Below are 114,613 nucleotides of genomic sequence, written 5' to 3' on the forward strand. Positions count from 1 at the left end.
TTCATTAAATGTAATAGCTCCCCAGCCGACTCCGCCGTTGTGATCGTTAATCGGAACGCTGTTTTTCGTTACTTTATAAGATCCCGACTGATAGCGGTCTTCGCCGTTATAAACGCCTGCATCAATCGCGGCTGCTAGCGTAAAGATTTTCATCGTTGAACCAAGCTCATAGCTGTTTTCAACAAACGGATTGCGATAAGAAGTGATATCACGAATATTTGGATCAAATGAAGGTCGGTTTGACATCGCCAAAATTTCACCGGTTTTCGGATTCACTACCGTTGCCATTAGCTCTTCTGGTTTATATTCTTTAGCAGCAGCTGTCATCGCATCCTCTAAAAACGTTTGAATTTTTTCATCAATCGTAAGCGTAACGCTGTCTCCGTTTTTAGGAGCTACAATTGACTCTTTTGGATCCGGAAGCTTAATTCCGTTTTTAGCAGCTTCGTATTTCACATATCCATCTTCTTCAGAAAGCTGCTTATCAAATACTTTTTCAATTCCCATTTTCCCTACGATTTTACCCGTATCATCTTTTTGTGCATATCCTAAAATACTTGAGGCAAATACACCGTTTGGATAGAAACGCTTCGAATCGCGTAAAAACGTGATGCCCGGGAGATTTAGCTTCTCAATTTTTTGCTTTAGCACGTTATCAATATCACGTCCGCCTGGGCCAAGTTCTACTTGGAAGGTACCACGTTTAATTCCTCTCGTTAACATGCTTTCAATTTTCGATTCGTCCATCTTCAACAATGGGGCTAATTTTTGAGCCGTCTTTTCTGGGTCTACCACATGTTGCGGGTGATCTTTATCTTTTGTTTGTTTTTTATCTAAAATCGCCACAACCGTATAAGCACCCGTGTCTTGGGCGATTGCTTCTCCATTTCGATCGTAAATCGTACCGCGCTGTCCTTCAATTTTAGACGTTCGCGTATGCTGTTTTTGTGCAATTTCGGCTAAAGCTTCTCCGTCTGCTTTGCCCGTCGCTTGGATGTAAAAGAACCTGATGGCTAATACAAAAAAGAGCAATGCAAATATTAAAATTAATATTGCTGCTCCTGTACTAATATTGCTATTTTTTCTTGGCGTAGTCATCGCAATTAATCGTTAACGACTTTTACGTTATTTTCATTCAATTTTAGTCCAAGTTCTTTTGCTTTTGTCCAAATACGATCGTATGCACTTAACTCTGTTACCTGTAATTTTAACTCATTGTTTTTTGCTTCTTGCTTGTCAATCTTTCCATCGAGTGATTGCACTTCTTCACTGATGCTATAAAGCGAAGATTGATTTGAAATGATTTGCACAGACCCAAACAGCATGAGTGCGACAAACCCAGAATACACAATTTTTTCACCAACCGTGATTTTTCTTTGTGTCTTTCGAACAACTTGACGTACCGTCTTTTGCTGCTTCTGCTGCTGATCTTGCTCTCTTACTTTGTATGCTGCATTGTTCATTCTCGTCCCCTCCTCTTTGATTAAACCCTTTTATTAGACTAATTTCTCAACAATTCGAAGCTTTGCCGAACGCGCGCGCTTATTTTCTTCTACCTCTTCTTCTGAAGGTAAAATAGGTTTTCTTGTAATGACTTTCATTTTAGGTTTAAATTCTTCTGGAATAACCGGCAGTCCATGAGGAAGCTGCGGAACCGTGCTTGCATTTTTAAACGCTACTTTACAAATTCGGTCTTCAAGTGAATGGAAGGTAATAACACTTACACGTCCACCTTTTTTGATTACATCCATGGCCTGTTCAATTGCATCTTCAAATACTTGAAGCTCATCATTTACAGCAATGCGAATAGCCTGGAAAATCCGTTTTGCCGGATGTCCACCCGTTCGTCTAGCTGGCGCTGGAATACCATCTTTAATAAGATCAACCAGCTCTAGCGTTGTTTCAATTGGTTTAGACTCTCGATATGCCTCAATTTTGCGGGCAATTTGTTTCGAAAACTTTTCTTCTCCATATTGGAAAAAGATTTTTACAAGTTTTTCATAAGGCCATTCATTTACTACGTTGTACGCAGAAAACTTTGAGTTTTGATCCATGCGCATATCAAGCGGGGCCTCATGATGAAAGCTGAACCCTCGCTCTGGTGTATCCAACTGAGGAGACGAGACGCCTAGGTCAAACAATACTCCATCTACTTCTTCAATTCCATGTTTCATTAGCTGCTCTTTTAAATAGCGAAAATTACTTTTGATTAGAATAACTCTGTCTAGATACGGGGCTAATTTTTCTTTTGCATTTTCAAGAGCAACATCGTCTTGATCAAACGCAATTAATTTCCCTTTTTCTGATAGCTGTTTTACGATATATTCACTATGACCTGCTCCGCCAAGCGTGCAGTCGACATATACTCCATCCGGCTTAATATTTAAGCCTTCCGCTGCTTCTTTAAGCAAAACAGTTGTGTGATTAAACATTATGACACCTACTTCTTTCTAAACTACTTAGTTATGTATACAAAAAGCAAAAAACGGTGTTTTTCTTTGATATATATACACGTTTATATTATATATCAAAGTTCAACATTATTTCAGCTATTTATATAAGAATTAAGTAGAATTTTGTCTTTTTGTCACAAATAGTGTCATTTTGTTAAAAGTAGGACATATTCGTAGAATAAAATGTAAGGAATATAAGGTTTTTTTGTGTAATTAGAAATAAATACCTTATAAGGATCCAATTGGCTGACATTCACCTTGTAAACTTGTTCTCTTTTCCAAAATAAAAATCCTGCTTTTCAGCAGGATTTTATTAGACATAGCAGACTTTTAACTGGTGATTTAATTCGACTTCAGCACTTAGTAAATCTGACACAAATTGCATACCATAGCCGTTTAAATAATACATAATATTCCACATGCGTTCTTGTGGAGCATTGTAGGGACGAAGAGCAAGTTCAATTTGAGCATATTTTGAATGCTTCACATCGTGCTTAATGAGCTGTTTGGATTCGACAATCTTTTGAATGGTTTCAAACTGCTTTTGAATAATCGCTCGATTTTTAAGCATGACTTCATCAAATGTTTTGTCTTCTTTTTGAATATTTTCACGAAGAGTTTTATGAATTTTTTCAAAATCTTCTTTCGCTTTTTCAAAATACATTTCGTACGGGTTGTGAACTTCTGTCTTAAGCCAGTGCTCCCTCTCTGCATCTACGCCTTTGTTAATGACATTCGAAAGGTCTAACTGAAGTTCATCCATATACTTCTCGATATGTCTTTCTACGATTGCATAGGATAACCTCGGAACCACGGGAGGCATTTTAAAGCTAAATAAAGAAAATGCTTTTTCAAGCTCTGCCCAATACGCTACTTCCCCTGGACCTGCAATAAACGCAAGGGTAGGAAGTAAGTACTCCTGCATAAGGGGTCTAGTCACAACGTTATTACTAAGAAGCTCTGGCGTTTGTTTAGCAATTTGAACCAGCTCTTCTTTAGACAGCGCGAGTTCATTTTGCTTTCCAACAAACTGCTCTTGCTCTGCGTCTCTTTCTAAAAGTACTCTGTTTTCGTTGTGTGAATAAAAGAGATGGGCCGTTTCTTCTCCCACTTCAATCATTCGTCCGTATTGTTTTTGAATCTCTGTTTGCTGTTCCACAACGGCTGACGATAATTTGTCATTTTGTTCAATTAACGTCACAAAGAAAGAAGATTCAATGCTGCGCACTTCTTTAGAAGCTGCATCCATTAAAATAAGACCTGACTCTGCAAACAATGTGGTAACCAAATGAGCAAAGAAATCGACATAGGTACGTGATTTATCTAACGCCTCTAAAACAAAGTGTAACACCTGATTTGTATGCGCCGTTTCGTTAAACGTTTGAAAAACATCACGAACCCAGCTTCTACAGGCTTCATGATCTAATTCGATTTGAGAAACCATTTGCTTTTTCTTTAAAGAATGCTTTAACGTTTTCTTTAAAAGCTGGTTTTTATGCTCTGTGTATACATGGTTGATCTCAGCAAAATCATGATCTTCTCCAGCAATCCAAAATACCGGAAGCACGGGCACGTTTAGAGCTGCCTCTTGTTGTTTAGCTAGCAGCACAATTGAAATCACTTTATGAATGGTGTACAAAGGACCCGTAAGCAGCCCCGCTTGCTGACCTCCAACGACCACTACGCTGTTAGGATCTTTTAGCTTTTCAATATTTTCAATCGTCTTAGAAGATGCTCCGTAGCGCTTATTAAAATCAAGCAGATACTCAGCAAGCTGTTCTCTTGGATAAGACTGCTTTTGAACGTCCGCTAAACGTTTTTCATATACGTCTTTTTCGTGTATATTATAATGAAAAAAGGAAAGTGCTTGCTTTTCACCTTTTATGTAATCGTTCGTTAGTTTGTTTCCCGCCTTTAAAGAGACGTCTGTAATCTCCATGAAAGAACTTCCTTTCTTTTCCTAATACTTATATTCTCTACATATAGCTTCATTATCCATAATGTAACTGCTCACGTCTAGTAACATGCTTTACAGAGAGGAAATACGAAAAGCGATTCCACCTATATTTAACACAATATGTGCAATAAGAAACAAAACGAAATTCATCCGAAAGAACCCTTTCGCAATAAGCTTCATTTCTAAGTCATGTTTGACTTTCCAATGTACAAACATCATAATCATTGCCACAACTAAAAGGACTAACGCAATCAACCACAAAAAAGAGTGCCCGAAAATTTCCACAGCTGCATAATGCACGGACAAAATAAGAAAAACCGTAGTAATGTACGTTGCTATGTGGACAGATTTCCTTTTATTTTTCGTCAGTTTGCGTAAAAGCATGTATAGAATAAAAAAACCGACGAGCGGCAGAGTGACAAACGTCGCAAAAACGCCAGCAATAAAACTTCCCATGTTACTCACCCTTTTCTTCTTCGATTCCTTTTATTGACCTATATAAAAAGTCAACAATAGGCGTCGACGTTCTTTTTTCAGCAGCTTGTGTTTGGATATAACCTAAGATAGCATCAATCTCGGTTTGCCGCCCCTCCTGTATATCTTTTAGCATAGAAGATTGATTTGTACTCGTGCGCGAACAAACCCCCAGCGCATTTTCCCAATAATTAAAAGCTGAATCTAGTTTTAATACATCCGCAATCTCTTCAAACAATAGGCGCATCGTTTTATAAAAATAGCTGTTGTGAATCAGCTGCCCATTTTTCACGCGATACAGCGCCGTAAGAGGATTAATGAGCGCATTTACAACTAATTTCTTCACCAGCATCGCATACCAATCTTTTTCAATTACCCAAGGAAAATTCACAATTGGTAAGATAGACTCCATTTCTCCTCTGTACGAAGCAATACGGGTTGTTCCTATTCCTGTATGATGGACGCTATCCATATTTGTACGCATTGCCCCATGTTCAACTGTACCCAAATAGAGAGTGCGCTGCGGGAGGTTTTTGAGAATTTCAATATGGCTCATACCGTTTTGGATAAACAAAAGGGGAGTATGTATAGTAAGGGTTTTAATAAAAGGAATAATCTCTTTTAAATGATACTGTTTTACAGTAATAATGATTAAATCTGCTTCTTTTATGTTTTTTTCCAGAGGGATAGCACTGACTTTTTTCGTGTGATGTTCCCCTTGTCTATGTAAGGTAATTCCATTTTCGTTAATACACTTTGCTTGAGTTGGTGTTTTCGTGTACAAGGTTACATCATAACAATCTGATAAATACGCGCTAAACAACAGACCTAATGATCCGCCTCCAATAATACCTATAGTTTTCATCGTATTTTTTGTTCCTCTTTCTATTATTGAGTTTCATTTTAGCAAAAAAATGCTTTGAATTAAATGCATTCTTTAAATTTTACCTATTCATATAGCCCGTGTGATTAAAAATCACCGGGCTTATTGTAAATTATTTAGAGTGATCCCGTTTTTTTCTATTATACGGGATACACCGGATGTTTACGACGGCTAAAGGTCACATTCTTTGTTTCATATAAGCGAAAGCGGTCAATTAACGTTCGACGCAGTTCGTTAGCAGGAACGATGTCGTCAATAATAAGTTCAGATGCCAGCGTATAGATATCGATGTGTTCTTTATACTCTTGCTGTTTCTGTTTAACAAACATGAACCGCTCTTTCGGATCTTCAATTTCATTAATTTTATTAGAATAGACGGCATTTACTGCAGCTTCAGGACCCATTACGGCAATTTGAGCAGTAGGCAATGCAATGCAGCAATCTGGTTCAAAAGCCGGACCAGCCATAGCGTAAAGCCCTGCGCCATAAGCTTTACGCATGACTACGGAAATTTTAGGAACTGTAGCTGAACTCATCGCTGCAATTAATTTGGCTCCATGTCTAATGATGCCAGCTCTTTCTACTTTGGTTCCAATCATAAATCCAGGCACGTCAGCTAAAAACAGCAAAGGAATATGGAATGCATCGCACAATTGAATAAATTTTGCGCCTTTATCTGCTGAATCTACAAACAGCACTCCCCCTTTAACTTTTGGCTGATTAGCAACAATCCCTACTACTTTTCCATCTATTCGTGCAAGCCCTGTTACCAATTCGGCGGCAAACAGTTTTTTTATTTCAAAAAAGCTCCCCTCGTCAATAAGGGTATCAATTGCTTCATAGATATCAAATGGAACATTTTGATTCTCCGGAATTAGTTCTATTAAATCTTTTGTCTGCTTAGGCTCTTTAGCTTTTTGTACTTTAGGCTTCTCTTGATAGTTTTGTGGAAAGTACGTTAAATAAGATTTGGCATACGAAATAGCTTCTTCTTCAGAATAAGCCAGCACATCCCCGCACCCGCTAACGCTGCAGTGCATATGTGCTCCTCCCATTTCTTCTAGCGTAACCTTTTCTCCAATAACGGCTTCGGCCATACGCGGCGACCCTAAGTACATAGAAGCGTTCCCATCTACCATCACAACAATATCACAAAATGCAGGGATATAAGCCCCTCCAGCTGCTGACGGACCGAAAAGCAAACAAATTTGAGGAATGACGCCGGAAAGTTTTACTTGATTGTGAAAGATCCTTCCAGCTCCTCGGCGGTTTGGAAACATATCTAATTGATCCGTAATACGCGCTCCAGCAGAATCCACTAGGTACAGTAAAGGCACATGCAGTTTTTCTGCAACTTCTTGAATCCGAATAATTTTTTCTACTGTTCTAGCTCCCCAAGACCCTGCTTTTACAGTAGAATCATTAGCCATTACACAAACCGTTTCACCGTTTACTTTTCCAATCGCAGTTACAACACCGTCTGCCGGCAACCCTTCGGCTTTATTATTTGCAAACATGCCGTCTTCTTCATATTTCCCGTCATCGAATAAAAGGGCTAAACGATCTCTTACAAAAAGCTTCTGTTGTTTTGCAAGTTTCTCTTTGTACTTTTCAGCGTTGCCCCGCTCTACTTTTTGACGGTTTTCATCATATTTTTTCTGAGATTCACCTGTATGTATCATGATATCTCCCCTTTATGAGTTATGAAATAGTCACCAAAACGTCGCCTTCGTTCACAAAATCCCCCACGGCTATATGGACAGTCTCTGCAATACCAGCTTGATCGCTTTCAATAGGAATTTCCATTTTCATAGATTCTAATACAACAACAACTTCTCCTTTAGTTACACTTGCTCCTTGCTGAACAAACACATTAAATACCATGCCTGCCATTGTCGCTTTGATTTCACTCATTGTGGTGCTCCTCCTTTATTTAATACTGTTGATAATAACGATGTGTTATAGGTGCCCTTTTCATATAACTCTTCATTTAACAACTGCTTAAATAGAGGAATATTTGTTTTGATTCCCTCTACAACAGCTTCTGTAAAATATGATTTAGCTAGTTCAATTGCATTTGAACGCGTACGACCAGTAATGATAACCTTTGCAATCATTGGATCATAAAAAGGTGTAACCGCATTCATATCACTGTAGCCGCTATCTACGCGCGCGTAGGTTCGCTCCGGCAAGTGATAACCCGTAATTTTCCCCGGAGCCGGTAAAAAAGTAAACGGATCTTCTGCATAAATTCGAAATTCAATGGCGTAGTTATTTGCTGCTATTTCCTCTTGCATACGAGGAAGCTTTTCACCGCGCGCAGCTAAGATCTGCCACTTAACTAAATCGACCCCTGCAATTTGCTCGGTGATCGGATGCTCAACTTGCAGCCGCGTGTTCATTTCAAGAAAATAAAAATTTTCGTCTTCATCCACGATAAACTCCACCGTACCCGCATTATAATAGCCGATTGCTTTAGCCGCTTGAACGGCTTGGTTTTGCATGGCTTGTCGCGTACTTTCTTTTAAAGAAAGCGCAGGGGCTTCTTCAATCACTTTTTGATTTCTTCTTTGTACAGAACAATCGCGTTCAAAAAGATGAACGACATTACCATGCTGATCTCCAAAGACCTGTACCTCGATATGTTTTGCGTTTGTTATAAGCTTTTCAATAAACATTCCTTCATGACCAAAATATGCTTTTGCTCTTGCTTTTGTTGAGGCATATACTTGTTTTACTGCTTCTTCGTTATCGCAGCGCACCATCCCAATTCCTCCGCCGCCTCCGCTTGCTTTTAACATAACGGGATATCCAATTACCCCCGCTACTTTACAAGCCTCTTCAACCGACGTCACATCACCTTCGCTGCCGGGGACAACAGGTACACCCGCTTCTTTCATCGCAGCGCGGGCAGCAATTTTGTCGCCCATCATCGAAATGATTTCGGGAGAAGGACCGATAAAACAAAAACCTTCATCAATCGCTCTTTTAGCAAATGCACTATTTTCCGATAAAAATCCATATCCAGGATGAATGGCGTCTACTTTTTCTTCATGACTAATTCTAAGCAGCTCTTCCACATTCAAATATGACTTTTGCACAGGAGGCTCTCCAATTCGACGTGCTTTTGTAGCCGCTTGAACATAAGGAAGTTCTGCATCTGCATCGGAATAGACAGCCACCGTTTCAATGCCCATTTGTTTGCATGTATGAATAATACGAAGAGCAATTTCTCCTCGATTTGCAATCAGTATTTTTTTCACCTTTCTCTCCCCTTTCCTCAAATTTCTACTTTCCCCCATATAATTCTACAATAATTTTAAAACTCCTCTACAATTTTTGAAAACGCTTTCTATTTGAATTCTGTTTCCCTTTTGCCTCCTTTCTAAAAAGTGATGTTTATAGTAATGTATTCTTCGTATTTAACCGAAAGAATTCATTTTTCTTTGTGCGCATTGAATATTCGTTCACCAATCACGAAAACAGAATATTTTGTATTTTTGTTATATAATATTAGATGAACGAACCAATCCAGTTCGTTCATCTAGCAAGGAGACATAACAAGGGGGATATGGGATGAATTACGAAGTGAAGCATTTAAAAATTAATTTTAAAACGCTAGAAGAGTTCAAGAAATTCAAAGAATATGGCATTCAAGAACTTTCAATGCTAGAAGAATTACATGCCAAGATTTCCGATAATGAAATAAATTCTCCGTTTTACGGCATTTATTTTGGAAATAGCTTAGTGGCTCGCATGAGTCTCTATAAACGAAACAAACAGTACGATCAATATTTCGAGCCGCCTCAAACGTATATTGAAGTGTGGAAACTTGAAGTGCTCAGCGATTTTCAGCGCAAAGGATTAGGTCAAACGCTCGTTGAATATGCCAAATCCTTTCAATTACCTATCAAAACAAGCCCGCGAGTAAAATCGAGTGATTTTTGGTCAAAAATGGGGTTCGTACCTGTAACGTATGATATCGATCGTGATTTGGGAGAAAACCCTCTTATTTGGCTACCAAACGGTGTAAGCGAACAAAAATAAACAGCTGATTTCCAGCTGTTTATTTTATATCTATGTGGTATATATGATTAACATGAAGTAGGGAGCATTCAAGCTATCGCTTCACTTTTGAACTTTTTCTAAATTTAAATTTTTATCCACTTGAAATTTCACTTTTCTACTTTTTTCATCCTCTTTTAATACAACCATTTTACGAGCCCTCTCCATAATTTCAATAAGAGCTTTATAGTCATCTTCCACAATTAACAAATTGTTTTGCAAAGCTTTTTTTTCTTTTTCCAAAATCGTTACTTTCTCTTGTAAACGTTCAATCTTTTGCTGCAGTTCTTCATTAGCTTCGAGAAGCTCCGACGAGTGTTTTTGCCCTTGATCTACATTTTCTAAATACTTAATTACCTCATTAAGCGAAATATGTTTCTCTGCTTCCATATATGATAAGCGTGCAGGCTGCTCGTCGTCTTTTGAAACAGTTCTTGCTTTTAATTCTTTTCTCTGTTTTTTCGCAAGGTCAATACCAGTCTTGTATTGTTTGCGCACAAAAGAATTCCAGCGGAAGCCACAAGCTGCTGATGTTCGTGTAAGTTTCTTCCCCACTTCTTCAAATGCAGCTAGCTGAGTGCCACCTTCACGTATATGACGCAGTACAATTTCTGCGAGTAATAAATCTTCATCATGAGTCCATGCATCTTGACGAGAAGAAGTCATTTTTCTATCCCTCCTTATCCGTACTTATTAAATGAATATGCACCTACTAGATAAGATAGACTATTGTTCCTCTTCTCAATCAAGAAAATCTTTCATATACTTTGAAGCAAAATGGGAAATCCGTGATTCTTTCATCTTTTGCTTATTAACTATATTGCTATGGAAATGCAGTTCATAACTATGTTTTTTTAACGATGACCTTTTGAACCGCTTCTTCATGTTCAGGCGATTCCCACAATATCGAACAGCGATGAATTTCTTGTTCCATTCGATTCCAAACCCGGCTTTGCTCCCATTTCTCAATAGCGATTTCTTTGTAAGCTTGCAATACTTGGGTCGATTTATGAGTAATAGGAGCTAACCACTCCTCACACCTCATAGTTAGCTCTTTAAACGACGTAACATAGGAAAGAAATCCAATTTGCTTTGCTCGTTCTACTCCATACAGCTGAGCACTGTAGATCATTTCCATCGCTTCTTGATACCGCAGCTTTTCAAGAAGAATGGTTCCTCCTCCCCAGCCTGTTGTAATTCCTAAATTCCCTTGAATAAAGCCCATTTCGCTATGTGTTGCACTTATACGGAAGTCACATGCAATCGCAAGCTCACACCCCCCCCCAACCGATGTTCCATTCAAAAGGGCAACTGTTGGTTTTGGGAGCGTTAAAATTTCATAAAGAATTCTCCCCATTTTCGTTAACATTTGAGACGCCTCTTTCGAAGTCTTTAGCTTATGAAATACGCTTAAATCTCCTCCACTGCAAAATGCGTCTGAACCAGCACCTGTAATTACAAAAGCTTTTACTAACTGATTATGTTTCACATAATCTACAGCTTGCTGCAGTTCATTCATCACATCATAATCAATGGCATTACGCTTTTCAGGGCGATTAATCACAAATGTAGCAATGCCTTGGCTTGTAGTAAACAGCTCGCTTTTTTTCATGCTTTTTCCTCCTCGTATATTATATTTAAGCCCTATTTAGGAGCTAAGATCTGTTTCCATATTAATTAATAAACTAAATAACATATTACTTGGACGTCTCAAGATATTTCTAGATAATGATCATAGGATCATTTGGGACAATTCTTCTTTCTCCTGTGGATTAACCACAATGTAAGACTGTTTCTCAGTGAACGCGCGGGACTCCCTACTCGCAGGCTGAGCAGCCTGTCATTCGAACCTAGAGGGTAGTAGCTCTATGGCGGCTTTCGAATGCAGGGGAAGCTCTGATACACGAGGTTGTTGGTCGGCGTACACACTAGAGATATCTCGAGACGTCCAAGGAAATGCCAAGTGATTCTAAATCGAAAGGAGGTCTCTCCCGTGAGATTATTTGTTGGTTTAGATGTAAGTTCGTTTGATATGAAAGTATGCATTTTAAATGGTGAAGGAGAAAAGCTGAATGCCTTTACCGTCACCAATGACTTACCAGGCGCGACGTTGCTTAAAGAGCGTTTATTGGACTGCATAGGCGATCAAGAAGTTGACGTCTTAAAGATTGGCTTAGAATCTACATCGGTCTATAGTTTTCACCCGTCGATGTTTCTCCATCATGATGAAGACTTAAAAGTCTTCGGTGCCAAGGTGTTTGTCATGAACCCTAAACAAATAGCTAATTTTAAGAAAAGCTATTCGGACATGAACAAAACAGATGAAATCGATGCCTTTATCATTGCGGATTACTTACGTTTTGGACGTAACCAGATGTCAGTGGTCAAAGAAAGCCAATACGTGGCCTTACAACAACTGACTCGGTCCCGTTACCAACTCATTCGTATGATGACAAAAGAAAAGCAGCATTTTCTTCAACACCTAAGCTATAAGTGTAATACTTTCTCTCAAGAAGTAGACTCCTCGGTCTTCGGTAACGCAATGATGGAGCTTTTCTTAGAGAAATACAGCTTGGAAGAACTAGCCCACCTACCACTGGAGGAACTAGCAGCATTCCTTCAAGAGAAAGGGAAAAACCGATTTGGTGACCCGAAATGTGTGGCAACCTCCATTCAGAAAGCCGTGCGATCTTCGTATCGCTTGGACAAGGTAGTGGAAGATTCCATGGATGTGATACTTGGGACCTCGATCGAGGTCATTCGCACCTTCCAAAAGCAGATAAAAGAAATTGACAAAGCGATCAAAAAACTGATGGCTGGATTGACACACACGCTTGAATCCATCCCTGGAATTGGTCCCGTATTCGCTGCGGGTATCATAGCTGAAATTGGCCAAATAGACCGGTTTGATGATGAAGCTAAAGTAGCAAAATACGCAGGTCTATACTGGCGAAAGCATCAGTCTGGGCGCTTTACTGCCGAAGACACGTCCCTATCACGTAACGGTAACCACTACTTGCGATATTACTTAGTTGAAGCCGCCAACTCCGTACGAAAGCAAGTTCCAGATTACCGGGATTACTACGTGAAAAAGTACAGTGAAGTACCAAAACATCAACACAAACGTGCACTCGTTCTAACCGCAAGAAAACTCGTGCGATTGGTGGATGCGCTACTACGCAGTCACCAACTCTTTACGCCAGAAAGGGGCGTGAAAATATGACATAAAACTTGTCATCGCTACCTTTCAAATATTTTCCAGTAAATAACATTCGTTACTGGTCTAGTTTCGTGATGCTTTTTTTAAGTAAATTGCCCTTTGATAACTTTACGTTCTTTCATTTTTCAGTTGACATACTACCGCAGGTCTTATGGACAAGGTATGAATCCTTTTACAACAGTAATTGTTTATTTAAAAAGAGTTCTTGTTCTATAAGAAAAATCCTTCTCTTCCAAAGGGCAGAGAAGGAAAAAAGGCAAAAAAAATAAAAGACCCTTTAAGAGGGTCTTTTATTTAAATAAGCAATTATTTGCTTACTACGTCATTTCCTTTGTAAGTACCACAAGCTTTACATACGCGGTGTGATAGTTTCATTTCACCACAATTTGGGCACTCTACCATACCAGGAACTTGTAATTTAAAGTGCGTACGACGCGTTCTTTTCTTCATTTTAGATGTTCTTCTAAAAGGTACAGCCATTATTCCCACCTCCTTAAAAGAATTTTAAAATCATATGAAGGCCCGAAAGCCGGATCTTCGCATTTTTATTTCTTTTTGTCTTTAAAGAAATTTTCGAGTACGGCTAAGCGGGGATCTACTTTTTCCTGCTGTTCTTCTTCGGTAACAACTTCCCAGTCTTTTCCTGACTGTGGAGCTGCTCCTGCCGCTTGCTGATTTTCACTAAATACCTGCAGAGGAATTTCAACAATAATTAACTCTTGAATCAAAGGTTGTAAATCAACCGTTTCTCCCTCTACAATGCGTACTTCAGCATCTTCTTCATAATCAGCATTCACATTCAATAAAAACGTTTCAGTTGCGTTAATTTCAAACGGATACGGAACGTCAACTAATGTACGAGCACAAGGCAACGTCATTTCTCCTGAAATTTTAAGGTGAAACGTTACTTTCGAAGAGCTAATGTCGGCTCTTCCTTTCACGTTTACATCTGACATTCTACGAATTTGAGGATCAGCATTCATAAACTCTTTGCCGTCAATCACTTCGTCAAATGTTAGACCTTTATTTTGCAACTGATACAATTGATGTATTGTCCATTTCATTGTTAATCACCTCAAGGCAACAAAGGTTATTATAGCTTTCACAAGATTATTTGTCAATATTTTTTCTTTACACTATAATGTACTTAAATATGCTTTTTTGTAAAAATTTCTTACTTTCATAAAAAAACGTTTTTAAAACAAAGAGCTAGACTAAAAATAATAAATTAAAAGGAGACATTATGCAAGCAGTTGGAATAATTGTCGAATATAATCCTTTTCATAACGGACACGCTTATCATTTGCAGCAAGCCAAACAACAAACCGGAGTAGATTGTGTGATTGCTGTTATGAGCGGGCACTTTTTGCAGCGCGGAGAGCCTGCTCTTGTATCGAAATGGTCCCGCACAAGAATGGCTTTAGCCGCTGGTGCAGACTTAGTCGTTGAATTACCCTATGCTTTTTCTACTCAAAAAGCTGAAACATTCGCAAGCGGCGCTATTTCTATTTTGGAATCCCTTCACGCTGACTTTGTATGCTTTGGCAGCGAAAATGGCAATATTGACTCATTTACCCGCACCGCTGATTTGCTCGAAGCTCATGAATCAGAACTATCTGCCTTAATTCAACAAGAGATGAAAAAAGGAAACAGTTATCCAAAATCAGCTTCCAATGCTTTCTTACAGCTTTTCACGGAGGCTCCTATTGATCTATCTCAGCCAAATAATGTGCTTGGAATGAGCTATGTAGCTGCCATAAAAAAACAGCATGCATCTATTAAACCATATACAATCACTCGAATTCAATCACATTATCACGATGATTCCCTGTCTTCCTCTTTTATTTCAAGCGCTACAAGCATACGTAAAGCTATTTTTGACAGCAGCAGCCATGGGGACCTGGGCAAGCATATGCCAGTTAGTACAGCAAACGAATTAGCAGCTTACAAACAAGCACACGGACAGTTTCATCATTGGGAGCACTATTTCCCATTTTTGAAATACAAATTATTAACTACTCCACTTTATGACTTACAGCGTATTTATGAAATAGAAGAAGGTATTGAACATCGACTGCTATCTTATATTTCTTCATCTACTTCATTTGAAGATTTTTTAACAAATGTTAAAACGAAGCGATATACGAGAACCCGTTTACAGCGCATGTGCGTTCACCTTTTAACCAATACAACAAAAAGTGAGATGCAACAAGCTGATCCTTATATTCGCTTATTGGGAATGTCAAAGACCGGACAAGCCTATTTAAAAACAATTAAGAAAAAGCTGTCCCTTCCTATTGTATCCACTGTATCGCAATGTAAACTAAAAGAAATTGATACCGATATTAAAGCGACACATGTTTATAGTACGCCGTTTCAGGAGCCTCTGCGCTCTCAGTTTATGAAACAAGAATATACGCAGCCTCCTATCATTTGGCCATAAAAAAATCGTCTGCAAGAGACGATTTTTTTATGGTTTCAGCTTTTCTAAATAGGTTACGGCATCCGAAAATGAATCTACGGGTACAATTTTCATATCACTGTTTATTTTTTTGGCTGTCTTCACTGCTTCTCGGTAGTTAGAGCCAGCAGCCCCTTTTTCATTTGGTGCAAAGAAAATCTCTGCTCCTTCTTTATCTGCGGCTACAATCTTTTGTGAAATACCTCCGATTGGTCCTACCTCTCCTTTATCATTGATAGTCCCTGTACCTGCAACGCGGTGGCCTTTTGTCATGTCCTCTTTAACAAGCTGATTATAGATTTCAAGTGAGAACATCAGTCCCGCTGAAGGCCCTCCTATTTTTTCAGTATCAATATGTATATCGGGCTTGACTTTTAATTCTTGGTTCGTTTCTAAGGCAATTCCTAGGCCTACTCGTTTCGGCTCGTCAGGAAATGCTTTAACTTTTAGAGTATGTTTGCTTTCTTTGCCATCTCTTTTTACATAAATTGATACTGAATCTCCTGCTTTTTTAGTCGATACGTAGTTGATTAAGTCCTCAGCAGTTTGAATTTTTTTCTCATCTACTTTTGTCACGACATCTCCAACATGAAGTTTTCCATGTGCAGGCATATTTTCTACAACATATGTAACATATACGCCTTTATTGTGGTAGGAAACGCTCTTTCCAGCTGCTTCATATGCTACTGAAATAGCGGCATTTTTTGACGTATCCATCATATGTAATTGCCTTGTCGAGTAATCTTCATCGCTTTCACCCTGCTGCAAAATTTGCTTTGTAGGGAAAATTTCATGAAAGTCCTGTATTTTCGCAAGACCATATGAAAGAGGAGTTGCTCTGCCCATTCTTACAGTTGTAAGCATAAACGTCCCTTTTTCATGGTATCCATCTTCTACCTTAATAATAGGCGCAAGTTCTTCTGCCATTCCAGGCTTTGTAATGTAGTACGGTAATGGATAAAAACAAAGCATTGCCACCACTGCAATAACAGCCAAATATACCAAAATTCTAATTCTAGATTTCACTTTTTTTGTTCTCCTTCCAATGATCAATTGCTTGTAGAATAGAAGGCAACTGCTCATGTGCTGCTTGTTCACCAATTGACATCATTTCTTGAATGTTTGTAAATGCTCTGGAACTAAAAGTATCGAGATTAGGACGAATCATAACGTCTGAAGCAATAGTTCGGTGAGCTACTAGCTCATCTTGCAAAATATCTAAACTTTGCATAATGACATCAAAAATGGAGCTGATTTCTGCATTCACTTTCGCTTTTGATACATCGACTCCAATGACAATATCAGATCCCATCTCTTTTACAACCGATACAGGAATACGGTCCACTACCCCGCCGTCTACAAGCAATCGCCCATCAATTACTTCGGGAGCAAAGATTCCTGGAATTGAAATACTTGCTCTCACCGCTTCAGCGATAGGTCCTTTTTTAAACACCACTTTCTCTCCTGTTTTCAAATCTGTCGCTACAATGGCAAACGGTATAGATAACTGTTCAATGTTTCTATTTTGCGTAAAAGTGCGAACCAACGACTTTACTCTGTTGCCCGTAATAAATCCCATTTTTGGCACGGTAAAATCCAAATAATACTTTCGTTTGAACGTTAGCGCCATTTTATAAAGAGTTGCCAGTTCAATACCTGACGCATATAGTGCACCAACTAAAGCTCCCATGCTGCTGCCAGCTAGAAAATCAATAGGAATGTTATTTTCTGTTAGCGCTTTGATTACTCCTAAATGTGCAAAACCTCTAGCTCCACCTGAGCCTAACGCAACTCCTATTTTTGGGCTTTCCACTTTACCTGCCCCCTCGTTTTACCTTATAGACTTCTAAAAATGTAAAAACTTTTGATGAGCTTCTCTATCATTGTTGCCCTGTCTTCAATAGGACTATTCTTCATTTTCTATTTGTTCATTTTGTATGAAGCTAAAGATATGTTTTGCTCAATCAACGGTGGTTATTAAGCATTATACTATACTGAAGGTTGTTTTAAGAAATTCTTACTCTTCTCTTGCTGCGTATACGTTTTTTTACTCCTTGAATATTCTAGAAGTGCATTGATTTATGTATATGAATTGTATTTCCAAATGTGACAAGACGCCTTTTTATTCAGTATGAATTTATTTTCTCCTTACACATAGGCATAAAGTCGATGCATAGCTTCGTATATTGATATATAGAAGAACTTGTACATTTGCCTAAAACTCCTCATTTCATTCCTATCAAAATGACGTGAGCTTAGAAAAGGAGATGAATCGTTCGTTGAATAAATCGATGGTGAAAACACTTCTGCTCGGGACGAGCGTAACACTTCTCGCTATTGCGCTTATTGTATATCCAAAAGAAGCGCTAGAAGGTTCAGTAAGAGGTCTCAACACATGGTGGAAGGTCGTCTTTCCTTCTCTGCTGCCCTTTTTTATTGTTTCAGAAATGCTTATTGGTTTTGGCGTAGTGAAGTTCATTGGGATCTTATTAGAGCCGTTTATGAGGCCTTTATTCCGAGTACCTGGAGTAGGGGGTTTTGCTTTAGCAATGGGCATGGCTTCTGGATTTCCTTCAGGTGCAAAAATCACTTCCCGGCTGCGCCAAGAAAAACAGCTAACAGCTATTGAAGCTGAAAGACTCGTATCATTTACTAACTCATCTAACCCTATTTTTATTTTTGGAGCTGTGGCAGTTGGCTTTTTTCACAATCCAGCTGTCGGTATCATATTAGCTCTCTCTCATTACATAGGGAATATTTGTGTAGGACTGGTGATGCGGTTTTATGGATCAGCAAAACCTAAAGGACAAGTAATTCAAAAACCTTCTTTATCGTTAGCTTTTCACGAAATGCATAAAACGCGATTAAAAGATAAGCGTCCTATCGGGAAGCTTTTAGGAGATGCGGTTACTTCTGCAGTTCAATCTCTCTTAATGATTGGCGGTTTTATCATTTTATTTTCTGTATTAAACAAACTTTTATATGTGACTCATATCACGGCCGTTTTAAGCAGCGGTCTAGCTTATTTATTTTCCCTTTGTCATATAGGGACTGAGCTGAGCCTTCCCTTTATTTCGGGGCTTTTTGAAATTACGTTAGGAAGCCGCCTAGCAAGCGAAGCACCGGACACGCTGCTGTTTCATCAAATTATCATCGTTAGCTTTGTATTAGGCTTTAGCGGTTTCTCTGTTCAAGCACAAGTAGCTAGCATACTCGCCGAAACAGATATTCGATTTTTTCCGTTTTTTATTGCCCGAATTTTTCACGGCTGTTTTGCGGTAGTATTCACTATCTTTCTATGGGGTCCTCTTCGGGAATCCATTACTACTTTTCAAGCATCTGAAGGAGCACTGCCGGTTTTTTCTCACTTGGAGTCCGTTACGATTCTATCGCAGTGGCTAAACGTGTACGGCCCGCTCCTAACGATTTTTACGCTGTGCTGCTATATTTATCTATATTCAAAACGAGCGTTTCTTCATCGTTCCTAGTAAAAAAAGAACGTGACGTTTTCTTATCGGCAAAGAAAACGTCACGTTCTTTTTTATCTTATTTTTGAGACAGCTGTTCAAATTTTTCTGCAAGCGCTTCTCTAACAGGGGGAGGAACTAATTCAGAAATATTCCCGCCATATTTAGCTACCTCTTTTACAATACTAGAACTTAAAAACGAGTATTGATTATTTGTCATCATAAATAACGTTTCGATTTCTTTATCTAATACGCGATTTACAGATGTGATTTGCATTTCGTACTCAAAATCTGATACTGCACGCAAACCTCTTAAAATGGTCTTTGCCTGCTTTTCTTTTGCATACTCCATTAATAATCCGCTGTACGACTCTACTACCACATTAGGAAGTGATTTTGTTACTTCTTTCAGCAAAGCTACTCGCTCTTCCCCTGTAAATAGAGGACTTTTTGAGGAGTTATTTAAAACAACCACATAAATCGTATCAAATACATTTGCGCCTCGTTTAATAATATCAAAATGTCCATTCGTAACTGGATCAAAGCTTCCTGGACAAACAGCTATACTACCCATACGTATCCCCTTTCTACATCTAACAGCTCATTGATTTATTCAACTGATTCTTCTTTCTTGTATGTATAAATAGAAACACCAATGATACCGTACGTTTCGCTTTTTATTTTTTCAAATAAACCAATCTCATTATCTAAATGTACATCATGAGAATGCTCCGCTACAATAATTCCTGTTTTTTCCAGAAGGTTTTCTTCACTTACCGTTTCGATAAGCGCTTTCAACTTTTGTGCTTTATACGGTGGGTCAAGCAAAAGTAAATCGACAGTCAGCTCCCTTTTCTTTATCGCTTTCAGTGCACGCTCTGCATCATTTCGATACACTTCAGCGCGGTCTTCTAACCGACAGGATGCTAAGTTTGCTTTAATCGTCTGAATCGCTTTGCCATCCCGATCCACAAAAATGACTTTATCTATTCCTCGACTTAGAGCTTCAATTCCCAAGCCACCGCTTCCACCGAACAAATCAAGAGCTGTTCCACCTTCAAAAAACGGTCCAATCATATTAAAAATAGCTTCTTTCACCTTATCTGTTGTAGGGCGGGTTGAGTATCCTGGAACCGCCTTTAACGCATGGCCTTTATATAAACCTGCTACTACTCTCATCCTTATCACTACCTTACTTTTACTTCCTTATTCTTCATTATCCTAACATATTTTGAATTACAAAGACTAGCAAAAATCCTCAATTTATTCAATGCTGTATGCATTCTGTGCAATAACCCAGCACCTTGCTTTTATGCTGGACTTTTACGACCGTCTCCTTAGATACACCTATGCAGATCATTCGGCATTTCGTTCATAAAAGATTTCCTTTACTTTAATATGTCATCATAAACGTAAATTTACCCTTTTTCTCTGTCATGTTATCAGTCTTTTATATTTTAAAAAGTGAATTTCACGAGACAGGTATATGAACGTTTAAAACGGACATACTGACTAGTAACAACATCATCTAACCGATGTTGTTGCCAACCGCGGAGAAGACTTACGTTTCCCCATAAGTTCTTCCTCCGGTTTCTCCTCTCCCTTTGCCTTCATCAAGGTGCTTGTAATCGCAGAGGTGATTACACCCCTTTATTGAAGGGCCCTACAATGAGTAGTTGTAGGGATTTTTTTATTTACTCCTAAAATATTCAGTGATACATTAAACTACGTGAGTTTGCTTTTTTAATACATAGAGGGGGAAATACATATGATTCAGCGTTTTATTGAGCTCGGAGAAGGGTATTCAGATATTTATGAGCTGTTAGAGATTGTCAAAAGCAACAAACATCGTCTTGCCCATCTTATTATGCTGCGAACAGTAAAAGAAGATCGACAAGTAGCTTCTTTTGTCGCTGTCTTGCATCCAACAGCTGAAGGGAATTTCCAACCGCTTTACGTTTGCCGAGAAGGAATTGTTTTAAAACAAAACGACAGCAAGCGCGTTGAGTTATTTAAACGAGCAGCTGAGGAAGCGGGAAAAGAAATTGTGGTACTCGATGTCAAACCATCTACTACCTTTCCAGAAACAGCACTATACTATCAGCACCTTATTGGCATTTTGCGAATGAACCGCTTTATTCCGCCAATGCAATAACCTCATCCCTGCCTATTCGTTTGCTAAGGCCAAGTAAAATAAAAAAAGGAATGTACATTACATTCCTTTTTTGTTTAAATTCCTATCTTATAGTCATATTCCTTCGCTTTATCCGGCTTTGAATTTTCGAATTCTGTTTTTAAAAACGGCCGATAAGAAGGATCTACTTTCTTCACAAAAGGTAGAGACTGAAGTTTATGGATTGTTTTTTCAATGCCATCTTGGTTGCAATATAAGACAACATACTTTAATTCTTTAGATACGTAATGTACATTTCCGTACTTTCGCAATGCTTTTGCTTGCTTAACAGAATGCACATACGCCACAATTCCTTGACGTTCAACAAACATATTTAGTTCCCCTTTTGCATACGTTATATTGGTTTTCTTTATCATAAATTCTTTTATATGAAGTAGGTGCTTTATGTATGAATTTAGATGATATCTGGATGCTCTTTCTTACTCATTTTAACGAGCACAGAGCTATTGAACAAGTCATTTTCAAAAAAATCACAAATATACCCTTTTTGTATATAAACACATCAATTGAGCGTAGAAAAATAGATGAGCTTCTAGAAGCTTCATCTATTTTTGCTACATCCAATACAAATGCTACGTGGCGCTCAAGTTTTGTCAGAAGTCAGCATCTTACTTATGTCTATCAGCACAGGTTTTACGTTCCACAGCGTAAAATGGCCTGCTGCGGAAATTCCTGTGCTGATTGCGTTCGATTTATACAGTGAACGGCTTATGCGCTGCACCCGCAGCTTCCACCAGATCCGCAGCCACCGCCGCAGCTGCTTCCCGTATCAAAAAACGGATTTCCCGTCGGTACTTTAACATGCTCTGAAACAGCTTGACCAAGGATAACGCTAATTTCATCAAGCAGTTTTTGCAATTCATTTTCTGCTTTTTTGAACGCAGCGATTGTCGCATGTAAATCAACTTGACGCTTTACATCACGTACTTGTCTCGTAATGGTTTTATAGTCAGGATGATATTTTCCAAATCGCTGAACATCCTCATACTGTTCCTTTATTTTCACAAATTGAGCAATTAATGCCTGTGCATGTGAATCTTTATTTAATCTATATAAACATTGACGATAGTTCTCGGCTACGTCTGATTGTAACACCATGTTCGCTACGTGATCAGACTCGTCGAGTAATTCAACAGTTCTCATTGTTGTCAGCATGGCTGTGCACCTCCGTTTTTATCTTATCACGTTTTGGATCTAAAGAAAAAGAACTTGCTAAAACAGCTTACACTGATTTACTACAAGTTCTACTTTTTAACTATATAATTTCAACCGTAAAGGTATTCCTCACTTGATAACTTTCTTCTTTAGATTTCATCAGTTCAATCGTAACAGTATGAGATCCTTTTGGAAGATCACTTAAAACAAAGGCTGCTTGCTTCATTTCTTTAAATGGTTTTCCATCTACTGTGATTTGAAGGAATCCACTCTCTGTTGAAAATGAAAACCCGCTTAGAATACATTCGACGTATACGTTCTGTCCTTTCACATGCTGGTGTACCATCAGTGAAGGTTTTGTATTCATTGCACCAAACGTTTCAGCTGCCCGCGGTTGAGAGGAAGTTTTAGTCTCAGGTTTTGGTTTATCATGGTTGCATCCTAGCAGAGAAACTACACATAAGGCCGTCGTTAATAGTAAGCGCATAATACCATTCCTTTATCATTCGTTTCTCCATAGTGTTTACAAACTCTTTATTTTTACTCATGACGTGCAAAAATCTCTGCATCGCTATGTATGCAGAGATCATTGATTTTTCATGGATTGAAACATATGAAACATCATGTTTGCCATTTGAATCGAATTCGAAAACTTTTCAACTTTATGAGGAATGGTTTGTTTGTAGTAGTGTTTGGATTCTAATTCAAATTTCTCCAGTTCTTCAGGATTCCTAGATAAACGCCGGTACCACATTGGCTGTTCACGAACGAAGTCGTTGAGTTTAGGACGAGACTGCATATACTCGTATATATCTTTTCTCATTGCGTTTAATCTTTCCTAAAGCCAAATGGATTCCCTGGCCCGGAAGCTGCTCCTCCACCGGATGGCTTAGATGGCTGAAATTGCTGCAGTACTTGTTGAATATTCGAAATAGCGGAATTTACATTTGTGATATGATTTTGCATTTGATTCAAGTCCATGTTTTTCAGCGAGGATACGATTGTACCCATAATATCTTTTTTCTCCTCTGTGGTAGCAGCTGGTTCAGCCTTTTCACTTTCTTCTGAACGATATGCCTCCCACATTGGGTCTTCTGCACCGAATAAATACCAATCTTCATAAAGCTCTTTCCACGTTTTTTGCTGCTTTCGAACCTGTTCTACTAATTTGGGATGTGATTTTACAAATTGTTTAAATTCCACAACGGACGGATGAAGCTCTCGTTTGGTTTCCTTCACAGTCACTCACCTCATACTTAAATATAGCCTACTATATCTTAGAAAAAGAGAGCTCGTTTCGTGCGCCTATTTCAAAAATTTTTTATAGCTGTTTTTTTGAAGAAGCACGAACTGTGAACCAGTATGTAATGAAAATAGATAAAATGCTTAGCCAAAATGTAAAATAACCAATTTCAGACATATACGCATTGAGCATGCTGTATCTTGGCATCATAGAAAAAACGTAATCAATGATATCATTATGTACGGCCCATACAGCGGCAACCGCTACATGCCATAACTTAATCCGGTAAAACGGTACGTATAAAAGCCCTTGAAAAGCCATTGCTGCATGAGAAGCCATTAACATAAGCATCATCCAATCAATGTATCCTGTTAACACATAGACCAATACATTCATTATAACGGCCCAAATCCCGTATTTAAACAGCGTGACCATGGCTAAAGCTTCAAATAGTGAAAAATGTTTTCCGAGTAAAAGACCGATAAGTACGATAACAAAAAACAAGCTTGCCGTTGGACTATCAGGTACAAATAATAAAAACTTCTTAGGTGTTTCCGCTAATTGACTCCCATACCAAATATATCCGTAGATTGTTCCTAGTATATTTACAATCAGCAAAAGCGTTAAAAAACGCTTATCTTTTAAGGTATACCATAACCAAGCCATTCAGAAAGTCTCCTTTACATTTAATCTCTTCTTTATTATGTACAGTTTTTGGACAATAGCAAGCACCTATCTCATTGATATAAACCACAACATTAAATAAATTCAAAAAAAACCAGCCTTTTGGCTGGTTTTCATTATTCTTTTCCTAAGTTTCCGACAAACTCCGAGAGCGTTTTCAATTCTTTATCTGAACCTTTGAAAACACCTTTTGGCATATTGCCTTTACCATTTTTTGCGATATTGGCGATTTCTTCAGGAGATAAATCAATTCCTGTTAAAGCCGGAGCCGCAGGGCCTCCCTGTAAATTATCACCATGACAGGTCAAGCACGTTTGCTTTTGCATAATTTTGTAGCCTTCTGAATTTTTGTCAATCGCTACTTCTTCTCTAATTTTCCCTTGCTCTTCACGTGCTTTCCAATCTACCTGTGTCGCTGACTGCCACGTTAGGAAAAAGACTGCTGCTATAGCCAGAAGCATGAATCCTGTCGCAAATGGTCTCTTAGCCGGTCTTCTTTCTGGTCCGCGATCAATGAAAGGAGCAAGCATTAATGCGCCAAATGCAATCCCAGGAATAATAAATGCACCTATAATATTATATGGACCAGAAGCAAATGAATATTTAAGCAATTGATATAGGAACAAAAAATACCAGTCGGGAAGAGGCAAGTACCCCGTATCAGTCGGATCGGCAATACGTTCAAGCGGAGATGGATGAGCGATGGTTAAACATAAATAACCAATTAAAAAAACTGCTCCTACCATCCATTCTTTTAGTAAAAAGTTTGGCCAGAATGCTTCTGTTTTCCCTGGAAATTCAGAGTAATCTTTTGGAATATTGGGTTTTCGTTCTGCAGGAACACGTGAATCTCCAACAAACTTCATCCCTTTACCACGATGCATGTTCTCCCTCCTTTTTCTCACTGTTCTAGTGAAAGTACTAACAACGGAGTATGTGCTTGATGCATATGATGACTAGTGTGATTGACTAATTGAATAAAGCGTATAAACTTTTATAGTGGTCCTGAAATTCCTTGTTTACGAATCATTAAGAAGTGGGCACCCATTAAGCCAAGCAGGGCTCCGGGTAAAAAGAATACGTGAATGGCGAAAAAGCGAGTTAGTGTTTGAGCACCAACGATGTCTGGATGTCCTGAGAGTAATGTCTTCACTTGCTGGCCTATAATTGGTGTGGATTCAGCAATTTGCAAACCTACTTTCGTTGCAAATAGCGCTTTCATATCCCACGGCAACAAATAACCTGTAAAACCTAAACCTAACATAACAAAGAAAATTAACACACCCACAATCCAGTTTAACTCGCGGGGTTTTTTGTATGCTCCTTGGAAGAAAACACGAAGTGTATGTAAAAACATCATGACGATAACCAAACTTGCTCCCCAGTGATGCATACCTCGAACAATTTGTCCGAAAGCGACTTCATTTTGCAGATAATAAACGGATTCCCATGCATTTTTTATATCTGGTACATAATACATGGTCAAAAACATGCCTGATAAAATTTGAATAACGGTAACAAAAAACGTCAATCCACCAAAACAATACACAAATGCTGAAAAGTGATGTGCAGGATTTACGTGTTCTGGCACTTCATGATCGGCCACATCTCGCCATAAAGGAGTAATATCTAGCCGTTCATCCACCCAGTCATAGATTTTATTCAACATTTTCTATGCCCCTCCTTGTGGTTTGGCTTTTCCTAGATATAACGTACCGCCTTTTACCTTTTGAACGTATACATCTAACGGTCCCATCGGTGGTGTCCCCGGTACATTTTTACCGCTTTTTTCATACATTCCCCCATGACAAGGGCAGTAGAAACGATGTGGATAGTTTTTGTCACCAGCCCAGTTAACCGTACAGCCTAAATGCTTACAAATTGGTGACAGCGCGACGATTTCACCTTTATCAGTTTTGTACACCCAAGCCGATCTTGGTTCTTCTGATTTATGCCACGCATCCACTTGCTTGATTTTAAAATCGACACGTTTCGGCTCTTTTGTAATGTCTTTAACCTGCGCTACAGCTACTAAATCCTGACCCGCTTCTTTTTCCAAAATTGGATCTACTGCAAAGCGCACCATTGGCATTAACATTCCAGCAGCCATAAATCCCCCTACACCAGTGAGCGTATAGTTTAAAAACTGTCGTCTTGATACCCGATCACCCATGCTTTTCCCCCCTTTAAAAAAGTTCAGTCCAGAGAATTTTGGACACATGATGGACCATTCTATTAAACTAGGACATAATCATGATATATTAATATTTCTGGAAGGTCAATACAATAAAAACCTAAAACATGGAAATAATCTTTATTTTTCTAAATTTTTCGTCATTATTTTGTTTGCGCTTCCATTGCTTATTCTACAGCCTTTTTAAACACTCCATTTCTCTACAAAAATCGGCAGGAGCTGTTGGACTTGTTCATGTATGAGCGTATACTTATGCGAGTCGTCTATATGCTCAAGCGGTAAAGCAGGTATCCAAATGCAGTGAGCCCCTATTTCTTTCTCATACTGCAGCCAATCTCGGTCGCTAGTAAGCACAAAAAGATGTTTGACTTCATTGTCATTTATATGCTCATTCCAACGAAGTAATGTTTCATAAACAGCAGCTACTCCATCTTTTTTTAAGTATGTAAAACTAGGTGTTAAAATCACTCTTCCTTTAAATTGTCTCTCTAACTCTTCAGTAAGAGCAGTCGTATATTCACTCATAGATGCAGTAAGCTTTAAATCTTCTCCGAAATCAATAGGAATGAGTGGAACCAATACAGTATCAACATAACTTTTGGATTGTAAATACACATCCATTTCCTTCGCCTGCAGCTTCAACTTTCTTCTCCTCTCAGCAAGCTTGCTAAGGCTTGTCTTATTTATTTTTCAAACTGAATAAGGAGATAAAAAAAGAGATTGACCTTTTTCTAAGAAGCTAGCCAATCTCTCGTTTATCTACTGTACATAATGGTTATTTAAATATTCGCTTAAGCGCTGAAATTCCTCTTTATCATTTTCATCTAATGCTTTATCAATTAGTTCCATGATTTTTGATCGTTGAAATTTCTGAATAGATTCTTCCAATATTTGCTCAGCTAATACTCTATCTTTTTCATTTGTTTGATTAGCTTTTGGCATATACGGATTGTCTTCCAGTACAGCCACATATTGAGGCGATGAATACAACGATCGGAAGTTTAATTGAATATAAATGTCTTCTTCTCGATTCAAACGAATATCATGAAATGATTTTTCTGCATCGGTTGTCATGATATTTTCTTTATAAAAACGAAATGGAGGGTCTTCCACACAGTGCGTAGACATCACCATCCCGCGAGGACAAAACTGTGCTTGCTCAACGAAGTGAACTCGTTTCATCAATTGATCATGGCTCATCAAATAATTTAAAATCCATACACATTCTCTGCGCTTCAGCTGATAATTCGTTAAAAACCAGCGAACAAATTCTTTTTTCTCGTTGACAGTAACAGGGGTCGTCATATTCTCACTTCCCTCCTCTGTGTTTAAACTCTCAGTTAAAACACCTTTTACAGTTATTTATTCCACACGGCAGCAATAAAATCCTCTGAACTATTATTTATTCTTCTAATTGAAATAATATGTCTTGAATTTCATCTACTGTTGGATCCATGGCTAATAAAGCTTGGAAAATCCCCTTCGCTTTCGAGCGCTGTCCTTCTTCTAATAAGAAATAGCCATACTCTTCTAAAAACGCATACTCTTCTTTAAAAACAGTATATGCAGATTCGTAGTATTTTAGCGCTTCTTCATAATTTTCTAATTCCTGATAAGCTTTTGCTAAATCCCATTCAAAATGAGGATCATGCTCATTATATTCTTTGGCATGCTCGATATTCTCTACTACATCTTCATATCTCTCTTGACTCATATAAAGTTTAGAGAGAGTTAAAATAGCTTCAATGTACCCTGGATCTAGTGCAATCGCTTGTTGAAACGCCGATTCAGCCTCTTCTTCTAGACCGCGCTTTAATGCTATTTTACCTTTAAAAAAGTAAAGTTCTTTTTGAAATTCATCCTGCGCAATACCTTCGTTGACAGCCACCGCAGCCTCTTCTAGCATCTCTTCATGTTCATATGACTTTGCTAAATATAAATAAAGAGAATGGTACTCACGGTCTAACTCTTTTAGTTCTGTAAACTTTTCAATAGCGGTCTGATAATGACCTGCTTGATACGCTGAAATCGCATATTCAAATAGTGTGTTAATCTCAAGCTTATCTTTTAACGCTTGATCAAAGTAAGGAAGCGCTTCTTCGAACTGGCCGATACCTGCTAGACTTTCAGCTAATCGCTGACGAAGATCCGTACCGTTAAATTCTTTTTCTGTTTTTAGCAGCGTTTGATAAAAAGGAATTGCCTTTTGATAAATTCCTTGACTGCTGTAAAATTCACCGAGCCCAAAATCGATAACCGGCTCATTTGGAAGCATTTTTTTCGCTTCCATTAACTTTTGCTCACTTACTTCACTAAGGCCTTGCATTTGATATAAGTCAGCTACAAGAAGCAGAGCTGGCACGTAATTATCGTCTTCGCTGCTAATTTGATTTAAAATATGAATGGCTTCTTCTTCTTCTTCTAAATCAATGAGCATTTCAGCTTTTAATAAATACAGCTCGCCTTCTTCTGGGTATTTAGCGATGAGCTCGTCTATTAAAGGCAGCGCATCATTTACTAGTCCCCACTCCTGCAGCTGTTCAGCCATTAAAAACTTTTCTTCGTCTGTAGCTTTATCTTTCAATTCATGAATAAGGGCAAGACCTTTTTCAATTTCATTGGATTCTACGTAACCTATCGCGCGGTCTAGTTCTTTCACACACAATTCTCCTTTATTATTACATTCACTTTTTATATAAAAATAAAACGAATTAATTTTCTATTTTTCCAAACTCGAAGCAAGAACACATGCTTCTATACACAATGATAAAATAGTTTGAGCGTTTGTTCAACAAATCAATTTGAATACGCTTACATTTTTTAGGTAAAAACGAGATTGAGACATGAAACCTTCGTTCACCATCTCAATAAAAAATCCGAACGAGTTTGATTTTTCATCAACAATATCAATTCCTCGTTCGGATTTCCCTTCAACCAGAATACGTTTGTTCCAGCCTCTTCCTTATTGGCTTAGCTCATCAAGATCTTCAAAAAAAGTAGGGTAGGAGACGTGAATGGCATCACTTCTCTTTAGCGTTACCTCTCCCGTTGCAATGGCTGCTGCGACCGCAAGCATCATTCCAATTCGATGATCTCCGTAGCTGTCTACTTCCCCGCTTTGTAAAACCGTCTTGCCTTCGATAATAAGTCCATCAGGTGTTGGCGTAACAGAGGCACCCAGCTTGCTTAGCTCGGTTGCAACCGTATCGATGCGGTTCGTTTCTTTTACTTTTAGTTCTTCCGCATCTTTAATCACCGTTTTCCCAGTTGCCTGAGTCGCCAAAAGAGCGATTACCGGAATTTCATCAATTAAACGAGGAATTAAATCGCCCCCAATTTCAATCCCTTTCAACTGAGACGTTTCAATCGTCAAATCGCCAATAGGCTCTCCATTTTGAATACGTTCATTGGAAATTGTAAGGCGTGCACCCATTTGCTGAAGCACATCAATAATACCTGTTCTTGTAGGATTGAGTCCGACGTTTTTCAAAACGATTCGGCTGTTTGGAACAATGGCTCCTGCAACAAGAAAGAATGCAGCTGAAGAAATGTCTCCAGGGACGTACACATCCGTTCCGCGCAGGGATTGTCCCCCTTCAATACTTACAGTCGTTCCATCTACCTCTACGTCTACTCCAAATGCGCGAAGCATACGCTCGGTATGGTCGCGTGATGTAAAAGGCTCGGTTACTTTTGTTGTGCCTTCGGCATGAAGTCCCGCTAGTAAAATCGCCGATTTTACTTGTGCACTTGCTACAGGAGAATGGTAATGAATTGCTTTTAATGCTCCTCCTCTAGTAGATAAAGGCGTATATTGGCCATGCTCACGCCCATCAATCTTTGCACCCATAGAGCGCAGCGGCACCGTAACACGGCTCATTGGACGCTTGGCAATCGACTCATCTCCAATTAGAGACGTATGAAATGGCACACCGGCAAGAATCCCCAGCATTAAACGAGTAGTTGTTCCTGAATTTCCTACATCTAAGATGGAAGTAGGTTCACTTAATCCTTCGATACCTTTACCTTCCACTTCAACATACTCGCCTTCTCTTTTAATCGATACGCCCATCTTTTCAAAACAAGAGATGGTACTTAAGCAATCTTCACCTGCTAAAAAATGATTAATCGTAGTTTTCCCTTCTGCCATCGCTCCGAACATCACAGCTCTGTGAGAAATCGACTTATCCCCGGGAATAGAAATTTCTCCTTGAAGAGATGAAAGATTCGTTTTTAATGGTTTTCCACTCATTTCATTCACACCTTTCGTACATTAAGAAATAAACGTCTGATATTGATGCTGATGGAGACACGCTCTTGCCCGCTTTCTATCTTCCTCTGTTTGAAAGCTCAAACGTAATACTCCGTATATATCTTCTCGTGTTTCTAAAATTCGAATGTTTGTAATACTGATTTCATCTTCTGCTAAATAACCGGTTACTTCTGAGATAATACCCGGATAGTCAGGAACATCCACATAGAGATCATAAAAGGATGGAATCGCTCCTTTGGTTCGTACAGGAAGCTGATCTCTAAATTGTTTCGCTTGTGAAAAATATGTATAGATATCATTCGCATCTTTTCGTTCGATCATATTTCGCACGTCGTTCATTTCTTCAAGCCAGTGGTCAAACATTGAAAGAAGCGCATCCTGGTTATGAAGCAAAATATCTCTCCACATCGCTGGACTGCTTGAAGCAATACGTGTAATATCACGAAACCCTCCAGCCGCAAGCTGCGAAACTAGCTGATTGTCTTGTTGGTAATATTCTGCTTGATGAACAAGGCTTGCAGCAATAATATGTGGAAAATGGCTAATGACACCTGCTAATTTATCATGTTCTTTTGGTGACATTACAATAATTTTAGCTTTTGTACCACTTAGCAATTCCTTTAAGCTGTTTAAAGCCTCCGAAGAAGTAGAAGATGAAGGTGTTAATACATACATTGCATTTTCAAATAAATGAGCTTTAGAAGCAGCTACTCCGCTTTTATGAGACCCCGCCATTGGATGACCCCCGATAAACTCAATGCCTTTAGAAATAAGAGCCTCGGCTGTCTTCACTACTTCTTCTTTTGTACTTCCTACGTCTGTTACGATGACAGACTGTTTGAGCGTAAAATGTTCGAACTGTTTTAGCACTTCCGCTGCTTGGGTGACTGGAATGGCAATAACAATATAATCCGCTTGCTCAGCGCCTTGTTGCAAAGAAGAAGCCGCTTGGTCAATTACGCCTAGAGTTTTAGCGAGCTCCAGCTGCTCTTGATTAATGTCAAAACCTATTACATCAAGATGATGATGCGTCTTTTTTATATTAAGTGCAAGAGATCCTCCAATTAATCCTAGGCCTATAACAAAAACATTTTCTTTCACTTTCCTTCACCTCATTGTGCATATGAAGATGAGAGTGTGAAATCACACTCTCATCTTTTACTATATTAGGTATTAAGCTTTCGCCGTTTCTTGGTTAACAAACTGCTGAAGCAATTCAATGATTTGTTCATTTTGTTCTTTTGTTCCCACCGTAATACGAACGGAAGTTGGGAAGCCTAATGCATTCCCTGAACGAACGATAAATCCGCGCTCCAATAAAAATTGAAACACTTCATCGCCTTGACGGCCAAAATCAATTAGAACAAAATTAGTGAAAGAAGGATAATAGTTTAAGCCATTCTTATCACAGAAAGCATAGTACTGCTGCAAACCTGCTTCATTTTTCTTTTTGCACTCTTCAATGAACGCTTGGTCTTCAAGAGCAACGATTGCTGCTTTTTGAGCCATGCGGCTTGTATTAAAAGGTTCGCGAGCCGGCTCAATTTTTTGTAGCAATGATTCGTTTGCAATACCGTAACCAATACGCAAAGAAGCTAAGCCGTATGCTTTTGAAAATGTGCGAAGTACAATTAAGTTTTCGTATTCATTCAAAAGCTCTACCGTATTCGGATAGTCGGCTTGATCTGCTGCATACTCAAAATACGCTTCATCCATAACGATTAACGTATGCTTAGGAACTTGCTTCATAAAGGAAATTAACTCATCGCCCTTCACATACGTTCCCGTTGGATTATTAGGACTGCATACCCATACAATTGTCGTATTTTCATCAATTGCACGAAGCATAGCATTTAAATCATGATCTCCGCCGCGCAGCGGTACTTCACGAATTTCTGCACCTTCAATTACGGCATTGTGCTTATATTGAGGAAATGATGGCGTTGGCATGACAGTGTTTGTATCAGCCGATAGTAAAGCTCGGCAAATAATTTGAATGACTTCATCAGACCCATTTCCAAAAATCAGCTGATCTTGATCTACACCTACGTGTTTTGCTACTGCTGCACGCAGTTCAGCTGCATAACCGTCTGGATAAAGCGCCATATTTTCAATTTCTGCAGCAATCGCCTCTTTTACTAAAGCAGAGCTGCCGTAAGGATTTTCATTGGATGCTAATTTTACAACGCGATCTAAATTAAATTCACGCTTCACTTCTTCAATTGGCTTACCTGGTTTATATGGAGATAAAGTTAGTAATTGTTCTTTTACTTTCACCGTGTTACACCTCGCATTTTTGTATAGGCGAAACGATGGATGCAACATACTCCTCAATTTGATTTAATCCGTCTCGACGTGTATCCTTATTTAAAAGAACTTGTTCAAGCTGGCCAATTTTATTAACAATTGCACTTCCGATTACAATGCCGTCGCTGTGTTCTTTTAATACCTCTACTTGTTCGCTTGTTGAAATCCCAAAACCGACGGCAACCGGTATAGAAGCTACTGCTTTCACATCTTCTAAAAAGGTGCCAATATCAGCCGGCAGCGTAGAGCGAACCCCAGTAACGCCTAAAGACGACACGCAGTATAAGAAGCCCGTTGCATCTGCAGCAATTTTTTGAATACGCTCTTTAGATGTAGGAGCAACCATTGAAATGTACGCAACTTCATTTTCAGCGGCAAGCTCCCGGATACGGCCACTCTCTTCGTACGGTAAATCCGGAATTAGCACTCCATCTATTTCATTTTCTCGCATTAACGCGAAAAAGGATTCTAAACCTAATTGTAACACAGGATTAAAATAGGTAAAGAGAATTACCGGTATTTTCACACCTTTTTTTCTCATCACCGATACAAGCTTAATAGCTTTTGAAATAGACATGCCGCCAGATAAAGCTCTTTTGGACGCCTCTTGAATAATTGGACCATCTGCTAAAGGATCGGAATACGGTACGCCCAGCTCTAAAATAGAAGCACCTTGCTTTTGCAAAGACAAAGCAATCTCCACCGTTGCATCTTCATGAGGATCTCCTGCTGTAATAAATGGAATAAATAATGTTTCATGTTTAGGTAGTCTCGCTTCAAACGTATTCATGTTCTTCTTCCTTCCCTTCTAGCAAGTTTACTAATGTATGAACGTCCTTATCTCCTCGACCTGATAAGCAAATTAAAATGGTTTCTTCTTTCGTCATGCTTTTAGCCAGTTCAAATGCTTTTGCCAGCGCATGGGCGGATTCGATAGCCGGGATGATTCCCTCCGTTTTCGCCAGCAGCTGAAGAGCTTCGATTGATTCATCATCCGTTACACTTTCATATTCTACTCGTCCAATAGATGAAAGGTGAGAATGCTCTGGACCGATACCCGGATAATCCAAACCTGCTGAAATAGAATAAGGCTCTGTAATTTGACCATTTTCATCTTGAAGTAAATACGTGAGCGTTCCATGAATAACACCTTTTGTGCCTTTAGCCATTTTAGCAGCATGAAGAGCTGTATTTAGTCCTTTCCCCCCTGCTTCTACTCCAATCAAGCGTACATTTTCTTCTTTAATAAAATCATAAAACATACCGATTGCATTACTGCCGCCTCCGACGCATGCCACGACAGCATTCGGAAGTTTTCCTTCTACCGCTGTAAACTGTTCTTTTGCTTCTTCTCCAATAATTTTTTGGAAATCTCGAACCATTTTAGGATAAGGATGCGGTCCAATTGCCGAACCAATTAAGTAAAAATGATCTTCACAGTGTTGAACCCAGTAGCGGATCGCTTCATTTGTTGCATCTTTTAGCGTTTTTGTTCCAGAAGTTGCAGGAATGACTTCCGCTCCTAGAAGCTTCATGCGAAAGACGTTCAACGCCTGACGTTCAATATCTTCTTCTCCCATGAATACTTTACATTCCATTCCGAACTTTGCAGCTACTGTAGCTGTGGCTACCCCGTGCTGACCCGCTCCTGTTTCAGCAATAATTTTTGTTTTGCCCATTCGTTTAGCAAGTAAAATCTGTCCAATGGCATTGTTGATTTTGTGAGCACCCGTATGATTTAAGTCTTCACGTTTTAAATAAATTTTTGCCCCGCCGAGTGTTTCGGTAATATTATCAGCATATGTTAAAGCCGTTGGTCGCCCTGAGTAATTGACGAGTAAGGATAGATACTCATCTTTAAATGCCGGATCTTTCATTGCTTCATTCAAAGCTGCTTCTACTTCTTCAAGTGGTTTCATTAATGTTTCAGGTACGTATTTTCCGCCAAATTCACCAAAGCGGCCAAATTCATCAGGGTGATTGTATGTCATAGTATGATCTTCCTTTCAATCTCTATAATTTTTGTATAGTCCTTCGTTCCATTTGTTTCAATACCGCCAGAAATATCAATCGCCCCAGGCTTGTAGGGTAACAAGTTCTCAATGTTAAAAGCATTGATTCCTCCAGCAATAAAGCATTTTTTACCTAACTTTTGTGCAGCTGATTCATACTGAGGAACGAAGCTCCAATCAAAAGCGACGCCCGTTCCTCCGAATTGTTCTTTAACCTTGCTGTCAATTACATAACCGTCAGCTTCTTCATATACATGCATTTGCTGCAGCGTATCTTTATTGTGCGGGAGTGCTTTCCATACTTCATATCCACGCTGCTTTAACTCACGTACTTCAGCAGCTGTTTCTTGCCCGTGGCACTGAATCACATCTAAATTTGTCACGGAGGCAATTTCAAGTATTTGATCCACCGGTGTATTGACAAATACCCCTACTAGCGAGACTTGTTTTTTTATTTCATCCGTTACAAACTCATTTACTCGTTCAGGCTTTACATATCGTTTACTTTTAGGGTAGAAAATAAAGCCAATGTGAGTAGCAGCCGACTTTTCGATTAAAGCTATATCTTGTTTTGATCGAATACCGCAGTACTTAATAAGCATATTCACTTTCCCCAAACAGCTTTTTAATCGCTTTGGTTTGATTATCCTGTCTCATAAGCGATTCTCCTACTAAAATAGCTTTTGCTCCGGCTTCTTTTACGTAGGAAACATCATCGTATAAGTAAATGCCGCTTTCACTTACTAAAAGCTGATCTTTCAGCACGTGCTTAGCGATTTCTTTTGTCTGCTGCACGCTGGTTTCAAATGTATGAAGATTTCGATTATTAATCCCGATAATCTTCGGTGTAAATACAGCTAACAGCTGTTCAAGCGTTTCTAAAGAATGCACTTCTACTAAACAATCTAACTCTTTTTCAGCAGCTTGAAGATAAAGCTCTTGCAATTTTAATGGTTCAAGTGCTTCTCCGATGAGTAAAATAGCATCGGCACCGATTCTTACACTTTCTTCCACTTGAATGGAATCAATGATGAAATCCTTACGAAGCACAGGAATAGAGACATGCTGTTTAATATCACTTAAAAACGTTCGGTGTCCTTGAAAATAGTGCTGATCCGTTAACACAGACAAAGCATCTGCTTTTCCTTCCTCGTAGGCTTTAGCAATTTCCACAGGCTGAAAATTCTCCTTTATTAATCCTTTGGAAGGAGAGGCTTTTTTTACTTCTGCAATAAGAGCCAGCTCTCGATTTGGATTTGATAAAGCTTCTAAAAATGATCGTTTTGTAACATTTTGCTGTTCGGGTAACTGTAGGTTTTGAATTTCTTCTTTTTTTGTTTCAATAATTTTATTGAGCATGTTCAACCACCTTTTTCGATTTCAATCGTTGTAATTGCGTGTATGCAGCACCTGATTCAATTGTTTCTAAAGCTACAGCTACTCCTTCTTCAAAAGTAGAAACGTTTCCGCTAACGTAAATAGCTGCAGCAGAGTTCAACACGACTGCATTTTTAGCAGTTACATTACTTTTATTTAAAAATAGCGATTCAATGAGCTCTGCACTCGATTTCGCGTCTTCTACCACCAAGTCTTCAAGCTTCCCTCTCTGTAAGTGTACATCCTCTGGTGCAAGCGTATATTCTGTAATAACATTGTCTTGCACTTCTACAATATCCGTTACATCCGTAGCACTAATTTCATCCAAACCGTCCCTGCCCGCAACGAGAAGAACGTGGTTAGCTCCCAGTACAACAAGGGCTTCTGCTAATTTCCGTGCAAGCTCAATAGAGTAAACGCCAATTACTTGCTTTGTGCAATTAGTAGGGTTTGCTAACGGACCTAATGCATTAAAAACGGTTCTAAACCCTAATTCCTTTCGAGTAGCAGCAACGTGCTTCATAGCAGGGTGATAAAGCGGCGCAAATAAAAAGGACATGTTGAGGTCAGACACCGCATTTTTCACTTCTTTTTCATTTCCTTGAATCCATATATCCAGATGTTCTAACACGTCTGCACTTCCGCTTTTAGAAGACACCGCGCGATTCCCATGTTTCGCAACCTTTACTCCAGCAGCAGATGCCACAATCGCACTAGCCGTCGAAATATTAAACGTAGAGGCGCCGTCTCCTCCCGTACCGCACGTATCTACTACGTTTAATTCTTCTAGAGAAATAGCATTCATGTTGTTTTTCATACCCCGGACAAAACCAACAATTTCATCGACGGTTTCTCCTCGGTACGTTAAAATGGTTAGCACGCTAGCAATTTGAGCTGCCGGGACTTTACCGTTCATAATATCATTCATAATTTTTTCTGCTTCTTCTGCTGAAAGTGACTCGCCGCGCAAACACTTTTTCAACAATTCTTTAAACATATACATCCTCCTTTTTATCGTAGATGTCTTGAGCTAATTGAATTGTTTTAATTAAAGCGCTAGCTTTATTGCGGGTTTCTTTCCACTCAAGCTCCGGTTTTGAGTCAGCAACCACTCCTGCTCCAGCCTGTATATAAGCGGTTTGGTCTTTCAAAAGAATGGTACGAATTGCAATGCACGAATCAATGTTTCCATCAAATCCGAGATATGCTACGGTTCCTGCATATACATTTCGCGCAACTGGTTCAATTTCATTTAAGATTTGCATCGCCCGCACTTTTGGAGCGCCAGATACGGTACCCGCTGGAAATGCAGAAAGCAGCGCATCAATAGGATGTACTTTTTCATCTAGGCGTCCTGTCACTTTAGAAATCAAGTGCATGACGTGCGAAAAATTAACCTGCTGCATTAATACCGGCGTTTGGACACTTCCATACTGTGCAACTCGGCCGATGTCATTTCTTGCTAAGTCCACGAGCATATAGTGTTCTGCCCGCTCTTTTTCATCGTTAATTAAGTCTTCATACAAGCGCGCATCTTCTTCTGCATCTCTGCCGCGTCTTCTCGTTCCTGCAATTGGATGAATTTCTAAATGGCCGTTTTCAATTTGAATCAACCGCTCAGGGGAACTTCCAATCAATTCCACTCCCTTTACTTTCACGTAAAATAAATAAGGAGATGGATTAACTAATCGCAATACTCTGTAAATATCAAATCCAGCTACGGTCGTATCAATTTGAAATCTCTGCGACAATACGGCTTGAAAAACATCTCCGCTTTTAATGTATTCCTTAATTTTTTCCACATCTTGCACAAATTTATCTTTTTGGTATGACGATGTCACACCTTCAAAGCTAACTTCGCGCTGTTCGCTTTCAAACATCATCGGCTTTTCTTTCACCGTCTGCGCTATTCTTTCAACATATCGATTAATCTCTGCTAGAGCTTCATCATGTTTTTCTTTTTTCTGCTGTTCTTTATCTTGCTCATCAAGCTGAATGTAGTGAATCACCATAAGCTCTTTTGTTTGGTGATTATAAGCGAGCATCGTTTGACAATAGATAAAGTGAAAAGTAGGCATGTTCAAATCGTTTTGGGCATGTACGTTTACTTTTTCAATTTGCGATACTGCGTCGTAGCTGATAAATCCTACTGCTCCTCCTTTAAAAGGAAGTGCAAGGTCTGGTACTTTCACTTTCAGCTCTTGCTGAATTTTACAAAATACCTCTTTAAAGCTGTCTCCTTGCAGCACAGGTTGAAGCTGCTTGTTTTTTGCTAGATAGGTTCCGTTCTCTTCTTCTACATACAAAAACGGATTCAAGCCAATAAAAGAATAATTGGACCATGGTGATGATTCATCATTGCTTTCAAGCAAATATACAGCTTCATCTTTTACTTGCTGAAAAAGATCAACAGGTGTCATGCTATCGATAAATATTTTTTTTATGATTGGAATGGTTAAATACTTTGTAGAGTCTTCTAAAAAAGAAGTATACGTGTTCGTCATATCTTTCAATCCTCCATTTCATGGAGAATGAGAATAGATGAGGTTATATAAAAGAGGATATAATAAATAAACCCAAAGACACATCAAAAATGGGCCTTTGGGTATACGAATGGTAAAATTCACTCAACTAAACTCTGCTCAACTGTCTCATTCTCGTCTACCCTAATCTCAACTAAACTGTCTATTTTTTTCTCATAACTAAAATCTCTAAACTAACTTGTTACCAATTGTAGTACGTTTCAAATTCATTTGTCAACTACTATCTACTTGGCTTTTGAAGAAACTACGCTTGAAGCTCTTCATTCAGCAGCTTAAGAATCACTTCATCTTCTACTTGTTGAACAAAAGGTTTTCCTACGCCTTCAAGCAGTACCATATGAACATTGCTTGATTTGGACTTCTTGTCTGCTTTCATTCTCACGAGCAGCTTTTCAGCTGAAAGGTGGTTTGGAACAGACGTCTCATAGCCAAATTTTTCAAACCATTTCGCAATTTCAGCTACAGGGAACTCGCTTTTCCCAAGCGTATTGCTGACTTTCATAGCAAACAGCATCCCAATGGCTACGCCTTCTCCGTGACTGATTTGTCCATAGCCGCACTCTGCTTCGATCGCATGACCTAACGTATGTCCAAAGTTCAGGTGAGCGCGAACGCCAGCTTCTGTCTCATCTTCTTTTACAACAGATGCTTTGACTAAAATACCGCTTTGAATAGCATAAATTAATTTTTCATCTTGTAAATCAGTCAGCGATTGTATATTTTGCTGAAGCCATTCATAAAATGCTTCATCGTGAATAAAAGCATGTTTAATCACTTCTGCAAAACCAGAACGCCACTCTCTTTCAGGAAGCGTTTTAAGAAGATCAATGTCATAAACAACCGCTTCAGGCTGATAAAAAGCGCCAATCATATTTTTTCCAAGCTCATGATTAATGGCTACTTTACCGCCTACAGCACTATCGTGAGCAAGAAGCGTCGTTGGCACTTGAATAAACGAAACCCCTCTCATGTATGTAGCGGCTACAAATCCAGCTAAATCGCCAACTACCCCTCCGCCGAAAGCAATAACGAGCGCATTGCGGTCAAGCTGCTGCTCGAGTGCAAAAGTCTGACAATCGTAGTAATGTTGAAATGACTTTGCGTGTTCACCGCTTGGTACTACGTATTTAGCCACTTTAAACTGCGTCTCAATCGCTTTTACAACCGCTTCTCCATAATATGAATCTACAGCTGAATCAGTGATGATTAACACCGACGACAGATTAGGTTTTACACTCTCAATAATAGAAGGCAGCTTTTCAATTAATCCATTTCCTAAATAAAGAGGATATGTTTTGGATAAAGTTTGAATATCAATTTGCAACATTAAAACTCCCTCGCATGTACACGCATTTTCTCAATATTTTCAGCAATTAAATCAATTCGGTCTTGTCCAAACTGTTCGATTAGCGCATCAGCCAATTCCCAAGCTACAACGGCTTCTGCTACAACGCTTGCTGCCGGCACAGCACAGCTGTCTGAACGTTCGATGCTTGCCTCGAAGGCTTCTTTTGTTTCAATATCAACACTTTTTAACGGCTTGTAAAGCGTTGGAATAGGTTTCATTACACCGCGTACTACAATTGGCATACCTGTTGTCATGCCACCTTCAAAGCCGCCTAAGTTGTTTGTTTTACGGGTATATCCATTCTCTTCATCCCATAGAATTTCGTCATGAACTTCGCTTCCTGGTCTGCGAGCCGCTTCAAATCCAATCCCAAACTCAACGCCTTTAAATGCATTAATGCTCATAACAGCTGCAGCAATCTTCGCATCTAATTTACGATCGTAATGGACATAGCTGCCCACTCCTGCTGGCACGCCTTCAATAATAACTTCTACTACGCCTCCGATCGAATCGCCGTTTTTCTTAGCATCATCGATTGCTTGCATCATGTCTTTCTCAACAGCTGAGTCAAAACATCTTACTGGAGAAGCTTCAGTGACTTCTTGAAGTTCCTCTAAGCTTTTGTATTGAGGAGGATTTGCCTGTACGCCGCCAATTTCTAATACATGTCCAGCTACAGAAATCCCGAACTGAGCAAGGATTTGACGAGCCACAGCACCTGCTGCTACCCTTACAGTTGTTTCACGAGCTGAAGAACGTTCTAATACATTTCTCATATCGCGATGACCATATTTAATAGCGCCGTTTAAATCGGCATGCCCTGGTCTTGGTCTTGAGATTTTACGCTTTACTTCTTCTGATTCTTCTTCAGAAATTGGCTCGATGCCCATAATTTTTGTCCAGTGTTTCCAGTCGTTATTTTCTACCGCTAACGTAATAGGAGATCCTAGCGTATAGCCGTGGCGAACACCGCTTAAAATTTCCGCTTGATCTTTTTCAATTTGCATACGTCTTCCGCGACCATGACCTTTTTGTCTTCGCGCTAAATCTGTATTGATGTCTTCGGCTGTTAAAGGAAGCCCTGCGGGAACACCCTCTAAAATAGTAGTCAACTGTGGACCATGTGATTCTCCTGCTGTTAAATATCGCATAATCGTACCTCCGCTTAATATGTATTATTCGTCAGAATTTTTCCATTTTTAAATATGACTATACCATACTATAACATAAGAATATATAAAAAGTTTCACCTCAGCTTGTAAGAAATCGCTTCAGGTTATCTCAATTAAATGGTCTTTACTTTTCTGTAAAAAAACGTATCAGCCGTTTCAAACCCATACTTTTGCGGAGTGAAAATCTGCTCTGTGCTCCCTACAAATAAGATGCCTCCAGGTGCTAAAGCTCTGCTAAACTTTTCATATAAAGCATGCTTTGCTTCATCGGTAAAATAAATAAGCACGTTTCGACAAACAATCAAGTCAACGTTTTTAGGAAAAGAGTCTGACAGTAAGTTATGTTTTTGAAAAATAACTGTTTTTTTGATTTTTTCATCTAATAAGTACCCGGTTCCTCTTTGTTGAAAGTACTTATTTTTCATCGAAACAGGCATTTCCTGAAGTGAACGTTCATCATAAAAGCCTATTTTTGCTTTTTCTATCACTTTTTCATCCAGATCGGTCGCCAATATAGAAATACGCGAAAGCGGAAAAAATGTTGATAAAACCATCGCTAGTGTATACGGCTCTTCCCCTGTTGAGCAGGCAGCGCTCCACACTTTCAGATCTGATTTTCCTTTTACAAGAGTCGGTAAAATTTTTTGCTCCAATATATCCCACCGCTGATAGTTGCGATAAAACTCTGACACGTTAATCGTCATCCGATCTAAAAACTCCTCAAGCAGTTTGTTGTTACTGTTCATTGCTCGATAATATTCAAAAAAACTAGAAAAACCTTTTTTTTCATACAGCGAGGTGAGGCGGCGGTGCATTTGAGACTGCTTATATAGTGATAAATCAATGCCTGTTTTTGTTTTTATTTTCTCCACAAACGCGTCGTATTCATCTATCATTTTTGACTCTCCTTTCTCATTCCTATACGGTTATGTTAGACGTATAAAGAAATAAAACCTTTATATACGCTTATCTTCTTATTAATATATCGGAATACATTATGAAAATGTTTATGCGGGGAAATCTTTGCACTTAATAGCCTAGAAGCTTGTTTATACACACAATAAAAAAGACGAATGAAAATTCATTCGTCTTTTTGCGCTATCTAAATTAGTAAATCCAAGCGTCTGCGTCTTTTTTATAGAAAGTCAGCTCTTCACTTTCAAAGAATAAGCTGATTTCACGCTCCGCACTTTCTGGTGAATCTGAGCCGTGAATAATATTCTTATCCACAATCAGTCCATAATCACCTCGAATAGTTCCAGGAAGCGCTTCTTGAGGGTTAGTTTTCCCCACCATTTGACGTGATACTGAAATCACGTTTTCACCTTCCCATACCATAGCAAAAACTGGACCTGATGTGATAAATTTCACTAACTCACCGAAGAAAGGTTTCTCTTTATGTTCACCATAGTGTGTTTCAGCTAATTCCTGCGAAATATGCATAAGCTTAGCTCCAACTAATTGAAAACCTTTTTTCTCAAAGCGAGAAATAACCTCACCAATAATGCTTCTTTGTACCCCGTCTGGTTTGACCATTAAAAACGTTTTTTGTATCATTTTACTCTCCACCCCTGAAGTTCATGATATGTAAACAAGTTTTGAAAGCGCAATCACACCTCATGAAGATATTAACATTGTTTCGAGCAGTTTACAACTTATGAAAGTAAATAAATCAAAATTTCCGTTTTCCAATGTACTTCGCAATTTGATGCAGCGTTTTTTTCGCCTTGTTTGGCGGCAGTTCTTCTAAAATGCTCATCGCTTTTTGCAGATAACGATCGCTCATTTCAAATGAACGTTCAATGGCGTTAGAAGATTTAATATCAGAAATAATTTCATCGATCAGCTCTTGCTCATATTCCCTCTCGAAAAGCTGTTCTACTTTATCTCGAAACTCAGCATTTTCAATGGCATACAAAACTGGCAGCGTAATATTTCCTTGCAGTAAGTCGCTGCCAACTGGTTTCCCAAGCTGTTCTTCTGATGAGATAAAATCTAAAATGTCATCCGTAATTTGAAATGACATTCCCACGTAATATCCAAACCAAAATAAACGTTTATGTATATCTTCAGGAGCTCCCGCTGCAATTGCGCCTAACTGACAGCTTGCAGCAATTAGCAGTGCCGTTTTACGTTTAATTCTACGCAGATACACGCGTAAGTTTTGGTTTAGGTTGTATTTGTCCTTAATCTGTTCAATTTCACCGAGCGTTAATTCCACCATCGTATTAGATAAAATTTTATGTGCTTCCACATCTTTAACCTCACTCATAACTTCAAGTGCACGAGCAAAGATGTAATCCCCTGTATACATAGCAATACGATTGTCCCATTTTGCCTTAATTGTTGGTTTTCCCCGTCGCTTATCAGCGTCATCAATAACATCATCATGAACAAGAGACGCCATATGAATCAGCTCAAGCGCTACTGCCACATGTTTGATTTGGTCGATATTGTAATGCCCAAATTTAGCTGCCAACAAAACAAATACAGGGCGAATTCGTTTCCCCCCTGCTTGTAAAAGGTGAAGAGAAGCATCTGTGATAAGTGTTTCATCGGTATGAACAGTTTGTTCAAGTTCTTTCTCAATAAGGGTAATATCCGTATTCAAAAAAGCGTACATCATTTTTAGTTTCATTGGACTCACCTTGCATTATATATTCATTCTTTACTCCTTATCCTACAGGCTGTTGCACCTGTAGGACAAGCTTTTTCTCTTTTATCGTTTGTACCCTAGATGCATCGCCGCTACTCCACCTGTGTAAGATTTCACTTCAACATCTGTCAAACCGGCTTCACGGAACATATCAGCCAATTGCTTTTGACCTGGAAAGTCCCTAGCTGACTCTTGAAGCCATGAATATTCATCATAGCTTTTAGCGACCATCTTTCCAAGCGCAGGCATAATATACTTAAAATAAAGCAAGTACATTTGCCGGTAACCAATCATCGTTGGCTGAGACGTTTCAAGGCAAACCACTTTTCCGCCAGGTTTCACGACGCGCTGCATTTCCTTTAAAACTTGAAGGTAATCGGGCACGTTGCGCAGTCCGAATCCAATCGTTACATAGTCAAATGAATTATCTTCAAAAGGAAGCTCCATTGCATTGCCATGTAGTAAAGTAATATTTGAAAAAGGTGAGTTTTTTACTTTCTCTTCACCAATCTTTAGCATATTTTGACTAAAATCCAGGCCAACTGCCTCTCCTGTTTCTCCAACTGCTTCAGCCATAGCTAGCGTCCAATCCGCAGTTCCGCAACAAACATCTAAAGCTTTTGTTCCTTTTTGAACATTCATTCGCTTCATCGTATCTTTGCGCCATGCCTTATGACGCTGAAAACTAATAACAGAATTCATTTGATCATAATTTTTGTATATTTTTTCAAATACGCCATGGACACGCTGTTCTTTTGATTGCTGCATATCTCTATCCTTCTCCTACGACATTTTTCAACACTTCTAAGCTAGATGTAAGTTCATCTAAGTGCTCTCTTAAAAACTCATTCATCGCAAATTCACTTCGCAAGTACCCTCTAACAATATTTACAGACTGTTGAGTATACGAATAAAGGTATTCTTTTATTTGTTCTTGATTCATGCCAATTTGTTTGCAATAGTTTAGCAAGAGAGTAGGCTCTTTATGCTGTAATGACTTTAATTGCTTTAATATCCCATTCAAATACGCTGCATGTTTTAGAAGTTCTTTCCACTCTTCACGTTCAAAATAGTCACATAAGCATCTTACAAACGATGATTCTGCTGCTAAAAAACTATTCATAACGTCGTGTGGATTAGTAGAGCGATTGTTATAAATGTGTATCTTAGCGATATTAATTTCTTTAATAGCAGATGCTATAACTTTCATTAAATTCAGCTGGCTGCTTTGAGCTAAATAGTAATAGTACAGGCCGCTGTAATAATCTCCGGCCAAAACTACCAGCTGCCTCTCATGCAGCTTCCCTTCATTTCCGCTAACATTTTGAGTGGAGACTAGATCGTGGGTATCAAGTGCGGTTTGAACGAGCATCACAGATAGCACAGAGCTGTTCTTTTTTTCTTCTTCCATTGAAAGAGTATCTAAGAACGAACACATGTACAGTAATCTATTTTCATCAATACGCGGATGATGAATATATTTTTTTACATATGGATGACTTAATTCAACATGAAGCTGTTCTTTCATGTTGGCCACAATATCATAGATGGTTTTTACGCTCATCATCCTTGTCTCCCTTTCCATCACTATTTGTTTAAAGTTCTTTTAACTCCAAATCGATAGTGTCAATTATAACATAATTACATTATAAAATATCCTTTAAATTCTTTTGAAGCTTTTTCACGGTTTAAATCCTTTAGCTGCTCATCCGCTTGAACACCGTTCATCTACATACCATCTTGATTTCTTAGACAGTAATTTAAGATATTGCTTTAGTTTCACCATGTTTTTCCTGTTCTTATTCATTTATTTTAAATATAAATAAAAGCAGGAAAATCCCTGCTTATTTTTTCGTATCGGATTCAATTTCTCCGTGAACAGTCTGAACGACGGCTTTGCCACGAATTTTAATTGCGGATGTATGCTCAGTAAACTGCGCAATCATCACTTCGCCTTTATCTAGTTTTTCTGAATGATGAAATCGCGTATCTGCTCCTCGCGTTAAGCCAATTACGTTAACTCCATCTTCGACCGCTTTAATGACAATATACTCTGGCGTTCCTTTTTGTGTCATATTCTCTTCTCCTTCATCATCCACATTATGATTTAATCAATGATAAAACTTCAGCTCTAGAACTTGCATCGTGTTCTAACACTCCACGCACAGCAGAAGTGATTGTCATAGCCCCAGGCTTTTTAATGCCTCGCATGGTCATACACATGTGCTCTGCTTCCACTACTACCATTACCCCGTGCGGCTCTAATGTTTCTACAATAGAATCCGCCACTGTAGATGTAATTCTCTCCTGAAGCTGAGGACGTTTCGCAACAGCCTCTACCGCTCTTGCCAGCTTACTTAAACCGGTCACTCGTCCGCCTTTTGGAATATACGCAACATGAGCTTTTCCGTAAAAAGGCACTAAGTGGTGTTCACACATAGAGTAAAAAGGAATATCTTTTACAAGCACTAGCTCTTCATGATCTTCTCCAAAAACTGTTTTAAAATGCTCTTTTGGATCTTCATTCAACCCGGAAAAGACTTCCTCATACATTTTAGCTACTCGCTTTGGTGTATCTAATAATCCTTCACGGTTTGGATCTTCGCCAATTGCTTCTAAAATTAGTCTCACAGCTTGTTCGATCTGTGGTTTATTTACAGATGACATGTTGTTGCCCTCCAATTCGTTGCATTACGACTTTATGAAAAAAATTCTAGCATATGTATATACCAAAGGCAAAAAAGAAAGGTCGCAAATGTGCGACCTTTCAAAGCTCTTCATCAACGGCTATGAATAAAGCCATTTTATGTAGATATTATTTTACAGCATCTTTAAGAGCTTTACCTGGTTTGAATGCAGGAACTTTGCTAGCAGGAATTTCGATTTCTTCGCCAGTTTGTGGATTGCGTCCTTTACGAGCAGCACGTTCACGTACTTCGAAGTTACCAAAACCGATAAGTTGAACTTTGTCCTCAGCTTTTAAAGCTTCTAAAATTGTATCGAAAACAGCATCAACTGCTTTTGTAGCATCCTTTTTTGAAAGCTCACTTGCTTCTGCAACAGCATTAATTAATTCTGTCTTGTTCATGCCATTCACCTCCTCCCAAAATCGGATCATATAATAACTAAAAACCTTGTTAGAAAAGGAATCTAGTAATTCGTTATATCTCATTCTTTAACAAAACAAATGGATATTATACATAACCTATGTATCGACAAGCCTAATCATAAACGATTGAACTAAATAATTCAATGTTTTTCATTCATCTGCCGTATGTATGTAGTGAAAACAGTATGATCGATCGATTTCTGTTAAAAGATTAACATATTGAACAAGGCATAGCAAGCAGAAAATAACGCAGGAATAGGATAACCACGCGATCTATCACAATATATGTAAAGTTTTGTATGATCTATCCAAAAAGAAGAGGCTCCTTTATGAGGAGCCTAACCTTATATTCTTATAAAATAATCGCGATTAAACCTCCAGATCCTTCGTTAATAATCCGTTCTAGCGTTTCTTTTAACTTATATCGCGCATTTTCAGGCATCAGCGACAGCTTTCCTTGAATCCCTTCTCTTACGATTGAACTTAGAGAGCGGCCAAATATATCTGAATTCCAAATTGAAAGCGGATCATCTTCAAAGTCTTGCATCAAATAACGAACTAATTCTTCGCTTTGCTTCTCCGTTCCGATAATCGGCGCAAATTCTGATTCTACATCCACTTTAATCATGTGTATAGAAGGTGCCACTGCTTTTAAACGAACTCCAAAACGCGATCCTTGGCGAATAATTTCAGGTTCATCAAGGCTCATATCTGAAAGCGAAGGTGCAGCTACACCATAACCCGTTTGCTTAACCATGCGAAGTGCATCAGAGACTTGATCATACTCGGTTTTTGCATGCACAAAGTCTTGCATTAACTGCAGCAAATGATCTCTTCCGCGAATTTCTACTCCCACGATTTCTTTCAAAATCTGATCATATAAGTCATCTGGAGCGTATAAGTCAATTTCGGCAATCCCCTGCCCCATCTCAATTCCGGCTAATCGAGCCTGATCGATAAACTCAAACTGGCTAAATTGCTCTACTACCCGTTCAACGTCTCTCAGTCTCTTAATATCTTTTACCGTTTCTTTAACGGCTTCTTGATAGCTTTCACGCAGCCAATGTTTATCTTTTAAAACCATTACCCAGCTTGGTAGATTAACGTTGACTTCTAATACAGGGAACTCGTATAGTGCTTCTCTTAATACGTTCATCACATCAGTATCGCGCATGCTTTCCACACTCATCGCTAATACTGGGATATCATATTTTTCATTAAGCTTTGCACGAAGCTTTTCTGTATCGGGATGATATGGCTGTACGGTATTAATAACCATGATAAAGGGTTTGCCTACTTCTTTTAGCTCATTAATGACGCGCTCTTCTGCTTCCACGTAATCTTGACGAGGTATATCTCCAATTGAGCCATCTGTTGTAATGACGACACCAATTGTTGAGTGTTCTTGAATGACCTTTCTCGTTCCAATTTCAGCCGCTTCGTGAAATGGAATTGGTTCTTCATACCAAGGTGTATTGATCATTCGAGGTCCATTTTCATCTTCGTACCCTTTAGCGCCTGGCACTGTATATCCTACACAATCTACTAACCGTATGTTAACTTCTAGCCCGTCATCTACCAAAACATTGACTGCTTGATTCGGTACGAATTTTGGCTCAGTTGTCATAATCGTTTTTCCAGCTGCACTTTGTGGTAGTTCATCTTGTGTGCGAGCTCTTTCTGCCTCGTTCTCGATGTGAGGCAGGACCACCAGCTCCATAAACTTTTTAATAAATGTAGATTTTCCTGTTCGAACTGCTCCCACCACACCTAAATATATATCGCCTCCTGTACGTTCAGCGATATCTTTAAATACATCCACCTTTTCCAAAAGATCCCCTCCGATCTATGAGTTCATGGAATATGACATCCATTGCGAGAGTAAATTAGGACACTATATAGTTATGACGTTGTCCTATTAAAATATGACTTTTGATAGAAAAATTTATGATTTTTTTCATGCACATGCTGACTTAGTCATTCTGATTTTCATTATTGGTGTACAAGAAAGAGAAAACCCCTTCTCTCTGAATATTATTCAAGGAGAAGGGGTTCATGACTTATTTTTTAAAAAATATTGGTTCATTCTTATCGTTAACTGTATAAGGAAGAGAGTAAGCAGGTACAAAATCACTGTTTTCCACAAGGAGCTTTCGGATATCTTCACCCGGTTTGTAGGAGCTTTTATGCTTTTGAATGGCATCATACAAATCAGGACGATAATCTACAAATACATCTCCCTGTCCATTAACAATTAAAGAAAGACTATTCCCTGTATACGGGCTAGTAACGACAGGGGGTTCTTTCATATTCAATTTCTTATAGTTAATAGAGAATACGCCGGGAGCGATGACGTCTTTAAACGGTACGTACCCTTTATGGTTTTGACGGTATATATTCAAATGTACATTAACATCTTGAATCGTATCCGCCATCCGTAAGTCTAATAATTTAACCGTGGGCTTTGTTTCTGCATCCACAAGCACGTACGCAAATATCCCTCCGCTTTCATACGAATTCCCAGGTGCGTCTTGCATGTATCTAGGAACAATTTTTGTAAAGTCAATCGGATATTTTTGATAAATCGGCGTGTCCATATCTTTCGTTTTTATCGGCAATAAGCCTCCGCTTTCTTCTTTAAATTGATCAACGGCCGTTTGTACGGAAGCAACTTGATCTTTATAAGGAACTTGATTTTGAGACATTCTTTCCGTCGGGTATAAACAACCGGATAATACAAAAATGGTTAACCCAACAATAGACGTTAGCATGAATTTTTTCATTTTCCTCACCCTACCATATGTACATTAAGCATCTGTCGGACCGCTGAATACAACAATTACCATAATAAGACCTGCTACAATCATGAGCGAATAGGCAATGAAAGCGAGTACAATTTTACCAACGCGGTTCGTGATTTTATAACGACTAAAGTAAATAGAAAATACCGCAATAAACATAAATACAATGGAACCCAATGAAATCCACATCTTTAACAAACCTGGCGACAAATTGCATCCACTCCTTTTTTCACCGTTATTATAACATAAGGACTTATAGTTAAGACGGATATTAATAGAACTTTCTAAATTAACTATTTATTCACCTTCCATTGATTTACGCTCTATAGTAATTACTTTCCTATTAAATTGACAAATTCCTGCTTTTTCACATAAAAAAAATCGAAGCGAAGGGGGCTCTTCGCTTCGACCGTAACTAAATATTCCCATACTAACAGTTCTACTCATCTTTATTTACACGTTATTTTATGCAAGTAAATGATTTTGGGTATCACCAATTGCCTATTTTTTCATATTTCTTTGCACTTAATTTAATTTTTCTCCTAAAACATTCGCTAAATCTTCCATTTCATGTGTTTTAGTACGAGACATAAGCGCGTCTACTGCATCTTTTGCCTTCACATCATTAAACAGTACATTATATAAAGCATCAGCAATCGGCATTTTCACGTCGTATTTTTGAGATAGCTGGTAAGCTGCTTTCGTCGTGCGTACACCTTCTACAACCATTCCCATATTTTCTAATACTTCGTCTAAATTTTTGCCTTTTCCAAGAAGATTACCAGCGCGCCAATTTCGAGAATGAACGCTTGTACACGTTACAATCAAGTCTCCAATCCCGGTTAAACCTGAGAACGTCAGAGGATTGGCGCCAAGCACCGTACCTAAACGAGCGATTTCAGCTAAGCCACGAGTCATAAGAGCGGCCTTCGCATTGTCACCATATCCAAGTCCATCCGTGATACCAGCAGCAAGAGCAATAATATTTTTTAACGCTCCCCCAATTTCCACACCAATCACATCAGGATTTGTATAAACACGGAAGTACTGTTGATTATTAAATAAATCCTGCACTTTTTCTGCTGCTTGTATATTTGTTGAAGCTGACGTCACGGTTGTCGGCTGCCTTCTACTTACTTCTTCAGCATGACTCGGACCTGATAAGACAACGATGTCTTTTGTATCAATTTCTTGTTGAATCATTTGAGATATACGTAAAAGAGAATCCGGTTCAATTCCTTTACTTACGTGAACAATTGTAAACAGTTCATCGGTAAGGGATTTTAGCTGTTGCAACACTTCACGAATGGCCTTCGTTGGAACAGCTAAAATAAGGGTTTCAACACCCTCTATTGCCTTTTCTAATGACGTAAAACCTTTAATCTGATGAGGAAGCTCTACACCAGGCAGATATTTTTCATTCTGATGCGTCTCGTTGATTTGATCAATGACTTGTTGTCTATGTCCCCAAATGCGAACATCGTGTCCATTTTCCGCCAATACGAAAGCTAATGCAGTTCCCCAACTCCCTGCTCCTAGTACAGCTATTCTTTCCACGCCGATCACATCCTCTGTTATTTTCTTGGTCTTGCAATAATTTTAATTGGAGTTCCTTCGAATCCAAAAGCTTCACGAAGCTTATTTTCTAAGAAACGTTTATATGAAAAATGCATTAGCTCAGGATCATTTACAAACACAACAAAAGTTGGCGGCTTGATTGCTACTTGAGTTGTGTAATAGATTTTTAAGCGGTTGCCGTTGTGAGTAGGCGTAGGGTTCATTGCTACTGCATCCATAATTACATCGTTTAAGATGCTTGTTTCTACACGTACCGCATGGCTTTCGCTTGCAAGATCAATCATTGGCAATAGCGTATGCGTACGTTTTTTCGTTTTAGCTGAAAGGAACACAATTGGAGCATATGTTAAGAACTGAAAATGCTCGCGTATATTTTCTTCAAATTTTTTCATTGTTTTTTCATCTTTTTCTACTGTATCCCATTTGTTCACAACAATGACGACAGCTTTTCCAGCTTCTTGTGCATAGCCAGCAATTTTCTTATCTTGTTCAATAATACCCTCTTCAGCATTTAATACAATTAAGACAACGTCTGAGCGTTCAATTGCCTTTAATGCGCGAAGTACGCTGTATTTTTCAGTACTCTCGTACACTTTTCCACGCTTTCTCATTCCAGCTGTATCAATAACAACATATTCTTGATCTTCTTTTGTAAACTTCGTATCAATAGCATCGCGTGTCGTACCGGCGAGATCACTGACAATAACACGATCTTCACCTAGAAGAGCATTAACTAATGAAGATTTCCCTACGTTAGGACGACCAATCAATGAAAATTTAATGACTTCTTCTCCGTAGTCTTCGTCTTTTTCTTTTGGAAAATGCTTAGCTGCCTCGTCTAACAGGTCACCTAAACCTAAACCATGGGTTCCTGAGATTGGGAACGGTTCTCCATATCCTAGTGCGTAGAAATCATAGATTAATTCTCTCATTTCAGGATTATCTACTTTATTAACGGCTAGGACGACGGGCTTTTTGGATTTGTATAAAATTTTCGCCACTTCTTCATCAGCTGCAGTAATTCCATCGCGTCCATTCACTAGAAAAATGATTACGTCCGCTTCATCAATTGCAATTTCTGCCTGCTGTTTGATCTGTTCTAAAAATGGCTCATCTCCAATATCAATACCGCCAGTATCAATAATGTTAAAGTCCAAATTCAGCCACTCACCTGAACTATAGATACGATCACGAGTTACACCCGGAATATCTTCTACAATAGATACTCGCTCTCCTACAATTCGGTTGAAAATTGTTGATTTTCCTACGTTGGGACGACCAACAATCGCAATAATTGGTTTTGGCATACGATTCTTCCCTTTCCTTGATCTTTTTTATGTATCGGCAACCAGTCTTTAATCGACTAAAGGTATTTATCTACATGTACAAATAAATAAGATCATTCGTTTTTCAAAAATTGAGGCCATGCAGCGTGGCATGACCTCTACTAATCGAGCATAAGCGATAAAGCAGGATTTTTATCAGCTCTTTCTTATACTGAACTGATTAACTGCCTATCCGCTGAATAAGCATTACTCTTTCAATCAAACAATTTTATCAAAAATCACCGGTAACAACAATATAATTTTACGAAATCTCTTCTTCTATTTGTAAGTACTTTGCTTTTGCCTGTGAGACTTCAGCACGTACAAATCTAAATAAGCAGAGAAATAAACCAGCATCTCCCAAATAAACATCGCTCCTACTGCTGTGGCTAAAACGTCGAGTGTACGAAGAGACCCTATTTCATAAGATGCGATATCCCGAATGACAACTGCGTATAAAAAGTCTCCTCCAACTACACCTAAAATGATTGCTGCGAATCTTTTTTCAGCATCTTTAACCACCATAAAGCAAATATATAAGATAAGTCCAGTCAAAATCCACTTACGATCAATAAAAATCCAGACAGGATCATAGAGCTCAAGTAAACAAAAACTAGCATAGGCAATTATTATAATGCCGCATACAATAACATAATATAACTGCTGAAATCGGCTGTAGCCTGAAGCATACACACACGCTACTCCCACTAAAAACAAAGCGGTGTAGCTACATGAAAACTGAGTCATATGCATGTTCATTCCGCTTAGGAGTATACTGATTAATATAATGGCTGCTACCTTCCAACGCCTAGCTGTTTTGGGCATAAGAAAAGTCGCAACAATCCATCCCATCCACGAAAGCCAATAAAAGAAAATTCCGTCCACTGAATATGGCACCTCCCCTATCTGTCATCAGTATGTATCAATTTTGGAAAACTTAATCGGGGTTTTAGAATAGAACCGCTTATTTTGGACAACCTATCAGAAAAAAGGAGGGAATATAAAATGGGAAAAGATCGTCAAGAGAAAAAATTAAAGGAATCAAAACGAGTTGAATCTGACCGTGATCAAGGACTTCACTATCCGGGAGCAACTAGCTTGCAAAGTCCTGAAGAAGCGCGCGAGTTAAATGAGCATAAATAAAAAAATGCGCTGACTAAGTCAGCGCATTTTTTATTTTAAAACTGGATGTGAAACAGGATAGGAACGTTCTTTCTTTCCTGTAAACAAAAAGAGAACTCCTCCCACTAACAATAGTGCTCCTGACAAATAAAATCCGAATTCCATACTTCCAAGTTTATCTGCAAAATATCCGGTAATGTAAGGTGCAAAGATCGATGACAGCATGCCGCTGAAGTTAAAAAAACCGTACACTTTAGAGTACATGGAAGAGGGAGTAATATCCGCCATATACGAAATTAAAATCGGATCTAATGCTAATTTCCCTATCAGACCGTACACAATTAAGCCGATTAATAGCCAAGAATAACTCTCTGTATAGGGAATAAAAAATTGACATAAAGCGCCCGCTACTGACAAACTCACAATTAATGCTTTTTTATTTGCAATTCGATCCGATATATATCCAAAGAAGATTGCTCCTGGAATAGACGCCCACGGTACTAAAGATGCTATGATGCCTGTTTGAGACCCTTCTAAGCCCCGCGAGTGCTGCAAATAATAAGGAAGCCACGTCAGCATCCCAAAAAATCCGTAAAGAGAACAGAAGATTAAAATGTATACGAAAATATGATTTTTTGTAAATAATACTTTTAGCGACTGCTTTGTTTCTTTATTTAGCGAATTTTTTTCTTGATCCCTTTGCTTATCTTTTACAAAGAAAGCTATTAAAATAGCTATTACTATAGTCGGAATAGCAAATAAGTAAAAAGTAAACTGCCAGTCTTTTTCTAACGTATATGTAATGTATGTAGAACCGATAAAACCAAGCGATATACCAAAAGCCATTCCACTATTGATGAGCGCAGACACTAGACCTCGGTATCGTTCAGACGTGATGCTTGAAGAAATTCCGTATTGTGAACCATAATACGTTCCTTCTCCAAGTCCTGTCAGCGCCCGCATGAGCAAGAACATACCGAAAGTAGTCGTAAGTCCTGTAAAGAATGTGGCAACTCCAAACAAAATGTATCCAGCCACTAAGATCTTAACGCGACCAAATCGATCTGCCAAAAAACCCGTTGGAATCTGCATAGCTGCATACGCTGCAAAAAATACGGTAGACATTAGCCCAAGTTCAGCTTTATTAAGATCCCACTGCGCACCGATATCTCCCATAACTGGAGATAAAATATTACGATCTGCATACATGAAAACCCAGCCTAAAAAGAAAAGAAAAATTGTAAATATAGGATGTCCCTTTTTCATTACGCCACCTCTTTTTTCTGATTTTTCTGTTTATTTAACTTATTATAAGTGGCTAACGTTTGGGATTTCATGCTTTTTGTCACTTCTTCTGCCAACATTTTTTGTTTTTTTTAATGAAAACGCGATCATTCATCTTCTAAGGAAATAAAAAAGCAAGCAGTTAACTGCTTGCTTTTTTATCATCTGTTATTAAATGCTTCTATAGATACATTTCGCTGAGTCAGCCAGCTATGGGTATCCCCTGTAATAACTAGAGGCATTTGCTGAAGCTTAGCAATAGAAGTTGCTCCTAATGCAGCCATGATAAACGTTAACTCCTCATGCAGCTCGGCTATCTCTTCTACGACTGCTTCTAAACCAGACTTCATTAAAATGGATAGAAAATATCCTGCCATTCCCGTTGCAGAAGCTCCTAACGCAATGGACTTAGCAACATCCATAGAGGTTTGAATACCTCCTGAACCAATAATGGATATACCTTCTACGTGCTGAGATACTTCCGCTAAAGAAGCTGCTGTGGAAATTCCCCAATCATTAAAGAAGTGAAAATGTTTTGCTCGTCTTTCATTTTCGATTTTCGAAAAATTGGTACCACCGTACCCACCAATATCAACGATTTCAACACCAACATCTTTAAGTTTTTGCACTGCTTGAGCGCTCATCCCAAAACCTACTTCTTTGACAATTACAGGAACGGTTACTTCTCGGACAATTCGTTCAATACGACGTAATGCATCGGTAAAATCACGATCTCCCTCTGGCATGACCAGTTCTTGTATAACATTTAAATGAATTTGAAGTCCATTTGCTTCAAGCATATCAACCGCTTTTTTAGCTTGTTCAACTGTAGCTTCACTGCCTAGGTTGGCAAAAATAATTCCGTTAGGGTTTTCTTGACGCACTACTCTGTATGATTGTTCTTCCTTTTCATCTTTAATCGCAGCCATCTGCGATCCAACGGCCATTGCTAATTGACCATGATGAGCAATTTGAGCAAACGAACGGTTAATCCGTTCCGTTTCTTGTCCGCCTCCACCCGTCATAGCATTTATAAAAATTGGCGAACTTAACAAAAGTTCGCCAATTTTTGTATCAATATGAACATCGTGCACGCCTGTATTTGGTAAGCTATTATGAACGAAGCGAATATCATCTAGCCCGTGCAGCCGATGCTGTCCCGTTTGAATCGCATGATGAATGTGATCAATTTTACGTTTTGCTCTGCTCACAAATCATCACCATTACTTATCTTAATTTTTTTAATTGATCCCCAATCATATCACCTAATTGGAAGCCTTTTGACTCTTCTTGTAATTCATAGTCACCGTAATCTTCTTGCTCTTCTTCCTCAAGGTCACGAATGCTTAACGAAACGCGTCGTTCTTGTTCATTCACATCAAGTACTTTTACCGTCACTTTTTCGCCTTCAGAAAGAACTTCATGCGGTGTCCCGATATGCTTATGTGAAATTTGAGAAATGTGTACAAGTCCTTCTACTCCAGGTAGAACTTCCACAAAAGCTCCAAAAGATACAAGTCTTTTAACAGTTCCATCTACTACATCACCTTGGCGAAGCTTCGTAGAAATGTTGGACCATGGACCTTCTAACGTATCTTTAATAGATAATGAAACACGACCCGTTGATTTGTCAACAGATAATACTTTGACTTTCACAGTATCTCCCTCAGCTACTACGTCTGAAGGCTTTTCTACACGCGTATGTGAAAGCTGAGAGATATGCACTAGCCCATCTACTCCGCCTACATCTACAAACGCACCAAAGTCTGTTAAGCGCTGAACGGTTCCTTCTAAAACCTGACCTTCTTTTAATGACTCAAGAACATTTTCTTTTTGTTGTACAAGCTCTTCTTCTACAACTGCACGATGCGAAAGGATCACGCGATTTTTTTCTTTATCTAATTCCACTACTTTGACTGTAAGAGTTTGATCTTGATATTCTGCGAAATCATCAACGAAATGAGTTTCAACAAGAGAAGCTGGAATGAACCCTCTTACACCAATATCTACTACTAATCCGCCTTTGACAATTTCTTTGACTACCGCTTCAAACACTTCACCTGAAGAAAGTTTTGCTTCTAAACCGTCCCATGCTTTTTCAGCATCTACAGCCCGTTTAGATAACACAAGCACATCGTCTTCCACTTTAATTACTTTCGCTTCGACTTCGGCACCTTCTTGGATTACATCCCCTGCTTTTTCAATATGTAAGCTCGCTAATTCACTAATTGGAATAATACCGTCTAGTTTGCTGTTAGGCACATCTACATACACTTGCTTTTCTTCTACTTTTGTAATAGTACCTTTTACTGTTTCTCCTACTTCTAATGACGTTACCTCTACTTGATTCATATCTTCTGTCATCGTCTTTTCCTCCTCCAATATCCATCTACAATATGTATTCCCTTGTAAGAGTTCTTCACTCTTTTAGCTCATCATTATTGTATATAGCTCTGTATAGAAAAAACTCTCTTTGTTACTAACTTCTAATAAATAGAATCTTTTGTCAAGTCATAAGGTTACAAACTATTGATATTTTTCAATTAATTCACCAATGCTTTTCATAATAACTTCGGTTACTTCCTCGGCTGATGCCTTTCGTTCACGAAGTTCATCCATCTGAATTGGCGGTCCGTACACTACTTTTAACCTTGCAAAACGCTTATATGGACCAATAACAGCACAAGGAACAACAGCTGCTTTTGAACGCAAAGCAAAAAAGCCTACTCCAGCCATTCCTTTTCCTAATTTTCCATCTTTACTTCTTGTTCCTTCTGGAAATAATCCAAGCACTTTTCCTTCTTTTAAAATCTTTAACCCTTGGCGCAAAGCTTCACGATCTGCCATCCCCCGCTTTACAGGGAACGTTTCTAACTTTGGCAGAACCGTCTTCAGAAAAGGTGCTTTAAACAGCTCTGCTTTTGCCATAAACGAAATAGGCCTTGGACACGTCACACCTACCGTAGGCGGATCTAAGTTGTCAATATGATTTGAACAAAGCAAAACTCCGCCTTCTGAAGGGATATTTTCTGCACCGATTACTTCATAACGATAAACTGGTGTTAAAATACCTTTTACAATGCCACGTGCAAACATATAAAAGCTCAAAATCATCCAATCCTTTCGTTTGTAATAGAAAGTATTTTTTCTACAACTCCTTCAATCGATAAGGAAGTTGTATCGATTTCAATTGCATCTTCAGCTTTTTTAAGAGGTGCTACTTCACGCTCAGAATCCAGCTTGTCTCTGCGGGCAATTTCTTCTTTTAAACGCTCTAAATTTGATTCAAAACCTTTTTTTATGTTTTCATCATGGCGTCGCTGTGCTCTTTCATCCACAGACGCTAATAAAAAGATTTTAACTTCTGCCTGAGGAAGCACGTGTGTACCGATATCACGTCCATCCATTACAACGCCTCCATCTTTAGCAAGACCCTGCTGTCTCGCTACCATCTCTTCACGAACTGCACGATGTTTCGCGACGATGGATACAGAATTGGTTACTTCTGCGGAACGAATTTCACTTGTAACATCCTGTCCATTTAAAATGACTATCTGTCCAGATTCAGACGGTTTTAAATCGATTACTGTTTCGTTAAGCAAATGCAATAGCTCTTCTTCATTTTGCAAATCTACCTGGTTTTTCTGCGCTTGATACGTTAGAGCACGATACATCGCTCCTGTATCAACATAAATATATGATAAGGTTTCTGCTATAATCTTTGCCACTGTACTTTTCCCAGCAGCTGCAGGGCCGTCAATCGCGATTGAAATTTGTTTTTTCATAAGTGCCTCCCTTAATTTCAAAACAGGAACAAACCACTTTCATCTTTTATACAATGAGCCATTTTATATGAAACGTTTATAAACGAAAAAAAGAGCAGGGGGTCTTCTCCTGCCTGGTGTTCACTGCATGTTTCTTTCCTAGTTATTCTACCATACGTCCGACTACTGGTCGAATGTTTCAATAATTTTATTAAAATTATTTTTGCTAACTCCCTCATACTGAATGACCTTTGAGAAATATGTACTGTGACTGCTAGATAGTAAAATACATTGGGCAATTATTAAAAACACAAATTGAATAACCACTAATTTAATTAAAATTCGTTCTATTCGATTCATCTTTTTCTCCTTTTGTAAGAAGTGATACCTTTGCTTACAGTTTAGGAAAGAGAAGTTTTTTTTATACGCTAAAGAAGACCTTTTCTCCTTAGGTCGAGCTGACGCTTTAAGGTATAACGAATCATCATTTCTTTCGTTTGTTTTTCCATGTCCATAAATTTAATAGATAGCTGACCTACTTTACAGGAAGTCGGGGCGGTAATTCGTACAACTTCCCCTTTTAATTCAAGATGCTGCAAAGTTCCCTCACGATTAGGAAGACTTAATCGTACAACAACGGAATCTTTCTCATTAAAAAGCAGCGAATGATGGAAGGAGCCGGCTACTCCACCTGCACTGATGTTTTTAGTCATAATTTCCATTACGGCCTGCTGTTCTTGTTCACTTTTTATCACCGCCTTCACTGTAAGCGGCACACGGAAAAAATTTCTTCTTTGGATAGATTTTAACTTTTTATCGCCCGGGTAAAAGAGCTTTACTACAGGCATGCCTTTTATTTCACGCCCTGTTACTTCAGTTGGAAAGGTATATACATTTTGATTATATCCGATAAACGTAGCCAGCAATTTTGTACCTTTTAGTAAAAAAGCACTTCGCTGCGTTTCTTCATTTAGCGGATAGCTAATATAAATCACGTCTTCCGTAAACTCAACTACCTTACATCGATACGTTTGTTGTAAGGTAGACTCTCTGTACCCGCTCTCTAACGTCAACCTCATTCCCGCTTTTATCATCTTCTCTCTCCTTCAGTTCCACTATATACACTTTTTCCCTTTATTTAAACATAGTCAAATATATTTATTTTGTAAATAAAAATTAGTCATTTAGACTCAAAAAAACTTATACAACACAAAAAACCGGTGTCTATAGACACCGGTTTCTCAGCTTTATACTTCATTATATAAAGGTTCTGAGTTTTGCAGTTTTTCGACTTTCTCTTCAAAACCCGTATCGGCATTGATAAAAATACGATACGTATCATTTTTAATTGTCCCTAAAAACTCATAGCATAGCACTTCTTCGTTTAAATCATTTGTAATAATTGCCAAGCGGTCTTCCATCACTTTTACATTCGAGTTTAGCTTGGTTTTTGCCTGTTCTTTCGAAATTTTAGGTTTTGGAATATCTCTTGTACGATGTTTTAATAAGAAGTCTTTAGCTGAGAAGCCAATCACAGATCCATCTTCTAAAGACATTTTCATTTTAACTGAATCCGGATAAATCCGAACTCCACTTTCCGTTTGCTCAACGAATGTAAAGACTCCCATGTTATCGTATTGAGCGCTTTCAGCCATCACTAGGCTTTCAAAACGATGATCTTTTAAAAACTTAGTCGCTTTGTTCATAGCATCGTTTAAACTAATATTTTGTTTTTTAATATCTCGATCTTCGAGCACCCAAAGCGGATATCCACCTTTTTGGGTAATATCCATATACGTCTCTTGTTTAGTCTTTGGATCTGTAATGGTTAAGCTGTACACCTCATAATCGGCATCTTTTCCGCTCTTTACAATATGAATTTGTTCATTTCCTTTTAAATTCAAAAACGAACGCGCCACTTGTTTGGCAACATCTTCACTAACTTCTCTACCTTTTAATTGATGAAAAGCGTTTTTTTCCTGTTCATTCGTTGCATTCATAACCCCTAAATCTGTTTCGGCAAAAGAATCCATACTTTTTTCAACGGTTTTTAATCCGTCAATAATCGTATTGTCCCCTTGCTTTTCTTTTGTGGCTAGAGCTAGCTCAACATCCATCCAGCGCAAGTTATTATCAATGACTAGATGCTGTACTTGGCGCATTTCATTTTGAATTTCGCCTGACTGATCATAAAGCGAATTTAACGTTTTATACTCTTTATCTGTTAAGGGAGATTTGCTTAAATCCCTTACCGCCACTTTGTACGTAAAGTCACCAACATCTGAAAGAAACTCTTCTGTTTTATTGAACGGTAAAAGCGATAAAGGCAGCTGTCCTACATTGTTATGAGCTTCAGAAGTTAAACGCCATACTTCTGCAAGCGCGGGCGAAAGCTGATCTCTCGAACTCATGGCAAGCGTGCCACCGATTTTATCATTTAATAAATCTAGCTGATATGACAAATCATGAAATGCTCGTTGATACGTATTCTCCGCTTGAAGCAGCACAGCATCTTTTTCTTGATGTTCGCTGTACCCCCAATACCCTACACCTACAACACCAATAGCTAATAATACAATTAAAATTGTTCGAATCATGTTTCCTTCACCTCTCTTTATCGACAGAAAATGTGTTTCCCGATTTGCTTAATTTGAGGACGTGACCAAATCCATGCGCTTGTTGCTGTATCCGGATTAAAGTAATAAATAGCATTCCCAGTAGGATCCCATCCGTTAATCGCATCCATAACCGCTTTTTTAGATGTTGGATTGGGTTCAAGCCAAATTTGCCCATCTGCTACGGCAGTAAATGCACGCGGTTCAAAAATAACTCCAGCGACTGTATTTGGAAATGACGGACTGTTAACTCGGTTTAAAATAACGGCCGCTACGGCTACTTGGCCATTATATGGTTCACCCCGTGCTTCACCATGCACAGCATTTGCCATGAGCTGAATATCATTTTGTGAAAACCCGCTCGGTACATTCACCGCTGTTGGCTTTTGTGCTTTTTCTTTCTGTTGTTCAGAATTTCCTTTAGACGTATTACGCTGCGGCTGACTGGCAGGTTTTTTTGCTTGAGAAGATCCGCTTTGTGCTTTTTGCTGACCATTGTTCCCGCTGCTTTTCCCACTGCTACCGCTTCCTTTAGACTGCTGATCAAGAGGCTTACCGCCATAGTGCGTAAACTTATTGCCTTTTCTAATTTGATTTTTCACATAGCTTTCGTGATATTTTGTTGCGTTAGCTAATTTAATCTTTGTTTGCCAGCCTGCTAAACCGTCAATCTTTTTAATGCCAAATTCATATTGAAAATTGCGCAGTGCCCAGTATGTGCTCCATCCAAATACACCGTCAATTTTCCCGTTATAATAACCTAAATACTGAAGTCTCGACTGCAGCTCAATAACGTCATCTCCAACTGCTCCGTGTTGAATGACTTGATTTGAAAACGCGTGAGCGGCCTTTGGACTCACAACGGACGCTGCAATAAATGAACATATGCATATGAGACATGCATACTTTTTAAAACATCGAAATGATAACATGACAAAACCTCCTACATCGTATGTAACTGATAAGATGATAGGAGTATTTTTTGTAAAGGTTGTTTTTTTATACAAGATGCGCAAAATTTACCGAAATGAAAAAACTCAGCTTGTAAATCTCTCAAAAAAGATTTACAAGCTGAGCCTAGACAATCGATGGCTGTTTGGCCTTTTTTACTTTTCTTAATGCCAGCCACCATAAATAAATCATAAATGGAATAATAATAAATACCCAATGATCCATTGTTTTTAAAATATAATCATATGTTCCATGTAAAATGAGCGGCGCAAATACGGAATACAGCGTCCACTTCGTTTTTTCCTTTCCTTCAGAAAACTTTGCTTTCCCTAAATAATACCCCATAATGACGCCGAATAAAGCATGACTAGATACGGGTAAAATGGCTCTTCCTAGCGCTGATTCTAAACCATTTGCAAATAAATATAAAATATTTTCAACGGTAGCAAAACCTAATGAAACAGCTGCCCCGTAAACAATTCCATCGTAATGCTCATCAAATTCCACATGCTGATAAATCGTGAAATATAAAATGAACCATTTGAAAAATTCTTCTAAAAAGCTTGTTGTAAAAAATGCTTCAAGAAAAGGTGATTGAAAAACGTGTTCTTCACCAAATACATATTGAATAAACATAATTGGCAAAACAAGCATTGCTCCAAAAATAAATGTTTTTAATACCATTGAAATAGGCTCAGTTTCATATTCATCTTTCAAATAAAAAAAACTTAACAATGCCAATCCTGGCGCAATGCCTGCAGATACAATCGCCAACATAAATAGCGCCTCATCTCCTCTATTTTTTTTAATAGTAACATGTTATCTTTAGGATGAAAATCTCCGTCTATAATGTCCTTATCTTTATATGTAAATGCTCACATAACTTGCTGTCGATTTACAAAGCCTAACAAAGACCTTAAACAAGTATACCAAAAAATGTATCATACTTATACGAAAAATTGAAAGGAGCTCTCTATGAAAACTGTTTATATTCTTCACACCGGTGGCACAATCTCGATGAAAGAAGACATGGCAACTGGAGCGGTAGCACCAGATATTCAAAACCCCCTTCACCGCTCAACATCATCTGTTTCAGGTATGGCCAATGTAATCGTAGAAGAAGCATTTCATCTGCCTTCTCCTCACATTACTCCTAAGGAAATGCTTATACTTTCAAAAAAAATACGCGATAAAATTAATGAAGGCAAAATTGATGCAGTCGTGTTAACCCACGGCACGGACACGCTGGAAGAAACCGCTTATTTTTTAGATTTAACAGTGCATACAGATATTCCAATTGTCTTAACTGGAGCTATGAGATCAAGCAATGAAATCGGTTCAGACGGTCCTTATAATTTTATATCTGCGGTTCGGGTGGCTATTAGTGACGGGGCAAAAGGAAAAGGTGTCTTAGTTGTAATGAACGATGAAATTCATACCGCTGAAAATGTGACCAAGACCCACACAAGCAACGTGGCGACATTTCAAAGCCCTCAGTACGGGCCAATAGGATTAATCACAAAACGCGGCGTATCTTTTCACCACATGCCTACAGAACATGAATTTTATCCTGTTAATCAAATAGATAAACAAATCACTTTATTAAAAGCTTATGCAGGAATGGACGACCATTTATTTCAAGCAGTGGCTTCAATGAATGTTGATGGACTTGTAATTGAAGCCCTCGGTCAAGGAAATCTGCCTCCTCTCACCATTCCAGGAATTCAATTGCTTTTGAAGCGAAAGATACCCATCGTGCTCGTTTCTCGCTGTTTTAATGGAATTGCTCAAGATGTATATGGGTATGAAGGCGGTGGCAAGCTGTTAAAAGAGATGGGCGTTATTTTTTCAAATGGCTTAAATGGTCCTAAAGCACGCATTAAACTGTTGGTTGCTCTCCAAGTAACAACGAATCATGATGAGCTGCAGCAGCTATTTAATCATTAGTAAAACAACGCATAGAAGCCTATGCGTTGTTTTTGTTGATAATATGAGAAGCGATTGATTTCCCATGAAAACGTCCATTTTCAATAAAAATCTCATTAGCATTGTTTCCTGCAGCAATCACACCAGCGATATAAATTCCTTCCACGTTTGTTTCCATCGTCTCTTCGTTAAAAGAAGGGCGGCCTGTTTCATCATCTAATTCCACACCCATTTTTGTTAAAAACGAGTGATCAGGGTGATAGCCAGTCATGGCAAAAACGAAATCGTTACTAATCGTAAATTCTTTCCCTTCCTGCTCATATGTTACCGTTTCATCCGTTATCTTTGTTACATGAGCGTTAAAATGCATCCCAATCGTTCCATTTCGAACCAGCGCTTCAAATTCAGGCAATATCCAAGGTTTTACGCTAGGGGAGTAATCTGAGCCACGATAAATAACCGTCACCCTTGCATCACACTTCACCAATTCCAGAGCTGCATCGACGCTAGAGTTTTTTCCGCCTATAACGACTACATCTTTATCAAAATACGGATGCGCTTCTTTGAAATAATGAAATACCTTTGATAAATCTTCACCAGGAACATTCATATAATTAGGATGATCGTAATAGCCCGTAGCTATAATGACATTCTCCGCTTCATATGTCTCTTTGGATGTTGTGACAATAATTTGGTTTTCCGCTTGTTTGTCTACTTGCAAGACACGTTCAAACGGCTGAATTCGAACTTGCTTGCGCTTCACCACTTCTCGGTAGTAAGCAAGAGCTTGGTTGCGCACAGGCTTACGATTTTCGGTAATAAAAGGGACATCCCCAATTTCTAGTTTTTCACTTGAACTAAAAAACGTTTGGTGGGTCGGATAGTTATAAATTGCATTCACAATATTGCCTTTTTCAATTACAAGGGCATCAATACCTGTATGTTGAAGCTCAATAGCTGCTGAAAGCCCGCATGGTCCTCCGCCAACAATAATTACTTTTTCTTTCTTCATGCCTGTCACTCCTTCAGTTGTAAACGCACCTTTTTTTTATTTTAACGCAGTGTAAAACAAAAAAATCTCCTCATTAATGATAGGAGATTTTTTCTATTTACGCAATTGTTCTGCTGTTCTGCTGTTCTGTTTTTAAATCCAGCCTCTGAAGCGAGAGCCTTCTGCCATTTTTCTTACGCCTATCATATAAGCAGCTAGACGCATGTCGACTTTTCGAGTTGTAGAAGTTTCGTAGATGTTATTAAATGATTTCACCATTACTTTTTCAAGCTTTTCTTCTACTTCTTCTTCCGTCCAATAATAACCTTGGTTATTTTGCACCCATTCAAAATAAGAGACTGTTACACCGCCCGCACTTGCCAAAACGTCTGGAACTAATAAAATCCCTCTCTCTGACAAGATGCGCGTTGCTTCAAGAGTTGTTGGTCCATTTGCTGCTTCCACCACAATACTCGCTTGAATGTTATGGGCATTTTCTTCTGTAATTTGATTTTCAATCGCAGCTGGAACTAGGATGTCACAGTCAAGTTCAAGCAGCTCTTTGTTGCTGATAGTATTATTGAATAATTTCGTTACTGTACCAAAGCTATCGCGTCGATCTAATAAATAATCAATGTCTAAACCATTAGGATCATGCAGCGCTCCGTATGCATCAGATATCCCTACAATTTTAGCACCAGCGTCGTGCATGAACTTAGCTAAAAAGCTTCCTGCATTTCCAAACCCTTGTACTACTACCCGTGCACCTTGTAATTCAATGCCTCGTTTTTTCGCTGCTTCACGAATACAAATAGTTACTCCTTTTGCAGTCGCTGTTTCACGGCCGTGCGAACCACCTAAGACAAGGGGCTTTCCAGTAATAAAGCCAGGCGAGTTAAATTCATCAATCCGGCTGTATTCATCCATCATCCAAGCCATAATTTGTGAATTTGTAAACACATCCGGCGCTGGAATATCCTTTGTTGGTCCAACAATTTGGCTAATCGCACGAACATATCCGCGGCTTAAACGCTCTAATTCTCCAAAAGACATATTTCGAGGATCACAAACAATTCCACCTTTTCCTCCACCGTAAGGAAGGTCAACGATTCCACATTTTAAACTCATCCATATAGATAGAGCTTTTACTTCTTTTTCAGTTACGTTTGGGTGAAAACGAATTCCACCTTTCGTAGGACCAACTGCATCGTTATGCTGCGCTCGGTGACCTGTAAAAATCTTAACTGATCCGTCATCCATACGAACAGGAATTTTTACTGTCATCATTCGTAATGGCTCTTTTAATAGTTCATACACTTCATCAGGATAGCCTAGTTTTTCTAACGCTTTATGTATCACTGTTTGTGTAGATTTTAAAACATCATGCTTCTCTTCTTGACTATTTTTACTGTCTTGCATCTTGTCGGCTACCATCTGTAAACCTCCTAAAATGTATCGAAAATTATTCGTTTTTAATTGAATGGTGCTTCTTTCATGACATAGTATACACCCTTAGTTTTACATTGCAAAGGAAAATATCGAACTTTTAGTATTTTTTGTGTTCTTCTAAGAAAACGCTTCCAATAACTTTACAAGGTATGCTACAATGTTTTAAGTCTGCCTCTTTCCTAGTATGCGTTAATCGTCTTGAAAAAATAAAAAACACCCGGTGATAAAGAGCACTTTCAACAACTTTGTACAAGCTGAAAGTGCAGCCACTCTTATTTTAATAAAAGTGCTTTATCCTTCACGGGTGTAATTATTTCAATTAAACAGTTAAGAAAAGACAGAGTTAATATACTCCAGAGCTCTCTTTTCTACTAATATTTTTCCATATTCATTTACGCGGTGCTTTGTAATTGTAGAGGGATTTCCATACTCCGCCAAAACCGCAATCATATTCCCAACTTCAGCCGGTGACAGCATGTGATAATCCAACAGCACGTAAAAACGTTTTTCGAATGAATAGAGCACGCTATCCGTATCGTAAAAGTTTGACATGCGCTTGGTCAGCTGAATGACATCTTCAAATGAATCAAACTCAAAAAACATGTCTTCGCTTTCATCTAGCATGACCTGCATTTCAATGAAGTCCTCGAACTCGTCTTCATCGAACTCACCGTAGCTGGTTTCTTCTTCATACTGCTTTGTCACAAATACAACCATTCCCTGTGCTTGAAGTGAAAAAACTTCTACCGAAAGAGAATTTGTAGGTTCAAAGTTCAGTTCTTGAGAAGCTTGCTCTATCATTTCACGAAAGAGCTGTTTTACTTTGAATGTATCTGTCCATAGATCTTCTTTTGTTAACCCTCTTTCTTTTAAATCATCGTAGGTCAAAAAAACTTTTAGCTTATTATAGTTTAATCGTTCAAGCCTCATTAGCGTCCCTCCCCGCTTGCACTCATAACCACATGGTTCGATAATGCAGTATATGTATTTTTTGGAAAACGGTTCGTGATGTTTACTTACGAGTTTACAGGTTTATGAAAGGAAAGACAAGCTATTCTCAATCAATTTCTGCTAATTTTTTTGTTAGCCAGCTGTTCCACTCTTCTTTTGTATTTCCTAAAATAAACGGCTGAGCCTCGCCTTTTCTTTTGCTATCTAAACCATCAAACACATAACCGCCTAATCCTACTTTAAGATGCGGGAATTTCTTTATCATTTGGTTCGTCAAATTCAGTGTTTTCTCGGCATTTTCCATCATTGTGCATGACATAAATAAAAACGTTGGGTCTACTTCTTTAACAATTAGCTCAACATCTTTATCTTCAATGCTGCTTCCTAAATAAATAACCTCAAACCCTTTACGGCGTAAAAATAGCGTAAAGACTAGAAGTCCAACTTCATGTGTCTCATTAGGCCCACATACAGCAATCGCTTTAGGCAATAAGCCATTTGAAGGCAGCGAATAAAAAATCATGCTGATACGCGTTTTTAATACTTGAGTCGTATAATGCTCATGAGCACTTGTGATTTGCCCTTTTTCCCACATATCTCCAACCGTCACGAGTAGAGAACCCAAAATATCAATAACCACTTTTTCTACCGAATACAGGCTAAACGCATGATTAATTAAATCCTGTGCTTTTCCTTCTTCAAAAGATAGAAGCATCGTTAACAGCTCATCCCTAATTTTCTGAGGGGAATCTACTTCTCCTTCTTCTTCAAACGCTCCTACTGTACTACTTTCCGTTTCTAATAACGAAACCGCTTGACTAATCGTAAAACCTCCGCTCACTTTTTCCGTGAGCCATTTTAATTTCCGCAAATCTTCCTCTGTATATAACCGATGCCCCGATTCATTGCGGACAGGATTTAAAATTTGATAGCGTCGTTCCCATGCACGCAAAGTTCCCGGCTGGATCCCGACCATATTTGAGATGGCTTTAATATTATACTTCCCTTCGTGAGCCATACGTAACCTCCAACTACTCTTCGTGAACTGTTTCTATTAATTGAATTATAGGATAAGTTATCCTGTGTGTAAAATTTGTATATGCTATGTAAAGAGTTTGTTCAAGGCTATTCTTTCCTTTTTAAAGTGATATAATGCGTTTGTGCTCTAGCTTGTAAACGGAGAGGCAGGGAGGTTGTACCATATCCATTACTAACAAAAAGAGGAATCTGTCTTTTCTCTTTCAGCCCTCCTAATTCATACATACCAAAATTAAATAAGCGTATCTGTCCTCCGTGTGTATGTCCGCTCAAAATTAAATCTACTTTTGATTCTTCATCTACATAATAGATAACATCAGGATTGTGGCTTAGAAGAATGGTAAGCTGGTCAGGTTCAATGGAAGAAACAGCTCGCTTTAGATCCATCTCACCTTCGGATAAATCATCTACTCCCGCAAAATTGCATGTAGTACCATGTTTAGAAACTGCAGAGACATGCTCGTTTTTAAGGGTAATAACTCCCTCATCCTTAAGCATCTGCTTCAATTGCACTTGACTTACTTCGTAATCATTATTTCCCCATACAAAATAGACCGGTCCAAGCGTTTTAAGCTTTTGAATATTTTGACGAGCACGCAATAAAGGTACTCCTCCTTCTAGTAAGTCACCGCCTATGATCACAAAATCTACTTCACCAGGTATTTTTTCCAACAGCTTCGACGAAACTGTTCGCTTATGTACATCCGATATAAAAAACAGGCGTAAAGGCTGCTGATTTCCGGGAAATGTTGATAAATGAATCGTTCTTTCTTCTACATATGTACGATGGGCTTCCGAAAACATAAAAATCAGCAGGCCTATGCCTAACGCTAAAATAATTAAAGAAATAACCATATATTCTCCTTCTTTTCATTTTATACACGGTGTGTTTCTGTTAAAGAAGAAAGGGCATAAATTGTCGCAATTGTTAACAAACCTACTACTTGATAAAGCGCAACTGTACTTAACGATAAAACTCCTATCACACATAGACATGAAACAAGATATTCATGCCATTTTACCTTATAGCCTTTTAGAAACAACCGACTTTGCAGAAACACTTTACGAACTGCCGCCGACAGACAAAAAAGAGCCGTGAAAAATAAGATTATAATACCAAACACATCTAACGGATGTAAAATCATTTGAATAAGTAAATAGGTTAACGAAGCTTTTGAGCCTACAGCCGTTAAACTGCTGATATAATAACTGCATAACCACGCAGCCAGCAAGTTAAACCAATCTCTCACAAAAAAACCCCCTTCACTAAACTTCTATGTAAAAAGAGGCTTTTTCATGCGATTCTATTTATTTTCATGATATAAATTAATTCCATAAGTGGACTGCATCCAGCGGAACGTTTCTTTTCGGTTCTCCCATGTTTCAGGCGTCGCCCATAGCTCTTTGCTTCTTTTAATAATCTCACAGCGCAAGTCTTGAAAAGTCTTTTCCGCTTTCTCGCTTTTTTTCTGCAGCTGTACAGTATAAAAATAAAGGGAGACGGTAAGCAATAGAAACATCAAATGCCCTATGTTACCTAACAAAAATGAGAAAAATTCGCTAAACGTCGTAAAAAAACCGCTTTGAAATATGAAAAAAAAGTAGCTAATAACAGCCGTTACGCTGGCTAAAAACAAAAGCTTCCATCTTTTCTCTTTAGCTTTCAGCTTATTAACCGTCTCTTTTCTTTTGATAACGCTCGCTAATATATATTGAAGTGTTTCATCGCTTTCAAAGTCTATCAACTTGTTTTCCAACATTCCACCCCCTCGTATGCTAGTACAACATATGAGTGAATATAAAAGATTATGTGGATAACACTGAAAATAATGGCTGTTTCCTTAACCTTTACTGCATGAGTTCTTCTGACTGTACAGATTTCCCTTTTGACTTTCGTATCTGCAGGCCTAATAAAAAATCAATGAGAAAATGAGTAAAAATCGTGACATACAAATTTTCAGTCCACCAAAACAGCAACCCTATTAAAAAGCTTAAAACCACAACCGAAATAAATAGAAACCACTTTTTTAAATATCGAATGTGAACGAGTGCAAATACGATACTCGCCCAAAAAAGGCCAAACTGAACTTGTATAACCCCTCGAAATAATATTTCTTCTGAACAGGCAACGATTAGGCAAATAAGGGCTAGATGAGGAATGGAACGATTAGCAAATAAACGTTCATTAATCCCTCCGTCATCATATAAATGCTCGGGTACACACTTCATTAGAAGCATATCTCCTCCTACTACCAAGAGAGCTGTACCTCCCCCGTACAATAAAATAGAAGCCCAATCCAGCTCAAAAAACTGTAAAAAGGAATGCCACGAATCAAATGTGAAAAAACCGATGCCTAAAGCAATAAAGCAGATGAGCAGCTGCGTTACATATAAATTTTTAACCAGCTCTGCATCCGTCATGGATGAAATAAGCTCTTGCTGTGACTTTGCCATTATATCTCTCCTTGACGAAGCAAACGAGCTAATTCTAATTCCCAGCCTTGAAATGTCCATTGCTCTTGCTCACCATTTGTTTTTTTATAGGCTTCTAAATCCAATCCGCAGCAATCGCAACAATTCTGAAGCTCTGATTTTCCCAGCTCATTGAAATAGCCAAGCAGCACCTGACGACGGCATTCTTTTGCCTCAATAAACTCCTTCATCGCACGGTACTTGTCATGTTTGTTTCGAAGACGTTTATTTACAGCTGCAACAATCGTTTCATGCAGCGATTCAGGGATTTTCCTAGGTTCAACATGTTCATTTTCCACTACATTTTCTCTGTACAAATAATAACGAATAAATCGCCAATGTGTTTCTTGAATACCCACTGTATAAAGAAAATGAGACTCTACTTGTTTTAAAGGAATGGCCTGATCATGATTTCGTAAATACGACAGGCAGTATAAGATGATATCTGAAGAAGGAAGCTCAATTTCAAGTAAAGAATGAGCAAAATCATCGTCTCCTTCAGCATAAAGCAAAATCGCAATACTGTTTTGCTGATCGCGTCCACTTCTTCCAATTTCCTGTACGTATGCTTCTAGCTGCGTAGGTGTATGAAAATGAATAACAAAGCGAACATTCGATTTATTAACCCCCATTCCAAATGCACTTGTGCAGCAAATGATATCCAGCTGATTTTCTAAAAATTGCTGTTGAACAAGCATTCTTTCATTCGGTTCCATTCCCCCATGGTAATACTGCACTCGCTGTATCCCATTTTCCTTTAGAAGCTGTGTTAATGCTTCTGTCCAAGATCGGCTGGAACAATAGATAATTCCTGGACTTTGCAGTTCACTAACGTACATCAGCAACTTCTCTTTTTTCTCTTCAATACTTGCAACAAAATCAACTTTCATCGCAATATTACTTCGATTCATGGAATAGATGTGCTCGTTGACAGCAGGCAGCGATAAGTAGCGCTTAATATCTTCCACTACTTCCCTAGTCGCAGTTCCTGTTAGTGCCAGACATAGCGGACTGCCAAGTTCCTTCCATATATCTCCTAACTGAAGATAATCCAAACGGAAATCATGTCCCCACTGAGAAATACAGTGCGCCTCGTCCACAACGAAAAGGCCTACCTTTGCCTGTTTTAATGCTTCTACCACAACAGCGTTTTGCAAAATTTCAGGAGATGCATAAATAAAACGATAAAAAGCTAAATCTTTTAGCGCCCGTCTTTTTTCTTCTTGTTGTAGGAAACTATTTAAGGCAATAACTCTCTTTTCTCCACTTGCCTTTAGTTGTTGAACTTGATCTTCCATCAGTGAAATTAAAGGAGATACAATCAGCACCGGTCGGTTCAACACATAAGCGGGGAGCTGATAGCACAATGATTTCCCTGTTCCTGTAGGAAGAACCGCTAACACATTATGACCTGTTAAAATATCTTGAATAATCTCTTTTTGTCCTAGTCGAAATTGGCTATAGCCAAATTGTTTCTGTAGAAGTTGTTCTATCTTCACATCAAACACCACTTTTTTTAGTATCAGGTAAAATGTTTTGCTAATACGAGACGAATCTGAAAATAGGTAACGTCGTCTTTTACTTCTTCCTTTATCGCCTTTAATTTATTTGTACGCAAACTTTCAAAAGCCGAGATAATTTCTTCCTGCTGCTTAGGCGATACGTATGCATCGATTGAAAAAGATGGAACAAACAGAGCTAATTCTGCAATATGATCTTCAATTGTACTTTCTTTTAAACGCCTTATATAAGCAATTTCTTCAAGCGCCTTTCCTTTTTGAAGCCAGCTATACGTTTTTAACGTCGAGCTTGTCAAAGGCAATTCTAAATATAGATCATGCAAAAAAGAAGAAAGTACATGAAAGCTTTCATTATTTTGACTCACTTTTTCAATGATATGATGAATAACCCCTAAAAGTTGAATATGCACATAATGCTCATCGAGTTCATATTGATATGCTAACTGATTTTTTGTAAAGCCTACTCTTTCGTATCCAGTCAGTTGCAAAACAAAAAGAGACGCATCCCGTTCCGTACAATCTTTCAAGCACGTTCGGAGCTCTTTGAATAGCTCGGCGGCTAACTCTTGACGCGTTTGCTTTTGAGACATAATATACGTTTTGACCCATTGAATGACCTCAGGATTTTTGGAAATGGGTAAAAACCCTTTTTGAAAATACTGTAGGTTTGATAAGGTCTGAATGAACAAAGTGATTCTTGCTAAAAATAATTGAGTACTGCTTGCGAATTTCCATCCGTCTAAAGCTGGATGAAAGGGCCGAGCCGTCAGTTCATCTTCAAGGCGTGTTCGTCCCTTATCTGTCATCACATACTTTTGATTTTCAGTTTCTTCGATATACTGCTGTTCTTTTAAATATGCAACGCAGGTTTCAAAAGACCGTTTATCTAAGTAAAAAAATGACTGAAAAAGAAAAGAGATTCCAAAAATTTTTCCGTCTTGAATTGTTTGCGCTGACTTTTTACCTGTTAATAAATGATAAATACCATAGGCGGTTCGCTCACCTTTTAACTGTTTTATACAAAATAAAATGCTAACTTGAATATAATTCAAAGGTGTCAACTTCCTTTCTCATTCATTGTACCAAAAGTGACCAATAGCATGTGAGATAAAGGCTTTTTAGCTCTTTCCTTTATGTATCAAAACGTTTGGATAAGTGAAGAAACCTTGATTTGATAAGCATTCTCAGTGACTTTTCTATTGAAAAGTTTTATAAATCATTTTACAATGAATAAGGAGAAATTTCACTCTTGATTCGCGAAGAGATTATATAATGAGAAATTTTCGAACACTTTACAGGAGGTCTTGTTATGCCAAAATATACAATTGTTGATAAAGATACTTGCATCGCATGCGGCGCTTGCGGAGCAGCAGCACCAGACATTTATGATTATGATGATGAAGGTATTGCATTCGTAACATTAGATGATAACCAAGGTGTAGTAGAAATTCCAGAAGATCTAGAAGATGATATGATGGATGCAATGGAAGGCTGCCCTACGGATTCAATTCGCGTAGCGGATGAAAAATTCGAAGGCGATGCTAATAAATTCGAATAAGTATTGAACAAACCTGTAGTATAGTACATGCTGCAGGTTTTTTTATATATAAAAATCGCTCTCCCCGGGAGAGCGATTGAATTAAACAGCAACGCGGCGCGTGATCCATTGCTTCATTTTTGAAAACAATAAGACAAAAATAACCCCTGTTGCTGCTCCTTTTATTAAGTTAAACGGCAAAATACCTGCAACGATATATTGACGCGCTTGTTCACTAGACATTTCTGGCGATTGTAAGAAGATTGTATACGCTGGTAAAAAGACATAATAATTTAAGACAGCCATGAGTACCGTCATTACAACCGTACCCGTAACCAAACCTATCGTTACGCCTTTAGCTGTTTTAAATCGACGGAACATATATGATACAGGAAGAACGAACAGTAAACCAGCTACAAAGTTCGCCACTTGACCAACCGGAACCCCTGTAGCACTTCCTTGAATTAAATAATTCAATAAATTTTTTATTCCTTCTACTATAACAGCAGCCATAGGTCCAAATACAAGTGCTGCTACGAGTGCAGGAATTTCGCTAAAATCAATTGTTAAAAACGGAGGTAATCCAGGAATCGGAAAATTAATCATCATTAAAATGTAAGCAATACTGCTTAACATTCCTAGTATAACCAGCTTTTGAGTTTTCTTACTTTGTTGCATCTTGCCTCTCTCCTTCTTTGTGATCCACTCTTCAAAGAAGAAAGGTTCAACTTCATATCCCCACGCAAAAACCTCTCAACAAATGATTCGTTGAGAGGAGACATGGCAGGCATATTTAATAAACGTTCATCACATTAGGTTTTGAACGCTGAACCTCCACCTTCTCCCATCCAGACTGTACTGTCGGCTTTGGAATTTCACCAAATCTGCTCGTATGTATTACATATAAGCTCGCGGGCTCAAAACAATTTGTTTTTTTACCGCCGGTCGGGAATTTCACCCTGCCCCGAAGATAGACCAATATTTAATTATGAATTTATTATATGTTATCTCGAATTAAAAGTAAATAAAGAAGTTTTTTTAATTCCTATTAAATTGATGTCTTTTATAAACTTCATTACTGTTTTATATGTAAAATAAGGAAATAAGTGCATAACCAACAGCATTATGACATATTTATAGTTTCAATTTTACGTTTACAATTGTATATTTGATAACTAATTGTAAAGTTTAAAAAATATAATTGACAGAATTTTTTTAACATGGTAAATTATCAAATATTTGATGATAGTAAAATCCAAGGGAGATGTTCACGTCATGTATAACGTATTAGTAGCTGATTCAATTAGCAATGAAGGTCTTGCTCCACTACTTGAAGCTCCTCATGTGAATCTTACGCGAAAAAAAGTTGAAGAAGTTGAGAATGATTTGCATACGTACGATGCGCTTTTAGTACGGAGTGCTACGACGGTTACAGAGGATTTGCTGGCAAAAATGCCGAATTTAAAAATTGTTGCTCGCGCTGGAGTAGGTGTCGATAATATTGATATTGAAGCCTCAACCAAACGAGGGGTTGTCGTTATTAACGCGCCGAACGGAAATACCATTTCAACGGCGGAACATACATTTGCTATGATGGCTAGCTTGTTTCGGCATATCCCCCAAGGAAATGCTTCAGTCAAAGCGCGCGAATGGAACCGCTCAGCATTTGTTGGAACAGAGCTTAATCGCAAACACCTGGGCATTATCGGATTTGGACGAATTGGCTCAGAGCTTGCTAAACGCGCAAAAGCCTTCAATATGAGCGTTCACGTTTACGATCCTTTTTTAACCTCTTCCCGAGCTGAAAAGCTAGGCGTAGAACTATTATCCCTGGATGAATTACTAGCAGCAGCGGATGTAATTACCGTACACACTCCGCTTACGAAAGAAACCAAGGGATTGCTCAATCATGAAACATTAGCCAAAACAAAGAAGGGTGTATTTTTATTAAACTGCGCACGCGGCGGGATCATTGATGAAAAAGCCTTAGTTCATTATTTAGAAATTGGCCATGTTCAAGGTGCAGCTATTGACGTATTTGAAGTTGAACCGCCGATTGATAACCCTTTGTTACATTTTGATCAAGTTATTACAACTCCCCATTTAGGAGCTTCTACAAAAGAAGCCCAGCTTAACGTTGCTGAAGACGTGGCACATGACGTTCTGCGTTTTCTAGAAGGTAATCCTGTAAGTTCATCCATTAATTTACCAACGCTTTCTAAAGAAGTTTTTGAAAAAATTCAGCCGTTTACGAGCCTTACTAAACAAATGGGAGCTATTTTATCTCAATGCATGCGAGAACCCGTTCAGCATATCTCGATCTCCTACGGAGGTACAGTGACGGATTTAGAAACCACTTATATTACACGGAGCTTGTTATCAGGCTTTTTAACCCATCGTATTGACTCACCTGTTAACGAAGTCAATGCTTCTATGATTGCCAAAGAACGAGGAATTACATTTGGTGAAAAAACATCGGAAGATACGCAAGGATATTCTAATATAATTGACGTTACAGTAACAGGCGAACAGCGTATATTTACGATTACGGGCACTTATATAGCAGGATATGGACCTCGAATTGTTAATATTGATTCGTTTGATATTGATTTTTATCCAGAAGGACATCTTCTTTATATCCGTCACAGTGATCAGCCCGGAGTTATTGGAAATGTAGGGAAAGTACTTGGAGATTTACGTATTAACATTGCTACCATGCAAGTGGGCCGTAAGCAAAAAGGCGGAGAAGCCATTATGATGCTCACGTTTGATAAACTTTTAGATGATTCTGTCATCACTTCATTAAAACAAACAAGCGAAATTGTGACCATACAGCGCATTGAGTTGTGACATTGAAAAAAGAGCCTTAGCGGCTCTTTTTTTATGGACTTATTTTTAACACTTGTCCTGCATTTAAAGCGGTGTTCTCTAAATGATTCCACTTTCTTAGCTGCTCCACATCGACTTCATATTTGGCCGCAAGTTCAGATAATGTATCTCCTTGATGGATAAGAATACAGTTATCAGAAGCCTGATGTAACTGCTGAAAAACCGTGGCAGCTAAATCGTTTTTTACGTATGCCGATAGTTTTTGCTTGTCCAATTTGGCGAGTGGGTTTACCGCATTGGTTTTATCCGGATTCCAACTTCCTTGATGAACTTCAAAATGCAAATGTGCACCTGAAGATCGTCCTGTATTGCCAACCCATCCAATGTTTTGACCTGGGGCTACAGAATTTCCTTCTGCAACAAGTCGTTTCTCTAGATGAGCATAGACCGTTTCGTATCCATTCGTTTGTTTGATAAAAACAACTTGCCCGTATGTATTTGAATAATAAGAGCGGCTTACCACTCCTTTTGCAACAGCATACACCTGTGTACCAACAGGTGCTGCTATATCGATTCCAAAGTGTTTGGCGTGACGAGAACCAAATATATCAGTTAAGACTCCTTCAACCGGCCACTCCCACTGCTTCTCTTCTGCCTTTACCATTTGCCCGCCCAAAAATAAAAGACCTATACACAATCCCATCACTAATACAACCAATATTCTTCTTAACACGTCAATCATGAAGAAAGAACCTCCTATGTAGATCATTGCACACAAAACATACTATATGCCAATTCCTTCTCTTTTAGACTTGTTTATAGAAAAAATAAAGAGATGTGATTCTCCAATGAATCACATCTCTTTGCTATTCTTATTATTTCAGCCGAAGACAAACTGTTATTTAGCATGTGTTTACTTTGGCAGTTTGATAAAGAAAGTTGTTCCTTCATTTAATTCACTTTCAACTGCAATAATCCCTTGATGTGCCTCCACGATATTTTTAGCGATCGCAAGCCCAAGACCAGTTCCTGACTTTCCTCTCGTTCTGGCTTTATCAGCTTTATAAAATCGCTCAAATACAAACGGAAGATCTTCTTTTGGAATCCCTGCTCCTGTATCTTGAACAGAAAGATGGATTTCGGATTGACTTTTATCAAGATGCAGCTTTACTTCTCCGTAGTCATCCGTATGACGAATGGCATTATCAATTAAGTTTGTCAGCACTTGTTCCATACGGTCTGAATCAATCATCGCTTCAAATTCATCTTCTATTTTTCCATTAAGAGACAGTTTAATATGTTTTTCTTTAGCTAACCCTTGAAACTTGCGCAAAACACGTTCTGTAAATTCAACCATTGCTACAGATTCTAAGTGAAGCTGCACATGTCCCGCTTCCATTCGCGCTAAATCTAAAAGTTCATTTACAAGCCGGCCCATACGGAGTGATTCATCATAAATCACCTGTGCAATTTCTTTCTTTTCTTCATCCGTACTTGCAATATCGTCAATAATAGCTTCACTATAACCTTGAAGCATAGAAATAGGTGTACGCAATTCATGAGACACGTTTGCAATAAAATCTTTTCTTGATTTATCAAGTTTACGCTCTTCAGACATGTCTCGCAGTACAGCTACAGCACCGCGGATTTTCGTTTGATTATAGAGCGGTGACATTAAAATGACCCACGTTTTCCCTTGAATTTTCAACTCTGCACTTCGCTCCGTTTCAGTCTCTACTACCGTTTGAAACAAATGCACGACGTTTGCTGGAAGCTCAGGCACCTGCTGGTTGTTCACATCCTGCTCGTAATACCAAGTCTGAAGAAAATGCTCCGCTGGGGGATTGGTAATTAAAATCGATCCGTCTCTACTAAACGTAATAACACCGTCTGCCATACTGCTTAAAATACTTGAAAGCTGTTCTTTTTCCTGATTGAGCGCATTGAGATTAAACTTTAACTGCCTGCCCATTTGATTAAAAGCAATCGCTAACTCTCCAATTTCATCGTGAGTTAAAATAGGTACTTTTGTATCAAAGTTCCCTTTTGTTACTTCAAATGCCGCCTGCCTCATTTTTCTAAGAGGTGCTGTAATTCGAGTGGATAAGAAAAAAGCAAAGATAGTAGTTAAAATAATAGCAATACCTGCAGCCAATAAAATGAACTTAGTCGTATATTGAGCGGGCTCTTCAATTTCAGAAAGAGATTGATACAGATAAACGCCGCCTGTCGGTTTATTATCTTTCATTAAAGGTACACCGACAACAAACATTAAAGGCTCATCACTCGTGTCTTTCTTTGTGGTCATGTACATTTTTTCCCGTATTACTTTACCTTTTTCAACCACTTGATTTAGCTGATCGTTTTGTTTAACAATGGCCGAAATAGCTTTCTTATTTTCTTTATCAGGATGTGTGGAATGCCAATAGAAATCTTTATCTTGAACAATAACTACACTTGCTTGATCTGCAAGTTCACGAGCAATGGATAGTCCTAGCTTTTCATCCTCTGTTTCCTGCACAATGGTAGAGATTTTAGCAGCCGTTTTAGTTAAACGGTTTTCTGCGTCTACAACATGATAATTTTCAAAAAACTGAAGCAGTAAAATGGTCAAAATAAATAAAACAAGCGTAACGAGCAATAGGATAGTAAACCATAGTTTACCAACTACACTTCTCCAAAACATCAGTTATTTTCAACCTCAAATTTATACCCTACTCCCCAAACGGTTACGATCATTTTCGCCGCTTGTGACGATACGCGATTTAACTTTTCACGCAAACGCTTGACGTGCGTATCTACCGTACGAAGATCTCCAAAGAAATCATAATGCCACACTTCACGCAGCAGCTGCTCTCTGTCGTATACTTTATCTGGCGTTTTTGCAAGGTAGCATAATAATTCATATTCTTTTGGAGTTAAGTTAACTTCTTTTCCGTCTGCTGTAACGCGATGTGCATCATTATCAATCGTTAAGTGATCAAAGACAATGAGGTTTTTCACGCTCGTTTCTGGCTGAATAAACGTTGCTTGAGAAGAACGTCGAAGCAGTGCTTTTACGCGAAGAACCACTTCTCTTGGGCTAAACGGCTTAACGATGTAATCATCTGTACCTACTTCAAACCCTTGGACCCTGTTTACTTCTTCACCTTTAGCTGTAAGCATGATAATAGGAGTTGCTTTTTTCTCGCGAATTTGTTTACAGACCTCAATACCGTCTATGCCAGGCATCATTAAATCTAATACAATCAAATCATAATCTATGTGTAACGCTTTTTCGATTGCTTCATGCCCGTCGGCTGCTTCTTCAATGATGTATCCTTCTTTTTCTAAGTACATTTTTAACAATCGTCTAATGCGATCTTCATCGTCTACTAGCAGTAATCTTTGTTCGTTTTGCATGTATTTTCAACCTCCTAGTCTTAGTGTACAAAAAAAAACCGGCGAGTTCTACTTATGTTACCCAAACAATGTGACAATTCGTGAACACCTTTATGAAAAATAGCTTTTTTCCTCAAAAAAGAGGTTGAGACATATCGAAATCCATCCAATCTACAGATGGACAAATAAAATACAGGAGCTAGAAGCAACTACATATATGAAGCCTCCGTTCACCATGCAAATAAAAAAATCCGAACAAATGTGATTCTCCATCAAGAATCTCAACTCATCGTTCGGATCTTCTTCAACTAAAATATCTTTATTTCAGCCTCTATTCTATTTTTAAAGGTTACGCATATGAATGTAAACCTGCAATAACTAGGTTCACGGCCACTAAGTTGAACATGATGATGGCAAATCCGCCAACTGCCAGCCAAGCTGATTTTTCACCGTGCCATCCTTTAGACAGCCGAAGATGAAGAAAAGCGGCATAAAATAAAAAGGTGATCAGCGCCCACACCTCTTTGGGGTCCCATCCCCAAAAGCGCGTCCAGGCCATCTGAGCCCAAATCATAGCGAAAATAAGTGCTCCTAATGTAAAAATAGGAAATCCAATCGCCACTGCTCTGTAGCTTACTTCATCAAGCAAGTCGCTGTTTACCTGCTTCACAAGCGGCTGCAGTGCGGCTCCAATTCGCTTCCGTAAAATAAGACGAATCAGCCAATATAAGACAAACCCACCGGCTAACGACCAAATAACTGTATTTAATTTTTTAGCATTGATAATAGCTGGCATATCAACAAGCGGCTTTATGTCGTTCCCGTCTGTCCACTCACTTTGATGAGGCCCCACTAGCGGAACCATATGATATACGACTTGCTCTTGTTCGCCACTTTTATTAACCCAATTAAATGATGACTCGTAGTGAGCCGCATTAAAAGCCAGCGTCACCGCTACAAACCCAAGCGTACTAATAAGCGTATACAGGATGAATTCCAGCCAAAATGCTTTTTTATTTCGCTTGGATTGATCAATTGTTTTGATTAAATAAATCAATCCTGCAACAAAGCTAATGGAAAGCACGGCTTCACCCGTAGCTGCGGTTGTAACGTGAATATGCAGCCAATTCGTCTGGAGAGCTGGTATCAGCGGCGTAATTTCAGTTGGAAACATGCTTGCATAAGCAATGATTAAAAGAGCCACCGGCAAGGCAAAAAGTCCAAGCATGCTAAGACGATAAATAAAGTAAATAACAATAAATGCGCCAACAAGCATCATGCCAAAAAACGTCGTAAATTCAAATAAATTACTAACAGGAGCGTGGCCTGATGCAATCCATCTTGTAATGAAATAGCCAATCTGTGCAATAAAACCGATGATGGTAACCGCAATTCCAAACGTTGCCCACTTTGTTTTCTTTTGAGCTGCTCGCTTATCTCGAATAGCTCCTCCGAAAAAAAAGGTTGCAACTAAATAAGCAATAAACGCCACATACAGTAAATTACTACTTATACTCGCGTAATCCATGCTTTTTCCTCCTATTTTGTTTCTTTATCATTTTGGTCCTTCAGCTGTGTGAGGGATGTGGATTCTAATAAACCATTTAATTCTTTTTTAAGACCATACCAGTTTTTATTTGTATGTGCGGCCAACCATATCTCATTATTGACTTTTTGAATCCACATGCGGCGATGATTCCAATACATCCCTTGAATCACACCAATCATAAAGATGGCTCCGCCAATCCCTAAAAACCAAAGCGTATAGTCTCTGCGAACGGTTAATCCCGTTACATTTTTCGTTTCCACACCAGCAAAGGTCATTTTATAATCGTTATTTCCTAGCGGTTCCAAGTTCTCTCTAATTCCAACAAAAGCAACTTCGCCTTTTTTATGCTGAGGCGTAATCATTTTAAATACAAAAGCCGGGTTGTTAGGCACTCTTGTTTTTGTATTTGGGTTTCCTTCATCATCAAAGAAAAAGTCTGGAAAGTAGCTCATGAGCTTGACTTTATATCCGTTTTTTAAATCATATGTTGCTTTTGGATTATGTAAATCTACTGTAAGTGAACCAACGTTTTTATTTGCATTTTTATCTGTTAAATGGAAAGACATAGAGCTAAACTCATTTAACTTGAAGTCCACTTGGTACATGGCATATCCTTCAAACTTAAGCGGCTGATTCACACGAATCTCTGAATCTTTTATTTTCTTTAGCTTTGGATCTGCTCCCGGTATAAGCTTTCCTTCGCGCTTATACAGACTAACATCCGCTTCATATTTTTTGGCTACTTTATTATTCCCTGCACGATCAATTGCTTCTTGAAACACGGCGCTTTCGCTATCTTTATCATACGTTTCCACAGTAAAACGATGGTTTTTCAAAAAATACTCTCCGTTCGTCCCAGGAATAACTTTTGTTTCACCTTCACGGATCCAAAGAACTTCATCTATATACATACCTGGTACAAATCTAAGCATAGCACCTAGTAAAAAGATAATGAGACCGATATGATTAACGTATGGACCCCATCTTGAGAAGCGTCCTTTTTCAGCCAGCAGATTGCCCTTTTCTTCGCGAATAGAGTATCTTCTTTTTTTCAGCATGCTTTTTACATGTTCATAATCTTGATCCGTCCACGATGATGAAGTGCTGTATAAACGCTGTCTCTTTAAGAAGTTTGGATGTTTTGTTACACTCTGCTTTTTTAGAGCTCGGTACAAAGGCACTACTCGATCTAAACTGCAAATGACTAACGACATTCCTAAAGCAGCAATTAAAAGCAAGTACCACCACGATTCATAGAGATGATGAAAACCTAACTTATAATAAAGCTCTCCTGTCCATCCATATTCCTTTTGATAATACTCACCTGCTGTCACATTAGGAGGTATGTAAGCTTCTTGAGGATAAATGGTTCCGACTGCAGACGCAACAAGCGTCACAATAATGATCCAAATGCCTACCTTTACAGAAGAGAAAAAATTCCATATTTTATCGATAACTGTTTTATTGTACGTTTGCGATCGCCTTGCGCTTCCTTCATAACGCATATCTACTAATTTTTCAGTTGTTTCTTCTGCAATTGGTTTACCACAGGCTTCACACAAAATCGTACCATGCGGGTTAACGTGTCCACATTCACATTTTACGTGTTTCATTGTCAACACTCCCTATGGTTTAATTTCTTCCATATATTCTTTTATTTTAGATTCTTCTAATCCGCCAATAAAGCTGTCTACAATCTTTCCGTTTTTATCAATTAAAAACGTAGTCGGAAGAGGATCTATCCCGTACGCACCCAACACTTGTGAATCTTTATCCATCAAAATTGGAAAAGATAGCCCATACTGTTTAGCAAACTGCTCTACCGCTATATTCGTTTCTGCAACGTTAACAGCTAAAATTTCAACGCCTTGCTTTTTATATGCTGCATACTGCTTTTCCATCGCCGGCATCTCTTGTTTACAGGGCTTGCACCATGTTCCCCAAAAATTCAAAAAAACTCCTTTGCCTTTGTAATCTGATAGCTGATGAGTTTCTCCATTAATATCTCTTAATATAAAGTCAGGTGCCTCATCTCCTACCGATACCTTTTGTTTATCAGCAAAAAATTGAGCATAAAGGGTATATCCAACCGCGCACAGTAAAACTGCTAATATAACTGTTCGAATAATCAAGCGCTTTTTTTTCATAGCACGAACTCCTTTTAACCGCTTTCAATACGCTTTTTTTCTACCATTATATCATTTTTTTGGTAGTGGCTTTCCGATAATATTTCGACGTTTCTGTGAAGTCTTCCTCTCATTCTACAAGTTCGACATTTTTTCAAAAAACCTTGCTTGATTTTCTAATTCACGACATTTTTCATAAAAAAAACAGGTAAGTGAAAATTACTTACCTGTTTGAGACATTGAATATAATTGTTTGACTTCATGAGCCGTAAGCTCGCGTGCTTCTCCTGCATTTAATCCGCGTAAGTCTAAAGGTCCGTAGCGCTCACGTTTTAACTTTAATACAGAATGTCCGATTGCATCGAACATGCGACGTACTTGACGGTTTTTCCCTTCGTGAATCGTCAGTTCTACGATCGCCGTCTGCTTGCTTTTATCAATGGAAAGAACTTTTGCACGAGCTGGTGCTGTTTTTCCGTCTTCAAGCATCACTCCGCGCTGCAGCTGTCTGATGCTTTCACGACTTGGGATTCCTTTAATTTTAGCCACATACACTTTATCCACTTCAAATTTCGGGTGCATTAGCTGATTAGCAAATTCACCATCATTTGTTAAAAGAAGTAAACCCGACGTATCATAGTCCAGACGTCCAATCGGGTAAATTCTTTCTTCTACATGCGGAAAGAAGTCAACGACTGTTTTTCTTCCTTTGTCGTCGTTAGCAGCTGAAATCACGCCTCTTGGTTTGTATAGCATAAAATAAACGGGCGCTTCGCTTTCTACCGGCACTTCGTCTACTTCAATTTTATCGTTAGGACCTACTTTCGTGCCCAATTCTTTTACAACTTTTCCATTTACTTTCACTCGGCCTTGGCCGATTAATTCTTCAGCTTTACGTCTTGATGCTACACCTGCGTGAGCAATCACTTTTTGTAATCGTTCCATTAACACTTCACCTCTTGTAACATCTTACTTGTTTACGAAGTAATACACAAGTCTATTTGCCACACAGAGGTAGAATTTTCGATTTCTTACCGGCCAAATACAAGGATTACGATCACAACTGAGGCAATAATCCCTACCAAATCCGCCAGTAAACCAACCTTCAGCGCATCTCCCATTTTTTTAATGCCAACCGCTCCGAAATAAACCGTTAAAATATAAAACGTGGTATCTGTACTTCCCTGCATGGTCGATGCCAAACGACCGATAAAAGAATCAGGTCCATATGTAGAAATTAGATCCGTTGTGATACCAAGGGCAGCCGTTCCAGATATCGGTTTAATAAGAGCTAAAGGTACAATTTCAGCCGGAACGCCGACTGCTTGCAGCATAGGTTTTAAAACAGATAAGAAAAAATCAAGGGCTCCTGAAGCTCGAAAAATAGAGATGCTCACTAACATGCCGACTAAGTAAGGAATGATGGAAAAAGCAATTTGTAATCCGTCTTTCCCTCCCTCTACAAACTTTTCATACGTAGGAATTTTTTTGTAGGTTCCATAAAGTAAAATACAGCCTACGATAAGAGGAATAAACATCAATGATACTTGATTAAGCATCGTCATTTTCGTTTTCCTCCTTTTCGCGTACGTCGATAATAAAAGAAGCGATCGATGATGATAGCTCCTATCGTAGCTACAACAGTTGCTAAAAGCGTAGTACCCACAATTTCAGTAGGATTAGCCGAGTTATACGTAATTCGAATGGCAATAACTGTGGTCGGTATAAGCGTTAAACTGGTTGTGTTAAGTGCTAAAAGTGTGATCATAGAACGGCTTGCTTCGTCTCTGTCGCCGTTCAGTTTTTTAAGCTGCTCCATCGCTTTAATACCAAGAGGAGTTGCCGCATTTCCCAGCCCAAACATATTCGCCATCATATTGGACAATATGTATCCTAAGGCCGGATGATCTTTTGGAACATCAGGGAAAAGTCTAGTAATAATGGGTCGAAATAGTTTCGCTAACTTGTCGAGAAGCCCTGCACTTTGAGCAATATTCATCATACCTAACCAAAAGACCAGCACGCTGATTAATCCAATGCTGATGGTCACCGCTTCGCCTGCTCCTTGAAAAATTGCTTTGTTTACATCACCAATTTTCCCATTTATAATTGCAAAAACAATTCCGATAATGGTCAGCAGCATCCAAATAATATTAACCATCTGTTTTGGCTCCAGACTGAATAAACATTAATCGCTTCACTCGATTAAAGAAACCTTCTTGCTGCTCGGCCTGCTTTTCGAAATAAATAGGAACACTGTCAATCGTTTCTCCACTTCTATAAATATCGAGCTTCCCTACAACATTGGGAACTTTCCCTGTTTCTTCCCACTGCTTTTTAGGCTGAATTAACGTTGTTTTCACTTCTACAGAGCTCTGTTCTTTCTTTGTAAGAGGATAGACGACATTTCGTTTAATATACAACTGATCTTTATAGAAAGAATCTTTTATATCTGCCAATTCGCCTTTTGCAGCTAAACTGGTCATATCATATTTATCAAATGCATTTTCATACATGGAAATGTGATCGTTCCAATCATCTGGCGCATTAATCGTTACGGCGATTAAATCCATTCCATCTTTTGTAGCAGTTGTCACAAGCGTTCGTTTTGCTAATTTTGTATATCCTGTTTTTCCGCCAGTACAGTATGCATATAGTGTTGTCAGCAGTTTATTTTTGTTTTTCCACACTCGATCCCATTTCTCTTCAGGGTGCTTCATTCGATAGACTTTTGTTCCTGAAATCTCTTTGAAAATTTTATTATTCATTGCATAGCGCATAAGCAGAGCCATATCGTGCGCTGTTGAGCGATGATTTTCATGATCGTCTAATCCATGCGGATTTTGAAATGTTGTATTCGTCATGCCAATTTCTTCTGCTTTTTTATTCATCAAATAAACAAATCCATCTTCGCTTCCTCCAACGGCTTCTGCGATAGCTACAGCAGCATCATTACCTGAGCGAAGCATCAAGCCATACACTAAATCTTTTAATTTTATTTTTTCACCTTCAACTAAATACACAGAAGAACCTTCAACGCCAACTGCGTTGTGGCTAACGGTAACTTTTTTATTTATTTTGCCAGATTCAATCGCCAGTATTGCTGTCATAATTTTTGTGATGCTAGCAATTCGGCTAACTTGATCTGCATTTTTAGCGTATAACACTCTTCCTGACTTCTGTTCCATCAAAATAGCACTATGAGCACTTACACTCCCTGCTGCAGATGATACGGAAGGCCAACCGCTGAGACATAGCAATACAATAAATAGATAGATGATACTTTTTTTGCTTCTTTTCATGTCATCCCCGTCCCTCTACCTGTTTGTACAAGTTTATGCTCGTCTTTTTTGGTTATGAATGAAAAGATTTGTCCATACAAAAAAGAACATAGAAAAACTCTATGTTCTTTTACGGTTTCACTTCATTTCTTGAAACGATTGAAAAAATAAATCTGCCTCTTGATCGGTTCCTTCTTGTAACAAATCTTCTGGAAGCGGCGGCAGCTCTTCGATACTTTTAAGCCCAAAATAGCCTAAAAATTCTTTTGTCGTTCCGTATAAGATCGCACGCCCTGCGCCTTCCGCTCGTCCCACTTCTTTTAACAAAACCTTTCCAATTAAAGTTTGAAGAGGTCTTTCCGTTTTCACTCCGCGAATCTCTTCGATTTCAGCTCTTGTAATTGGCTGCTTATACGCTACAATAGCTAACGTTTCAAGCGCTGCTTGTGACAATGATTGATTAGCAGGAGCTTCTACGAGCTTCTCAATATATGGTGCATGCTCTTTTTTTGTAACAAGCTGATAGGCCCCGCCTATTTCAACAAGTGTAACTCCTCTGAACTTACACTCTTGCTCTAAGCTTTCCAAAGCACCTTGAATGTCTTCATGAGGCTTTTCTATAATCTCAGCTAACCGGCTAATAGACAGACCTTCATCACCAGAAACAAAAAGTAAGCTCTCAATAATAGCCTGTAAATTATTCGTTGTCATTCCTCTTCATTCCTTTCTCGATACGATACATAAAGCTCGTCTAGATTGTGCTGCTGTTCCACAACGATTTCATTTTCTTTCATTAATTCCAGCACAGCTAAAAACGTTACAACAATATGATCACGCTCTTGATAAGGAAACAGCTGATAAAAACTTTTTTTCCCTTTAAAGGCTTTTAATTCATTCACAATTTCACTCATGCGCTTGTCAATTGGAATATCTTGTCTTGCTATTTTCGTCTGCATAGGCTTTTTGTTTTGCTTTCGTTTCATTAACTTTTGAAAAGCACTTAGCATATCATACAGTGATATATCCAACCCTTCGTCCTGAGGCTGCGTACGTTCTTCTGCATTTATTTGCACATTACTTGGAGGTTTTGTATACACATGACTTTGGTCTTCTTCCAGCTTTTGAAGCTCTACTGCCGCTTCTTTAAACTTTCGATATTCAATTAAGCGCTGCATCAATTCTTCACGGGGATCTTCTTCATCGACCATTTCAATTTCATCCATATCTTCTTCATACGTAGGCAGAAGCATTTTACTTTTAATTTGAAGCAAAGTTGCTGCCATGACTAGATACTCACTGGCAACATCTAGCTGAAGCTCATTCATTGTATGTATAAACATCATATATTGCTCAGTAATTGTCGCTACTGGGATATCGTAAATATCAATTTCAAATCGGTTAATCAAATGCAGAAGAAGATCTAAAGGTCCTTCAAACGCATCTACTTTTACACTGTACTCCACTTTTATCTCACCAACACTTTTCAATTGCTTATCATTTCTGCTGCTTTATATAACGTTACTATCATTAGTATAGAGGATTATAGACACATGTCCAATACAAATTAACGTAAAAATAGGTCATTTGCCCATACAAAAAGTTTAAACATACATATGATGTCAAGGTAATAACATTTTCAAATGGCTGAAGGAGGAACTCGCATGGGTGAAAAATCTTGTGGATACGGTAGCGGTTTCGCTTTAATTGTTGTACTGTTTATTTTATTAATTATTGTTGGTTGTTCTTGCTTACGCTTCTAACCACACATATTGAATAAAAACAAACGTGTTCGCCATACCTTGAGCACGTTTGTCTCTTTAAAGGCACAGCGCTGATGAATAGCTAATTTTTGTGATACACTACATATAGAGTCTTACCAGGAGGGAACAAGATTGTATTCACAAGCCTATATTGATTATTTAGTTCATTTTCATGGCGACCGGGATTACTTTGAATGCCATGAACTGCTAGAAGAACACTGGAAAAAAGACGAAAGAGGACACCGCAATATTATTTGGGTTGGCCTTATTCAAATTGCTGTTTCACTCTATCATCATCGACGTCAAAATTTCGCGGGAGCCAAAAGAACGATGCAAAAGGCGCTGGCAATTTTAACGAAGGAAGAAGAAAATATTGCACAGCTTGGACTTAATTATCCTTCACTGCTTAAACTTCTTCGCAAACAATTAGCTTTAATCGATACCTATCAGCCATATAAAAGCATTAACTTACCTATTGAAGATCCAGCATTATTACGAGCTTGCAAACAAAGAAGCACTGATAAACAGCTTGTCTGGTTATCAGCTTCTAATCTGCAAAATGATGCGATTGTTCATCGTCACAGCACGCGAGATCGTTCAGATGTGATTGCGGAAAGACAAGCGAACTTATTGGCAAAACAAAACAACAGGTAGCTAGAAGCTACCTGTTGTTTTATGATGACTAGGATGTGAAAGACGCTTTCGCACCTCAACTAATCATGCTTTTCTTTATTCATCCGCCTGACACTTTTCATAAAAAGGAGCGATGATTTCACTCGGCTTAATTTGTGCAGTCGTATACATTTCTTTAAGAGCTTTAATCATTTTTTTGCCAATGCCCTGTTGGCGGTGTGAAGGGTTTACACTGACGTGTTGAACCTCAATCAAACTTTTATCGAGCATGGAAATGCCAACAATTCCAATAATATCTTCTTCTTGCTTCCAAAGATACAGCTGCCAATGTTCGTTTTGCTCATATTCTTTCATCGTTTGTTGAAGTTTTTTTAAATCTTTTTCCGTAGGTACAAACGATAGAAGACCCATGGCAATTTTTTCATAGTTTCGTTTATAGCGAATAAGCATACGATTCTCCCTCGTCCTCAAACTTTCCTACAAATTAATGCGCTGCGTTTTTTACTGCTTTTATCATACAAAATTTATAAGTAAATAGCAATATTACACAAAAGCTTGTCATATGTCACGCGTGTATGAGAAACCTAATCTATTACGCTTTTTGAGCTGTTGCGCGAAGAAAAAACGCCGTAACCCCCTGTAAAAGGTTGTTATGACGTTTTATTAGCTGATATCCATTTATAGCAGTATGCTCTTATTCTTCCCAGACTTTTACTTCTTTCATTACGTCGCCATTTTTCATTTTCAACACTGTATCAAGTCCTTCTGTTACTTTTCCAAATACAGTGTGAACACCGTTCAAATGAGGCTGTGGCTCATGAACAAGAAAGAACTGACTGCCGCCTGTGTCTTTACCAGCATGCGCCATTGATAGAGAACCCGCTTCGTGTTTGTGAGGGTTTCCTTCTGTTTCACATTTAATTGAATAGCCAGGGCCGCCAGCACCTGTACCAGTTGGGTCTCCTCCTTGAGAAACAAATCCAGGGATAACGCGGTGGAACGTTACGCCGTTGTAGAATCCTTCATTAGCTAACTTTTCAAAGTTTTCTACTGTTCCTGGTGCTTCGTTCGGAAATAAATCGATTAGAATTTTTTCACCATTTTCCATTAAAATACTTGCTTTTTTCATATAAATGACCTCCAATATATGTATTAGTACCGCTACAGGCTCTATCTTCCCCCGTCAAAGCGGCAAAACGTAAAAGTTGTAAATGCCACCTAGAGGCAGAACACTTACATTTATAAACTCACTCTATTCTACTACAAACAAGCTCATGAATTCAATGAATGCACTTTTTCACTTTCTTATCGTAGGGCTCTAAATAAAAAATAGTAGTTGTGAGATGAAACTTTTTATAGTATCATCCGTCTAATACAGTGATGGAGATACATAGATTTCATTTTATATAGAAATCTACGCCTCTAGACTGATTTATGGGAAAATGATGAATTGACTCTGTTACTTCAGACCTGCCCGTATTATAATAGGGCAAGTATGGGATTAAAGGAGGAAAAAGGTTTGAAATTAACGATAAAAGCAATGATGGTGACATTAGGTCTTCTTCTATTCCTAACCGCACCCTTAAAAAGTTTTGCAGATGCTGCTCCGGGCGATGTGATTATTACATTAGGTCAGGACTTAACCAGCTCTCAGAAGCAACAGGTATTAAATGACCTTGATGCACCAAGCAATGCTCAAACAGTAACCGTGACAAACCAAGAAGAGCATGAATACTTAGGTGACTTTATTCCAAAGGCTACTATTGGATCTCGTGCTATTTCATCTTCTAGTATTACCCTTGGCTCAAAAGATTCTGGTTTAAGCGTATCAACTCAAAATATTAATGGTATTACAGATGACATGTATATTAATGCTTTAATGACCGCCGGCGTTAAAGATGCAAAAATCCAGATTACTGCTCCATTTGAAGTATCTGGTACAGCCGCTTTAACAGGTATTATGAAAGCATATGAAGTTCAAACAGATCAAAAAATCCCAGAAGAAGTAAAAAAAGCAGCCAACGAAGAGATGGTCCAAACATCTGAACTTGGTGAAAAAATCGGTAAAGAAAAAGCAGCGCAGTTTATGGCAACGATTAAAGAAGAAATTGCTAAAGAAAACCCTCAAACAAAGGACGATTTACGCACGTTAATTCAGCGCGTGGCTGATGATTTAGGTATTAAATTAACAGATTCAGAGCTTAATACACTGGTTGACTTTTTCAATCGGTTAAAAGATATGAACATCGATTGGAACCAAGTAAAAGACCAGCTTTCTGCGACAAAGGAAAAAGTAACAACATTTCTTCAGTCAGAAGAAGGCCAATCATTTCTTGATAAATTAAAGCAATTCTTTGTTGATATTATTGATGCTATTAAATCGTTATTCTCATAAAAAAGAGCCTCTTGAACAAGAGGCTCTTTTTTTACGTTAATCACTCGTTACTTTTTTACCGTCACTTTGTATTTCACGTCATTTTTTACAATGTCTTCATACGTTTCGCGTTTTACGACTAGCTGTGCTTCTCCATCTTCTACGAACACGACAGCTGGCTTTGGCAAACGGTTATAGTGACTTGCCATAGAATAACCGTATGCGCCTGTACAAAACATCGCTAATAAATCATCTGGGTTTGCTTTTGGAAGATGTACATCCCACATCAGCATATCCCCCGATTCGCAGCACTTACCTGCGATGGATACGAGCTCATCACTCTCATCATTCATTCGATTGGCAATGACCGCTTCATATTTCGCTTGATACAGTGCGGGACGAATATTGTCGTTCATGCCTCCATCAATCGCTACATATTCACGTACATTCGGTACGTGTTTACGAGAACCGATTGAATACAGGGTCGTTCCAGCATCTCCTACAAGAGAGCGCCCGGGCTCAATCCAAATTTCAGGAATTTCTACTTCTAACTGTTTGGACTGCTTTTTGACCTCTTCTATAATAACTTCCACATACTGAGAAACAGGGATAGGCTGATCTTCTTCCGTATAACGAATGCCAAAACCCCCGCCTAAATTTAATACCTGCGGAACAAATTTTATACGTTGTTTCCACTCTTTCATTTTTGCAAAAAGCTTTTGAGTCGCCATAATAAATCCCGTTGTTTCAAAAATTTGCGATCCTATATGACAGTGAATGCCTAAAAGTTCTAGCCCCTTGCTATTTTGCACAAGACGCACAGCTTCGTCTGCTTGACCGTTTTGAAGATCAAATCCAAACTTCGAGTCTTCTTGCCCTGTCAAGATATAATCATGTGTATGAGCTTCAATTCCAGGTGTTAATCTGAGAAGAACAGGCATCCTTTTTTGATACTGTTCCGTTATTTCCTCAAGCAATGCAATTTCATAAAAATTATCAACTACAATGCATCCTACATCTTCTTTGACGGCCATTTCTAGTTCTGCTCGGCTTTTATTGTTTCCGTGAAAATGAATCCGTTCTTTTGGAAAGTCAGCTGCTAAAGCCGTATACAGTTCTCCCCCCGAAACAACGTCTAACGAAAGACCTTCTTCATGAACGACTTGGACCATTGCAATTGTCGAAAAAGCTTTGCTTGCATAAGCGACCTGTGCTTTTACCCCATGCTTTTCAAATGTTTCTTTAAATCCTCTAGCACGCTGCCGAATTAAAGCCACGTCATATACGTAAAGGGGTGTCCCAAAATTTGATGCTAATTCAACCGTATCAACTCCACCAATTTCCAGATGCCCCTGCTTATTTATGCGACTTGTTCCGTGTAAAAACATGTTTAGACCCCGTTCCTGTGTATAGTGTAAAAAAGACAGTTAACGGCAATTCGCTGCTAACTGTCTAAATATTTATTATTTTCCATATTTAAAACAAATCTATCACATCTTCATACAGGTTTCAACCACATATTTTGTTTAAGGTTTTGCAGGCTGGCGGTCTTTATCCTGCGGATGCACAATACTAGGTCGCGGATTCGCTCCAGGAACCGGTGTGCGGATGAGAATCTGCCACAAAGCCTGCGGATTAAATGGAAGAAACGGCCACAAATAAGGCGTATTTAATGATTTTAGTCGCGCCATGTAGAGAATGATACACGTTGTCGCAATAAGAAACCCTGGAGTATGAAAGGCCGCCACGAAAATTAACAGAAACAATCGCAGCATTTTATTTGCTACCGCTAGCTCATAGCTTGGCGTCGCGAATGAACCAATTGCTGCAATAGCCACATATAAAATAACCTCGGGAACAAAAAGACCTACATCAATAGCAATTTGCCCAATAAGCGCAGCTGCAATCAAGCCCATCGCCGTGGCAAGCGGCGTCGGCGTATGAATGGCCGCCATCCTCAGAAATTCAATCCCAAAATCAGCTAAGAAAATTTGAACAACAGTTGGAATATTTGTTTCTTCGTTTGGCCCAATAAATTGCAATTTTGACGGCAGCAAGTCTGGCTCAAGTACAAATAACAGCCATAACGGTAATAAGAAAAGAGAAGCAAGAATTCCTAAAAACCGTATCCAGCGGATAAACGTACCGACAGAAGGAGCCTGCCTGTATTCTTCCGCATGCTGCACGTGATGAAACAGCGTAGTTGGCGTAATAATAACGCTTGGAGACGTATCGGTAATAATGATCACATGCCCTTCCAGTACATGAGCTGCTGCTGTGTCCGGACGTTCTGTATAGCGTACCATTGGAAAAGGATTAATTCCTTGTTTGACTAAAAACTCTTCAATTGATTTGTCAGCCATCGGCAAACCATCTATATCAATTGCTTCCAGTTCATCTTTTATCAGTTTAACCAGCCCTGGATCAGCTACGCCATTTATGTACCCAATCGCTACGTCCAGTTTTGATCGTTCGCCTACCTTCATAATTTCAAAACGAAATCTTCCGTCACGAATTCGTCTTCTTGTTAACGCTGTATTGATAATGATGTTTTCAGTGTATCCATCTCGTGCTCCGCGAATCACTTTCTCTGTATCCGCTTCTTCAGGGGATCTGCCAGGATATGTACGCACATCGACTTCAAAGCCAACTTCTTCACCGTCAATTAAAACGAATAGCAGTCCTGATAAAACCGATACCATTCCATCATCCAGCGTCTTTAAAGGCTTGACTTGCTGATGAATAAGACGGTTTTCAACAATATCCTTTAGCTTTGCTCGTTCAACTTCATTATCATTAATTTGAATGAGTACTTTTGCAATTTCAATAATAAATGAACTATCACACAGCCCCGTTACGTAGTAAATATGAACTTCTCGATCCAAAATAAGCAGTTTACGTACGCCCACATCAAAGCTTGTGTTCATACTAGCGTTTTCCTTGAACCACTGATCGTTTTTTTGCACTTTTGAAAAAATAGCTGTTTTCTTCTCTGCTAGCTTACCCAAACGAACCGCTCCTTTCTAAAATAATTCTTGCTGCTTTTTCAGTAATAGGACATCCCAGTTTGACATCATCCATCCTAGCCATTTTGCCGATATCTCCTATTCCTACAACTAAGGGAATATCGAGCTGATCCAAGCAGTAAACTGTATCTCCATTAATTCGTCCGACTTCTAACTCTTGAATTCCGCTTTTATCCACGCCGTAATGCGATATTTCCCCAAAACGATCAATGGTCACATCCACTCTTGTCCATTCGCTTTGATGAGTACGTGATGCAACGGCAATCACTCCAAGAACTTCTACTTGAGGATGCTTTGCTACATGCAGCAAAGCAATTTCCCCAGGTCCTTCCTCTAAGAAACCGCTATCGTCGAACATCACAAAGACGGGATCATATGGTGCTTGAAGAATTAAATCTACCGTTTGACTCCCTGTTAACGTAGTAGGGTTTCCATATGACCTCGAAATGCACCTGCCACCAACCGATTTAGCTACATGCTCAATTGCTTTGCGCGCATATTCATCGCCATCGGTTACAATAATGATCCTTCTTTTTTTCATAATCTTTTATCCTTTCGGTTTAAAGATTAACGCGATAATAAAAGCAAATAAAATAGCTGCTGAAATTCCAGCGGAGGTAAGTTCAAAAATCCCAATCCCAATCCCGATAAATCCATGGTCATCCGCTTGCTTCATCGCTCCGTGCAACAAGGAATGACCAAAGCTTGTAATTGGAACCGTCGCTCCGGCGCCAGCAAATTCAATCAACTTATCATAAAGACCAAATCCATCTAAAATCGCTCCCGCAACTACAAACGAACTCATAACATGCGCTGGAGTAAGTTTAGCAAGATCCAGCAGCAGCTGCCCAATAACGCAAATGATTCCTCCTACAGCAAAAGCTATTACATACTCCATTGATCATCCCCCTCCCCGATATGTTCTAAGACGACGCCATGAGCAATTGTTGGAATTGACTCTTTTTGCTGAATCATCGTTGGACTTAAAAGAGCTCCCGTTGCCACCATAAACACTTTCTTTAAGTTTCCCGATTTTAATTCATTTAAAATATGACCATACGTGACAATAGCCGAGCAGCCGCAGCCGCTTCCTCCTGCAAATACATTTTGGTCGGGGCGATATACCATTAATCCGCAATCATTATGATTGGTTGATATATCGTAGCCTTCGTCCTTGAGCAGCTGTTTTAAAATTGGACTGCCTACACCAGATAAATCTCCTGTTAAAATAAGATCATACTCGCTTGGCGCGACGTTTAAGTCTTCCAAATGCCTTTGAATGGTATCCGCAGCAGCTGGTGCCATAGCAGAACCCATATCGTTTGCGTTTTTAATCCCATAATCCATTACACGCCCAATCGTTGCAGACGTGAGACGCACAATACCTTTTTCTTTCGAGACCAGCGCTGCCCCTGCTCCCGTAATAGTTGCCGTTGCCGTATCTGGTTTTTGTCCTCCGTACTCGGTAGGATTTCGAAATTGGCGCTCAGCGGTTGCGTTATGACTGCTCGCTGATGCAATAACACGATTAGCAAATCCCGCATCCACAAGAGCTGCCCCTGTTGCCAGCGTTTCCATTGATGTAGAGCAAGCGCCAAACATGCATAGAAATGGAATTTGGTTATGTCGAGCTACAAAATTAGCCGTTACGTTTTGATTTAATAAATCTCCAGCCAAAAACAAATCAATGTCTTCATAGGATAAATTTATTTTTTGCAAGCAGGAGTCAATGGACTCCGTCATTAGTCTTCTTTCAGCTAACTCCCAGTTGTCTTCTTCACAGTGCAAATCTTTATGTGTAATATCAAATGTTTCTCCCAACGGTCCATCTGCTTCTTTTGGCCCTACGGCTGTTCCTGTAGCATTAATGTAAATAGGATTTTCATAAACCCACGTTTGCTTTCCAGTTTTTCTCATAATCCCCCTCTTTTCATAGCAAATAAGTTTTAAAAAGGTAGCGAATGATTCCTACAACGTAAGCCGAAACCGTCCCAAATACAATGACGTTTCCAGCCAGCTTGAACATGTTGGTCGCAACTCCGAGAACAATTCCTTCACTTCGATGTTCAAGCGCTGCACTCGTCATGGAATTGGCAAAACCCGTAACAGGAACGGCTGAACCTGCACCTGCGAATTGACCAATACGATCATATATCCCAAACCCGGTTAAGAGCGCAGATATTAAAATAAGGGTTGCGACGGTAGGATTACCTGCATTTTTTTCATTAAAGTCAAAAAATGCAATATAGAAATTTTGAATTGCCTGTCCTAATGTACAAATGATTCCCCCTACCAAAAAGGCCTTTAGGCAATTTGCCACATATGAAGGTTTAGGCTGAAATGGTTTAATGCTTTCTTGATAGTTATCTTTTAATTTTTGATTATTTGCCATGTTACATACATCCTTTTCTTATTGATTAACAAAATAAATCCAATGAAATAATGACCCGCATACTTTGCCTAGTACAATGGCCATTAACAATAAAATAAGCTTGCCTTCCATTCCTATTCGTTTCGTTAACGTCGGCAATACATTAAGCACTTCTGTTAACGCTGCTGCCAGCATTCCAATAAAAATACCGCTCGTTAGACCTATGATCATAATAAGCACCGCAGGAAACTGCCACGTGTATTGATGAAGACTGCACCAACCACCTGTAACGGCACCACCTACGACTCCCCACTCATATGCTTGAATGTATTTCATGGTTTTGGTCAGCTGCATCAAACGCGGAATAATGCCCAGCACCGTTAAAAATGCTACAAATCCAGCACCTGCAGCCAATCCTCCCGCAAGTCCAATTACAATGGTCATCACAATGTTAATGATCATCAATTTTTTTCATACTTTCTTTATTCTCGTGCATAATGACGTATTGATCTAAGTCTTGCTGGTAATTAAACATTTCGACTTCGAGAGGACTAGGCTCTTCATTAATTCGTTTTCTAAAGACGTGGTTAAAAAACAGAATCATTCCCAACCCTAAACCGATAGAGTAAGGTACTTGAATCAGCAAAGGCTGCTTATCTCTCAGACCGGTCAGCATATAGAACAATTTTTGATGTACTTGTCTCATACTCACATCTTCGTGAAAGTTCATAATTGCTAAAGCAGCTCCGATGAAGAGAAGAAACCAAACAGCTAGAAAAAACAAAAAGGAATATTGTCTCTTTTTATACACGACCTCTACAATTGTTTGAGCGGGTCCAATCGTCTGAATGTCTAAGTGCGGATACTGAGAGGCAACTTTTTCAATTACCTTCATTAAATCAACAATGATAATATTTCGATCACTCATACTTACTTGATAGACAATTAGCTTTTCAATTTGCTTTTGAACAGAATCTCCTGCTATAACCATTGCTAATTGTCCAATATTTACAGCTTCATCAGGTTTTACTTGAATACGATGCCTCATTTTAAGATAAAGAACGTTTTCCATTCATATCACACCTTACGATTCATTATCTCCCTGTACGTGTAGTATGGATTTTCTTAAATTTTCTAATTCACGTTTCTGAACAGACCATTAATTACCAAATAAAAAAAAGCAATCCGTTTCACTATTCTTCTTTGAATAGCAAAACGGATTGCTTCTTAAGTATTACGTGTCATTCATATGCAGCTTCATTTGTTTTAAGATTTTCTTCTCAAGCCTCGATACCTGAACCTGAGAAATTCCCAGCCTTGCGGCCACTTCGGACTGAGTTTGATCTTTGTAATACCTCAAATAGACAATGAGCTTTTCACGCTCATCAAGTTCTTCAATTGCTTCTTTTAATGCAATTTTATCAAACCACTTCGCTTCCGTATGATCAGCAATTTGGTCAAGAAGGGTAATTGGATCTCCATCATTTTCATAGACGGTCTCGTGAATAGACGAAGGAGCACGATTAGCTTCTTGAGCCAGCACTACTTCTTCAGGAGTGAGATCCAAATGTTCTGCAACCTCAGCGACTGTAGGGACGCGTCCAAGCAATTTGGAAAGCTCATCTTTTGCTTTACGTATTTTATTGCTCATTTCTTTCAGAGAACGGCTAACCTTTACCGTGCCATCATCACGAATAAACCGCTGAATTTCACCAATAATCATCGGAACAGCATATGTTGAAAATTTAACATCATACGATAGGTCAAATTTATCAACGGACTTTAATAGTCCTATACATCCAATTTGAAATAAATCATCGGGCTCATAACCACGGTTAATAAAACGTTGAACAACCGACCAAACGAGCCGCATATTTTTTTGGACGATTGTATCTCGTGCAATTTGATCACCTTGCTGACTGCGCTTGATGAGGTCTTTAACTTCATGATCCTTTAAATACGGTTCGTTTTTATTTTTTTTGACCTCCACATCCATTGGCAAGTCTCCTTAATTACATAGCGCTTTACTATTTGTTAAGTGCTTTTTTAAATATAAGGTCGTACCTTCTAATACAGTAGACTCTACTCGAATTTCGTCCATAAAGTTTTCCATTATGGTGAAACCCATTCCAGAGCGTTCTAGATCTGGTTTCGTTGTGTATAAAGGCTGCTTTGCTTCATCCACGTTATCGATACCAATTCCTTCATCACGAATCATCAGCTCCACTACACCGTCTTCATGAAGCGTCACAGAAATATATACCACACCATCCGGATTGCTTTCGTAGCCGTGAATAATAGCATTTGTTACTGCTTCAGATACGACTGTTTTAATTTCTGTTAACTCATCCATTGTTGGATCTAACTGTGTAATAAATGATGCTACCGTGACACGGGCAAACGATTCATTTTGACTAAGCGCGGAAAATTGGAGGTTCATTTGATTTTTCATTATGCCACCCCCAATTTTTGAAGCGCGTTTTCTTCATTAGGTTCAAAACGAATAATTTTAAATAAGCCTGACATATTAAACAAACGTTCTACAGCGGGAGAAATAGCGCATACAACCATTTCCCCACCGTTATTATGAACTTGTTTGTATCTCCCTAAAATAACCCCCAAGCCAGAGCTGTCCATAAAGGTTAAATGCTGTAGATTTAAAATCAAATGGCTGATAGATTCCTTCTCTATTGCTTGGGTGATTTTGCTTCTTAGCTCTTCTGCCGTATGATGATCTAATTCTCCTGTTAATCGAACCAACAAGACATCTTGTTTGAATTCCAATTCAATTGAAAGACTCACTATACAAACCTCCTCGGAAATCTTATAGTCAATCTTTCGCTGCCAACAGAATAGAATCCTTCTCACCGACAAAACTAGTTCTATTTCGTCACATTTAGCTGTTTAAGATGTTTGAGAGAAAATAGAGAACGTACGTTTAAATAGCTTCCACCAAGAAGCAGCATCGATATCTTCTTTTGCAAGAAGCGGTGAAGAACTCATTACTTTGTTATCCTTCTTAATGGTCAACGTTCCAATTTTGTCGCCTTTTTGAATAGGCGCATTTAACTTCTCGTTCATTTTCACTTCTGTTTTAACATCTTTGGCTGCATTTCCTTTTTTCAATAAAACAGAAATAGGCTCTGACGTAACGGCTGTTACCTGATCTTCACTACCCTTGTTTACATCTATCTTGGCAATAACGTCTCCTTTTTTGTATAAAGGCTTCGTTGTATATTGACTGAATGCGTAGTCTAACATTTTGGTTACTTGATTATTGCGATCTTTTGGCGTGCTTGCACCGAATACAACCGCTAACACACGCATATTTCCCTTTTTAGCGGTAGCTGTCAGGCAATACTTAGCTTGACCTGTAAATCCCGTTTTGAGTCCATCAACCCCGGGATAAAACTTCACTAAGCGATTCGTATTTACTAACCAAAACTTCTTATCTGTATCCGTGCGTAAATAAGCTTCGTATTTACTTGTATAGTTAATAATTTTTTCATACTTTAGTAGCTCTCTGCCCATCATGGCCATATCATGAGCTGTACTATAGTGATTTTCTACAGGCAGGCCTGTCGGATTTTGAAATTTTGTATGAGTCAAACCAAGCTCTTTCGCTTTTTGGTTCATCTTTGCTACAAATTTTTCTTCTGATCCAGCTAAATATTCAGCCATTGCCATAGAAGCATCGTTACCAGAACCTATCGCAATCCCTTTTAGCAAATCATTTACCGTCATTTCTTCTCCGGGCTCTAAAAAGATTTGTGAGCCTCCCATTGAAGCGGCATATTCACTTGCTCGCACTTTATCTTTTAAGGTAATTTTCCCTTTATCCAAAGCCTCCATAATTAAAATCATTGTCATAATTTTAGTCATACTGGCAGGGGGAAGTTCTTGATTACTATTTTTTTCGTATAGAATTTTTCCTGTATCCCGTTCAATTAAAATAGCTGACCTAGCACTGTCAGCAAGCTCAGAACTCTTTTTTTCTGCGGCTAAAACAGGTTGCGTCATAAGTGGAAATAAAAATATGACAACGAGTAACTTTACAATAGTTCGCTTCATCTCCACAAACCTCCATTCTTTATACAACCTATTTTTTCCAAGGTATAATCGATTTATACTAAACGAAATAAAAAAAGCATCGAGAAATTCTCGATGCTTGAAGTCATATTTTCTTCTTATTTTTGATCAGCTGGAAGTTGCTTTACTACTTCTTTTACAAGCGATAAAAACTGCTGTTTTACTTTTTCAGTCGTTTCAATCACTTCTTCATGATTTAACGGCTGATCTAAAATACCAGCTGCCATATTAGAAATACAAGAAATACCCAGTACTTTCATACCTGCATGGCGTGCTACAATAACTTCTGGTACTGTAGACATACCGACCGCGTCTCCCCCGATAATGCGAAGCATGCGTACTTCAGCAGGCGTTTCATATGTTGGACCTGTATTTCCTACATATACACCTTCTTGTAAGGCGATATTTAAATCAGCTCCTACTTTCTTCGCTAATTGACGAAGGTCCTTGCAGTAAGCAGTTGACATATCCGGGAATCTTACGCCAAAATCAGAGTCATTAGGTCCAATCAAAGGGTTCGTTCCAAAGTTATTAATATGATCAGAAATAATCATTAAGTCTCCTGGATTAAAGGATTCGTTTACTCCGCCTGCTGCATTCGTTACAATCAACGTTTCTACACCGATTTCTTTCATTACCCGCACTGGAAATGTTACTTTATCAAGGGCGTACCCTTCATAAAAGTGAAAACGTCCTTGCATAGCTACAACCGGTACGTCATGAATGGTGCCAATGACTAATTGACCAGCGTGACCTTCAACTGTTGAAACCGGGAACTCAGGAATGTCGTTGTACGGAATTTTTACCGCGCCTTCAATTTCGTCAGCTAATACCCCTAGTCCAGAACCTAAAATAAGACCAATGGTTGGTGTAACAGCTGATTGATTTTTAATATATGCTGCTGCTTTTTCGATATATTCTTTTTTCATACTCCATTCCCCCTGCTTAATTCAGCTCTTGTAAAAAACTTTTTCCATGTTTAGGCATTGCTACGCCAAAATTTTCTGCTACCGTTGCGCCAATATCCGCAAACGTTTGACGAATAGAAAGTTCTTTTCCTTCTTTCATGCCTTTATTGTACACAAGAAGCGGCACGTATTCACGCGTATGGTCTGTCCCATGATGAACAGGGTCATTTCCATGATCCGCTGTAATAATCAATAAATCATCTTCTTTTAATAAATCAAATACTTCTTCCAAGCGTGCATCATATTCTTCAAGCGCTTGCCCATATCCTTGTGGATCGCGGCGATGGCCATAGAGAGCATCAAAATCAACTAAATTTAAGAAGCTTAAGCCTGTGAAGTCCATGTTTAATGTATCAACTAGCTTATCCATGCCGTCCATATTCGACTTGGTACGAAGAGATTTTGTGACCCCTTCTCCGTCGTAAATATCAGAAATTTTACCGATAGCAATAACATCGATGTCATTGTCTTTTAATTCATTCATTACTGTACGTCCAAAAGGCTTTAATGCATAGTCATGACGATTGGATGTACGAGTGAAGTTACCTGGTTCACCTAAAAACGGGCGAGCAATAACACGTCCAATCATATATGGATCATCAAGCGTTAATTCACGAGCAATCTCACAAATTTTGTACAATTCATCAATTGGAACAATTTCTTCATGAGCAGCAATTTGCAAAACAGAATCCGCTGATGTATAGACGATTAAGTCACCTGTTTCCATATGCTGCTTTCCTAACTCATCTAAAATTTCTGTACCAGATGCTGGTTTGTTCCCAATAATTTTACGGCCTGTTTTTTCTTCTAATTGTGAAATCAGCTCTTCTGGAAATCCGTCTGGAAACACATTAAAAGGCGTATCAATATTAAGGCCCATAATTTCCCAATGACCTGTCATTGTATCTTTTCCGGCAGAAGCTTCCTGCATCTTTGTATAGTAAGCGAGCGGCTTTTCGGCTTTATCAATTCCTTTAATTTCACGAATATTGCTTAGACCAAGCTTAGCCATATTAGGCATATGAAGACCGTTGCAGTGCTCTGCAATATGACCAAACGTATCGGCACCTTTATCATTGTATTTTTCAGCATCCGGTGATTCACCGATACCTACTGAATCCATTACAACTAAAAATACGCGTTTATATGTATACGCCATTTTATTCCCTCCAAATATCAATTTATTTATTCTCTATAAAATTCCCGTTTGGAAATAATTTAACCATCTTCTCTTATTGGTCAGAAGTCTGACCTCTCTATTAGTATAGACGCTTTTTATTTTTTTGTACACAGGAATGAAAGTGTTTTCAATCAAAAAAACCAATGTCTATGAACTTACTGGACATTGGGATCTTCCTACGCTCGCGGGTGAAACTGATTGTATACATCTTTTAAACGAGCTTTTGTGACATGTGTATAAATTTGAGTGGTCGAAATATCCGCATGCCCGAGCATTTCTTGAACGGCTCTCAAATCCGCGCCGTTCTCTAACAAATGAGTAGCAAACGAATGCCGTAACGTATGTGGAGTTAATTCTTTTTCAATTTTTGCTTCAGAAGCTAACTTTTTTAATATTTTCCAAAACCCCTGCCTTGTCAAGCGCCTTCCATGATGATTAACAAAAAGTGCTTTGTCCTGTTCCTTTTGCTTTGTTAAAATACTCCGGCCATGCTGTAAGTACTCTTCAATCGCCTCTGTTGCCAACCTTCCGATGGGGACAATTCTTTCTTTATTCCCTTTTCCGATACACCGAATAAATCCCATCGTCAAATGTGCATCATCAATATTTAAGTTAACGAGTTCAGATACACGAATTCCAGTAGCATAAAGCAATTCAAGCATCGCTTTGTCTCGTATGCCAAAAGGCGTCGAAGTATCAAACACATTTAACAGCGCCTCTACTTCCTCTGCATTTAGCACTTTTGGCAGCTTGCGCTCAAGCTGCGGAGTATCAATATGAACGGATGGATCTGTATCCGCTGATTTTTCCCTTAGTAAGAATTGATGAAAAGATCTAGTTGAAGCTACATGTCTCGCAATCGTTTTAGATGATTTTTGCTGATCACTTAAATATTTCAGAAAATTAACGATGTGGAGTCTTGTTACTTCATTAAATGATTTCAGCTGCTCTACATGCTCTAAATATTGAGCATACTTTTTTAAATCTCGTTCATACGAATCAATCGTATTTTTCGCCAGTCCCCGCTCTACTACTAAATAATGAATAAAATCTTGAATTTGATCATTCAATAGCCTCTACTCCCCGTTTTGATAAAACATAAATAAACGCTCCAGCCACGTCTGATCTTTGTTCACACTTGCTTGCATGACCTTAACTGCTGAACCCGACGGCTCATCATAACGTTTATAATTTTGATACTCTTGAGATACCCATATCATTCCAAAATAAAACAAAAGAGTAAACCCGGTAAATAAGATAAATACTTTACATGTATTATATACCATTTCAGCCCATGATTTCATGAAACAATTCCTCCAATTTTTGATTCTATTAGAAGATATGCCAATTGGGACAGGTTTTATACATGTTTCTTGCCTTTATACGCTGAGTTCTCTCCTTGTCATTTCCTTCCTTTCTATAAAACCATATAGCTTGTAACCTCTTTATTTTTTCTATTTATGTACAACAAAAAACCTTCTCCATTATGGAAAAGGCTTTTACTGCTTGTCTTCTTTATCCTGACAGCGATGGCAAATGCCATGAAATGTCAAGCGGTGATCTTTAATTTTAAAATTCCATTGCTTTTCCACAATTTCTTCAACGTCTTCAAGCAAATCTTCTTGAATTTCGTCCACAGATCCACATTCCATACACACAAGGTGATGATGAAAGTGTGCGGCTCCTTCTTGTCTTAAATCGTAGCGAGAAACGCCATCGCCAAAGTTTATTTTATCAACAATTTTAAGTTCAGTTAACAATTCTAACGTACGATAAACAGTTGCCAATCCAATTTCCGGAGACTTTTCCTTGACGAGGAGATATACATCTTCGGCACTTAAATGATCCTCTTCATGTTCAAGAAGTACTCTTACAGTCGCCTCACGTTGAGGTGTCAATTTATAGCTAGCTGAGTGCAACTGCTGCTTAATTCGCTCAATTCGACTTTCCATAATTATTCCCTCCCTCGCCATTCACTAATCCATTATATCAGATGTGTCGAGGGTGTCAAAATAAAGTTATTCTTAATAAGAAAAAAGAATTCTTTTTATTTAATACTTATTCTTACTTATTTAATAGAGCCATTACACTTTTCATTAAAGTAGGTGATACATAAGCTTCAACTGTAGCTGCACAGGCAACCAAGCATACCATTGCAATCATCGTGCCGCTATAGCGTAAAAAGGATGCAGAAATAGGCTCCGCTGCTTTTTTAAAAAACTGCTGCCGCACAAGCTTCAAAGAAAAGGCAACTGAAGCTGCAGACAGAATCAGAAATGCCGGTATGAGAAAGATATTTTGCGGCATAACAGATACAAAAGATAGCGCAAACCCAGAGAGTCCCATTTGATTGACTAAAAAGCCTACGGTAAAACCAATCACCATTCCTTTTAAAAACAGCAGAATTAACACTACAGGCAAACCAATAATAGCAATTCCTAGTATCCAAATGAGCCCTAAGTATTTAACATTGTGAAAAAAACTTTGCTGAAACATTTCAACGCTGCTTGCTACTTCCCCACTCTTTACCTGTCCGAAAAACCGGTTTAAATAGAAGTACAGGTCTTCTTTTTGATCAAGCGTCAAACTATTTACAACAATAGCCCCAAAAATGATTCCCATTAAAAACAGCACGGTTACAAATAAATAAATAGAACTGTTTTCTTGAAAATGTCTTGCATACGATAATGGCAATTGTTTTTTTCTCATCGTCTTCCTCCTATTAATCGCTTAATAGAGTGTATGATAGAGTACAAAAACTATGCCAAGAATCTTTTAAATCTATCACATAAAAAAGAGATTAAGACATAATGAAATTAATCTAATCTGAATAAGAACAAATGAGATAGTATGGATAGCTTGTGACACCGCTGTTGATTTTCATGCAAGGCTTCGCTTTCCGCGGGCGGCCGGCGAGCCTCCTCGTCGCGTACGCTCCTGCGGGGTCTCACCTATTCCGCTTTTCCCGCAGGAGTCTTCGCCTTGACCTCCAATCAACCGCTAGAACCAACTACATAAATGAAAGCTACGTTCACCATCAACTTAAAAAAAATCCGAACGAATTTGATTCTAAATCAAGAATCTCTATTTATCGTTCGGATTTTTCTTCAACTAATATATGGTTGTCACAAATTTTTTAAGCTAGAGATACGCGCATGCCTGTTTTTTCTCACATCAAATGACGTTTCAATGTAAACCTCTAAATTGCTAGATTGCCGTACGTATGTAAAAGAAAAAACTCTCTTACTCTCCTAATCCGCTTTTTAACTGTAAGTACTGCACAGCATATGCTGTTTTTGCATCGTAAATTTCTTTGTTTTGAATAAGAGTAAGGGCCTCATCTACAGTAACTTCCATCACTTCAACAAATTCATCTTCGTCCAATTCCGCTTTGGTGGTCATCACTTTTAAATCTTCTGCTAAATAAACGTGAACCAACTCATCTGCAAAACCTGGCGATGTGTAAAAAGAAATAATATGGCTAAGGGAATCTGTTGTATAGCCCGTTTCTTCTTCTAACTCACGTTTTGCCGTTACAATCGGCTCTTCTCCTTTTTCCAGCTTGCCGGCTGGAATTTCCACTAAAATACGATCCATCGGTCTGCGATACTGTTTGACCATAACCATTTTATGATCGCTTGTTAACGCAATGACAGCGACAGCTCCAGGATGCTTAACTACTTCTCTTGTACTCGTTTTTCCGTTCGGAAGCTCTACTTCTTCTAAGTACAAATCAATCACTCTGCCTCCAAACAGCTTTTCAGAAGACCGCATTTTTTCTGTTAAATGATCCATTTTCTCCACCTCGTTCTATTTTTTTGACTCTTACATATATTCTATCATACGAATCTTGGGAGGTAGAAAAAATGAAAGTTTATGTTCACGAGAAGCAAATCATTTTAGTCGGTAAAGCATGGGAAATTAAGCAAAAGTTAAAAGAATACGGCGAACAATTTCAGTATGTTGATGAGTGGACGAACGCTATCTCTCAAAATTTTAATTCTTACAAACAACAAGCAGACTGCAGACACTAATTGTGCTGCAGTTTTTTAATCTTCTTATTTGAGTTTCTCTCTATCATAGCGCTACAATAGATAGAAACAAGTAAAAAATAAGGAGTGGCATATATGGAAAAAAGACGCTTAGGTACTTCAGATTTGCTGGTCAGTACATTAGGTTTAGGATGCATGTCTCTTGGCACGGAACAGAAACACGCTGTCAATATGATTGATGAAGCTCTGGAATATGGCATTAATTATTTTGATACAGCAGATTTATATGACTTTGGCTTAAACGAGGAGTTTGTGGGACAAGCTTTAAAAAACCGCAGACATGATATTGTTTTAGCCACAAAAGTAGGAAATCGCTGGAATGATGCAAAAGACAGCTGGACGTGGGATCCGTCTAAAGCTTACATAAAAGATGAAGTGAAAGAAAGCCTGCGCCGGCTTCAAACGGATTACATCGATTTATATCAACTGCACGGAGGGACTGTTGAAGACAATATTGAAGAAACGATTGAAGCATTTGAAGAATTAAAACAAGAAGGCGTCATTCGCTACTATGGTATTTCATCTATCCGGCCGAATGTGATTCGAGAGTATGTGCAAAACTCTTCTATTGTCAGTGTCATGATGCAATATAGCTTGTTAGACAGACGTCCTGAAGAAAGTGCACTTCCCCTTTTGCACGATAACGGCATTAGCGTTGTAGCCAGAGGTCCAGTAGCCAAAGGGCTGCTAACCGAAAAAGGAGAGCAAAAGCTTGCTGCATTCGAAGGTAAGGGATACTTAGACTATAGCGGTACGGAATTATCAAAAACGATTGAAGCATTTCGTCACGTACGACCAAATCACTCTCTGAATTCAACTGCACTTCAATACTGTTTAGCTAATCCTACGGTAGCCTCAGTTGTAGCAGGAGCAAGCTCTTCTTCACAGCTTCGTGAAAACGTAAAGGCTGTCGAGACCTCCCCCCTACAGCCTACTGAAGTGAACAAACTGCACTCGATCTTTAAAGCAAACCAATATGAAGCTCATCGTTAAAAAATAAAAGCGCCTTTATCGGCGCTTTTATTTTTTAAATTCGGACCAGTTCATATCACTTTCATTTAACAGTTCTTCAAACGATTTATTTTTTTCTTTTTCTTTTCGAATTCGAGCAGCTTCTTTACGTTCTGTTTCTTTCTGCTCTTCTTCTTTTAAAGAAAGCGCCTGTTTTTTAGCCTGAAGCTGTTTTAATAAGCTATCATTTAGCTGATCTTTGATACTGAGCTGATCATTTTGTTTTTGTGCTGATTGTTTTTGCTTTTTTTTAGCCATCACAATTCCCCCGCTACTTTAATTGAGAGATATTGTATCATATTCTTGCTTTTGTTACCAAAAATCAAAATGCATCTAGTTTTACATGTTCATCAATGATTAGAGTTGGCTCTGTAGACTGTTGAATATCTTCTACCGTATAGCCTTTCGCTACTTCGACAAGTTTTAGGCCTTCTGCCGTAATGTCAATGACCGCTCGATCTGTAATAATACGATCTACTACCCCTTTTCCTGTCAGAGGGAGGGTGCACTCATTTAAGATTTTAGGTTGGTCTTTTCTCGTCACATGTTCCATAATAACAATGATGCGCTGCGCTCCATGAACTAAATCCATTGCACCGCCCATTCCTTTAATCATTTTTCCAGGAATCATCCAGTTAGCTAAGTCACCAGTTTTTGAGACTTCCATGCCTCCTAAAATCGCAATATTAATATGCCCTCCGCGAATCATGCCAAACGATTCAGCACTGTCGAAGTAAGAAGCCCCTTTTGTCGCCGTTACGGTTTCTTTACCTGCATTAATTAAATCAGGATCTACTTCTCCTTCTTTCGGATATGGTCCAATGCCTAACAGACCGTTTTCGGACTGAAGCACAACCGTTTTATTATCTGAGATATGATTAGCCACAAGCGTTGGAATACCAATTCCAAGGTTTACATAAAATCCGTCCAAAATTTCTTTTTCAGCACGTTTTGCAATTCGCTCTCTCACGTTCACGCCGTTTTCAATCATGAAAAATCTCTCCCCTTTTGTTATTTTTGAACGGTTAAACGCTCAATACGTTTTTCTTGTTCACCAATAATTAACGATTGAACATATACACTAGGTGTGTGGATAATATTTGGATCAAGTGAACCTGTTGGATGAAGTTCCTCTACTTCTGCTATCGTCACTTTTCCTGCTGCTGCAATCATTGGGCTGAAATTGCGCGCTGTCTTGTTATACACTAAATTCCCCATATGATCGGCTTTCCAAGCTCTAACCAAACTAAAATCAGCTTTTAACGCCTCTTCTAGTAAATATTCTTTCCCATCAAACACACGAACTTCTTTTCCTTCAGCAATGGGTGTTCCCACTCCCGCTGGTGTATAAAATGCAGGTATGCCCGCTCCGCCGGCGCGAATCTTTTCAGCTAGCGTGCCTTGAGGTAGCAATTCTACTTCAATTTCTCCTGACAATACTTGTCTTTCAAACTCTTTATTTTCTCCCACGTAAGAGCCAATCATCTTTTTAATTTGTTTGTTTTTCAGAAGCAGTCCAAGTCCCCAGTCGTCTACGCCGCAGTTATTTGAAATTACGGTTAAATCTTTTACCCCTGTTTCAACTAACGCTAAAATCAAATTCTCCGGAATTCCACATAAACCAAAACCACCGACCATCATCGTAGCACCGTCGTGAATATCTTTCACCGCTTCTTTAAACGACGTATGTACTTGTTTCATACATAACCACCCCTTCGTTATTTTTGAAAACGCTTTCTAATCTATTATAAAAGATTTTTATTTCTTTTTAAATATATATATAACTAAAAATTATAATTTAATCATTTTTTTGTCAAAAAAGTTATATTAGTAGACAAAATTCAAAGAAAAACAAAAACGCCACGAGTTCCAAAGCAGTATGTTTGGAATCTGTGGCGTTGTGATATAGCTTTAATGTTTGTTAAAGCTATATCAAAAATTAAGGACGTTCAACGATTGTTGCAACGCCTTGGCCTCCGCCAATACATAACGTTGCTAAACCAAGTTTTGCGTCGCGTTTTTGCATTTCATGAATAAGTGAAACCAGGACACGTGTACCACTTGCACCAATAGGATGTCCAAGCGCAATTGCTCCACCGTTTACATTTAAAATATCATGGTTAAATTGAAGTTCACGATCCACAGCGATTGACTGTGCAGCGAATGCTTCGTTTGCTTCTACTAGTTGAACGTCTTCTAATGAAACAGCAGCTCTTTCAAGCGCCTTTTTCACTGCGCTTACAGGACCGATTCCCATAATGCTTGGGTCTACTCCAGCAGTTGCATTAGCTTTAATAGACACTAATGGTGTTAGGCCTAACTCGTCTGCTTTTTTACGGCTCATTACCACTACTGCAGCTGCACCGTCATTGATACCAGATGCATTACCAGCTGTTACTGAACCGTCTTTTTTGAAAGCTGGACGTAGCTTTCCTAGACTTTCAGCCGTTGTGCCTGCGCGTGGGAACTCATCTTGTTCAAAAATTGTTACTTGGCCTTTTCTTCCAGGCACTTCTACTGGCACAATTTCATCTGAGAAACGGCCAGATTGAATAGCTGCTTCTGCTTTTTGCTGACTTGAAGCTGCAAATGCATCTTGTTCGTCGCGAGTAATTTCATATTTATCACACAGGTTTTCAGCTGTAACGCCCATATGGTAGTCGTTAAATGCACACCATAATCCATCTTGGATCATGCTGTCGACTACTTTTTGATCGCCCATTTTAAACCCGTTGCGTGCATTTTTTAATAGGTATGGTGCTTGGCTCATGTTTTCCATTCCACCAGCAACAATCACATCAGCATCCCCAGCAAGAATCGCCTGTGTAGCGAGATGTACTGCTTTTAGTCCTGATCCGCATACTTTATTGATGGTTAATGCTGAAACAGTTTCAGGTAACCCTGCTGCTAAAGTTGCTTGTCGTGCTGGATTTTGTCCTAAACCTGCTTGTAAGACATTTCCCATAATAACTTCATCTACTTCGTTTGCTGATACCCCTGCTTTGTTTAAAGCTTCTTTAATTACAGTACCACCTAAAGTTGTTGCGGATACATTTTGTAAGCTTCCCCCAAAGCTGCCGATTGCTGTACGTACAGCGCTTACAATGACTACTTCTGTTTGACCCATGTCGAAAACCTCTCCTTACTGTTTGATTACTGTGATTAACTGTCACTTATATTAATTTCGACATCGCTTGCGAAATTCCTCTTTTTTTGTAAAAATTTATAATTTTTATTGAATTTTAATTTTTTAGAATTAAAATAAATATTAGTAAGCGTTTACATTGTGGGAGGAGAGCGGTTTATGGGATTTCCTGAAAAAGTAACAATTATAGAAGTTGGTCCACGAGATGGACTTCAAAATGAAAAAAATTTTGTTCCAACTGATAAAAAAATTAATTTTATCAAAAAATTAAAAGAAGCTGGACTATCTGAAATCGAAATTACATCCTTTGTTTCTCCAAAATGGGTTCCTCAAATGAAAGATGCTTCTACTATTGCACCTATATTCCAGCCTGATACATGCCGAAACATTGTACTGGTGCCGAATCAAAAAGGCTTGGAAAAGGCACTGCAAGCTGATTGCCGCTCGGTTGCGCTTTTTATTGGCGTAAGCGATACTTTTAATCAAAAAAATATTAACAAAAACACCGAAGAAGCTGTCCAAACGCTGCTTCCTCTCATTCAGCAGCTTAAGCAGCAAGAATGTTTTATTCGCACCTGCATTTCCACCGCCTTTTATTGCCCATATGAAGGAAAAATAAATGAACGTGACGTGCTGAGCCTTTGCGAAAGCTTTGTGGAAGCTGGAGTAGATGAGCTAAGCGTTGCCGATACAATTGGCATGGCAAATCCTAAAGATGTATTTTCACTTTTCTCGAAATTAAAACAAAGTTTTTCCCACACGCTACTTGCTGCGCACTTTCACGATACGAGAGGATTGGCTATTGCAAATATCTATGCAGCTCTGCAAGCCGGTATTAACAGGTTCGATTCATCCGCTGGCGGGCTAGGAGGATGTCCATTTGCTAAGGGAGCAACGGGAAACGTAGCTACCGAAGATCTTGTCTTTATGCTTCATGAAATGGGTATTTCCACTTCTATTAATGAAGAAAAGCTGCTCGAAGCGGTCGATTTTATCGCTCCTTACATTTCAAGACCGATTGAAAGCAAGCAATACTCTTTATTTGCACAGCGTTAAAAATTAGGTTTTTATGAGAGCGATGCTATAATAACTAATAGCTATATTAACAAAAGGAGCCGCTAATCATGAAAAAATGGCTATTATTAGTAGGAAGCGTTCTCGGAGCATTTGCCGCTCTTGGCATCTTTTTTACAAATCAAATGATGTACATCCGTAAAAAGACCGACAAAGTTATTATTGACCGCGATATGGAAGATGGCTTTTATGATGAGAAAGTCTATAGCACTCTTCCTAAAGAAGCATTTGTACTTCCTTCTTCTCTAGGCTATAACATAGCTGGAACCGTTATTAAACAACACGATAACAACCGATTTATGATTCTTTCGCATGGAGTCACAGTTCATTCACTGAATTCTATGAAATATGCTCGGCTTTTTCTGAAGCTTGGATGGAACGTCGTTCTTTATGATCATCGCCGTCACGGCAAGTCTGAAGGGAAAACAACGAGCTACGGCTATTATGAAAAGCTGGACCTTCAATCTGTTGTTCACTGGGTAAAAGAACAATTCGGTTCAACTATTTCCCTTGGGATTCACGGGGAGTCTATGGGAGCTGCGACCACTCTTTTGTATGCTGGAATGGAAGACGGAGCTGATTTTTATATTGTCGACTGCCCTTTTTCAGACTTGGAAGAACTTCTTGCCTATCGCTTAAAACAAGATTTCCATCTGCCCAAACAGCTTGTGATGCCAGCAGCCAATATTATTTTAAAATGGCGAGAAGGCTATTCATTTAAAGACGTATCCCCCATTTCAGTCGTAGATCAAATAAAACATCCTGTTCTGTTTATCCATAGTAAAGAAGATGACTATATTCTTCCTAAAATGACCGAGCAGCTGCATGCCAAAAAAATGGGTGCAAAACGGATGTATTTGGCACCTGTAGGCACTCATGCCCGCTCGTATGCTGATAATCCAGGGGAATATGAACAAGTTATTGAATCATTTTTAGAAAAAATACAAAAAGAAGCGCATTAAAGCGCTTCTTTTGTTTTATCGATGAATGACATGCGCGGATTTAAAATTTGAGAAGGACATTTTAGCATAAACGCATATGCACTTTCATTGTAGTCAACCGTCATATTATCATCTAGAAATACTTGCTTTGTTTTTTCGACAAGAACGGGAACAAAATTCGTCTCGATGGTCACATCATCGCTCTCTTTTTCATCAACAATCCATAGCGTCGTTACACCGCTCACCACACAG

130 protein-coding genes and 1 riboswitch (2 of these 131 running past the window's edge) are annotated in these 114,613 nt (G+C 38.7%); of the genes, 17 read left to right on the plus strand and 113 right to left on the minus strand.

The window, feature by feature from the left end:
• The 9 genes from NST66_RS20670 to NST66_RS20710 all read right to left on the minus strand — a co-directional run.
• Positions 1-1,098: the beginning of a penicillin-binding protein gene (locus NST66_RS20670; RefSeq protein ID WP_154989730.1), read on the minus strand. It extends 1,161 nt beyond the left edge of the window; the window shows 1,098 of its 2,259 coding nt (coding positions 1-1,098); the start codon lies at positions 1,096-1,098; its stop codon lies off the left edge, out of view.
• Positions 1,099-1,103: 5 nt separating this feature from the next.
• Positions 1,104-1,463 carry a cell division protein FtsL gene (gene ftsL / locus NST66_RS20675; protein ID WP_340843682.1) on the minus strand — a complete coding sequence of 120 codons (360 nt, stop codon included), beginning with the start codon at positions 1,461-1,463 and terminating at the stop codon, positions 1,104-1,106.
• A gap of 33 nt (positions 1,464-1,496) precedes the next feature.
• Entirely contained in the window at positions 1,497-2,432 is a 936-nt protein-coding gene (gene rsmH, locus NST66_RS20680; RefSeq protein ID WP_028411477.1) for a 16S rRNA (cytosine(1402)-N(4))-methyltransferase RsmH, read from the minus strand.
• 334 nt (positions 2,433-2,766) lie between these two features.
• A complete protein-coding gene (bshC, locus tag NST66_RS20685) occupies positions 2,767-4,392 on the minus strand; it encodes a bacillithiol biosynthesis cysteine-adding enzyme BshC (RefSeq protein WP_034265296.1) in 1,626 nt (541 codons plus the stop codon).
• A gap of 90 nt (positions 4,393-4,482) precedes the next feature.
• Positions 4,483-4,866, minus strand: coding sequence for a DUF3397 domain-containing protein (locus NST66_RS20690; protein ID WP_013058968.1), 384 nt, complete (start codon positions 4,864-4,866; stop codon positions 4,483-4,485).
• Position 4,867: 1 nt separating this feature from the next.
• Entirely contained in the window at positions 4,868-5,749 is an 882-nt protein-coding gene (locus tag NST66_RS20695) for a 2-dehydropantoate 2-reductase (RefSeq protein WP_034265299.1), read from the minus strand.
• 158 nt (positions 5,750-5,907) lie between these two features.
• Positions 5,908-7,449, minus strand: coding sequence for an acyl-CoA carboxylase subunit beta (locus tag NST66_RS20700; protein WP_049166164.1), 1,542 nt, complete (start codon positions 7,447-7,449; stop codon positions 5,908-5,910).
• Between the two features lie 19 nt (positions 7,450-7,468).
• On the minus strand, positions 7,469-7,681 hold the full coding sequence (locus NST66_RS20705) for a biotin/lipoyl-containing protein (protein WP_033579761.1): 213 nt from the start codon (positions 7,679-7,681) through the stop codon (positions 7,469-7,471).
• Positions 7,678-9,030 carry an acetyl-CoA carboxylase biotin carboxylase subunit gene (locus NST66_RS20710; RefSeq protein ID WP_033579760.1) on the minus strand — a complete coding sequence of 451 codons (1,353 nt, stop codon included), beginning with the start codon at positions 9,028-9,030 and terminating at the stop codon, positions 7,678-7,680. Before NST66_RS20710 ends, NST66_RS20705 begins: the two co-directional genes overlap by 4 nt.
• A 313-nt stretch (positions 9,031-9,343) precedes the next feature.
• Here NST66_RS20710 and NST66_RS20715 point away from each other — a divergent pair, with 313 nt between their 5' ends.
• Positions 9,344-9,814, plus strand: coding sequence for an N-acetyltransferase (locus NST66_RS20715; protein WP_013058973.1), 471 nt, complete (start codon positions 9,344-9,346; stop codon positions 9,812-9,814).
• An 81-nt stretch (positions 9,815-9,895) separates the two neighbouring features.
• Here NST66_RS20715 and NST66_RS20720 read toward each other — a convergent pair whose 3' ends face one another.
• Positions 9,896-10,498, minus strand: a complete 603-nt coding sequence (locus tag NST66_RS20720; protein WP_028411482.1) for an RsfA family transcriptional regulator — start codon at positions 10,496-10,498, stop codon at positions 9,896-9,898.
• A 178-nt stretch (positions 10,499-10,676) separates the two neighbouring features.
• A complete protein-coding gene (locus NST66_RS20725) occupies positions 10,677-11,444 on the minus strand; it encodes an enoyl-CoA hydratase/isomerase family protein (RefSeq protein ID WP_098626941.1) in 768 nt (255 codons plus the stop codon).
• 381 nt (positions 11,445-11,825) lie between these two features.
• On the opposite strand from NST66_RS20725, the gene NST66_RS20730 reads away from it, so the two are divergent.
• Positions 11,826-13,055 (plus strand): IS110 family transposase, encoded by a 1,230-nt coding sequence (locus tag NST66_RS20730; RefSeq protein ID WP_050691787.1) that lies wholly within the window; start codon positions 11,826-11,828, stop codon positions 13,053-13,055.
• A 303-nt stretch (positions 13,056-13,358) separates the two neighbouring features.
• Here the strand turns inward: NST66_RS20730 and rpmF are convergent, their stop codons facing one another.
• Together rpmF and NST66_RS20740 are read right to left on the minus strand one after the other, a co-directional pair.
• The gene (rpmF, locus tag NST66_RS20735; RefSeq protein ID WP_013058976.1) at positions 13,359-13,532 is read right to left on the minus strand and encodes a 50S ribosomal protein L32; all 174 of its coding nucleotides are present in this window, start codon (positions 13,530-13,532) and stop codon (positions 13,359-13,361) included.
• A gap of 65 nt (positions 13,533-13,597) precedes the next feature.
• Positions 13,598-14,116 (minus strand): YceD family protein, encoded by a 519-nt coding sequence (locus NST66_RS20740; protein WP_014458367.1) that lies wholly within the window; start codon positions 14,114-14,116, stop codon positions 13,598-13,600.
• Positions 14,117-14,295: 179 nt separating this feature from the next.
• On the opposite strand from NST66_RS20740, the gene NST66_RS20745 reads away from it, so the two are divergent.
• On the plus strand, positions 14,296-15,495 hold the full coding sequence (locus NST66_RS20745) for a nucleotidyltransferase (protein WP_251440101.1): 1,200 nt from the start codon (positions 14,296-14,298) through the stop codon (positions 15,493-15,495).
• 27 nt (positions 15,496-15,522) lie between these two features.
• On the opposite strand, the gene NST66_RS20750 is transcribed toward NST66_RS20745, so the two are convergent.
• The gene (locus NST66_RS20750; RefSeq protein ID WP_028411485.1) at positions 15,523-16,539 is read right to left on the minus strand and encodes a SepM family pheromone-processing serine protease; all 1,017 of its coding nucleotides are present in this window, start codon (positions 16,537-16,539) and stop codon (positions 15,523-15,525) included.
• Positions 16,529-17,326, minus strand: a complete 798-nt coding sequence (locus NST66_RS20755) for a patatin-like phospholipase family protein (RefSeq protein WP_028411486.1) — start codon at positions 17,324-17,326, stop codon at positions 16,529-16,531. The genes NST66_RS20750 and NST66_RS20755 overlap by 11 nt, the downstream gene beginning before the upstream one ends.
• Positions 17,327-17,792: 466 nt before the next feature.
• On the opposite strand from NST66_RS20755, the gene ylbJ reads away from it, so the two are divergent.
• Positions 17,793-19,001: a sporulation integral membrane protein YlbJ gene (ylbJ, locus tag NST66_RS20760; protein WP_033579758.1), complete on the plus strand. Its 1,209-nt coding sequence runs from the start codon at positions 17,793-17,795 to the stop codon at positions 18,999-19,001.
• Between the two features lie 58 nt (positions 19,002-19,059).
• Here ylbJ and coaD read toward each other — a convergent pair whose 3' ends face one another.
• Together coaD and rsmD are read right to left on the minus strand one after the other, a co-directional pair.
• On the minus strand, positions 19,060-19,554 hold the full coding sequence (gene coaD / locus NST66_RS20765; RefSeq protein WP_013058982.1) for a pantetheine-phosphate adenylyltransferase: 495 nt from the start codon (positions 19,552-19,554) through the stop codon (positions 19,060-19,062).
• A 35-nt stretch (positions 19,555-19,589) separates the two neighbouring features.
• Complete coding sequence (gene rsmD, locus NST66_RS20770) at positions 19,590-20,159, minus strand: 16S rRNA (guanine(966)-N(2))-methyltransferase RsmD (RefSeq protein ID WP_045292866.1); 570 nt, start codon at positions 20,157-20,159, stop codon at positions 19,590-19,592.
• Positions 20,160-20,748: 589 nt separating this feature from the next.
• Here rsmD and NST66_RS20775 point away from each other — a divergent pair.
• Positions 20,749-21,135 carry a DUF7147 family protein gene (locus NST66_RS20775; RefSeq protein WP_013084871.1) on the plus strand — a complete coding sequence of 129 codons (387 nt, stop codon included), beginning with the start codon at positions 20,749-20,751 and terminating at the stop codon, positions 21,133-21,135.
• Between the two features lie 74 nt (positions 21,136-21,209).
• On the opposite strand, the gene NST66_RS20780 is transcribed toward NST66_RS20775, so the two are convergent.
• Entirely contained in the window at positions 21,210-21,485 is a 276-nt protein-coding gene (locus tag NST66_RS20780) for a YlbG family protein (RefSeq protein ID WP_013058985.1), read from the minus strand.
• 77 nt (positions 21,486-21,562) lie between these two features.
• On the opposite strand from NST66_RS20780, the gene NST66_RS20785 reads away from it, so the two are divergent.
• Entirely contained in the window at positions 21,563-21,877 is a 315-nt protein-coding gene (locus tag NST66_RS20785; protein WP_033579757.1) for a hypothetical protein, read from the plus strand.
• Between the two features lie 5 nt (positions 21,878-21,882).
• Here the strand turns inward: NST66_RS20785 and NST66_RS20790 are convergent, their stop codons facing one another.
• The 36 genes from NST66_RS20790 to NST66_RS20965 all read right to left on the minus strand — a co-directional run bounded on the left by NST66_RS20790 (position 21,883) and on the right by NST66_RS20965 (position 53,836).
• On the minus strand, positions 21,883-22,329 hold the full coding sequence (locus tag NST66_RS20790; RefSeq protein ID WP_028411490.1) for a YlbF family regulator: 447 nt from the start codon (positions 22,327-22,329) through the stop codon (positions 21,883-21,885).
• A gap of 100 nt (positions 22,330-22,429) precedes the next feature.
• A complete protein-coding gene (locus NST66_RS20795) occupies positions 22,430-22,816 on the minus strand; it encodes a hypothetical protein (RefSeq protein WP_033579756.1) in 387 nt (128 codons plus the stop codon).
• 99 nt (positions 22,817-22,915) lie between these two features.
• On the minus strand, positions 22,916-23,152 hold the full coding sequence (locus NST66_RS20800; protein ID WP_013058988.1) for a YlbE-like family protein: 237 nt from the start codon (positions 23,150-23,152) through the stop codon (positions 22,916-22,918).
• 5 nt (positions 23,153-23,157) lie between these two features.
• On the minus strand, positions 23,158-23,568 hold the full coding sequence (locus NST66_RS20805) for a YlbD family protein (RefSeq protein WP_034270859.1): 411 nt from the start codon (positions 23,566-23,568) through the stop codon (positions 23,158-23,160).
• Positions 23,569-23,650: 82 nt separating this feature from the next.
• On the minus strand, positions 23,651-24,238 hold the full coding sequence (locus NST66_RS20810) for a DUF1405 domain-containing protein (RefSeq protein WP_028411492.1): 588 nt from the start codon (positions 24,236-24,238) through the stop codon (positions 23,651-23,653).
• Positions 24,239-24,372: 134 nt separating this feature from the next.
• Positions 24,373-25,140, minus strand: a complete 768-nt coding sequence (locus NST66_RS20815; RefSeq protein ID WP_028411493.1) for a menaquinol-cytochrome c reductase cytochrome b/c subunit — start codon at positions 25,138-25,140, stop codon at positions 24,373-24,375.
• Positions 25,141-25,250: 110 nt separating this feature from the next.
• Positions 25,251-25,925, minus strand: a complete 675-nt coding sequence (gene qcrB, locus NST66_RS20820) for a menaquinol-cytochrome c reductase cytochrome b subunit (RefSeq protein ID WP_013058992.1) — start codon at positions 25,923-25,925, stop codon at positions 25,251-25,253.
• A gap of 3 nt (positions 25,926-25,928) precedes the next feature.
• Positions 25,929-26,429 carry a QcrA and Rieske domain-containing protein gene (locus NST66_RS20825; protein ID WP_013058993.1) on the minus strand — a complete coding sequence of 167 codons (501 nt, stop codon included), beginning with the start codon at positions 26,427-26,429 and terminating at the stop codon, positions 25,929-25,931.
• 204 nt (positions 26,430-26,633) lie between these two features.
• The gene (locus NST66_RS20830; RefSeq protein ID WP_028411494.1) at positions 26,634-27,092 is read right to left on the minus strand and encodes a YpiF family protein; all 459 of its coding nucleotides are present in this window, start codon (positions 27,090-27,092) and stop codon (positions 26,634-26,636) included.
• A 117-nt stretch (positions 27,093-27,209) separates the two neighbouring features.
• Complete coding sequence (locus NST66_RS20835; protein ID WP_013058996.1) at positions 27,210-27,755, minus strand: ReoY family proteolytic degradation factor; 546 nt, start codon at positions 27,753-27,755, stop codon at positions 27,210-27,212.
• Between the two features lie 97 nt (positions 27,756-27,852).
• Positions 27,853-29,115, minus strand: a complete 1,263-nt coding sequence (locus NST66_RS20840) for a tetratricopeptide repeat protein (RefSeq protein ID WP_205689540.1) — start codon at positions 29,113-29,115, stop codon at positions 27,853-27,855.
• A 297-nt stretch (positions 29,116-29,412) separates the two neighbouring features.
• Positions 29,413-30,702, minus strand: a complete 1,290-nt coding sequence (aroA, locus tag NST66_RS20845) for a 3-phosphoshikimate 1-carboxyvinyltransferase (protein ID WP_033579753.1) — start codon at positions 30,700-30,702, stop codon at positions 29,413-29,415.
• 21 nt (positions 30,703-30,723) lie between these two features.
• Entirely contained in the window at positions 30,724-31,824 is a 1,101-nt protein-coding gene (locus NST66_RS20850) for a prephenate dehydrogenase (protein WP_028411498.1), read from the minus strand.
• Positions 31,825-31,896: 72 nt separating this feature from the next.
• Entirely contained in the window at positions 31,897-33,000 is a 1,104-nt protein-coding gene (gene hisC, locus NST66_RS20855) for a histidinol-phosphate transaminase (protein ID WP_028411499.1), read from the minus strand.
• 4 nt (positions 33,001-33,004) lie between these two features.
• Positions 33,005-33,820, minus strand: a complete 816-nt coding sequence (gene trpA / locus NST66_RS20860) for a tryptophan synthase subunit alpha (protein WP_034270878.1) — start codon at positions 33,818-33,820, stop codon at positions 33,005-33,007.
• Entirely contained in the window at positions 33,807-35,021 is a 1,215-nt protein-coding gene (gene trpB / locus NST66_RS20865; protein WP_045292887.1) for a tryptophan synthase subunit beta, read from the minus strand. Before trpB ends, trpA begins: the two co-directional genes overlap by 14 nt.
• Positions 35,018-35,644 (minus strand): phosphoribosylanthranilate isomerase, encoded by a 627-nt coding sequence (locus NST66_RS20870; protein WP_154991818.1) that lies wholly within the window; start codon positions 35,642-35,644, stop codon positions 35,018-35,020. Before NST66_RS20870 ends, trpB begins: the two co-directional genes overlap by 4 nt.
• Complete coding sequence (gene trpC, locus NST66_RS20875; RefSeq protein WP_340843684.1) at positions 35,634-36,401, minus strand: indole-3-glycerol phosphate synthase TrpC; 768 nt, start codon at positions 36,399-36,401, stop codon at positions 35,634-35,636. Before trpC ends, NST66_RS20870 begins: the two co-directional genes overlap by 11 nt.
• Positions 36,391-37,416: an anthranilate phosphoribosyltransferase gene (gene trpD, locus NST66_RS20880; RefSeq protein ID WP_028411502.1), complete on the minus strand. Its 1,026-nt coding sequence runs from the start codon at positions 37,414-37,416 to the stop codon at positions 36,391-36,393. Before trpD ends, trpC begins: the two co-directional genes overlap by 11 nt.
• Positions 37,409-38,923 carry an anthranilate synthase component I gene (trpE, locus tag NST66_RS20885; RefSeq protein ID WP_028411503.1) on the minus strand — a complete coding sequence of 505 codons (1,515 nt, stop codon included), beginning with the start codon at positions 38,921-38,923 and terminating at the stop codon, positions 37,409-37,411. Before trpE ends, trpD begins: the two co-directional genes overlap by 8 nt.
• A gap of 283 nt (positions 38,924-39,206) precedes the next feature.
• Positions 39,207-40,289, minus strand: a complete 1,083-nt coding sequence (aroB, locus tag NST66_RS20890; RefSeq protein ID WP_028411504.1) for a 3-dehydroquinate synthase — start codon at positions 40,287-40,289, stop codon at positions 39,207-39,209.
• On the minus strand, positions 40,289-41,461 hold the full coding sequence (gene aroC, locus NST66_RS20895; RefSeq protein WP_028411505.1) for a chorismate synthase: 1,173 nt from the start codon (positions 41,459-41,461) through the stop codon (positions 40,289-40,291). Before aroC ends, aroB begins: the two co-directional genes overlap by 1 nt.
• A gap of 134 nt (positions 41,462-41,595) precedes the next feature.
• Entirely contained in the window at positions 41,596-42,378 is a 783-nt protein-coding gene (locus NST66_RS20900; RefSeq protein ID WP_047749875.1) for a CheR family methyltransferase, read from the minus strand.
• 211 nt (positions 42,379-42,589) lie between these two features.
• Positions 42,590-43,039 carry a nucleoside-diphosphate kinase gene (gene ndk, locus NST66_RS20905; RefSeq protein ID WP_013059010.1) on the minus strand — a complete coding sequence of 150 codons (450 nt, stop codon included), beginning with the start codon at positions 43,037-43,039 and terminating at the stop codon, positions 42,590-42,592.
• 115 nt (positions 43,040-43,154) lie between these two features.
• Positions 43,155-44,120, minus strand: coding sequence for a heptaprenyl diphosphate synthase component II (gene hepT / locus NST66_RS20910; RefSeq protein WP_028411507.1), 966 nt, complete (start codon positions 44,118-44,120; stop codon positions 43,155-43,157).
• Between the two features lie 81 nt (positions 44,121-44,201).
• On the minus strand, positions 44,202-44,906 hold the full coding sequence (locus NST66_RS20915) for a demethylmenaquinone methyltransferase (RefSeq protein ID WP_013059012.1): 705 nt from the start codon (positions 44,904-44,906) through the stop codon (positions 44,202-44,204).
• Positions 44,907-44,910: 4 nt separating this feature from the next.
• Entirely contained in the window at positions 44,911-45,702 is a 792-nt protein-coding gene (locus NST66_RS20920; protein ID WP_230624662.1) for a heptaprenyl diphosphate synthase component 1, read from the minus strand.
• Between the two features lie 280 nt (positions 45,703-45,982).
• Positions 45,983-46,213: a trp RNA-binding attenuation protein MtrB gene (gene mtrB / locus NST66_RS20925; RefSeq protein ID WP_028411509.1), complete on the minus strand. Its 231-nt coding sequence runs from the start codon at positions 46,211-46,213 to the stop codon at positions 45,983-45,985.
• Positions 46,214-46,238: 25 nt separating this feature from the next.
• Positions 46,239-46,805: a GTP cyclohydrolase I FolE gene (folE, locus tag NST66_RS20930; RefSeq protein ID WP_013059015.1), complete on the minus strand. Its 567-nt coding sequence runs from the start codon at positions 46,803-46,805 to the stop codon at positions 46,239-46,241.
• A gap of 148 nt (positions 46,806-46,953) precedes the next feature.
• Positions 46,954-47,226, minus strand: a complete 273-nt coding sequence (locus tag NST66_RS20935; protein WP_013059016.1) for an HU family DNA-binding protein — start codon at positions 47,224-47,226, stop codon at positions 46,954-46,956.
• Between the two features lie 373 nt (positions 47,227-47,599).
• Positions 47,600-49,078, minus strand: a complete 1,479-nt coding sequence (gene spoIVA, locus NST66_RS20940) for a stage IV sporulation protein A (protein ID WP_013059017.1) — start codon at positions 49,076-49,078, stop codon at positions 47,600-47,602.
• A 229-nt stretch (positions 49,079-49,307) separates the two neighbouring features.
• Positions 49,308-50,030 (minus strand): hypothetical protein, encoded by a 723-nt coding sequence (locus tag NST66_RS20945; protein WP_028411510.1) that lies wholly within the window; start codon positions 50,028-50,030, stop codon positions 49,308-49,310.
• A 24-nt stretch (positions 50,031-50,054) separates the two neighbouring features.
• On the minus strand, positions 50,055-50,258 hold the full coding sequence (locus NST66_RS20950) for a DUF2768 domain-containing protein (RefSeq protein WP_028411511.1): 204 nt from the start codon (positions 50,256-50,258) through the stop codon (positions 50,055-50,057).
• A 315-nt stretch (positions 50,259-50,573) separates the two neighbouring features.
• Complete coding sequence (locus NST66_RS20955; protein ID WP_013059021.1) at positions 50,574-51,605, minus strand: NAD(P)H-dependent glycerol-3-phosphate dehydrogenase; 1,032 nt, start codon at positions 51,603-51,605, stop codon at positions 50,574-50,576.
• A gap of 17 nt (positions 51,606-51,622) precedes the next feature.
• Positions 51,623-52,933: a ribosome biogenesis GTPase Der gene (der, locus tag NST66_RS20960; protein ID WP_014458340.1), complete on the minus strand. Its 1,311-nt coding sequence runs from the start codon at positions 52,931-52,933 to the stop codon at positions 51,623-51,625.
• 297 nt (positions 52,934-53,230) lie between these two features.
• Positions 53,231-53,836 (minus strand): YphA family membrane protein, encoded by a 606-nt coding sequence (locus NST66_RS20965; RefSeq protein WP_028411513.1) that lies wholly within the window; start codon positions 53,834-53,836, stop codon positions 53,231-53,233.
• Between the two features lie 120 nt (positions 53,837-53,956).
• Between NST66_RS20965 and NST66_RS20970 the strand changes: the two genes are divergently transcribed.
• Positions 53,957-54,094: a YpzI family protein gene (locus NST66_RS20970; protein ID WP_013059024.1), complete on the plus strand. Its 138-nt coding sequence runs from the start codon at positions 53,957-53,959 to the stop codon at positions 54,092-54,094.
• A gap of 30 nt (positions 54,095-54,124) precedes the next feature.
• On the opposite strand, the gene NST66_RS20975 is transcribed toward NST66_RS20970, so the two are convergent.
• From NST66_RS20975 to prsW, 10 genes are all read right to left on the minus strand, one after another.
• Complete coding sequence (locus NST66_RS20975; protein ID WP_028411514.1) at positions 54,125-55,339, minus strand: MFS transporter; 1,215 nt, start codon at positions 55,337-55,339, stop codon at positions 54,125-54,127.
• 179 nt (positions 55,340-55,518) lie between these two features.
• Positions 55,519-56,568 (minus strand): type 2 isopentenyl-diphosphate Delta-isomerase, encoded by a 1,050-nt coding sequence (gene fni, locus NST66_RS20980; protein WP_098112919.1) that lies wholly within the window; start codon positions 56,566-56,568, stop codon positions 55,519-55,521.
• Positions 56,569-56,584: 16 nt separating this feature from the next.
• Positions 56,585-57,721 carry a 30S ribosomal protein S1 gene (gene rpsA, locus NST66_RS20985; RefSeq protein ID WP_028410732.1) on the minus strand — a complete coding sequence of 379 codons (1,137 nt, stop codon included), beginning with the start codon at positions 57,719-57,721 and terminating at the stop codon, positions 56,585-56,587.
• A 162-nt stretch (positions 57,722-57,883) separates the two neighbouring features.
• Positions 57,884-58,471 (minus strand): lysophospholipid acyltransferase family protein, encoded by a 588-nt coding sequence (locus NST66_RS20990; protein ID WP_033579748.1) that lies wholly within the window; start codon positions 58,469-58,471, stop codon positions 57,884-57,886.
• Positions 58,468-59,142, minus strand: coding sequence for a (d)CMP kinase (gene cmk, locus NST66_RS20995; RefSeq protein WP_033579747.1), 675 nt, complete (start codon positions 59,140-59,142; stop codon positions 58,468-58,470). The genes NST66_RS20990 and cmk overlap by 4 nt, the downstream gene beginning before the upstream one ends.
• A 162-nt stretch (positions 59,143-59,304) precedes the next feature.
• On the minus strand, positions 59,305-59,481 hold the full coding sequence (locus NST66_RS21000) for a YpfB family protein (protein ID WP_013059030.1): 177 nt from the start codon (positions 59,479-59,481) through the stop codon (positions 59,305-59,307).
• Between the two features lie 68 nt (positions 59,482-59,549).
• The gene (locus tag NST66_RS21005) at positions 59,550-60,215 is read right to left on the minus strand and encodes a flagellar brake protein (protein ID WP_033579746.1); all 666 of its coding nucleotides are present in this window, start codon (positions 60,213-60,215) and stop codon (positions 59,550-59,552) included.
• A 153-nt stretch (positions 60,216-60,368) separates the two neighbouring features.
• Positions 60,369-61,718: a germination protein YpeB gene (ypeB, locus tag NST66_RS21010; protein ID WP_014458333.1), complete on the minus strand. Its 1,350-nt coding sequence runs from the start codon at positions 61,716-61,718 to the stop codon at positions 60,369-60,371.
• Positions 61,719-61,735: 17 nt separating this feature from the next.
• A complete protein-coding gene (sleB, locus tag NST66_RS21015; RefSeq protein WP_028411519.1) occupies positions 61,736-62,668 on the minus strand; it encodes a spore cortex-lytic enzyme in 933 nt (310 codons plus the stop codon).
• Between the two features lie 145 nt (positions 62,669-62,813).
• On the minus strand, positions 62,814-63,464 hold the full coding sequence (gene prsW, locus NST66_RS21020; RefSeq protein WP_028411520.1) for a glutamic-type intramembrane protease PrsW: 651 nt from the start codon (positions 63,462-63,464) through the stop codon (positions 62,814-62,816).
• A gap of 198 nt (positions 63,465-63,662) precedes the next feature.
• On the opposite strand from prsW, the gene NST66_RS21025 reads away from it, so the two are divergent.
• Entirely contained in the window at positions 63,663-64,634 is a 972-nt protein-coding gene (locus NST66_RS21025; RefSeq protein WP_028411521.1) for an asparaginase, read from the plus strand.
• A gap of 19 nt (positions 64,635-64,653) precedes the next feature.
• Here NST66_RS21025 and NST66_RS21030 read toward each other — a convergent pair whose 3' ends face one another.
• From NST66_RS21030 to NST66_RS21075, 10 genes are all read right to left on the minus strand, one after another.
• A complete protein-coding gene (locus tag NST66_RS21030) occupies positions 64,654-65,625 on the minus strand; it encodes a YpdA family putative bacillithiol disulfide reductase (protein WP_098626945.1) in 972 nt (323 codons plus the stop codon).
• A gap of 132 nt (positions 65,626-65,757) precedes the next feature.
• A complete protein-coding gene (locus tag NST66_RS21035) occupies positions 65,758-67,023 on the minus strand; it encodes a Glu/Leu/Phe/Val family dehydrogenase (RefSeq protein ID WP_370506064.1) in 1,266 nt (421 codons plus the stop codon).
• A gap of 357 nt (positions 67,024-67,380) precedes the next feature.
• Positions 67,381-67,983, minus strand: coding sequence for a genetic competence negative regulator (locus NST66_RS21040; RefSeq protein WP_025750420.1), 603 nt, complete (start codon positions 67,981-67,983; stop codon positions 67,381-67,383).
• 127 nt (positions 67,984-68,110) lie between these two features.
• Positions 68,111-69,022, minus strand: coding sequence for a MerR family transcriptional regulator (locus NST66_RS21045; RefSeq protein ID WP_028411523.1), 912 nt, complete (start codon positions 69,020-69,022; stop codon positions 68,111-68,113).
• A gap of 107 nt (positions 69,023-69,129) precedes the next feature.
• Positions 69,130-69,897, minus strand: a complete 768-nt coding sequence (locus NST66_RS21050) for a metallophosphoesterase (protein ID WP_028411524.1) — start codon at positions 69,895-69,897, stop codon at positions 69,130-69,132.
• 20 nt (positions 69,898-69,917) lie between these two features.
• Positions 69,918-70,292 carry a hypothetical protein gene (locus tag NST66_RS21055; protein ID WP_028411525.1) on the minus strand — a complete coding sequence of 125 codons (375 nt, stop codon included), beginning with the start codon at positions 70,290-70,292 and terminating at the stop codon, positions 69,918-69,920.
• A gap of 54 nt (positions 70,293-70,346) precedes the next feature.
• On the minus strand, positions 70,347-70,802 hold the full coding sequence (locus NST66_RS21060) for a DUF2663 family protein (protein WP_033579743.1): 456 nt from the start codon (positions 70,800-70,802) through the stop codon (positions 70,347-70,349).
• Between the two features lie 88 nt (positions 70,803-70,890).
• Positions 70,891-71,496 carry a CPBP family intramembrane glutamic endopeptidase gene (locus NST66_RS21065; RefSeq protein ID WP_028411527.1) on the minus strand — a complete coding sequence of 202 codons (606 nt, stop codon included), beginning with the start codon at positions 71,494-71,496 and terminating at the stop codon, positions 70,891-70,893.
• Complete coding sequence (locus NST66_RS21070; protein ID WP_028411528.1) at positions 71,496-73,013, minus strand: RecQ family ATP-dependent DNA helicase; 1,518 nt, start codon at positions 73,011-73,013, stop codon at positions 71,496-71,498. The genes NST66_RS21065 and NST66_RS21070 overlap by 1 nt, the downstream gene beginning before the upstream one ends.
• A 23-nt stretch (positions 73,014-73,036) precedes the next feature.
• Entirely contained in the window at positions 73,037-74,086 is a 1,050-nt protein-coding gene (locus NST66_RS21075; protein ID WP_049166180.1) for a helix-turn-helix domain-containing protein, read from the minus strand.
• A gap of 257 nt (positions 74,087-74,343) precedes the next feature.
• Here NST66_RS21075 and NST66_RS21080 point away from each other — a divergent pair, with 257 nt between their 5' ends.
• Positions 74,344-74,592 carry a ferredoxin gene (locus tag NST66_RS21080; protein WP_013059046.1) on the plus strand — a complete coding sequence of 83 codons (249 nt, stop codon included), beginning with the start codon at positions 74,344-74,346 and terminating at the stop codon, positions 74,590-74,592.
• An 81-nt stretch (positions 74,593-74,673) separates the two neighbouring features.
• On the opposite strand, the gene NST66_RS21085 is transcribed toward NST66_RS21080, so the two are convergent.
• Positions 74,674-75,249 (minus strand): ECF transporter S component, encoded by a 576-nt coding sequence (locus NST66_RS21085; RefSeq protein ID WP_028411530.1) that lies wholly within the window; start codon positions 75,247-75,249, stop codon positions 74,674-74,676.
• A 154-nt stretch (positions 75,250-75,403) separates the two neighbouring features.
• Positions 75,404-75,547: riboswitch (FMN riboswitch) on the minus strand.
• Between the two features lie 299 nt (positions 75,548-75,846).
• On the opposite strand from NST66_RS21085, the gene serA reads away from it, so the two are divergent.
• The gene (gene serA, locus NST66_RS21090) at positions 75,847-77,421 is read left to right on the plus strand and encodes a phosphoglycerate dehydrogenase (RefSeq protein WP_340843685.1); all 1,575 of its coding nucleotides are present in this window, start codon (positions 75,847-75,849) and stop codon (positions 77,419-77,421) included.
• A gap of 31 nt (positions 77,422-77,452) precedes the next feature.
• Here serA and NST66_RS21095 read toward each other — a convergent pair whose 3' ends face one another.
• The 12 genes from NST66_RS21095 to NST66_RS21150 all read right to left on the minus strand — a co-directional run bounded on the left by NST66_RS21095 (position 77,453) and on the right by NST66_RS21150 (position 89,200).
• Complete coding sequence (locus tag NST66_RS21095; protein WP_048019799.1) at positions 77,453-78,142, minus strand: peptidoglycan DD-metalloendopeptidase family protein; 690 nt, start codon at positions 78,140-78,142, stop codon at positions 77,453-77,455.
• A gap of 171 nt (positions 78,143-78,313) precedes the next feature.
• Positions 78,314-80,086 (minus strand): ATP-binding protein, encoded by a 1,773-nt coding sequence (locus tag NST66_RS21100; RefSeq protein WP_033579740.1) that lies wholly within the window; start codon positions 80,084-80,086, stop codon positions 78,314-78,316.
• Entirely contained in the window at positions 80,086-80,802 is a 717-nt protein-coding gene (locus NST66_RS21105) for a response regulator transcription factor (protein WP_013059051.1), read from the minus strand. The genes NST66_RS21100 and NST66_RS21105 overlap by 1 nt, the downstream gene beginning before the upstream one ends.
• A gap of 328 nt (positions 80,803-81,130) precedes the next feature.
• Positions 81,131-82,309 carry a c-type cytochrome biogenesis protein CcsB gene (gene ccsB, locus NST66_RS21110; RefSeq protein ID WP_099331267.1) on the minus strand — a complete coding sequence of 393 codons (1,179 nt, stop codon included), beginning with the start codon at positions 82,307-82,309 and terminating at the stop codon, positions 81,131-81,133.
• An 11-nt stretch (positions 82,310-82,320) separates the two neighbouring features.
• Positions 82,321-83,943 (minus strand): cytochrome c biogenesis protein ResB, encoded by a 1,623-nt coding sequence (locus tag NST66_RS21115; RefSeq protein WP_028411535.1) that lies wholly within the window; start codon positions 83,941-83,943, stop codon positions 82,321-82,323.
• Positions 83,944-83,955: 12 nt separating this feature from the next.
• The gene (gene resA / locus NST66_RS21120; RefSeq protein ID WP_028411536.1) at positions 83,956-84,477 is read right to left on the minus strand and encodes a thiol-disulfide oxidoreductase ResA; all 522 of its coding nucleotides are present in this window, start codon (positions 84,475-84,477) and stop codon (positions 83,956-83,958) included.
• A gap of 198 nt (positions 84,478-84,675) precedes the next feature.
• Positions 84,676-85,401 carry a pseudouridine synthase gene (locus NST66_RS21125; RefSeq protein ID WP_028411537.1) on the minus strand — a complete coding sequence of 242 codons (726 nt, stop codon included), beginning with the start codon at positions 85,399-85,401 and terminating at the stop codon, positions 84,676-84,678.
• 86 nt (positions 85,402-85,487) lie between these two features.
• Positions 85,488-86,021 carry a spore maturation protein gene (locus NST66_RS21130; RefSeq protein WP_013084923.1) on the minus strand — a complete coding sequence of 178 codons (534 nt, stop codon included), beginning with the start codon at positions 86,019-86,021 and terminating at the stop codon, positions 85,488-85,490.
• Complete coding sequence (locus NST66_RS21135; protein WP_013059057.1) at positions 86,018-86,617, minus strand: nucleoside recognition domain-containing protein; 600 nt, start codon at positions 86,615-86,617, stop codon at positions 86,018-86,020. Before NST66_RS21135 ends, NST66_RS21130 begins: the two co-directional genes overlap by 4 nt.
• Positions 86,610-87,758, minus strand: coding sequence for a D-alanyl-D-alanine carboxypeptidase family protein (locus NST66_RS21140; RefSeq protein ID WP_033579737.1), 1,149 nt, complete (start codon positions 87,756-87,758; stop codon positions 86,610-86,612). Before NST66_RS21140 ends, NST66_RS21135 begins: the two co-directional genes overlap by 8 nt.
• 117 nt (positions 87,759-87,875) lie before the next feature.
• A complete protein-coding gene (gene scpB / locus NST66_RS21145; protein ID WP_048019796.1) occupies positions 87,876-88,448 on the minus strand; it encodes an SMC-Scp complex subunit ScpB in 573 nt (190 codons plus the stop codon).
• Positions 88,445-89,200, minus strand: a complete 756-nt coding sequence (locus tag NST66_RS21150; RefSeq protein WP_013059060.1) for a segregation/condensation protein A — start codon at positions 89,198-89,200, stop codon at positions 88,445-88,447. Before NST66_RS21150 ends, scpB begins: the two co-directional genes overlap by 4 nt.
• Positions 89,201-89,398: 198 nt before the next feature.
• Here NST66_RS21150 and NST66_RS21155 point away from each other — a divergent pair, with 198 nt between their 5' ends.
• Together NST66_RS21155 and NST66_RS21160 are read left to right on the plus strand one after the other, a co-directional pair.
• Positions 89,399-89,497 carry a YjcZ family sporulation protein gene (locus NST66_RS21155; protein ID WP_170836726.1) on the plus strand — a complete coding sequence of 33 codons (99 nt, stop codon included), beginning with the start codon at positions 89,399-89,401 and terminating at the stop codon, positions 89,495-89,497.
• Between the two features lie 132 nt (positions 89,498-89,629).
• Positions 89,630-90,151: a DUF309 domain-containing protein gene (locus NST66_RS21160; protein WP_014458309.1), complete on the plus strand. Its 522-nt coding sequence runs from the start codon at positions 89,630-89,632 to the stop codon at positions 90,149-90,151.
• 75 nt (positions 90,152-90,226) lie between these two features.
• Here NST66_RS21160 and NST66_RS21165 read toward each other — a convergent pair whose 3' ends face one another.
• Both NST66_RS21165 and NST66_RS21170 read right to left on the minus strand, forming a co-directional pair.
• On the minus strand, positions 90,227-90,580 hold the full coding sequence (locus NST66_RS21165; RefSeq protein WP_013059063.1) for a GNAT family N-acetyltransferase: 354 nt from the start codon (positions 90,578-90,580) through the stop codon (positions 90,227-90,229).
• 244 nt (positions 90,581-90,824) lie between these two features.
• A complete protein-coding gene (locus NST66_RS21170; protein WP_013059064.1) occupies positions 90,825-91,259 on the minus strand; it encodes a peptidylprolyl isomerase in 435 nt (144 codons plus the stop codon).
• A gap of 390 nt (positions 91,260-91,649) precedes the next feature.
• Here NST66_RS21170 and NST66_RS21175 point away from each other — a divergent pair, with 390 nt between their 5' ends.
• Complete coding sequence (locus NST66_RS21175) at positions 91,650-92,525, plus strand: DUF1002 domain-containing protein (RefSeq protein ID WP_014458307.1); 876 nt, start codon at positions 91,650-91,652, stop codon at positions 92,523-92,525.
• A gap of 47 nt (positions 92,526-92,572) precedes the next feature.
• On the opposite strand, the gene lysA is transcribed toward NST66_RS21175, so the two are convergent.
• The 19 genes from lysA to NST66_RS21270 all read right to left on the minus strand — a co-directional run bounded on the left by lysA (position 92,573) and on the right by NST66_RS21270 (position 107,933).
• The gene (lysA, locus tag NST66_RS21180) at positions 92,573-93,892 is read right to left on the minus strand and encodes a diaminopimelate decarboxylase (protein ID WP_340843686.1); all 1,320 of its coding nucleotides are present in this window, start codon (positions 93,890-93,892) and stop codon (positions 92,573-92,575) included.
• A gap of 138 nt (positions 93,893-94,030) precedes the next feature.
• Positions 94,031-95,512, minus strand: coding sequence for a spore germination protein (locus tag NST66_RS21185; RefSeq protein WP_033579733.1), 1,482 nt, complete (start codon positions 95,510-95,512; stop codon positions 94,031-94,033).
• A complete protein-coding gene (locus tag NST66_RS21190) occupies positions 95,505-96,071 on the minus strand; it encodes a stage V sporulation protein AE (protein WP_263623893.1) in 567 nt (188 codons plus the stop codon). The genes NST66_RS21185 and NST66_RS21190 overlap by 8 nt, the downstream gene beginning before the upstream one ends.
• Positions 96,072-96,077: 6 nt before the next feature.
• Positions 96,078-96,428, minus strand: a complete 351-nt coding sequence (gene spoVAE, locus NST66_RS21195) for a stage V sporulation protein AE (RefSeq protein ID WP_013059069.1) — start codon at positions 96,426-96,428, stop codon at positions 96,078-96,080.
• Positions 96,416-97,447 carry a stage V sporulation protein AD gene (gene spoVAD / locus NST66_RS21200; RefSeq protein WP_028411544.1) on the minus strand — a complete coding sequence of 344 codons (1,032 nt, stop codon included), beginning with the start codon at positions 97,445-97,447 and terminating at the stop codon, positions 96,416-96,418. Before spoVAD ends, spoVAE begins: the two co-directional genes overlap by 13 nt.
• 13 nt (positions 97,448-97,460) lie before the next feature.
• Positions 97,461-97,922, minus strand: a complete 462-nt coding sequence (spoVAC, locus tag NST66_RS21205; protein WP_028411545.1) for a stage V sporulation protein AC — start codon at positions 97,920-97,922, stop codon at positions 97,461-97,463.
• An 18-nt stretch (positions 97,923-97,940) separates the two neighbouring features.
• Positions 97,941-98,363, minus strand: a complete 423-nt coding sequence (locus tag NST66_RS21210; RefSeq protein ID WP_014458301.1) for a stage V sporulation protein AB — start codon at positions 98,361-98,363, stop codon at positions 97,941-97,943.
• Positions 98,353-98,973: a stage V sporulation protein AA gene (locus NST66_RS21215; RefSeq protein WP_028411546.1), complete on the minus strand. Its 621-nt coding sequence runs from the start codon at positions 98,971-98,973 to the stop codon at positions 98,353-98,355. Before NST66_RS21215 ends, NST66_RS21210 begins: the two co-directional genes overlap by 11 nt.
• Positions 98,974-99,135: 162 nt before the next feature.
• A complete protein-coding gene (sigF, locus tag NST66_RS21220) occupies positions 99,136-99,897 on the minus strand; it encodes an RNA polymerase sporulation sigma factor SigF (protein ID WP_013059074.1) in 762 nt (253 codons plus the stop codon).
• A gap of 12 nt (positions 99,898-99,909) precedes the next feature.
• Positions 99,910-100,353 carry an anti-sigma F factor gene (spoIIAB, locus tag NST66_RS21225; protein WP_013084935.1) on the minus strand — a complete coding sequence of 148 codons (444 nt, stop codon included), beginning with the start codon at positions 100,351-100,353 and terminating at the stop codon, positions 99,910-99,912.
• Positions 100,353-100,703 carry an anti-sigma F factor antagonist gene (gene spoIIAA, locus NST66_RS21230; protein WP_014458299.1) on the minus strand — a complete coding sequence of 117 codons (351 nt, stop codon included), beginning with the start codon at positions 100,701-100,703 and terminating at the stop codon, positions 100,353-100,355. Before spoIIAA ends, spoIIAB begins: the two co-directional genes overlap by 1 nt.
• A gap of 102 nt (positions 100,704-100,805) precedes the next feature.
• Entirely contained in the window at positions 100,806-101,972 is a 1,167-nt protein-coding gene (locus NST66_RS21235; RefSeq protein WP_033579732.1) for a D-alanyl-D-alanine carboxypeptidase family protein, read from the minus strand.
• 116 nt (positions 101,973-102,088) lie between these two features.
• Positions 102,089-102,919, minus strand: coding sequence for a purine-nucleoside phosphorylase (locus NST66_RS21240; RefSeq protein WP_028411548.1), 831 nt, complete (start codon positions 102,917-102,919; stop codon positions 102,089-102,091).
• A 16-nt stretch (positions 102,920-102,935) separates the two neighbouring features.
• Positions 102,936-104,117, minus strand: a complete 1,182-nt coding sequence (gene deoB / locus NST66_RS21245; RefSeq protein ID WP_165635161.1) for a phosphopentomutase — start codon at positions 104,115-104,117, stop codon at positions 102,936-102,938.
• Positions 104,118-104,314: 197 nt separating this feature from the next.
• Positions 104,315-105,208, minus strand: coding sequence for a site-specific tyrosine recombinase XerD (xerD, locus tag NST66_RS21250; protein ID WP_165635160.1), 894 nt, complete (start codon positions 105,206-105,208; stop codon positions 104,315-104,317).
• Positions 105,209-105,214: 6 nt separating this feature from the next.
• Complete coding sequence (locus NST66_RS21255; RefSeq protein ID WP_013059081.1) at positions 105,215-105,442, minus strand: YqzK family protein; 228 nt, start codon at positions 105,440-105,442, stop codon at positions 105,215-105,217.
• 195 nt (positions 105,443-105,637) lie between these two features.
• Positions 105,638-106,090, minus strand: coding sequence for a ferric iron uptake transcriptional regulator (gene fur / locus NST66_RS21260; RefSeq protein ID WP_013059082.1), 453 nt, complete (start codon positions 106,088-106,090; stop codon positions 105,638-105,640).
• Positions 106,091-106,202: 112 nt separating this feature from the next.
• Positions 106,203-106,847, minus strand: coding sequence for a stage II sporulation protein M (spoIIM, locus tag NST66_RS21265; RefSeq protein ID WP_014458293.1), 645 nt, complete (start codon positions 106,845-106,847; stop codon positions 106,203-106,205).
• A gap of 534 nt (positions 106,848-107,381) precedes the next feature.
• Positions 107,382-107,933 carry an NUDIX hydrolase gene (locus NST66_RS21270; protein WP_028411551.1) on the minus strand — a complete coding sequence of 184 codons (552 nt, stop codon included), beginning with the start codon at positions 107,931-107,933 and terminating at the stop codon, positions 107,382-107,384.
• Positions 107,934-108,004: 71 nt separating this feature from the next.
• On the opposite strand from NST66_RS21270, the gene mciZ reads away from it, so the two are divergent.
• Both mciZ and NST66_RS21280 read left to right on the plus strand, forming a co-directional pair.
• Complete coding sequence (gene mciZ, locus NST66_RS21275) at positions 108,005-108,172, plus strand: Z-ring formation inhibitor MciZ (RefSeq protein WP_033579730.1); 168 nt, start codon at positions 108,005-108,007, stop codon at positions 108,170-108,172.
• 93 nt (positions 108,173-108,265) lie between these two features.
• Positions 108,266-109,183, plus strand: coding sequence for an aldo/keto reductase (locus NST66_RS21280; protein WP_028411552.1), 918 nt, complete (start codon positions 108,266-108,268; stop codon positions 109,181-109,183).
• Positions 109,184-109,210: 27 nt separating this feature from the next.
• On the opposite strand, the gene NST66_RS21285 is transcribed toward NST66_RS21280, so the two are convergent.
• The 4 genes from NST66_RS21285 to NST66_RS21300 all read right to left on the minus strand — a co-directional run bounded on the left by NST66_RS21285 (position 109,211) and on the right by NST66_RS21300 (position 112,328).
• Complete coding sequence (locus NST66_RS21285) at positions 109,211-109,459, minus strand: YqkE family protein (protein WP_033579729.1); 249 nt, start codon at positions 109,457-109,459, stop codon at positions 109,211-109,213.
• Positions 109,460-109,523: 64 nt separating this feature from the next.
• Positions 109,524-110,192: a CoA transferase subunit B gene (locus tag NST66_RS21290; protein WP_028411554.1), complete on the minus strand. Its 669-nt coding sequence runs from the start codon at positions 110,190-110,192 to the stop codon at positions 109,524-109,526.
• A 20-nt stretch (positions 110,193-110,212) separates the two neighbouring features.
• Positions 110,213-110,902, minus strand: coding sequence for a CoA transferase subunit A (locus NST66_RS21295; RefSeq protein WP_028411555.1), 690 nt, complete (start codon positions 110,900-110,902; stop codon positions 110,213-110,215).
• A 238-nt stretch (positions 110,903-111,140) separates the two neighbouring features.
• A complete protein-coding gene (locus NST66_RS21300) occupies positions 111,141-112,328 on the minus strand; it encodes an acetyl-CoA C-acetyltransferase (RefSeq protein WP_098626947.1) in 1,188 nt (395 codons plus the stop codon).
• Between the two features lie 177 nt (positions 112,329-112,505).
• On the opposite strand from NST66_RS21300, the gene NST66_RS21305 reads away from it, so the two are divergent.
• Positions 112,506-113,402, plus strand: coding sequence for a hydroxymethylglutaryl-CoA lyase (locus tag NST66_RS21305; protein WP_028411557.1), 897 nt, complete (start codon positions 112,506-112,508; stop codon positions 113,400-113,402).
• A 68-nt stretch (positions 113,403-113,470) separates the two neighbouring features.
• A complete protein-coding gene (locus NST66_RS21310; protein WP_165635159.1) occupies positions 113,471-114,382 on the plus strand; it encodes an alpha/beta hydrolase in 912 nt (303 codons plus the stop codon).
• Here the strand turns inward: NST66_RS21310 and NST66_RS21315 are convergent.
• Positions 114,379-114,613 carry the 3' portion of an iron-sulfur cluster biosynthesis family protein gene (locus tag NST66_RS21315; RefSeq protein ID WP_028411559.1) on the minus strand. It continues 104 nt past the right edge of the window, so the window shows 235 of its 339 coding nt (coding positions 105-339); its start codon lies beyond the right edge, outside the window; its stop codon occupies positions 114,379-114,381. The two genes, NST66_RS21310 and NST66_RS21315, sit on opposite strands and share 4 nt — an antisense overlap.

This window comes from Priestia sp. FSL W8-0524 (genome assembly GCF_038005965.1).
Lineage (GTDB): Bacteria > Bacillota > Bacilli > Bacillales > Bacillaceae_H > Priestia > Priestia zanthoxyli.

What these genes read in the sequence shown, in the direction of transcription:
- NST66_RS21000 (WP_013059030.1), bottom strand. Translation starts at nt 59,481, where the DNA reads ATGAATCGAATAGAACGAATTTTAATTAAATTAGTGGTTATTCAATTT.
- NST66_RS20795 (WP_033579756.1), bottom strand. Translation starts at nt 22,816, where the DNA reads ATGCGCTTACTATTAACGACGGCCTTATGTGTAGTTTCTCTGCTAGGA.
- NST66_RS20785 (WP_033579757.1), top strand. Translation starts at nt 21,563, where the DNA reads ATGAATTTAGATGATATCTGGATGCTCTTTCTTACTCATTTTAACGAG.
- NST66_RS20705 (WP_033579761.1), bottom strand. Translation starts at nt 7,681, where the DNA reads ATGAGTGAAATCAAAGCGACAATGGCAGGCATGGTATTTAATGTGTTT.
- NST66_RS20715 (WP_013058973.1), top strand. Translation starts at nt 9,344, where the DNA reads ATGAATTACGAAGTGAAGCATTTAAAAATTAATTTTAAAACGCTAGAA.
- fur (WP_013059082.1), bottom strand. Translation starts at nt 106,090, where the DNA reads ATGGAAAGTCGAATTGAGCGAATTAAGCAGCAGTTGCACTCAGCTAGC.
- spoVAE (WP_013059069.1), bottom strand. Translation starts at nt 96,428, where the DNA reads ATGGAGTATGTAATAGCTTTTGCTGTAGGAGGAATCATTTGCGTTATT.
- trpA (WP_034270878.1), bottom strand. Translation starts at nt 33,820, where the DNA reads ATGAATACGTTTGAAGCGAGACTACCTAAACATGAAACATTATTTATT.
- NST66_RS20700 (WP_049166164.1), bottom strand. Translation starts at nt 7,449, where the DNA reads ATGATACATACAGGTGAATCTCAGAAAAAATATGATGAAAACCGTCAA.
- NST66_RS21125 (WP_028411537.1), bottom strand. Translation starts at nt 85,401, where the DNA reads ATGGAACGATTACAAAAAGTGATTGCTCACGCAGGTGTAGCATCAAGA.
- prsW (WP_028411520.1), bottom strand. Translation starts at nt 63,464, where the DNA reads ATGTTGGCGATTGTATCTGCAGGCATTGCGCCAGGATTGGCATTGTTA.
- NST66_RS21030 (WP_098626945.1), bottom strand. Translation starts at nt 65,625, where the DNA reads ATGAAGAAAGAAAAAGTAATTATTGTTGGCGGAGGACCATGCGGGCTT.
- scpB (WP_048019796.1), bottom strand. Translation starts at nt 88,448, where the DNA reads ATGACAACGAATAATTTACAGGCTATTATTGAGAGCTTACTTTTTGTT.
- trpE (WP_028411503.1), bottom strand. Translation starts at nt 38,923, where the DNA reads ATGACGAACACGTATACTTCTTTTTTAGAAGACTCTACAAAGTATTTA.
- NST66_RS21045 (WP_028411523.1), bottom strand. Translation starts at nt 69,022, where the DNA reads ATGGCTCACGAAGGGAAGTATAATATTAAAGCCATCTCAAATATGGTC.
- NST66_RS20800 (WP_013058988.1), bottom strand. Translation starts at nt 23,152, where the DNA reads ATGAGAAAAGATATATACGAGTATATGCAGTCTCGTCCTAAACTCAAC.
- NST66_RS21300 (WP_098626947.1), bottom strand. Translation starts at nt 112,328, where the DNA reads ATGGGTCAAACAGAAGTAGTCATTGTAAGCGCTGTACGTACAGCAATC.
- ndk (WP_013059010.1), bottom strand. Translation starts at nt 43,039, where the DNA reads ATGATACAAAAAACGTTTTTAATGGTCAAACCAGACGGGGTACAAAGA.
- sigF (WP_013059074.1), bottom strand. Translation starts at nt 99,897, where the DNA reads ATGGATGTGGAGGTCAAAAAAAATAAAAACGAACCGTATTTAAAGGAT.
- NST66_RS21115 (WP_028411535.1), bottom strand. Translation starts at nt 83,943, where the DNA reads ATGAAACACGTAAAATGTGAATGTGGACACGTTAACCCGCATGGTACG.
- folE (WP_013059015.1), bottom strand. Translation starts at nt 46,805, where the DNA reads ATGTCATCTGTAAATAAACCACAGATCGAACAAGCTGTGAGACTAATT.
- rsmD (WP_045292866.1), bottom strand. Translation starts at nt 20,159, where the DNA reads ATGAGAGTAGTAGCAGGTTTATATAAAGGCCATGCGTTAAAGGCGGTT.
- NST66_RS20815 (WP_028411493.1), bottom strand. Translation starts at nt 25,140, where the DNA reads ATGCATCGTGGTAAAGGGATGAAGTTTGTTGGAGATTCACGTGTTCCT.
- NST66_RS20920 (WP_230624662.1), bottom strand. Translation starts at nt 45,702, where the DNA reads ATGAGCGTAAAAACCATCTATGATATTGTGGCCAACATGAAAGAACAG.
- NST66_RS20835 (WP_013058996.1), bottom strand. Translation starts at nt 27,755, where the DNA reads ATGACGACCCCTGTTACTGTCAACGAGAAAAAAGAATTTGTTCGCTGG.
- NST66_RS20725 (WP_098626941.1), bottom strand. Translation starts at nt 11,444, where the DNA reads ATGAAAAAAAGCGAGCTGTTTACTACAAGCCAAGGCATTGCTACATTT.
- NST66_RS21285 (WP_033579729.1), bottom strand. Translation starts at nt 109,459, where the DNA reads ATGGCTAAAAAAAAGCAAAAACAATCAGCACAAAAACAAAATGATCAG.
- spoIIAB (WP_013084935.1), bottom strand. Translation starts at nt 100,353, where the DNA reads ATGAAAAATCAAATGAACCTCCAATTTTCCGCGCTTAGTCAAAATGAA.
- NST66_RS21190 (WP_263623893.1), bottom strand. Translation starts at nt 96,071, where the DNA reads ATGAAAAAAAGAAGGATCATTATTGTAACCGATGGCGATGAATATGCG.
- NST66_RS21130 (WP_013084923.1), bottom strand. Translation starts at nt 86,021, where the DNA reads ATGACGATGCTTAATCAAGTATCATTGATGTTTATTCCTCTTATCGTA.
- hepT (WP_028411507.1), bottom strand. Translation starts at nt 44,120, where the DNA reads ATGAAACTAAAAATGATGTACGCTTTTTTGAATACGGATATTACCCTT.
- ftsL (WP_340843682.1), bottom strand. Translation starts at nt 1,463, where the DNA reads ATGAACAATGCAGCATACAAAGTAAGAGAGCAAGATCAGCAGCAGAAG.
- NST66_RS20900 (WP_047749875.1), bottom strand. Translation starts at nt 42,378, where the DNA reads ATGATAGATGAATACGACGCGTTTGTGGAGAAAATAAAAACAAAAACA.
- NST66_RS21040 (WP_025750420.1), bottom strand. Translation starts at nt 67,983, where the DNA reads ATGAGGCTTGAACGATTAAACTATAATAAGCTAAAAGTTTTTTTGACC.
- NST66_RS21100 (WP_033579740.1), bottom strand. Translation starts at nt 80,086, where the DNA reads ATGTTTTGGAGAAGTGTAGTTGGTAAACTATGGTTTACTATCCTATTG.
- NST66_RS20935 (WP_013059016.1), bottom strand. Translation starts at nt 47,226, where the DNA reads ATGAACAAGACAGAATTAATTAATGCTGTTGCAGAAGCAAGTGAGCTT.
- NST66_RS21135 (WP_013059057.1), bottom strand. Translation starts at nt 86,617, where the DNA reads ATGGTTAATATTATTTGGATGCTGCTGACCATTATCGGAATTGTTTTT.
- cmk (WP_033579747.1), bottom strand. Translation starts at nt 59,142, where the DNA reads ATGAAAAAACAAATTTCAATCGCGATTGACGGCCCTGCAGCTGCTGGG.
- lysA (WP_340843686.1), bottom strand. Translation starts at nt 93,892, where the DNA reads ATGTTTTTACACGGAACAAGTCGCATAAATAAGCAGGGGCATCTGGAA.
- NST66_RS21155 (WP_170836726.1), top strand. Translation starts at nt 89,399, where the DNA reads ATGGGTGAAAAATCTTGTGGATACGGTAGCGGTTTCGCTTTAATTGTT.
- NST66_RS20975 (WP_028411514.1), bottom strand. Translation starts at nt 55,339, where the DNA reads ATGAAAAAGGGACATCCTATATTTACAATTTTTCTTTTCTTTTTAGGC.
- NST66_RS21295 (WP_028411555.1), bottom strand. Translation starts at nt 110,902, where the DNA reads ATGAAACAAGTACATACGTCGTTTAAAGAAGCGGTGAAAGATATTCAC.
- qcrB (WP_013058992.1), bottom strand. Translation starts at nt 25,925, where the DNA reads ATGTTGAATAAAATCTATGACTGGGTGGATGAACGGCTAGATATTACT.
- spoVAC (WP_028411545.1), bottom strand. Translation starts at nt 97,922, where the DNA reads ATGGCAAATAATCAAAAATTAAAAGATAACTATCAAGAAAGCATTAAA.
- NST66_RS20720 (WP_028411482.1), bottom strand. Translation starts at nt 10,498, where the DNA reads ATGACTTCTTCTCGTCAAGATGCATGGACTCATGATGAAGATTTATTA.
- bshC (WP_034265296.1), bottom strand. Translation starts at nt 4,392, where the DNA reads ATGGAGATTACAGACGTCTCTTTAAAGGCGGGAAACAAACTAACGAAC.
- sleB (WP_028411519.1), bottom strand. Translation starts at nt 62,668, where the DNA reads ATGTTATCATTTCGATGTTTTAAAAAGTATGCATGTCTCATATGCATA.
- NST66_RS21105 (WP_013059051.1), bottom strand. Translation starts at nt 80,802, where the DNA reads ATGCAAAACGAACAAAGATTACTGCTAGTAGACGATGAAGATCGCATT.
- NST66_RS21050 (WP_028411524.1), bottom strand. Translation starts at nt 69,897, where the DNA reads ATGGTTATTTCTTTAATTATTTTAGCGTTAGGCATAGGCCTGCTGATT.
- NST66_RS21235 (WP_033579732.1), bottom strand. Translation starts at nt 101,972, where the DNA reads ATGAAGCGAACTATTGTAAAGTTACTCGTTGTCATATTTTTATTTCCA.
- NST66_RS21005 (WP_033579746.1), bottom strand. Translation starts at nt 60,215, where the DNA reads ATGATAAAAGCGGGAATGAGGTTGACGTTAGAGAGCGGGTACAGAGAG.
- NST66_RS21025 (WP_028411521.1), top strand. Translation starts at nt 63,663, where the DNA reads ATGAAAACTGTTTATATTCTTCACACCGGTGGCACAATCTCGATGAAA.
- NST66_RS21290 (WP_028411554.1), bottom strand. Translation starts at nt 110,192, where the DNA reads ATGATTGAAAACGGCGTGAACGTGAGAGAGCGAATTGCAAAACGTGCT.
- NST66_RS20780 (WP_013058985.1), bottom strand. Translation starts at nt 21,485, where the DNA reads ATGTTTGTTGAACGTCAAGGAATTGTGGCGTATGTGCATTCTGTTAAG.
- NST66_RS20990 (WP_033579748.1), bottom strand. Translation starts at nt 58,471, where the DNA reads ATGATTTTGAGCTTTTATATGTTTGCACGTGGCATTGTAAAAGGTATT.
- mtrB (WP_028411509.1), bottom strand. Translation starts at nt 46,213, where the DNA reads ATGACACAAAAAGGAACGCCAGAGTATATTGTCATTAAAGCGGTCGAA.
- rpmF (WP_013058976.1), bottom strand. Translation starts at nt 13,532, where the DNA reads ATGGCTGTACCTTTTAGAAGAACATCTAAAATGAAGAAAAGAACGCGT.
- NST66_RS20970 (WP_013059024.1), top strand. Translation starts at nt 53,957, where the DNA reads ATGGGAAAAGATCGTCAAGAGAAAAAATTAAAGGAATCAAAACGAGTT.
- NST66_RS21215 (WP_028411546.1), bottom strand. Translation starts at nt 98,973, where the DNA reads ATGGAAAACGTTCTTTATCTTAAAATGAGGCATCGTATTCAAGTAAAA.
- NST66_RS21060 (WP_033579743.1), bottom strand. Translation starts at nt 70,802, where the DNA reads ATGTTGGAAAACAAGTTGATAGACTTTGAAAGCGATGAAACACTTCAA.
- trpD (WP_028411502.1), bottom strand. Translation starts at nt 37,416, where the DNA reads ATGTTTAAAGAATTGTTGAAAAAGTGTTTGCGCGGCGAGTCACTTTCA.
- aroB (WP_028411504.1), bottom strand. Translation starts at nt 40,289, where the DNA reads ATGTTGCAAATTGATATTCAAACTTTATCCAAAACATATCCTCTTTAT.
- NST66_RS20915 (WP_013059012.1), bottom strand. Translation starts at nt 44,906, where the DNA reads ATGCAGCAATCAAAAGAACAGCGTGTCCATGGCGTATTTGAAAAAATA.
- NST66_RS21140 (WP_033579737.1), bottom strand. Translation starts at nt 87,758, where the DNA reads ATGAAAAGAAGCAAAAAAAGTATCATCTATCTATTTATTGTATTGCTA.
- ccsB (WP_099331267.1), bottom strand. Translation starts at nt 82,309, where the DNA reads ATGGATTACGCGAGTATAAGTAGTAATTTACTGTATGTGGCGTTTATT.
- NST66_RS21080 (WP_013059046.1), top strand. Translation starts at nt 74,344, where the DNA reads ATGCCAAAATATACAATTGTTGATAAAGATACTTGCATCGCATGCGGC.
- NST66_RS21165 (WP_013059063.1), bottom strand. Translation starts at nt 90,580, where the DNA reads ATGCTTATTCGCTATAAACGAAACTATGAAAAAATTGCCATGGGTCTT.
- NST66_RS21270 (WP_028411551.1), bottom strand. Translation starts at nt 107,933, where the DNA reads ATGGATCATTTAACAGAAAAAATGCGGTCTTCTGAAAAGCTGTTTGGA.
- deoB (WP_165635161.1), bottom strand. Translation starts at nt 104,117, where the DNA reads ATGGCGTATACATATAAACGCGTATTTTTAGTTGTAATGGATTCAGTA.
- rpsA (WP_028410732.1), bottom strand. Translation starts at nt 57,721, where the DNA reads ATGACAGAAGATATGAATCAAGTAGAGGTAACGTCATTAGAAGTAGGA.
- serA (WP_340843685.1), top strand. Translation starts at nt 75,847, where the DNA reads ATGTATAACGTATTAGTAGCTGATTCAATTAGCAATGAAGGTCTTGCT.
- NST66_RS21255 (WP_013059081.1), bottom strand. Translation starts at nt 105,442, where the DNA reads ATGAAATCATGGGCTGAAATGGTATATAATACATGTAAAGTATTTATC.
- NST66_RS21170 (WP_013059064.1), bottom strand. Translation starts at nt 91,259, where the DNA reads ATGAAAAAAGCAAGTATTTTAATGGAAAATGGTGAAAAAATTCTAATC.
- rsmH (WP_028411477.1), bottom strand. Translation starts at nt 2,432, where the DNA reads ATGTTTAATCACACAACTGTTTTGCTTAAAGAAGCAGCGGAAGGCTTA.
- spoIIM (WP_014458293.1), bottom strand. Translation starts at nt 106,847, where the DNA reads ATGAGAAAAAAACAATTGCCATTATCGTATGCAAGACATTTTCAAGAA.
- aroA (WP_033579753.1), bottom strand. Translation starts at nt 30,702, where the DNA reads ATGAGTGGAAAACCATTAAAAACGAATCTTTCATCTCTTCAAGGAGAA.
- NST66_RS21065 (WP_028411527.1), bottom strand. Translation starts at nt 71,496, where the DNA reads ATGGCAAAGTCACAGCAAGAGCTTATTTCATCCATGACGGATGCAGAG.
- trpC (WP_340843684.1), bottom strand. Translation starts at nt 36,401, where the DNA reads ATGCTCAATAAAATTATTGAAACAAAAAAAGAAGAAATTCAAAACCTA.
- NST66_RS20695 (WP_034265299.1), bottom strand. Translation starts at nt 5,749, where the DNA reads ATGAAAACTATAGGTATTATTGGAGGCGGATCATTAGGTCTGTTGTTT.
- NST66_RS21085 (WP_028411530.1), bottom strand. Translation starts at nt 75,249, where the DNA reads ATGCAACAAAGTAAGAAAACTCAAAAGCTGGTTATACTAGGAATGTTA.
- NST66_RS20790 (WP_028411490.1), bottom strand. Translation starts at nt 22,329, where the DNA reads ATGCTGACAACAATGAGAACTGTTGAATTACTCGACGAGTCTGATCAC.
- NST66_RS20740 (WP_014458367.1), bottom strand. Translation starts at nt 14,116, where the DNA reads ATGAAATGGACAATACATCAATTGTATCAGTTGCAAAATAAAGGTCTA.
- spoVAD (WP_028411544.1), bottom strand. Translation starts at nt 97,447, where the DNA reads ATGAGAAAAACTGGAAAGCAAACGTGGGTTTATGAAAATCCTATTTAC.
- aroC (WP_028411505.1), bottom strand. Translation starts at nt 41,461, where the DNA reads ATGCGATATTTAACAGCAGGAGAATCACATGGTCCACAGTTGACTACT.
- resA (WP_028411536.1), bottom strand. Translation starts at nt 84,477, where the DNA reads ATGAAAAAAAAGCGCTTGATTATTCGAACAGTTATATTAGCAGTTTTA.
- mciZ (WP_033579730.1), top strand. Translation starts at nt 108,005, where the DNA reads ATGAAAGTTTATGTTCACGAGAAGCAAATCATTTTAGTCGGTAAAGCA.
- der (WP_014458340.1), bottom strand. Translation starts at nt 52,933, where the DNA reads ATGCCAAAACCAATTATTGCGATTGTTGGTCGTCCCAACGTAGGAAAA.
- NST66_RS21310 (WP_165635159.1), top strand. Translation starts at nt 113,471, where the DNA reads ATGAAAAAATGGCTATTATTAGTAGGAAGCGTTCTCGGAGCATTTGCC.
- NST66_RS21210 (WP_014458301.1), bottom strand. Translation starts at nt 98,363, where the DNA reads ATGATCATTAACATTGTGATGACCATTGTAATTGGACTTGCGGGAGGA.
- NST66_RS20945 (WP_028411510.1), bottom strand. Translation starts at nt 50,030, where the DNA reads ATGAAAAAATTCATGCTAACGTCTATTGTTGGGTTAACCATTTTTGTA.
- NST66_RS20745 (WP_251440101.1), top strand. Translation starts at nt 14,296, where the DNA reads ATGCAAGCAGTTGGAATAATTGTCGAATATAATCCTTTTCATAACGGA.
- coaD (WP_013058982.1), bottom strand. Translation starts at nt 19,554, where the DNA reads ATGGGTAGTATAGCTGTTTGTCCAGGAAGCTTTGATCCAGTTACGAAT.
- NST66_RS21035 (WP_370506064.1), bottom strand. Translation starts at nt 67,023, where the DNA reads ATGCAAGACAGTAAAAATAGTCAAGAAGAGAAGCATGATGTTTTAAAA.
- NST66_RS21240 (WP_028411548.1), bottom strand. Translation starts at nt 102,919, where the DNA reads ATGAAAAAAGAATATATCGAAAAAGCAGCAGCATATATTAAAAATCAA.
- NST66_RS20810 (WP_028411492.1), bottom strand. Translation starts at nt 24,238, where the DNA reads ATGGCTTGGTTATGGTATACCTTAAAAGATAAGCGTTTTTTAACGCTT.
- trpB (WP_045292887.1), bottom strand. Translation starts at nt 35,021, where the DNA reads ATGACATACAATCACCCTGATGAATTTGGCCGCTTTGGTGAATTTGGC.
- NST66_RS21280 (WP_028411552.1), top strand. Translation starts at nt 108,266, where the DNA reads ATGGAAAAAAGACGCTTAGGTACTTCAGATTTGCTGGTCAGTACATTA.
- NST66_RS20775 (WP_013084871.1), top strand. Translation starts at nt 20,749, where the DNA reads ATGATTCAGCGTTTTATTGAGCTCGGAGAAGGGTATTCAGATATTTAT.
- NST66_RS20690 (WP_013058968.1), bottom strand. Translation starts at nt 4,866, where the DNA reads ATGGGAAGTTTTATTGCTGGCGTTTTTGCGACGTTTGTCACTCTGCCG.
- NST66_RS21095 (WP_048019799.1), bottom strand. Translation starts at nt 78,142, where the DNA reads ATGATTGACGTGTTAAGAAGAATATTGGTTGTATTAGTGATGGGATTG.
- NST66_RS20870 (WP_154991818.1), bottom strand. Translation starts at nt 35,644, where the DNA reads ATGCTTATTAAGTACTGCGGTATTCGATCAAAACAAGATATAGCTTTA.
- NST66_RS21305 (WP_028411557.1), top strand. Translation starts at nt 112,506, where the DNA reads ATGGGATTTCCTGAAAAAGTAACAATTATAGAAGTTGGTCCACGAGAT.
- NST66_RS20825 (WP_013058993.1), bottom strand. Translation starts at nt 26,429, where the DNA reads ATGGGTGATCGGGTATCAAGACGACAGTTTTTAAACTATACGCTCACT.
- ypeB (WP_014458333.1), bottom strand. Translation starts at nt 61,718, where the DNA reads ATGATTCGAACAATTTTAATTGTATTATTAGCTATTGGTGTTGTAGGT.